107 protein-coding genes and 1 pseudogene (1 of these 108 only partly in view) are annotated in these 114,450 nt (G+C 61.6%); 60 read left to right on the forward strand and 48 right to left on the reverse strand.

The annotated features are described in order from the left end of the window. On the forward strand, positions 1–230 hold a 230-nt coding region (locus E1N52_RS22045), incomplete at its 5' end, for an ATP-binding protein (RefSeq protein WP_165979312.1). Here the strand turns inward: E1N52_RS22045 and E1N52_RS22050 are convergent. Beyond that, positions 208–576 carry an Lrp/AsnC family transcriptional regulator gene (locus E1N52_RS22050; protein ID WP_133184852.1) on the reverse strand — a complete coding sequence of 123 codons (369 nt, stop codon included), beginning with the start codon at positions 574–576 and terminating at the stop codon, positions 208–210. The genes E1N52_RS22045 and E1N52_RS22050 overlap by 23 nt on opposite strands. 123 nt (positions 577–699) lie before the next feature. Here E1N52_RS22050 and E1N52_RS22055 point away from each other — a divergent pair, with 123 nt between their 5' ends. Next, positions 700–1,326: a LysE family translocator gene (locus E1N52_RS22055; protein ID WP_246089168.1), complete on the forward strand. Its 627-nt coding sequence runs from the start codon at positions 700–702 to the stop codon at positions 1,324–1,326. Between the two features lie 59 nt (positions 1,327–1,385). Further along, positions 1,386–2,216 (forward strand): 3-methyl-2-oxobutanoate hydroxymethyltransferase, encoded by an 831-nt coding sequence (gene panB, locus E1N52_RS22060; protein WP_133184854.1) that lies wholly within the window; start codon positions 1,386–1,388, stop codon positions 2,214–2,216. A gap of 55 nt (positions 2,217–2,271) precedes the next feature. Here panB and E1N52_RS22065 read toward each other — a convergent pair whose 3' ends face one another. The 4 genes from E1N52_RS22065 to E1N52_RS22080 form a co-directional block, all read right to left on the reverse strand. After that, positions 2,272–3,069: a class I SAM-dependent methyltransferase gene (locus E1N52_RS22065; RefSeq protein ID WP_133184855.1), complete on the reverse strand. Its 798-nt coding sequence runs from the start codon at positions 3,067–3,069 to the stop codon at positions 2,272–2,274. A gap of 191 nt (positions 3,070–3,260) precedes the next feature. After that, positions 3,261–4,823 (reverse strand): class I adenylate-forming enzyme family protein, encoded by a 1,563-nt coding sequence (locus E1N52_RS22070; protein ID WP_133184856.1) that lies wholly within the window; start codon positions 4,821–4,823, stop codon positions 3,261–3,263. Between the two features lie 248 nt (positions 4,824–5,071). Then, on the reverse strand, positions 5,072–5,812 hold the full coding sequence (locus E1N52_RS22075; protein ID WP_133184857.1) for an SDR family NAD(P)-dependent oxidoreductase: 741 nt from the start codon (positions 5,810–5,812) through the stop codon (positions 5,072–5,074). A 383-nt stretch (positions 5,813–6,195) separates the two neighbouring features. Next, positions 6,196–7,149 carry a LysR substrate-binding domain-containing protein gene (locus E1N52_RS22080; RefSeq protein ID WP_133184858.1) on the reverse strand — a complete coding sequence of 318 codons (954 nt, stop codon included), beginning with the start codon at positions 7,147–7,149 and terminating at the stop codon, positions 6,196–6,198. A gap of 179 nt (positions 7,150–7,328) precedes the next feature. Between E1N52_RS22080 and E1N52_RS22085 the strand changes: the two genes are divergently transcribed. From E1N52_RS22085 to E1N52_RS22095, 3 genes are all read left to right on the forward strand, one after another. Further along, positions 7,329–8,450 (forward strand): M20 aminoacylase family protein, encoded by a 1,122-nt coding sequence (locus E1N52_RS22085; protein ID WP_425468113.1) that lies wholly within the window; start codon positions 7,329–7,331, stop codon positions 8,448–8,450. A 39-nt stretch (positions 8,451–8,489) separates the two neighbouring features. Further along, positions 8,490–9,284, forward strand: coding sequence for an ABC transporter substrate-binding protein (locus E1N52_RS22090; protein WP_133184861.1), 795 nt, complete (start codon positions 8,490–8,492; stop codon positions 9,282–9,284). Positions 9,285–9,405: 121 nt separating this feature from the next. After that, positions 9,406–10,593 (forward strand): porin, encoded by a 1,188-nt coding sequence (locus E1N52_RS22095; protein ID WP_133184863.1) that lies wholly within the window; start codon positions 9,406–9,408, stop codon positions 10,591–10,593. 21 nt (positions 10,594–10,614) lie between these two features. On the opposite strand, the gene E1N52_RS22100 is transcribed toward E1N52_RS22095, so the two are convergent. Both E1N52_RS22100 and E1N52_RS22105 read right to left on the reverse strand, forming a co-directional pair. Beyond that, positions 10,615–11,424 carry a class I SAM-dependent methyltransferase gene (locus E1N52_RS22100; protein WP_133184865.1) on the reverse strand — a complete coding sequence of 270 codons (810 nt, stop codon included), beginning with the start codon at positions 11,422–11,424 and terminating at the stop codon, positions 10,615–10,617. A gap of 351 nt (positions 11,425–11,775) precedes the next feature. Further along, complete coding sequence (locus E1N52_RS22105; RefSeq protein ID WP_133184866.1) at positions 11,776–12,648, reverse strand: AraC family transcriptional regulator; 873 nt, start codon at positions 12,646–12,648, stop codon at positions 11,776–11,778. Between the two features lie 503 nt (positions 12,649–13,151). On the opposite strand from E1N52_RS22105, the gene E1N52_RS22110 reads away from it, so the two are divergent. Beyond that, positions 13,152–14,189, forward strand: coding sequence for a 3-oxoacyl-[acyl-carrier-protein] synthase III C-terminal domain-containing protein (locus E1N52_RS22110; RefSeq protein WP_133184867.1), 1,038 nt, complete (start codon positions 13,152–13,154; stop codon positions 14,187–14,189). A 28-nt stretch (positions 14,190–14,217) separates the two neighbouring features. Further along, positions 14,218–16,806, forward strand: a complete 2,589-nt coding sequence (locus E1N52_RS22115; RefSeq protein ID WP_133184868.1) for an ATP-binding response regulator — start codon at positions 14,218–14,220, stop codon at positions 16,804–16,806. Here E1N52_RS22115 and E1N52_RS22120 read toward each other — a convergent pair. The 3 genes from E1N52_RS22120 to E1N52_RS22130 all read right to left on the reverse strand — a co-directional run bounded on the left by E1N52_RS22120 (position 16,779) and on the right by E1N52_RS22130 (position 20,435). After that, on the reverse strand, positions 16,779–17,954 hold the full coding sequence (locus tag E1N52_RS22120) for a hybrid sensor histidine kinase/response regulator (protein ID WP_246089169.1): 1,176 nt from the start codon (positions 17,952–17,954) through the stop codon (positions 16,779–16,781). The two genes, E1N52_RS22115 and E1N52_RS22120, sit on opposite strands and share 28 nt — an antisense overlap. Before the next feature lie 194 nt (positions 17,955–18,148). Beyond that, positions 18,149–20,035, reverse strand: a complete 1,887-nt coding sequence (locus E1N52_RS22125) for a putative bifunctional diguanylate cyclase/phosphodiesterase (protein ID WP_133184869.1) — start codon at positions 20,033–20,035, stop codon at positions 18,149–18,151. A gap of 112 nt (positions 20,036–20,147) precedes the next feature. Then, positions 20,148–20,435, reverse strand: coding sequence for a hypothetical protein (locus E1N52_RS22130; RefSeq protein ID WP_165979425.1), 288 nt, complete (start codon positions 20,433–20,435; stop codon positions 20,148–20,150). Positions 20,436–20,902: 467 nt separating this feature from the next. Between E1N52_RS22130 and E1N52_RS22135 the strand changes: the two genes are divergently transcribed. Then, on the forward strand, positions 20,903–22,099 hold the full coding sequence (locus E1N52_RS22135) for a transglycosylase SLT domain-containing protein (protein WP_133184871.1): 1,197 nt from the start codon (positions 20,903–20,905) through the stop codon (positions 22,097–22,099). A gap of 121 nt (positions 22,100–22,220) precedes the next feature. On the opposite strand, the gene E1N52_RS22140 is transcribed toward E1N52_RS22135, so the two are convergent. From E1N52_RS22140 to E1N52_RS22160, 5 genes are all read right to left on the reverse strand, one after another. Beyond that, on the reverse strand, positions 22,221–23,579 hold the full coding sequence (locus tag E1N52_RS22140) for a sensor histidine kinase (RefSeq protein ID WP_133184872.1): 1,359 nt from the start codon (positions 23,577–23,579) through the stop codon (positions 22,221–22,223). Beyond that, positions 23,555–24,220 (reverse strand): response regulator transcription factor, encoded by a 666-nt coding sequence (locus E1N52_RS22145; protein WP_133184873.1) that lies wholly within the window; start codon positions 24,218–24,220, stop codon positions 23,555–23,557. Before E1N52_RS22145 ends, E1N52_RS22140 begins: the two co-directional genes overlap by 25 nt. A gap of 55 nt (positions 24,221–24,275) precedes the next feature. Next, the gene (locus tag E1N52_RS22150; protein ID WP_133184874.1) at positions 24,276–24,728 is read right to left on the reverse strand and encodes a hypothetical protein; all 453 of its coding nucleotides are present in this window, start codon (positions 24,726–24,728) and stop codon (positions 24,276–24,278) included. Positions 24,729–24,766: 38 nt separating this feature from the next. Next, positions 24,767–25,549, reverse strand: a complete 783-nt coding sequence (locus E1N52_RS22155; RefSeq protein ID WP_133184875.1) for a COG4705 family protein — start codon at positions 25,547–25,549, stop codon at positions 24,767–24,769. 159 nt (positions 25,550–25,708) lie between these two features. Further along, positions 25,709–26,125: a nuclear transport factor 2 family protein gene (locus E1N52_RS22160; RefSeq protein ID WP_133184876.1), complete on the reverse strand. Its 417-nt coding sequence runs from the start codon at positions 26,123–26,125 to the stop codon at positions 25,709–25,711. A gap of 257 nt (positions 26,126–26,382) precedes the next feature. On the opposite strand from E1N52_RS22160, the gene E1N52_RS22165 reads away from it, so the two are divergent. Then, positions 26,383–27,324 carry a LysR family transcriptional regulator gene (locus tag E1N52_RS22165; protein ID WP_205965651.1) on the forward strand — a complete coding sequence of 314 codons (942 nt, stop codon included), beginning with the start codon at positions 26,383–26,385 and terminating at the stop codon, positions 27,322–27,324. A 216-nt stretch (positions 27,325–27,540) separates the two neighbouring features. On the opposite strand, the gene E1N52_RS22170 is transcribed toward E1N52_RS22165, so the two are convergent. Further along, entirely contained in the window at positions 27,541–28,458 is a 918-nt protein-coding gene (locus tag E1N52_RS22170) for a LysR family transcriptional regulator (protein ID WP_133184878.1), read from the reverse strand. 115 nt (positions 28,459–28,573) lie between these two features. Here E1N52_RS22170 and E1N52_RS22175 point away from each other — a divergent pair, with 115 nt between their 5' ends. The 3 genes from E1N52_RS22175 to E1N52_RS22185 all read left to right on the forward strand — a co-directional run bounded on the left by E1N52_RS22175 (position 28,574) and on the right by E1N52_RS22185 (position 32,089). Then, positions 28,574–29,590, forward strand: coding sequence for a zinc-binding dehydrogenase (locus E1N52_RS22175; protein WP_133184879.1), 1,017 nt, complete (start codon positions 28,574–28,576; stop codon positions 29,588–29,590). 235 nt (positions 29,591–29,825) lie between these two features. Next, on the forward strand, positions 29,826–30,800 hold the full coding sequence (locus tag E1N52_RS22180) for a LysR family transcriptional regulator (RefSeq protein WP_133184880.1): 975 nt from the start codon (positions 29,826–29,828) through the stop codon (positions 30,798–30,800). A 785-nt stretch (positions 30,801–31,585) separates the two neighbouring features. Beyond that, complete coding sequence (locus E1N52_RS22185) at positions 31,586–32,089, forward strand: RNA polymerase sigma factor (protein WP_133184881.1); 504 nt, start codon at positions 31,586–31,588, stop codon at positions 32,087–32,089. 84 nt (positions 32,090–32,173) lie between these two features. Here E1N52_RS22185 and E1N52_RS22190 read toward each other — a convergent pair whose 3' ends face one another. From E1N52_RS22190 to E1N52_RS22200, 3 genes are all read right to left on the reverse strand, one after another. Beyond that, on the reverse strand, positions 32,174–32,719 hold the full coding sequence (locus tag E1N52_RS22190) for an ester cyclase (RefSeq protein ID WP_246089170.1): 546 nt from the start codon (positions 32,717–32,719) through the stop codon (positions 32,174–32,176). A 238-nt stretch (positions 32,720–32,957) separates the two neighbouring features. Continuing rightward, the gene (locus tag E1N52_RS22195; RefSeq protein WP_133184882.1) at positions 32,958–33,137 is read right to left on the reverse strand and encodes a hypothetical protein; all 180 of its coding nucleotides are present in this window, start codon (positions 33,135–33,137) and stop codon (positions 32,958–32,960) included. A 47-nt stretch (positions 33,138–33,184) separates the two neighbouring features. Further along, positions 33,185–33,874, reverse strand: coding sequence for an SDR family NAD(P)-dependent oxidoreductase (locus tag E1N52_RS22200; RefSeq protein WP_133184883.1), 690 nt, complete (start codon positions 33,872–33,874; stop codon positions 33,185–33,187). Positions 33,875–34,258: 384 nt separating this feature from the next. Here E1N52_RS22200 and glnA point away from each other — a divergent pair, with 384 nt between their 5' ends. From glnA to E1N52_RS22215, 3 genes are all read left to right on the forward strand, one after another. Further along, a complete protein-coding gene (gene glnA / locus E1N52_RS22205) occupies positions 34,259–35,650 on the forward strand; it encodes a type I glutamate--ammonia ligase (RefSeq protein WP_425468111.1) in 1,392 nt (463 codons plus the stop codon). A 170-nt stretch (positions 35,651–35,820) separates the two neighbouring features. Further along, on the forward strand, positions 35,821–35,991 hold the full coding sequence (locus tag E1N52_RS22210) for a DUF3563 family protein (RefSeq protein ID WP_133184885.1): 171 nt from the start codon (positions 35,821–35,823) through the stop codon (positions 35,989–35,991). Between the two features lie 221 nt (positions 35,992–36,212). Next, complete coding sequence (locus tag E1N52_RS22215; RefSeq protein ID WP_133184886.1) at positions 36,213–37,577, forward strand: FAD-dependent oxidoreductase; 1,365 nt, start codon at positions 36,213–36,215, stop codon at positions 37,575–37,577. A 236-nt stretch (positions 37,578–37,813) separates the two neighbouring features. Here E1N52_RS22215 and E1N52_RS22220 read toward each other — a convergent pair whose 3' ends face one another. The 5 genes from E1N52_RS22220 to E1N52_RS22240 form a co-directional block, all read right to left on the reverse strand. After that, the gene (locus tag E1N52_RS22220) at positions 37,814–38,218 is read right to left on the reverse strand and encodes a RidA family protein (protein WP_133184989.1); all 405 of its coding nucleotides are present in this window, start codon (positions 38,216–38,218) and stop codon (positions 37,814–37,816) included. Next, the gene (locus E1N52_RS22225; RefSeq protein WP_133184887.1) at positions 38,208–39,344 is read right to left on the reverse strand and encodes a DSD1 family PLP-dependent enzyme; all 1,137 of its coding nucleotides are present in this window, start codon (positions 39,342–39,344) and stop codon (positions 38,208–38,210) included. The genes E1N52_RS22220 and E1N52_RS22225 overlap by 11 nt, the downstream gene beginning before the upstream one ends. 4 nt (positions 39,345–39,348) lie before the next feature. Next, positions 39,349–40,026: an HAD-IA family hydrolase gene (locus tag E1N52_RS22230; RefSeq protein ID WP_133184888.1), complete on the reverse strand. Its 678-nt coding sequence runs from the start codon at positions 40,024–40,026 to the stop codon at positions 39,349–39,351. Positions 40,027–40,144: 118 nt separating this feature from the next. Next, on the reverse strand, positions 40,145–41,050 hold the full coding sequence (locus E1N52_RS22235) for a LysR family transcriptional regulator (protein WP_133184889.1): 906 nt from the start codon (positions 41,048–41,050) through the stop codon (positions 40,145–40,147). Positions 41,051–41,134: 84 nt separating this feature from the next. After that, a complete protein-coding gene (locus E1N52_RS22240) occupies positions 41,135–41,812 on the reverse strand; it encodes a TetR/AcrR family transcriptional regulator (RefSeq protein WP_133184890.1) in 678 nt (225 codons plus the stop codon). Positions 41,813–41,998: 186 nt separating this feature from the next. On the opposite strand from E1N52_RS22240, the gene E1N52_RS45545 reads away from it, so the two are divergent. The 11 genes from E1N52_RS45545 (at position 41,999) to E1N52_RS22295 (ending at position 55,023) form a co-directional block, all read left to right on the forward strand. Beyond that, entirely contained in the window at positions 41,999–42,421 is a 423-nt protein-coding gene (locus E1N52_RS45545; RefSeq protein WP_133184891.1) for a Zn-ribbon domain-containing OB-fold protein, read from the forward strand. Continuing rightward, positions 42,418–43,590 (forward strand): thiolase family protein, encoded by a 1,173-nt coding sequence (locus E1N52_RS22250; protein ID WP_133184892.1) that lies wholly within the window; start codon positions 42,418–42,420, stop codon positions 43,588–43,590. The genes E1N52_RS45545 and E1N52_RS22250 overlap by 4 nt, the downstream gene beginning before the upstream one ends. Before the next feature lie 3 nt (positions 43,591–43,593). After that, on the forward strand, positions 43,594–44,460 hold the full coding sequence (locus tag E1N52_RS22255; RefSeq protein ID WP_133184893.1) for an FAD binding domain-containing protein: 867 nt from the start codon (positions 43,594–43,596) through the stop codon (positions 44,458–44,460). Positions 44,461–44,467: 7 nt separating this feature from the next. Further along, the gene (locus E1N52_RS22260) at positions 44,468–47,413 is read left to right on the forward strand and encodes a molybdopterin-dependent oxidoreductase (protein WP_133184894.1); all 2,946 of its coding nucleotides are present in this window, start codon (positions 44,468–44,470) and stop codon (positions 47,411–47,413) included. 4 nt (positions 47,414–47,417) lie between these two features. Beyond that, positions 47,418–48,665, forward strand: coding sequence for a CaiB/BaiF CoA transferase family protein (locus E1N52_RS22265; protein WP_133184895.1), 1,248 nt, complete (start codon positions 47,418–47,420; stop codon positions 48,663–48,665). Next, on the forward strand, positions 48,662–50,245 hold the full coding sequence (locus E1N52_RS22270) for an alpha/beta fold hydrolase (RefSeq protein WP_133184896.1): 1,584 nt from the start codon (positions 48,662–48,664) through the stop codon (positions 50,243–50,245). The genes E1N52_RS22265 and E1N52_RS22270 overlap by 4 nt, the downstream gene beginning before the upstream one ends. Further along, a complete protein-coding gene (locus E1N52_RS22275; RefSeq protein ID WP_133184897.1) occupies positions 50,233–50,886 on the forward strand; it encodes an SRPBCC family protein in 654 nt (217 codons plus the stop codon). Before E1N52_RS22270 ends, E1N52_RS22275 begins: the two co-directional genes overlap by 13 nt. Positions 50,887–51,031: 145 nt before the next feature. Next, positions 51,032–52,318 (forward strand): MFS transporter, encoded by a 1,287-nt coding sequence (locus tag E1N52_RS22280; RefSeq protein WP_133184898.1) that lies wholly within the window; start codon positions 51,032–51,034, stop codon positions 52,316–52,318. 64 nt (positions 52,319–52,382) lie between these two features. After that, positions 52,383–53,528: a porin gene (locus tag E1N52_RS22285; RefSeq protein WP_133184899.1), complete on the forward strand. Its 1,146-nt coding sequence runs from the start codon at positions 52,383–52,385 to the stop codon at positions 53,526–53,528. Between the two features lie 27 nt (positions 53,529–53,555). Further along, positions 53,556–53,939 (forward strand): BON domain-containing protein, encoded by a 384-nt coding sequence (locus E1N52_RS22290; RefSeq protein WP_133184900.1) that lies wholly within the window; start codon positions 53,556–53,558, stop codon positions 53,937–53,939. Between the two features lie 49 nt (positions 53,940–53,988). Continuing rightward, positions 53,989–55,023 carry an XdhC family protein gene (locus E1N52_RS22295; protein ID WP_133184901.1) on the forward strand — a complete coding sequence of 345 codons (1,035 nt, stop codon included), beginning with the start codon at positions 53,989–53,991 and terminating at the stop codon, positions 55,021–55,023. A 12-nt stretch (positions 55,024–55,035) separates the two neighbouring features. On the opposite strand, the gene E1N52_RS22300 is transcribed toward E1N52_RS22295, so the two are convergent. Next, entirely contained in the window at positions 55,036–55,671 is a 636-nt protein-coding gene (locus E1N52_RS22300) for a TetR/AcrR family transcriptional regulator (protein WP_133184902.1), read from the reverse strand. Positions 55,672–55,765: 94 nt separating this feature from the next. On the opposite strand from E1N52_RS22300, the gene E1N52_RS22305 reads away from it, so the two are divergent. The 5 genes from E1N52_RS22305 to E1N52_RS22325 all read left to right on the forward strand — a co-directional run bounded on the left by E1N52_RS22305 (position 55,766) and on the right by E1N52_RS22325 (position 58,794). Further along, a complete protein-coding gene (locus tag E1N52_RS22305; RefSeq protein WP_133184903.1) occupies positions 55,766–56,539 on the forward strand; it encodes an SDR family oxidoreductase in 774 nt (257 codons plus the stop codon). Positions 56,540–56,669: 130 nt separating this feature from the next. Continuing rightward, the gene (locus E1N52_RS22310) at positions 56,670–57,299 is read left to right on the forward strand and encodes a site-specific integrase (protein WP_246089171.1); all 630 of its coding nucleotides are present in this window, start codon (positions 56,670–56,672) and stop codon (positions 57,297–57,299) included. 256 nt (positions 57,300–57,555) lie between these two features. After that, positions 57,556–57,903 carry a hypothetical protein gene (locus E1N52_RS22315; RefSeq protein WP_133184904.1) on the forward strand — a complete coding sequence of 116 codons (348 nt, stop codon included), beginning with the start codon at positions 57,556–57,558 and terminating at the stop codon, positions 57,901–57,903. A gap of 33 nt (positions 57,904–57,936) precedes the next feature. Continuing rightward, positions 57,937–58,395 (forward strand): hypothetical protein, encoded by a 459-nt coding sequence (locus E1N52_RS22320; protein WP_133184905.1) that lies wholly within the window; start codon positions 57,937–57,939, stop codon positions 58,393–58,395. A gap of 69 nt (positions 58,396–58,464) precedes the next feature. After that, complete coding sequence (locus E1N52_RS22325; protein WP_133184906.1) at positions 58,465–58,794, forward strand: hypothetical protein; 330 nt, start codon at positions 58,465–58,467, stop codon at positions 58,792–58,794. A gap of 147 nt (positions 58,795–58,941) precedes the next feature. On the opposite strand, the gene E1N52_RS22330 is transcribed toward E1N52_RS22325, so the two are convergent. Next, a complete protein-coding gene (locus tag E1N52_RS22330) occupies positions 58,942–59,151 on the reverse strand; it encodes a hypothetical protein (protein WP_133184907.1) in 210 nt (69 codons plus the stop codon). Between the two features lie 162 nt (positions 59,152–59,313). On the opposite strand from E1N52_RS22330, the gene E1N52_RS22335 reads away from it, so the two are divergent. Next, a complete protein-coding gene (locus E1N52_RS22335) occupies positions 59,314–59,736 on the forward strand; it encodes an ACT domain-containing protein (RefSeq protein ID WP_133184908.1) in 423 nt (140 codons plus the stop codon). Between the two features lie 47 nt (positions 59,737–59,783). Here E1N52_RS22335 and E1N52_RS22340 read toward each other — a convergent pair whose 3' ends face one another. Next, entirely contained in the window at positions 59,784–62,537 is a 2,754-nt protein-coding gene (locus E1N52_RS22340) for a UPF0182 family membrane protein (protein ID WP_133184909.1), read from the reverse strand. Between the two features lie 653 nt (positions 62,538–63,190). On the opposite strand from E1N52_RS22340, the gene E1N52_RS22345 reads away from it, so the two are divergent. Continuing rightward, positions 63,191–63,682, forward strand: a complete 492-nt coding sequence (locus tag E1N52_RS22345; protein WP_133184910.1) for an aminoacyl-tRNA deacylase — start codon at positions 63,191–63,193, stop codon at positions 63,680–63,682. Between the two features lie 120 nt (positions 63,683–63,802). On the opposite strand, the gene E1N52_RS22350 is transcribed toward E1N52_RS22345, so the two are convergent. From E1N52_RS22350 to E1N52_RS22370, 5 genes and pseudogenes are all read right to left on the reverse strand, one after another. Then, the gene (locus E1N52_RS22350) at positions 63,803–65,068 is read right to left on the reverse strand and encodes an RNA polymerase sigma factor (protein ID WP_133184911.1); all 1,266 of its coding nucleotides are present in this window, start codon (positions 65,066–65,068) and stop codon (positions 63,803–63,805) included. Then, positions 65,065–65,436 (reverse strand): YciI family protein, encoded by a 372-nt coding sequence (locus tag E1N52_RS22355; protein ID WP_028207700.1) that lies wholly within the window; start codon positions 65,434–65,436, stop codon positions 65,065–65,067. Before E1N52_RS22355 ends, E1N52_RS22350 begins: the two co-directional genes overlap by 4 nt. Positions 65,437–65,831: 395 nt before the next feature. Next, positions 65,832–66,515 carry a hypothetical protein gene (locus tag E1N52_RS22360; protein WP_133184912.1) on the reverse strand — a complete coding sequence of 228 codons (684 nt, stop codon included), beginning with the start codon at positions 66,513–66,515 and terminating at the stop codon, positions 65,832–65,834. Positions 66,516–67,166: 651 nt separating this feature from the next. After that, positions 67,167–67,292, reverse strand: a pseudogene (locus E1N52_RS44865) (MBL fold metallo-hydrolase); the annotation flags it as partial. Further along, positions 67,292–67,711, reverse strand: a complete 420-nt coding sequence (locus E1N52_RS22370) for a DUF3830 family protein (RefSeq protein WP_133184913.1) — start codon at positions 67,709–67,711, stop codon at positions 67,292–67,294. The pseudogene E1N52_RS44865 and the gene E1N52_RS22370, both read right to left, overlap by 1 nt. Before the next feature lie 491 nt (positions 67,712–68,202). On the opposite strand from E1N52_RS22370, the gene E1N52_RS22375 reads away from it, so the two are divergent. After that, positions 68,203–69,252 (forward strand): GSU2403 family nucleotidyltransferase fold protein, encoded by a 1,050-nt coding sequence (locus tag E1N52_RS22375; RefSeq protein WP_133184914.1) that lies wholly within the window; start codon positions 68,203–68,205, stop codon positions 69,250–69,252. 438 nt (positions 69,253–69,690) lie between these two features. Here the strand turns inward: E1N52_RS22375 and E1N52_RS22380 are convergent, their stop codons facing one another. From E1N52_RS22380 to E1N52_RS22390, 3 genes are all read right to left on the reverse strand, one after another. Further along, positions 69,691–70,302 (reverse strand): 3'-5' exonuclease, encoded by a 612-nt coding sequence (locus E1N52_RS22380; RefSeq protein WP_133184915.1) that lies wholly within the window; start codon positions 70,300–70,302, stop codon positions 69,691–69,693. 555 nt (positions 70,303–70,857) lie between these two features. After that, positions 70,858–72,630 (reverse strand): glycerol-3-phosphate dehydrogenase/oxidase, encoded by a 1,773-nt coding sequence (locus E1N52_RS22385; protein ID WP_133184916.1) that lies wholly within the window; start codon positions 72,628–72,630, stop codon positions 70,858–70,860. Positions 72,631–72,645: 15 nt separating this feature from the next. After that, entirely contained in the window at positions 72,646–74,163 is a 1,518-nt protein-coding gene (locus E1N52_RS22390) for an FGGY-family carbohydrate kinase (RefSeq protein ID WP_133184917.1), read from the reverse strand. A gap of 178 nt (positions 74,164–74,341) precedes the next feature. Here E1N52_RS22390 and E1N52_RS22395 point away from each other — a divergent pair, with 178 nt between their 5' ends. The 12 genes from E1N52_RS22395 to derI all read left to right on the forward strand — a co-directional run bounded on the left by E1N52_RS22395 (position 74,342) and on the right by derI (position 86,914). Next, positions 74,342–75,319 carry a sugar-binding transcriptional regulator gene (locus E1N52_RS22395; RefSeq protein WP_133184918.1) on the forward strand — a complete coding sequence of 326 codons (978 nt, stop codon included), beginning with the start codon at positions 74,342–74,344 and terminating at the stop codon, positions 75,317–75,319. Beyond that, positions 75,319–76,947: an FGGY-family carbohydrate kinase gene (locus E1N52_RS22400; RefSeq protein ID WP_205965652.1), complete on the forward strand. Its 1,629-nt coding sequence runs from the start codon at positions 75,319–75,321 to the stop codon at positions 76,945–76,947. Before E1N52_RS22395 ends, E1N52_RS22400 begins: the two co-directional genes overlap by 1 nt. A 20-nt stretch (positions 76,948–76,967) precedes the next feature. Continuing rightward, complete coding sequence (locus E1N52_RS22405) at positions 76,968–78,476, forward strand: glycerol-3-phosphate dehydrogenase (protein ID WP_133184919.1); 1,509 nt, start codon at positions 76,968–76,970, stop codon at positions 78,474–78,476. Between the two features lie 43 nt (positions 78,477–78,519). Further along, positions 78,520–79,452 carry a sugar phosphate isomerase/epimerase family protein gene (locus E1N52_RS22410; protein WP_133184920.1) on the forward strand — a complete coding sequence of 311 codons (933 nt, stop codon included), beginning with the start codon at positions 78,520–78,522 and terminating at the stop codon, positions 79,450–79,452. A gap of 12 nt (positions 79,453–79,464) precedes the next feature. Continuing rightward, entirely contained in the window at positions 79,465–80,487 is a 1,023-nt protein-coding gene (locus tag E1N52_RS22415) for a dihydroxyacetone kinase subunit DhaK (protein WP_133184921.1), read from the forward strand. Further along, complete coding sequence (gene dhaL / locus E1N52_RS22420; RefSeq protein ID WP_133184922.1) at positions 80,484–81,137, forward strand: dihydroxyacetone kinase subunit DhaL; 654 nt, start codon at positions 80,484–80,486, stop codon at positions 81,135–81,137. Before E1N52_RS22415 ends, dhaL begins: the two co-directional genes overlap by 4 nt. A 51-nt stretch (positions 81,138–81,188) precedes the next feature. After that, on the forward strand, positions 81,189–81,845 hold the full coding sequence (locus E1N52_RS22425; RefSeq protein ID WP_133184923.1) for a DUF2291 family protein: 657 nt from the start codon (positions 81,189–81,191) through the stop codon (positions 81,843–81,845). Continuing rightward, positions 81,842–83,398: a sugar ABC transporter ATP-binding protein gene (locus E1N52_RS22430; protein ID WP_133184924.1), complete on the forward strand. Its 1,557-nt coding sequence runs from the start codon at positions 81,842–81,844 to the stop codon at positions 83,396–83,398. Before E1N52_RS22425 ends, E1N52_RS22430 begins: the two co-directional genes overlap by 4 nt. A gap of 27 nt (positions 83,399–83,425) precedes the next feature. Continuing rightward, on the forward strand, positions 83,426–84,520 hold the full coding sequence (locus tag E1N52_RS22435; protein WP_133184925.1) for an ABC transporter permease: 1,095 nt from the start codon (positions 83,426–83,428) through the stop codon (positions 84,518–84,520). Positions 84,521–84,589: 69 nt separating this feature from the next. Further along, positions 84,590–85,543, forward strand: a complete 954-nt coding sequence (locus tag E1N52_RS22440) for a D-ribose ABC transporter substrate-binding protein (protein ID WP_133184926.1) — start codon at positions 84,590–84,592, stop codon at positions 85,541–85,543. Positions 85,544–85,653: 110 nt separating this feature from the next. Further along, on the forward strand, positions 85,654–86,415 hold the full coding sequence (locus tag E1N52_RS22445; protein ID WP_133184992.1) for a triose-phosphate isomerase: 762 nt from the start codon (positions 85,654–85,656) through the stop codon (positions 86,413–86,415). Positions 86,416–86,458: 43 nt separating this feature from the next. Further along, positions 86,459–86,914, forward strand: coding sequence for a D-erythrulose-4-phosphate isomerase (gene derI, locus E1N52_RS22450; protein ID WP_028207061.1), 456 nt, complete (start codon positions 86,459–86,461; stop codon positions 86,912–86,914). A 31-nt stretch (positions 86,915–86,945) separates the two neighbouring features. On the opposite strand, the gene E1N52_RS22455 is transcribed toward derI, so the two are convergent. Both E1N52_RS22455 and E1N52_RS22460 read right to left on the reverse strand, forming a co-directional pair. Continuing rightward, on the reverse strand, positions 86,946–87,602 hold the full coding sequence (locus E1N52_RS22455; protein WP_133184927.1) for a methionine ABC transporter permease: 657 nt from the start codon (positions 87,600–87,602) through the stop codon (positions 86,946–86,948). Positions 87,603–87,653: 51 nt separating this feature from the next. Next, the gene (locus E1N52_RS22460; RefSeq protein WP_133184928.1) at positions 87,654–88,469 is read right to left on the reverse strand and encodes a MetQ/NlpA family ABC transporter substrate-binding protein; all 816 of its coding nucleotides are present in this window, start codon (positions 88,467–88,469) and stop codon (positions 87,654–87,656) included. 271 nt (positions 88,470–88,740) lie between these two features. On the opposite strand from E1N52_RS22460, the gene E1N52_RS22465 reads away from it, so the two are divergent. Both E1N52_RS22465 and E1N52_RS22470 read left to right on the forward strand, forming a co-directional pair. Next, positions 88,741–89,493 carry a basic amino acid ABC transporter substrate-binding protein gene (locus E1N52_RS22465; RefSeq protein ID WP_133184993.1) on the forward strand — a complete coding sequence of 251 codons (753 nt, stop codon included), beginning with the start codon at positions 88,741–88,743 and terminating at the stop codon, positions 89,491–89,493. A 62-nt stretch (positions 89,494–89,555) separates the two neighbouring features. Beyond that, positions 89,556–90,338, forward strand: a complete 783-nt coding sequence (locus tag E1N52_RS22470; RefSeq protein ID WP_133184929.1) for an amino acid ABC transporter permease — start codon at positions 89,556–89,558, stop codon at positions 90,336–90,338. Positions 90,339–90,400: 62 nt separating this feature from the next. Here the strand turns inward: E1N52_RS22470 and speB are convergent, their stop codons facing one another. Beyond that, positions 90,401–91,354, reverse strand: coding sequence for an agmatinase (speB, locus tag E1N52_RS22475; RefSeq protein WP_133184930.1), 954 nt, complete (start codon positions 91,352–91,354; stop codon positions 90,401–90,403). A gap of 326 nt (positions 91,355–91,680) precedes the next feature. Between speB and E1N52_RS22480 the strand changes: the two genes are divergently transcribed. From E1N52_RS22480 to E1N52_RS22530, 11 genes are all read left to right on the forward strand, one after another. Next, complete coding sequence (locus E1N52_RS22480) at positions 91,681–93,375, forward strand: 5-guanidino-2-oxopentanoate decarboxylase (protein WP_133184931.1); 1,695 nt, start codon at positions 91,681–91,683, stop codon at positions 93,373–93,375. Then, complete coding sequence (locus tag E1N52_RS22485; protein WP_133184932.1) at positions 93,372–94,877, forward strand: aldehyde dehydrogenase family protein; 1,506 nt, start codon at positions 93,372–93,374, stop codon at positions 94,875–94,877. Before E1N52_RS22480 ends, E1N52_RS22485 begins: the two co-directional genes overlap by 4 nt. A 146-nt stretch (positions 94,878–95,023) precedes the next feature. Then, positions 95,024–96,121: an ABC transporter substrate-binding protein gene (locus tag E1N52_RS22490; protein ID WP_133184933.1), complete on the forward strand. Its 1,098-nt coding sequence runs from the start codon at positions 95,024–95,026 to the stop codon at positions 96,119–96,121. A gap of 5 nt (positions 96,122–96,126) precedes the next feature. After that, entirely contained in the window at positions 96,127–97,053 is a 927-nt protein-coding gene (locus E1N52_RS22495) for an ABC transporter permease (RefSeq protein WP_133184934.1), read from the forward strand. Beyond that, positions 97,050–97,892, forward strand: a complete 843-nt coding sequence (locus tag E1N52_RS22500) for an ABC transporter permease (protein ID WP_133184935.1) — start codon at positions 97,050–97,052, stop codon at positions 97,890–97,892. The genes E1N52_RS22495 and E1N52_RS22500 overlap by 4 nt, the downstream gene beginning before the upstream one ends. A gap of 41 nt (positions 97,893–97,933) precedes the next feature. Further along, complete coding sequence (locus tag E1N52_RS22505) at positions 97,934–99,007, forward strand: ABC transporter ATP-binding protein (protein ID WP_133184936.1); 1,074 nt, start codon at positions 97,934–97,936, stop codon at positions 99,005–99,007. Between the two features lie 56 nt (positions 99,008–99,063). Next, complete coding sequence (locus tag E1N52_RS22510) at positions 99,064–99,888, forward strand: transporter substrate-binding domain-containing protein (RefSeq protein ID WP_133184937.1); 825 nt, start codon at positions 99,064–99,066, stop codon at positions 99,886–99,888. 43 nt (positions 99,889–99,931) lie between these two features. Next, positions 99,932–100,690 (forward strand): amino acid ABC transporter permease, encoded by a 759-nt coding sequence (locus E1N52_RS22515; RefSeq protein ID WP_133184938.1) that lies wholly within the window; start codon positions 99,932–99,934, stop codon positions 100,688–100,690. Next, a complete protein-coding gene (locus E1N52_RS22520) occupies positions 100,690–101,346 on the forward strand; it encodes an amino acid ABC transporter permease (protein ID WP_028207074.1) in 657 nt (218 codons plus the stop codon). Before E1N52_RS22515 ends, E1N52_RS22520 begins: the two co-directional genes overlap by 1 nt. Before the next feature lie 39 nt (positions 101,347–101,385). Continuing rightward, positions 101,386–102,111 carry an amino acid ABC transporter ATP-binding protein gene (locus E1N52_RS22525; protein WP_133184939.1) on the forward strand — a complete coding sequence of 242 codons (726 nt, stop codon included), beginning with the start codon at positions 101,386–101,388 and terminating at the stop codon, positions 102,109–102,111. A 32-nt stretch (positions 102,112–102,143) separates the two neighbouring features. Further along, positions 102,144–103,040 carry a LysR substrate-binding domain-containing protein gene (locus tag E1N52_RS22530; RefSeq protein ID WP_133184940.1) on the forward strand — a complete coding sequence of 299 codons (897 nt, stop codon included), beginning with the start codon at positions 102,144–102,146 and terminating at the stop codon, positions 103,038–103,040. Positions 103,041–103,065: 25 nt separating this feature from the next. Here E1N52_RS22530 and E1N52_RS22535 read toward each other — a convergent pair whose 3' ends face one another. The 10 genes from E1N52_RS22535 to E1N52_RS22580 form a co-directional block, all read right to left on the reverse strand. After that, complete coding sequence (locus E1N52_RS22535; RefSeq protein WP_133184941.1) at positions 103,066–104,706, reverse strand: Na/Pi cotransporter family protein; 1,641 nt, start codon at positions 104,704–104,706, stop codon at positions 103,066–103,068. 27 nt (positions 104,707–104,733) lie between these two features. Then, the gene (pbfA, locus tag E1N52_RS22540) at positions 104,734–106,164 is read right to left on the reverse strand and encodes a (R)-1-hydroxy-2-aminoethylphosphonate ammonia-lyase (RefSeq protein ID WP_133184942.1); all 1,431 of its coding nucleotides are present in this window, start codon (positions 106,162–106,164) and stop codon (positions 104,734–104,736) included. After that, positions 106,164–106,961 (reverse strand): ABC transporter permease subunit, encoded by a 798-nt coding sequence (locus tag E1N52_RS22545; protein WP_133184943.1) that lies wholly within the window; start codon positions 106,959–106,961, stop codon positions 106,164–106,166. Before E1N52_RS22545 ends, pbfA begins: the two co-directional genes overlap by 1 nt. Further along, positions 106,945–107,841, reverse strand: coding sequence for a 2-aminoethylphosphonate ABC transporter permease subunit (locus E1N52_RS22550; protein WP_133184944.1), 897 nt, complete (start codon positions 107,839–107,841; stop codon positions 106,945–106,947). Before E1N52_RS22550 ends, E1N52_RS22545 begins: the two co-directional genes overlap by 17 nt. After that, complete coding sequence (locus tag E1N52_RS22555) at positions 107,834–108,988, reverse strand: ABC transporter ATP-binding protein (protein ID WP_133184945.1); 1,155 nt, start codon at positions 108,986–108,988, stop codon at positions 107,834–107,836. Before E1N52_RS22555 ends, E1N52_RS22550 begins: the two co-directional genes overlap by 8 nt. After that, positions 108,988–110,019 (reverse strand): 2-aminoethylphosphonate ABC transporter substrate-binding protein, encoded by a 1,032-nt coding sequence (locus E1N52_RS22560; protein WP_133184946.1) that lies wholly within the window; start codon positions 110,017–110,019, stop codon positions 108,988–108,990. Before E1N52_RS22560 ends, E1N52_RS22555 begins: the two co-directional genes overlap by 1 nt. An 89-nt stretch (positions 110,020–110,108) precedes the next feature. Beyond that, positions 110,109–111,557 (reverse strand): phosphonoacetaldehyde dehydrogenase, encoded by a 1,449-nt coding sequence (gene phnY, locus E1N52_RS22565; protein WP_133184947.1) that lies wholly within the window; start codon positions 111,555–111,557, stop codon positions 110,109–110,111. A gap of 87 nt (positions 111,558–111,644) precedes the next feature. Continuing rightward, the gene (gene phnA, locus E1N52_RS22570) at positions 111,645–112,916 is read right to left on the reverse strand and encodes a phosphonoacetate hydrolase (protein WP_133184948.1); all 1,272 of its coding nucleotides are present in this window, start codon (positions 112,914–112,916) and stop codon (positions 111,645–111,647) included. An 11-nt stretch (positions 112,917–112,927) separates the two neighbouring features. Beyond that, positions 112,928–114,088 (reverse strand): 2-aminoethylphosphonate--pyruvate transaminase, encoded by a 1,161-nt coding sequence (locus E1N52_RS22575; RefSeq protein WP_133184949.1) that lies wholly within the window; start codon positions 114,086–114,088, stop codon positions 112,928–112,930. A gap of 232 nt (positions 114,089–114,320) precedes the next feature. Next, positions 114,321–114,450 carry the 3' portion of a DeoR/GlpR family DNA-binding transcription regulator gene (locus E1N52_RS22580; protein ID WP_133184950.1) on the reverse strand. The gene runs 692 nt beyond the window's last position, so 130 of the gene's 822 nt are visible here — the last part of the coding sequence; its start codon lies beyond the right edge, outside the window; it ends in the stop codon at positions 114,321–114,323.

The raw sequence follows: 114,450 nt of genomic DNA on the forward strand, positions 1-114,450 counted from the left end.
AACTGCTGCAGACCCTCGTCCATCAACGCTACAAGCAACGCCGCAGCATCCTCGTCACGTCCAACCGCGTCGTCCAGGACTGGGGGCGCTACCTTCGCGACAGCACCATGGCTTCGACGATCCTTGACCGTCTGCTGCATCGCTCCAAACTCCTCGAGTTTGAAGGCAAGAGCTATCGTCTCCGTGAAGCCGCTGCCAGGCTTGCCGTCACTGAGGAATCCGACGCATAATCCGCTCGTCCTGCCTGGGGGAATTTAGCCGCCCACAAGTGGAGGAGTTTGAACTGCCCATCGGGGGCGTGATTTCGGGAATGTCGATGAGCGCGTCCTCGAACGATTGCACATTCTCACTGCTGCCTTCGCGCAAGGTCGCGAAGACGATCGCCGAAAAATTCAGGCCGACTGCCGCCGCGTCGATCGTAGCGCGGTAACCGCTGATCACCTGATCGCTTTCCAGCGTGCGCAGCCGCCGCTGGCAGGGCGAGACGCTCAAGCCAACCCGCTCGCTCAGCTCGGTGAGTGAAATCCGTCCATCCTGCTGTATCTCAGCAAGAATTTTTCGATCGATTGCGTCCATGCGCTAAATATTAGCGTCGAGCACTCAGAACACGCAAGACTTAGCGAGCACTTTTCGCGTCCCAGGGCCTATCATCCTTGCCTTCGGGCGGTGGCGCCCGTTTAACAGGAAGCGAGCGTAGTAGTGGAAGCAAGTTTGTTGACGGCGTTCTGGATCGTATCGATCTCGCTGGTTATGGTCCCGGGCGCTGACTGGGCGTACGTGATTTCCGCGGGACTGCGCGGCAGCGTGGTCGCGCCCGCCGTTGCCGGCATGCTGGCAGGCTATCTCGCGATCACACTGATCGTGGCAGCCGGTGTTGGAACGCTGGTGATGAGCGTTCCCGGCGTTCTTCCCGTTCTGACTGCTTTTGGCGGGGCCTATCTGGCCTGGCTCGGTATCAGGACATACATGCGGCCATCGGAGCTCGCGGTGGGTCAAGCGCAGGACGAGAAAAGCCGGTGGAAATGGTCGTTGCGTGGATTCGCGATCAGCGGACTCAATCCGAAGGCCATCCTTTTGTTCGTTGCGCTATTACCGCAGTTCACGAGGCGCGATGCCTTGTGGCCGGTCTCCACCCAGATCGTGGCGCTGGGGCTACTGCACATGATCAATTGTGCTTCGGTGTACTCGGTCGTCGGCGTCGGTTCGAAGGCCATTCTGACGACCCGGCCGGCGGCGGCCCGCAGGGTGAGTCAGCTGTCCGGCGCGACGATGATCGTGGTCGCGGTCATTCTGTTTGCCGAGCAGGCGTTTGCTTTCATGCATTGACGGCCGCATGCAAGCGACAGAACGGCCAGCGATACGCCTAATCTTTACATGGTGAGCATATGAGTCGCTATCTTCAGGAAGCCGCGGAGAGCGTGCGCGGCAAAGCGGTCACTATTCCATCGCTTGCGAGCATGAAGCGCACGGGTGAAAAGATTGCGATGCTCACCTGCTATGACGCCAGCTTCGCTGCGCTCATGGATCGCTGCGGTCTGGATATGGTTCTCGTTGGAGACTCTCTCGGCAACGTATTGCAGGGCCATGGCACCACGTTGCCGGTGACGCTTGTCGATATCGCCTACCACACAGAGTGTGTCTCCCGTGGCAATCGAATGGCGCTAGTCGCCGCGGACATGCCGTTTGGGACGTATGGCACGCCGCAATCTGCGTATGAGAACGCGGTGCGACTCATGCGCGCGGGCGCGCAGATGGTCAAACTCGAAGGCGGCGCCTGGCTGGCGAAGACCGTCGAGTTCCTCGTTGAGCGCGGGGTACCTGTCTTCGCGCATCTCGGACTCACTCCCCAATCGGTACACCGGTTGGGCGGATTCAAGGTGCAGGGAAGAAGTTCGGAAGATGTCGAACGGTTGAAAGCCGATGCTTTGGCGCTTCAGGCTGCAGGCGCGTGCCTTATTCTTCTCGAAGCGATTCCTGCAGGGGTGGGAAAAGAAGTGACCGAGTTGCTGGAGATCCCGACTATCGGCATTGGTGCGGGTCCAGATTGCTCGGGGCAGGTGCTCGTGATGCACGACATGCTGGGCATTTTCCCGGGCAAGACCGCGCGCTTCGTGCGTAATTTCATGAATGGACAATCCGGCATCGACGCGGCGATTCAGGCATATATCAAGGCGGTGAAGGACAAATCCTTTCCTGCGCAAGAGCACTGTTTCTGACGAGGTTGATCGTAAATGCTGTGCTGATGTGCGTCCTCATGTGCTCCTGCGCGAATTAGCGCTTGATCGCACGCGTCATGAGATAGTGCTGCCGCACCATGTTGTTTTCTAGATGGCGGCCGATGCAGCTATCCAGGTCGGCGCGGAAGGTCGCCAGCCTGGTCGCATCACTTTGCAAGGTCTGCACCAGCTTTACCACAGGCACAAATGTCTCTTCCGCACCGCTTCGGTAGTGCTGCGGGCTTAACGCCGGGAAGCAGATCACGCCGCGGTCGAACACGATGCCGGTGACCGTTTCACCCAGCCGCTGGCGGACGATACTCGGGTCGCCCCATTGCAACGGGGGTGCAACGCCCGCGGGCGGTGGCTGGTATTTTCCAACCAGTGCAGCCATTTGGCCGACAAAGTGTTCCGGTGGCCAGGTTGAAAACGCGATGGTGCCGCCCGGTTTGAGTACGCGCAGCATTTCCGCAATCGCCACTTCGGGCCGTGGCGCGAACATATGGCCGAATTGGCTTAGCACTACGTCGAAGCTCGCATTGTCATAGGGCATTGCCTCGACATCGCCTTCGCGGAACTCGATCTCGACGTCGGCCAGTGCGGCATTCTTCTTCGCACGCTCAAGCAGTGCCGGCGCCAGATCCAGACCACAAGTCCGGGCGCCGAGACGAGCCGCAGTCACCGCGATCACACCGGTGCCGCAACCGACGTCGAGTACCGACTGCTTTGGACGCACGCGCGCATGGCGGATCAATTCAGCCGCCGGCATCGTCGAAATCGCCTCCAACGGCGCAAACAGTGCCCACGCCTCGCGCTGTACGGCTTTCAGTTCGGCAAAGGGATCGTCCGGCACGGGAACCTCCGTAGGGAAACGGTGAAGCGTTCATGGTGAAGCAGACTGCAAATCGATTGAACCAGGGTGGCGACGTGTGGCAATTCGACCGGAACAATGCTGCTGCCCAGATGCGTCACAGGACAGTTCATCGCAGCGGCCGTTACTTCGACACGTACCCTCCGACTCTGCTGACATGGCAAAGACGAGCTTTACGTAGCGCGCCGACTGTCCAGATGCTCGCCGATTGCTTTGAGCCTGGCCCGGTCCACTTTGCCTAACGAATTGCGCGGTAACCGGTCAACGACGATGAGCCGCTCCGGCATCTTGTAGCTCGCAACCCTCGTGGACAGGTCGAGCAATACGTCATCGACCTGCGTCCCGGCTTCGGTCAGTTCAACAAAACCGATTACGCGCTGACCGAGGACGGCATCCGGCACACCGACTATCGCGGCCTCGCGCACGCCGCGATGGACAAGAAGCGCGTCCTCGACTTCGACCGGCGAAATATTCGACCCGCCACGGATGATCAAATTCTTCTTTCTGGCGACGTACCAGAAATCGCCGGCTTCGTCTTGTCTCAGCACATCGCCAGTGGCCCACCAGCCATCTTTGCGTGCGTCGTCGATGTGTCCGGGCCCATGCCAGTAGCCGACGAACATGTTCGGACCGCGCAGCAACAATTCGCCCGCTTCGCCGCGCCTGACCGTGTTGCCTTCTGCGTCGACGAGGCGGACACGGTTCATGTCGACTGCGCGGCACACCGGCCCGATATCGAATCCGTAGGTGAACGTGCCCACGCTTTCGCTCATCGCAAGCACGTTGCGCATCCTGACGCCGAACACCCGCAAAAACTCCTCCTGCAGACTTTGCGGCGTCGTGTCGCCTGCGACAAGGCAGGTGCCCAGTGACGTGACGTTGCGTGGCTGTGCAATCTGCGTGGCGATCGCCACCGCATACATGAACGGCAACCAGATCAGCAGCGTGCAACGGTGCCGCTCTATCAGGTCGAGCGCGGCCGCTGGATCGAATCGGTCCAACAGGACGCAGATGCCATTTGCGGCTAGCGTCGCCAGCACAGTAACGAGGCCCGCTCCATGCATCATGGGCGTGGCAATAAGCGCGACGTCGTACGGCCTCGACGCGACGGCCTGGCATGCTTGCGTTATCGCGCACACGGTGCGCTGTGTGTGGGTGACGAACTTCGATTCCCCCGTAGTGCCGGACGTTGACAGCAACAGCGCAGGTTCATCGACGCGCACCGGCGCAAGCCGGACCTCGTCTTCCTGGTGCTCAATCAAGTCGCTCCATGCCTTTGCGCCCGTGTCCTGGGACGAGCCGTCGACAAGAAAGCGCCGGTTCGCAGCGAGAATCGAATCATCCACGCCGGCAATTGCGCCGTACAGATCGCTCTGGCCCAGATACAACGAAACCTGCAGCCGCTGCAATTGTGGCTCGAGTTCCGCGCGTGTGAGCCGGGTATTCAGCGGCACCGCAATTACGCCTGCCAGCATGCACGCGTAATACGCGATGACCGTTTCCGGTTTGTTCGTCAAGTGCAGTGCAACGCGATCGCCCGGGTTCATTCCCTGTGCGATCAGGCCTTGTGCAAGTCTTCTGACGTAGCGTGCCAGACGAGCGTAGGTCCATACGTCATCGCCGGCGATCAGCGCAATGGCATCAGGGCGCGTTTCCGCGGACTCGAACAGGCGCTCGTGCAACGTAATGAGTCGCGGCGTCTGTATAGGGTGGGGGCGCGTTCCGGGGCACGACATGGCAATTGCTCCAATGGGCCGACTGGCTCTCGATGACTGGGCTATCCTGACAACACTCGACGCTCGCTATCTATTCCGGCGCTTGCGCCGGCTGGGTCAAGAACGAGATCAATTGGGCAGGGCAGGTTAATAACATTTCGAATTACTAAACAATTCGGTAAGCACGCTCGCTGTGCGATTGGCTTCTCAACGATGGACATGGACGTTTTTGCCGTCCGTTCCACTCACTCCATCACTACGAGACCGCCTCAGGCGTTGGCGCCGCCGTCGACGGTGAGGCTTGCGCCGGTGATGTAGCTCGCCTCGGGGCCGGCGACGAACGCCACCATCGCGGCGACGTCGTTGACGTGCCCGAACCGCTTCAGCGCGGTGATCGCGATCTGCGGCGGCGCCCAGTCGCCGGCCGCGGGGTTGTTGTCGGTGTCGATCGGCCCCGGCTGGATGTTGTTGACCGTGATGCCGCGGGGGGCGACCTCGCGAGACAGGCTCTGCGTGAACATCTTCACAGCGCCCTTGGTCGCGGCGTAGGTCGCCAGGACCGGCATCATGTTCCGCTCGCCGACGCAGGAGCCGATCGTAATGATGCGGCCGCCCGCCTTCAGGTGCCTGAGCGCGGCCTGGGTGGCGGCGAGCACGCCGCGCAGATTAGTGTGGATGACAAGATCCATCTCCTCCAGCGTAGTCTCCTCGAACGGCTTGGGGATGAGTATGCCGGCGTTGTTCACCAGGATGTCGAGCCCGCCGAAAGTGGAGGCGGTCTGTTCGACCGCGGCCGTGACGGCCTTCGCGTCGGCGGCGTCCGCATGGATCGCGATCGCCTCGCCTCCGGCGCTTTCGATCTCCTTCACCACCCGGGCGGCGGCGTCCGCTCCCCTGATGTACGTGATCGCCACCCTGGCGCCGTCGGCGGCCAGCCGCCTGGCGATCGCGGCGCCAATGCCGCGCGAACCGCCGGTGACGAGGGCGGTCTTGTTGTTCAGATTTGCCATGGGACATTCTCCTAAAGAATATGGCTGCCGTGACGCTATGCACGTGTGCGTCCACGCCCTGAGACCTCGTACATAGCGGGCCTCTAACGGAGAACAGCCGGATTGGAGAATCTATTCCGGATTGGCCGCGATCAGGACAACGGTTATGTCCCTGTCTATCTGGCGCCGTATCGTGTTGGGCTAGTCGAGTTTTTTCTGGTATTCCAGAAATGCCTCAGCGTTTCCCGCAGGAAAAAATACGGATTCCTGAGTGAATTGGATTGACTCAACGACCACCCGACGCGTTCGGCAGTAGCCGGCCCGTTGCCACCAATCCATCTCGCGAAATTACAATGGCCGTTCACAATGCAGACCGGTTGGTCGCTGACGCGCGGTCTCCGGCGCTAGATCAACAGCTCCAACGTTTCGAACAAGGCGAGGTCTTCCTTTTTCGCCGAGCGCGCGTGTCGGCGTATGACCTGAAGCAGGCAATCGATGAAGGCGGCGGCCGCGCGGCTCAGCGTGCTGTTGCGGCGTGTGACGATGCCCAGTTGTCGGGGTTCGAACGCCTCACGCAAGGCGAGCGGCCGCAGGCGGCCGCCGAACGGCGGCACATGGCTCAGGATCGTCGGGCTCCACGTGCACATGTCTGCCTGCTCGACCATGGTCTGCAATGTCGCTACCGACTGCGCGCGCACGATACGGCGCTCGTCTATCTGTGCGCCATGGCGCGTGAAGAGATAGTCGATGAGATCCCGCTGGCCGTCCGGCGCAAAATTGAGCACCCAGTCCTCGTCCAGCAATTCGTGGATCGAGCGCGCCCGCGCCTTCCGATGGCCTTCGCGCACCATCACCGTCGACTCGTAAGCCAGCAGGGGCTCACATGCGAACTCCTGCGCGCTCGCTCCCGGCTGTAACTGGCCGACGGCAAAGTCCATGCTGCCTTCGCGCAGCAGCGGCTGGGCGACTGCCATCAGTCCTTCGATCAGCTCCAGGCGGATATCGGGCATGCGCTTGCGAAAGAGTTGCACGGCTTCGGCAAGAAAGGTCAGCGTAATCCATGGCGTGACGCCCACCATGAGGCTGCCTTCCATGCGCCCCCTCAAGCGCTCCAGATCACTGTGCGCGTGTTCGAGCTGATTGAGCACGAGGCGCGCGTGCGTGAGCAGCACCTTGCCATGCTCGGTGAACGTGATGCCTTCCGGGGCGCGGATCAGTAGCGGAAGACGCTCGCTCGCCTCCAGTTCGCGCAAGGCGCGCGTGACAGCGGCCTGGGAAAGCCCGAGCGCGCGGGCCGCGCCGCGGATGCTGCCGGCGTCCGCGCTGGCGACGAGCGCTTCCAGTTGATGCAGTTTCATTTGCGCGGAGACGCCCGACTGGCGAATGGTGACAACAGGGGGTTGTCATCATAACAAAACGCTGGCTGTTCCCCGGAATTTGCGCTGCATACGATTCACTCCATGATGCAGACACGGGCGAAGGAGGCGAATTGAGCAGACAGTGGGTTTTGCCGGAAGTGGCGGCGATAGAAGCCGAAATGATCGCGTTGCGCCAAGAAATACACGCGCAACCCGAACTGGGCTTCGAAGAGCACGCGACGAGCGCGCTCGTCGCCGCGAAGCTCGAGGCGTGGGGCTATCGTGTGTCGCGCGGCGTGGGCGGCACGGGCGTGGTCGGGACGATGGAGCGCGGGCCTGGGTCTAACCTCGGACTGCGCGCCGACATGGACGCGCTCCCGATACACGAGGCGACAGGCCTTGCCTATGCCAGCCGCAACGATGGCGTCATGCACGCGTGCGGCCACGACGGCCATACGGCGATGCTGCTGGCGGCCGCACGATGCCTTGCGCAAAAGGCGCAGTGGCGGGGCACGCTGCACCTGATTTTTCAACCGGCCGAAGAGGGCCTGGGCGGCGCGCTCAGGATGATCGAAGACGGCCTGTTCGAGCGCTTTCCCTGCGACGCCGTGTTCGCCATGCACAACATGCCGGGCTCTCCGGCGGGAACGATTGGTTTTCACAGCGGTGCGTTCATGGCGTCCGCGGATGAGGTGACGATCCGCGTGATCGGACGCGGCGGCCATGCGGCCGCACCTCAACAGACGATCGACCCGGTTGTGGTCGGTGCGTCGATCGTCATGGCGCTGCAAAGCGTGGTGGCACGCAACGTGGCGCCGCATGACCAGGCCGTGGTCAGCATCGGCGCGTTGCACGCGGGAAGCGCGTCGAACGTCATCGCGCCTTATGCCGAACTGCATCTGAGCGTACGCGCACTTTCGGCACAGGTACGCACGCTGCTGGAGCGGCGCATCACCGAGGTCGCCGAAGGGCAGGCTGCAAGCTATGGCGCACGCGTGGAGATCGACTACCGCCATTGCTACCCGGTGCTCGTCAACCACGAAGACGAGACCGAACTGGCCCGCCGCGTCGCGCTCGAATGGGGCGGTGCGCAGATGCTGATCGACGGACTGCGTCCGCTCATGGCGAGCGAGGACTTCGCGTACATGCTGGAGCGTTGCCCGGGCAGCTACCTCTCGATCGGTAATGGGGACGGCGCGCAGCATTGCTCGCTGCACAATCCCGGCTACGACTTCAACGATGCGAGCCTTGCCATTGGCGCGAGCTACTGGGTCAAGCTCGCGGAGCGCATTCTGCAATAACCCACGAAACAACTGAAACGACAGCAAGGAGACGGGCAAATGAAGAAATGGACGAAGGCGCTTTCACTGGCGCTCGCGGCGGCTGCGACGGCGGGCTCCGTACACGCGGCGGATCTCAAGGGACGGGAAATCCGGCTGGCGGTGGACCCCACCTATCCGCCGCTCGAGTACAAGACGCCGGACGGCAAGCTCACGGGCTTCGGCGTCGACATCGCCAATGCGCTGTGCGCGCAATTGAATGCGCATTGCGTGTGGGTGGAAACGAGCTTCGACGGCATGATTCCGGGCCTTATCGCGCGCAAGTTCGACGTCATCTCTTCGTCGATGACGATTACGCCCAAGCGCATGGAACAGATCGCCTTCACCAACAAGATATCGAATGCGCCGGCGCGGCTCGTCGTGCGGCGCGGCTCCCCGCTACTGCCCGATGCGGCCTCGCTTAAAGGAAAGCGCGCGGGCGTCGAGCAAGGCACGAGCCAGGAGGACTACGCACGCGCGAAATGGCAGCCCGCAGGCGTGGAGATCGTCGCCTACCAGAACCAGGATCAGGTGTACACGGACCTGACGTCGGGCCGGCTCGACGCGGCGTTTCAGGCGTCCATTGCGGCGAGCGACGGCTTTCTGAAGCGACCCGAGGGCAAGGACTTCACCTTCGCCGGAAACGCCATCGACGACCCGAAATTCTTCGGTCAGGGCGACGGCCTTGGTTTGCGCAAGCAGGACACTGAGTTGCGCGATGCGTTCAACGGAGCGCTCGCCGAGATTCTTGCGAACGGCACCTACGCGCGCATCAACAAGAAGTATTTCGATTTCGACATTTACGGCGCGAAATAACGCAGACCGGGCCGTGTAGTCGGCGTGGCGGGCGCAAGGCATGCGGCCCGCCACAGCGAAGGGAACAGGGGAGTGCCTTCGTTGCTATCATTAGCATGCCTTATAAAATAACGGAAATCTGATGAAGAGGAAGATCTTTTGCGTCATGGCGCTGTGTGGCGCGGCGGCGCCGGCGTTCGCGCAAAGCAGCGTGACCCTGTACGGTGTTATCGACGAGGGTATTGACTACACGAACAACGTGGGCGGCCACGCCGTTTACGAAATGACAAGCGGCTATGCGCAAGGCAGCCGTTGGGGACTCAAGGGCACCGAAGACCTGGGCGGAGGCAACAGCGCAATCTTTCAGATCGAAAGCGGCTTCAACGCAAGCAACGGCACGCTGGCAGAAGGCGGCCGCGCTTTCGGGCGGCAGGCGTTCGTCGGCCTCGCGAACGAGCGTTACGGCACGCTGACGCTGGGGCGTCAGTACGACTCCGTGGTCGACTATCTCGCACAGACCACGGCGAACGGCAGCTGGGGCGGCTACCTGCTCTCGCACCCCTTCGACAATGACAATACCGACAACACCTTCCGCCTCAACAACACGATCAAGTACGCAAGTCCGACGTACGGCGGCTTTTCGTTTGGCGGCACGTACAGCTTCAGCAACGATACGAACTTCGCGAACAACCGGGCGGTGAGCGTTGGCGCGCAATACACGGTGGGCGGATGGCTCATCGCTGCGGCGTACCTGAACGCCACCAACCCTGCGCTCACCTCGAGCGGCGCGATTGCTGGTGCGAGCAGCACGAATGGCGCGGACGGCAACTTCGCTTCGTCGCGGCTGCAGATTTTCGGCGCTGGCGTGAACTACACGGCCGGATCGGCAACGGTCGGCTTCGCGTACACGAATACGTACATCGGTCAGCCCGTGGCCAACGTTGGGTATCTCACCGGCGACGAGACGATTCAGCCGGTGACCGGACCGCTCGCTGGCGGCAAGGTGACGTCGCTCAGGTACCAGAACTTTGAGGTCAACGGCAAGTACCAGTTCACGCCGGCCTTCTTCGTCGGAGCCGATTATGTTTACACGATGGTGCACTATGATGCGACGACCGGCAGCGTGAAGCCTTCGATCCACTCGGTGGGCCTGATGGCCGACTACAACCTCTCGAAGCGTACGGACGTCTATCTGCAAGGCGCCTTCCAGCTGGTCGCGGGAGACAAGACCGGCTCGTCGCTCGACCAGGCATACGTGCCCGGTGCGCAGGATCTTTCCTCGACTTCGCGCCAGCTCGTTGTGCGTGCCGCCATTCGACACAACTTCTGAGTCCGGGGTCACCCGATCAGACTAATCGACGCTCCTCGCTTCGGTAGCCAGGGGGTAACGGGTTGTGCTGGAGGTCGTCTCGTCCCGCAGTCCATCATTCGTTTTCTCTATGCGGAACATAAAAATGTTTGACATCGAAGGCGCATTGAGAACGATGACGCGGTCGATCAAGTGGGCAACGAAGCGAAGTCGGTGCGGAAAAAACGTATCCCATTGGACGTTTGGGATCAAGAAGAAGTCGATTTTCGATACGGGAAGATCAAGCTTTTCGATCGCTTTTAGCACTTTCGCCGCGTTGCAAAGCCGGTAATAGGCTGGATAGTTGTTTGCCTGTGGAGCGATTGACCGACGGTAGAGATACTTGATCCCAAGTGCCTGCATGATCCGCACGATGACGGTGAAAGGGTGCCTCGCGTTAGGCGACATTGACCAATACACGCCGCCTGGTTTGAGCACCTCGATCGTTTTGGCGAGAAACGAAGTCTCGTCGACGACATGTTCTACAACGTTATAGGAATAGGCTAGATCGTACGTGTTCGATGGCACGGGGATCTCTTCCATCGCACAGGTCCACCGCTTCCTGATCAGTGGATGGGGTTGAACAACGGGGAAGGGATCAACGCCATCAACCTCCCCGAGGACATGCTCGATCCTGCTGATGGTTGGATTGGTGCCGTGACCGCATCCGATGTCGAGTACATGGCAGGATATTCCGGGCTCTGCGGCGAGACGAGTGGCATAGTATTCTTGAAAAAATGATCGATTAGCGTCGTAGTGTTCGAATTTTCGATTGCAATCAACATAATGATATGAAATCGTAATATCGCTCATTTCGACCTCTGGATTACGGAGTGAAATATTGCTGCAGAAGATGTCGGCAAACTTTCCTGGAGGAGGCGATTTAAATAATGATCTCAACAATAGGACATATGTGCGGAACCGGAAGTGATATTTATTTCTTTCTGGGTGCGTGTTGAAAATATAGGCGGTGGCGGTGTCAACGTTCGGAAACCGTGGATAGAAGACCAGATTCGTTGGTTACGCTTCGGCTACCTGAGATTCAATCGACCATCCGGGAGCAGGATTTCGCCGGTTAGATAATCTGACGCGATTAACAAGGGCACCGCTTGAGGCCACCCGGACCGAGGCGACCATGTGCTCGCCTCGGTCGATCGCCCCCTGTCACACGAGGGGAATGTAGATATCGGTTTGCCACTGGTCCAGCGGCGTTTCCGGAAACACGCTGAGATAGTGGAAGAACAGTGGATGGTCCCGCAGTTCTTCTCCGCTTGCAGGAAGCCAGTCGCGATAGATCGGATAGATTGTCTCGCCGACGTGGTCAGTCGATCCAATATGCCGAACCACGGCGCATCGGCCGCCCGGAATGACGAGTTCGCGGATACCGTAGGCATTCGCTGCAATCGGCTCGTCAATCTCTCCGCAGATGTCGAAGCGGAATGCATCTCCAGGCGTCGTGTCCGGGTTATTGCGCGGAATACCAAACGTTCTGCTCGTCGCAATCGGGGATTGCCCACTTTGCTTGCGCCAGTCAATGAACTTGCGCACGCTCTCGTTGACGAGCCCAGTGGGTCCGCAGTGTTCGAGCGCGGCGACGCGAGTTTCAGAAAAATCGATAAATTGTACTTGCATGGTGAGTTTCCTCGAAAAATAAGGGACGACAAAAGTCGCGCTCCAGATTTCCCACGTCGGGTGCTGTCGAAACGAACTCGGCGACATGCCGAACGCACGCTTGAAAGCTCGACTGAACGCTTCGGGGCTGTCGAAGCCCGCGTCGAGTGCGGCATCGAGTACCGAACAGCCTTCACGTGAAGCCAGGCGGTGTGCGGCTTTACGCAAGCGCATCAGTTGCACGAAGCGCGCGACGGGCACTCCCACATAGGCAGCAAACTGCCGATGAAAATGGAACTTCGAGAAGTTCGCGACGCGACTTAGCGTTTCCACTGACAGGTCACCATCGATATTCATCTCGATGTAGGCGAGTACGGCATCGAAGCGCTTCGTGTAAGCGCGAGTGGCGTCAACGTGAGCTTGCATGGTCTGGATATCTGAATTGTGCGACTGACGTTATGGTCGCTGATGGCCGAACGTCGCGCCTAGCCGCGCTTGCTCAATATCCAGACGGCCTGTCCGAGAAGACTTCAGCGCATTGAGCCGGCCTTGCGCAGGTACGCAGCACGCGATCGCTCGGCTCTCAAGTCTCATTCTTTGCTGCCGATAATCCGTTCGGGGTGACTCCCGCAAAGTATGCATTGAACATGAGCGGCGAAGCCTGAGCCGTCGCAGAGTGGCACTGGCAATTAGAAGGCGAATTGAAAGGAATGGGGCCGGAGGCAGGTTCCGGGAGCATGGCCGCCCGCCCGGGCAATCGATGCCCGGCCGCGGAAAGTCAACGCGTAGGGAAGAGGTGAAATTCGTGATAAACGGTGAGGGCGCTAACGTACGGGGGCCGTCCGGCCGGATATCTGGTGTTCAGGTATCCGCGTGCCATACGCGCGAGACCTTTACTCATCCAACATTTCACGATTCACGGATTCTCTATGCTTATCAAGAATGTCGCAGTCAGTCTCCCTTCGAGGGTTGTTACGAACGAAGAAGTTGTCGATATGATCCGGTCCCACTCTACGGCTTTCGATGGCGACATCGACAGAACAGTGCGAACGATCAAGACACTGCTTGACCGGAGTGGCCTGGTCCGTCGACGTTGGTGCGACAGCCATGAGTCGCCCATCGATCACGTTGCGATGGCGACGCGCAAGGTGTTATCGGAAACATATTTGAGGCCGGAGCACATCGAACTGTTCATCTTCGTTGGCATCGGTCGAGGGTTCCTCGAGCCGGGCAACAGCCACATGATGGCGAGCACGCTTGGCTTTGGCAATGCCGAATGCTTCGATGTGGTCGATGCGTGTATGAGCTGGACTCGGGCCATGTCGATCGTCGACAGTCTCTTCAAGACCGGTCAGTATAAAAACGCGATGATCGTGAATGCCGAATTCAACATGCTCGCAGGGGGGCCGCTCTATCCTTCTAATTTCGCGCTCAAGCATCACGCCCAGGTCGAATACACCTTGCCGTCGTTTACGATAGGCGAAGCGGCGACTGCTACGCTGGTGGTTGCGAAGGAGCCGGATAACTTCAGCTTTGCGTTTCGCGGCAAGCCAGATGTCTCGGACCTGTGCACGATTCCGATTCCCGGCTACGAGGGGTATTGCCACCCCACGGACCGTATCGGCAAGAACGGCGAAATGCGGTTTACCTCGTTTGGCCACGAACTGCACAAGAACTCAGATGAACTTTCCGAAGTCTTCTCCAGACTGGCTGTTCCCAAGAAAGACATCGACATTGTTTTTACGCACGCCTCCTCAAAGGCCGCGTGGCACGGCTACGGCGTGAAGGCAGGCATCGACGATAAGATGTATCACATCTATCCGGATACCGGAAATCTCGTTTCCGCTTCGATTCCGGCCGCGATTTCAATGGCCAAGGAGACGGGGAAACTGAAGCGGGGAGACAGGGCGTTGTGCTGGGTCGGCAGCGCTGGCATGTCGTTCAACGTTAGCAGCTTCCTGTTCTGAGGCTCGGTATCAGTTTAATGAGAACGATATGAAAGGCATTGCAGGAGGCGTTCGCTATCTGATGCAGCGGGTTCGCGACGCGTACGGGTTGTCGGACCTTAGCGTGCTGGCGGTTGGCGTCATCGGGACAATCGGACATCCGCTGTACTGGTTGTGGTGGACGTACATTGACCCCCAACCCAATGAAAGCACGCTGATGCGGGTTATCGGCGCGCTCGCCTGCCTGTTGCTGCTGCTGCGCCGCTTCTGGCCCGCAGCAGCAGTGCCTTTCCTGCCGTGGTATTACTTCCTGACGGTAGCCTATACGCTGCCGTTCTTTTTCACCTACTACCTGATAACCGGCCACTATTCGATGATCTGGTCGATGGCGGAAGTCGGGATGATGTTCTTTCTGATAGCGATATTTCCGTCGTTCGTCGCGCTGGCTTTGAATCTCGCCCTTGGTGTTGGCCTCGCTATCTTCTGCGCGTGGATTCTCCATCCGGAGTCCCTTCATGTCGACGGCCATTTGTTGCTGTACACCTACCTGCCGGTTTTTGCATTCGGCATCAGCGCGGGCCTCACGTTCAGCTACAGCAACATGCGGGGGATCACGGCGCAGGCAAAGAACGGCGCACTGCGGGCGTTGGCCGGCACGATCGCGCATGAGATGAGGAATCCGCTCAGCCAGCTTAGGTACGTGCTGGATCGCGTCGAGGAGGCGCTGCCCGCGATGGCTGAGTCGAGGCCCGCGTCGGCGTTGCCGGTCGACGCGGTGGCTTCGCTTTCGCAGCACGTTGCGCACGGACAGCTGGCGATCGATCGCGGGCTGAGAATCATCGCGATGACGCTGGATGAAGTCAGCGCCAAGCCGATGCAATCGGACAATCTCAACTATGCGAGCGCGGCGGAGGCGACACGCAAGGCACTCGACGAGTACGGCTTCAGCGGCAGGAAAGAGCGTAGCCGCGTGAAACTGATGGTCCTCGAAGACTTTACCTTCAAGGTCGACGAGACCGTCTATCTGTTTACGTTGTTCAATCTGATCAAGAATGCGCTGCATCACATGGCGGCGCGTCCTACGGCGACGCTTACGCTGACTGTCGACCGGAACAAGGTTATCGTTCACGACACGGGGCCGGGCATCGCAGCCGAAATGATGGCCCATCTGTTCGAGCCTTTCCGTACACAAGGAAATTCTGCAGGCACAGGTTTGGGGCTAGCCTACTGCCAGCGTGCGATGCACTCATTCGGCGGCACAATCGAGTGCCGTTCGGAAACCGGCAAATTTACCCAGTTTACGCTTGAGTTTCCGGCTGTACCTGAAAGCGAAATCGCGGCTCACCGGCAGAAGCTTCTCGCGCGCGCCACAGAGTTCTTTAGCGGGAAGGCGATACTGCTCGTGGACGATGACGCGGTGATACGCGAGAAAGTCTGCCATGCACTTTCAGGGGTGAGCGCCCGGGTTGTAGAAGCGGAGAACGGTGAACGCGCGCTGGCGCTCCTTCGAGAGAGTTCCGCTTACGATCTCGTGCTGATGGACATCAATATGCCGGGTCTCGACGGCTATACGGCCACGGAGAAGATCCGTTCCGATGCCGACCTGGCTGGCGGGAACCTTCTTGTTGTCGGCTATACGGCCGAAGCTCACAACCTGGCGCGTGTGCTCGCGAAGGGTGCCGGCATGGACGCGACGATCAGCAAGTCCATACGCATGGTGGACCTGGTGAGTACGCTGCAGAAGCTCATGGAAAGCGGCGATCGGCATTTGCGCCACCCGCGCTTCGATGGATTCGCGGGCAAGACGATTCTCGTCGCGGACGACGATACCTACAGCAGGATGGTCGCGAAGAGCTATCTGGAGCGATGCGGCGCCAGCGTGGTGGAGGCGGAAAACGGGCAGGGTGTGCTGGCCCGCCTGCAGGGCGGAGGAAACGTCGACGCCATCGTGATGGACATGAACATGCCCGGCATGGGCGGTGTGGACACGGCAGCGTGGATTCGCGCCCGCGTGGATGAGTATGGCGAAATGCCGATTGTTGCCTTGACCGGCCAGTCCGATATGGCGGCAGTTAGAGCCTGTCTCGCAGCGGGCATGAACGAGGTGATGACCAAACCCGTTCAAGTCGGCGTGCTCTATGCCTGTCTCGCGCGACAGTTTGCGCACTCGCGTGTGGCGAGCGCACCGGAGATTCGGGAACGGCCGGCCGTGGCGGTTGCGCGGACTGCCGATCGGGTTGCGAATCGGGCAATGATCGCGGAGGACGACCTGCTCGATGAGGCGCATCTCGACGAACTGGCGTCGCTCGACATGCTAGATCAGACCTTCCTCAAGGGCATTGCGCAAATCCGGTCGCTGCTGGCGCAGCTTGCCAGCAGTGTGGAGGCCGGTGACATTCGGGCAGTGCATGCGGTGCTGCACCTTCTTTTAGGTATCAGCGGAAATATCGGCGCGAAAGCGCTGCACCTGTATGTGAAGCAGATCTATCCGCGGGTCCTCGATGGCCAATGGCCGGTCGAGACCGACTGGTTCGATGAGACCACCGCGTTGGGAAACCGCTCGGCCGACGCGTTGCATCGATACTTTGTGTCCGCGACAAGGCCAGTCGATCAACCGGGTGTATCGACCGAGGACTGAGGTTCGAGCGGCTTTTCCGCGCCAGTTGCTTTCGCGCGTTCGTTGCGGGTGCCAAAGCGCATGGTGACAGTCGTCCCGACGCCCACTGCGGAGTCGATTTCCAGACCGCCGCCAAAAGATCGCATGATGCGGTTGCAGAAGATCATGCCCATGCCGTGGCCACCTTCTTCGGCGTGGGTCGTGATGGGGTCCCGCAAGAGTCGCGCCTTTATTTCGGGCGCAATTCCCGGGCCGTTGTCCCGCACGCGAATCTCGGGTTCGAGATTGTCGAGCACTTCAATGTGCAACGCGGGGCGAGGTGTGTGGCTGAGCGCGCGCAGGGCGTTGGACAGCAACGAAGAGAGGACGAGCGTCACGCAATTGGGCATCGCACGCACGACGAAATCGTCCTGCACGTCTACCGTTATCCAGTCGCGCTGCGAGGCTGAGAACGGGTAAGTGTCGAGCAAGGTCGCAATCAGGCGCGTCGCTCGCACTTCCCGGGCTCCAGCGCGCGATAAAGACTGCGCGCTGCCGCTTTTATGCAAGCTCGCCCAGAAAGACGAGATCAATGTCATGCAGTACTGCGCATTGGCGAGCATGGATGTCGCCGCATCGGTGACTTTGCTCCGGGGAATCGAATCAACCTCGCCAGCGCCGCCGTTTTCGATGGTTTGTGCGATCAGCGCGATCGTCGCCAGAGGCGTGTTCAACTCGTGCGCGAGGAAGGCAAGCGTCTCGTCCATCGCCAGCAATTGATGCTGACGCGTTTCGCGCTCAGTCCAGTGCGCGATCGCCTCGCGCAGTGTCTCGCGTACCGTTTCTATTCGCAGCGGCTTTTCGAGGATGCGAAATACGCCGCCGGTATTCACCGTACGCAACAGCATGTCCTTGTCGGCGTAAGCGGTCACCAGAATCCGCACGATTCGGGGGTATCTTTGGGCGGCTTCACGTAGCAGTTGATCGCCATTGCTGACTGGCATGCGGAAGTCGGTAACCAGGACTGCGATGTCCGCTCCGTGCTCTTCGAGTATCTCGATGGCTTCGTCTGCGTTGCGCGCGAGATGAACAGGGTAGAGACCCTGGATGGCGCGCGCGAAGTGGACACGCGACATCTCGTCGTCGTCGACGAAAAGAATGGAGAACGGCGTATGCATGGCGCTTGTCATTGCTTTTTCAGCGTATCAACGGTGTGCGGACAACAATCCGAGCCAGGCGGCAGATTCACACCGACCGCACCTGGGCTGTTTGATCTTGCTGATTCGCTGCGGTATTGTGGGTTTTGGTTTTGGCAAGTCACGTGACGCCAGCATAGCATGCACCTGCGTGGACTTTTCGGTGTTGCTTGCTTGTGCCACGCAGCTTAGCTGATGACGTTTTCGCCAAGCGTTGCAAGCGAGGGCCGCGGTAGCGGGGCGCCGTCGGCGAGTACACGCGTGATGCTTTCGGCATCGAGCGGCTGACTGAAGCGGAATCCCTGCGCTTCCACGCAACCGAGAGCGAGCAAGAACTCCTGCTGCGCGAGCGTCTCCACACCTTCGGCGATGACGGATAAACCGAGCGTCTGCGCGAGCGTGACGATCGCCTTCACGATCGCCCCGGTGTCCGTTTCCCCGATGCCTTGCACGAATGCACGATCGATCTTGATGCGATCGACCGGCAGTGCGCGCAATTGACTGAGGCTCGAGTAGCCCATGCCGAAATCGTCGATTGCAATACTGATACCCGCGCGGCGGAATTCGTGAAGGCGGTGCGCGGCGATCTCCGGGTGCTTCATCAACGCAGTCTCGGTGACCTCGAGTTCGAGTTTGGTCGGATCGACGCCCGTCTCCTGCAGGATGGTCTGAAATGTCTCGACGATATCCGTGCGCTGCAACTGAAGCGGCGACAGATTGACCGATATGCGCACGGGCGCAAGACCCATGTGCCTCCAAAGTGCCGACTGACGGCAAGCTTCATGCAGCACCCACTCGCCGAGTATCGCGACAAATCCCGACGCTTCTGCAATCGAGACGAAATCGGCAGGGGAGACGTCGCCGTAAGTCTCATCGTGCCAACGCACAAGTGCTTCGACGCCAAGCACCTGGCCGTTGCGCATGTCGACCTGTGGCTGGTAGTGCACGCGCAGCGCATCTGCTTCGATCGCCTTCCTGAGACGTGCTGAAAGGATGAGCTTGGCGTCGGCGTTCTCGCGCATTTCAGGCCGAAAGCGTTCCCAGCAATTGCGGCCACGATTCTTGGCCGCGTACATCGCCATGTCCGCGCACGAGATCAGCGTTTCCACATTGCCGCCATCCGCTGGAAACATGCTGACGCCGACGCTGGCGCTCACCACGAGCTCATTTCCGCCGACGAGCGCTGGTTTCGCGATTGCCGCGAGCACAGCATCGGGAAGATCGAAGCGTGAGTCGTCCCGCCCGCCCGGAGCAACGATGATGAACTCGTCGCCGCCGTAGCGACCGAGAACGTCGCCCGGGCGGACACAGGCCCGTAGACGTCCGGCAACTTCGACGAGCAACTGGTCGCCAACGCTGTGCCCGAGCGCATCGTTGACGGTCTTGAACGTGTCCAGGTCGAGGAAAACGACATAGAGGGATTGGCCGTGCCGGGCGGGGTCATTGAGCAATGCCTGCAATCTTGCGCTGACCGCCGAACGATTTGCGAGCCCGGTCAGGCTGTCGCACTCGCTGAGTTCGCGCAAACGGCGCGAACGATCGAGAAGCCTGACTGACACGTCATGGGTCGTTTTGGCGAAAAGGAGGGGATAGATAAAGATGATGGGCAGCCAAACCGGCGCGATCCGTAGATCCAGCGGAGTGGCGGCGATACCGAAGGTTGCTGCGCCGGCAATAATGCCCGCAGCGCTCGCGCCCACCCCGGCGACGAAGACCGGCCAACCACCAACCGCCATGTTGTCGAGCGCAAACATCAACAGGATGACGACGGTTGCGACCGGCTCAAAATGAACGGCGGCGGTCAGCCAGCCGCCGAATGCCGAATCGAAGAGCAAGTTCCATCGCTCTCTGCGCAGCGCATCGTCAGTGACAGTGCGTACGCGCAAGTAAGCGAGATGCGGCCAGATGAGACAGATGGCAAGAACGCCGAAGAAGAGCAACGCCGGCGCGTGCTGCACGTGCAGCAAGGAGAGCACCGGTATGGAGCCGATCGCATAGCCGAGGACCCGCAGCACGTAAATGCGGCGCAAAAGGCCGGCGGTCCAGAACTTGTCGCCCTTGGCGGACGTGAGCACGAGGTCTCCCCGATCAATTTATGCGATTTAGCGAGAGTAGACCAGTTCGGCTATTCGCGCGAGCCCCCGTGGAGCTTGCTACGCCCGGTATCCCGTAGAGATGATGTGCAGTTCAAACAAGAAAGCAGCCAAGGCCACAAGCATCGGGAGCGAGATCAAAATGCGTACTGGCCAGTAGCGCGCTGGTAACGCTCCACTCAGTGTTCGATACGCCTTCAGCGCCAGATAAAAAGCTAAGGGCGGCAGAATGAATATCGTGATGCCCAAGAAAAGGAAAGGCACCGAAACCAGGGATATGAAGATGGAGGCCGCGTTGAAGGTTGATCAGCCCGCCTCCAGGAATGGAAATGCGCAACGCATAAACCGATGGCTCGCGCGATACCCTCCTTAAAATCGTCACTGTCGTGCCGTATTGATTTTGATATGATTGCGCGATTATCAGGCTGGATTATCGGCACTTCTCGAATGCAGCCCCGTTGATCGCTGGGCGAAGCGCCCGGCGCCGATACGGCATGATTCCAGTTGACTGCCCGCACTTGCCGGGCGCAATCGGGGAGCCTGCGCTACAAGAGCGCAAGCCGTTGGGGATCGGTGATGGACACGGCCAAGGCAGACTACATCGGGATACGGCGCGGGGAGTGCCAATTCCTGCCGCAGATCACGCATGAAAAGACACGCGGTGAGCGCCGCTATGAAGTCGTTAATGTTTTGAAGTCTGCGCGTATTCGGATTTACGATCAGAGCGGGGGATTAGGGAACAGACGCGAAGCCCGACGTTCCGACTCCGAATAACGTCCAAGTTTCAATTACCCAACGCCTCCCGACCCGCATATTGCAAATCGTGCGACGCGCGCTTACGAATGAATCATGCAGAATCGAAAATCTGCCTTACTCAACCATAGTCTGTACTTGCGTCTGATACAGATCGCGATGCTGTATGCGATACCCGTCATTGCCTATGCTGATTGCATAGACGACGCGGCATCGTTTCAGCACGTGAACGTGGGTCTCATGCGTGCTATTGCCCAGGTCGAGTCGGGAACGCAAACGCACGCTATCAACCGCAACAGCGATGGCACGGTCGATATCGGCCTCATGCAGATCAACAGTTCGTGGCTGCCTCGGCTCGCTCGCGAAGGCATTTCGGAGCAGAGTCTGTTCGATCCGTGTACCAATGCATATGTGGGCGCATGGATCCTCTCGGAGAATATCCGGCAGTACGGCCCTACGTGGAGCGCGATTGGCGCCTATAACGCATCGTCGCCCGACAAGCGGCTCGCGTATGCCCGCAAGGTGTACGCTACCGCGCAATCCATAGCCAGCTCGCCGGACTCGCCCATGCCCATCCTTCCGCCGTCATATGTTCCGCCCGAGACCTATAACCCGTTCGCGAGTCTGCAGGTCAACCAGGTCAAGATGAGCGCGCCTCGTGGCGCGCAAGCCGCGCCCGCTTCGGCGACAGCGGCGCCTGCCATTGCGTCGGCCACGCCCGGCACCTATAACTTCGGCTGGACTATAACCGGCGCGGACGCGGCAAAACCCGTGCAGGTATTCGACGATGGGGCAAAAATCTACGTCCAGTTCGGCGACTTGAAGCGCGTGCCGGCCATCTTCGCGGATACGCCGCGCGGACGCGTCGTGCTGCGCTGGGAAGCGCAACCGCCCTATGCGATCGTCTCGTCGCCGGAGCGCCGGCTGATCTTCCAGATCGGTTCAGCGGAAGCTGTCGCGCAAAAGGCAGCCGCTGGCACAACAGCCGGAACTTCAATTGCGCAAGCGCCGGGCACTGGGGCATCGGAAGCGGGAGGGAATTCTGCTTCGAAGCCTGCCGCCGCGCGCGGGGCATCCGGCGTATCGACGGATGCGCTCTGGTACGTAACAACGCCGGCAGCCGGTAAAGCGCCCGCCGCGTCCGTGCCTGCGCTTCAGGCCACCGTGGAGGCAGTTCATGAGTCGCCGGTGAGTACACCGCAGGCGGAACAGGCGGCAGGCACCAGCGGCGGTCGGGCACCCGCGACACAAGCGGACTCAGCGACGAGCGCCCTGTGGTACGTCACGAAATGAACGCCCTGCGCGCGACGGAAATATGTGCGGCAACTACCCGGCTCGACGAAGTTCAGTTAAGTAGTGAGCCTGCTGAAAGTCATGTCAGGTGGATATGGGGAGATGTGCGCTCACAGCGAGATCAGCGAGACTGCGATGGAATCCGCACCGACACGCGCAAGCCGCGTTGCGTATGCGTGTCGGTGGGCGCGAGACTCACTTTGGCACCCATCCGTTGGGCAATCGTCAGGACGATTGCCAGTCCGAGCCCTGAGCCGATCTGCTCGTTACCCGGGATTCGATAAAACGGATCGAACACACGAGCACGCTCGTGCGGCGAGATGCCCGGGCCGTTGTCGGTAACGGTCAACAGCGCCTGACTTCCTGTCTCCCGGACGGCCAGATTGACCCGTCCGCCGTCTGGCGTGTAGCGAATCGCGTTGTCGACGAGATTCTTGATCAGCGTCGTCAGCTCAATGCTGTCGACGCTCACTCGCACATCCGGCCCGTCTTCGACGCCGATATCAATATGCTTCGCTTCAGCAAGTGGCATCAGATCTTCGAGCACACGCCGCCACGTCGCGTGGATCGACACCGGTTCCATGGGCCGCGCTGGCTTCCCCTGTATCCGTGCGAGTGCGAGCAACTGCTCGATCAGCTTGCGGCTGCGCTCAAGGCCGCCGCGCAGCGTGGTCAGGCGCGTGCGTGCGTCGACCGGTAGATCCGTCTCGCCGAGCCGCTCCGCCTGCAGCGACATCGCCGTGAGTGGTGAGCGAAGCTCGTGCGCCGCGTCGGCGACGAAGCGGCGCTGCGCATCGACCGACTGCGCCACACGTACGAGCATCCGGTTGATCGCGACGACGAACGGCCGCACCTCGACCGGCAGGTGATCGGTCTGGACGGGCCGCAGGTCGTGCTCGCTGCGCGCGTCGATTTCGGCCGACAGCGACGCGACCGGCCGCAACATCTTGCGTACGAGATCGGCGACGACCAGCAGCAGAATCGGCAGCAGGATGATTAGCGGCATCGCTGTCCGCCATGCGCCTTCGCGCGCGGTGTCATCTCGCACGCCCGCATCCTGGGCGACTGCGATGCGCTCGCCGTTCGCGAGCGTGTGAATCAGCACGCGCAGCGTCTGTCCGTCCGCATCGAGCGTATGGAAACCGTCAGGCAGCGTCGCTGCACCGGCGAGTCGCCGATCGCCGGCAGAAACCGGCGCCCCGTCGCGGTTCAGCGGTTCGACGATCACACGCGGTACTTCGTCGCTTTCAGGCGTGTGTGTGGCGCTTCCGGTCGGCGAAACAGCCATCGGCGCGCTCTGACGATCGAGCAGCGTCGCAATCTGACGCAGCACGTCGTCCTGGAACTCATGTGCTTCGACGTACGCCGACGAGAACGAAAAGGCCGCCGCCGCGGTCGCGACGACCAGGATCGCGACCGAGAGCGCGACTGACAGGCGGAGCTGGATCGATTCTTTCAGCCGTTTCTTGACACCATCCATCCGACACCTCTGACGTTCTTGATCACAGTACTGCCGAGCTTGCGGCGCAGCGAGTGGATCAGGACTTCGACTGCGTTGCTTTCGACTTCCTCACCCCAGCCGTAGATGCGGTCCTCGAGTTCGCTGCGCGACAGAATCGCGCCGGGGCGTACGAGCAGCGTGCGCAGCAACGAGAACTCGCGGTTCGACAACTGTATCGGCGTGCACTCGCCGACCGTGACTTCGCGCGTCGCCGGGTCAAGCGACACGATGCCGTTGCTCAGCACGGGCGCGGCGGAGCCGACTTGACGCCGGATTGCCACGCGAATCCGCGCGAGCAGTTCGGCCATTTCGAACGGTTTGAGAATGTAATCGTCGGCGCCGCCGTCGAGCCCGCGCAGGCGGTCGTCGAGGCCGTCGCGCGCGGTGATGATGATGACCGGTACCGCGCTGCCCTTCGCGCGGATTCCGGCCAGCACGTCGAGGCCGTCCCGGCCGGGCAGGCCGAGGTCGAGCAGGATCAGGTCATAGCGCTGCGCGGCGAACGCGGTCAGCGCGAGCGCGCCGTCCGTGACGCGATCCGCCGCGTACGACGCGTCCTTCAGCGCAGCCTGGACAGCTTCGCCAATCATCGGGTCGTCTTCGACAAGCAGTATTCGCATACCTCCACTCCAGGAGCGATAACCGGAATCAGCGTCTGCGACTTCCGCACGCGCGTCACGAGGTCTTGCCGGCGAGCCTGTCGAACGTGTGCAGGAGGTCGTTCATCGCGGCAGTGCAGTCGCTCTGCTTCGGATGGTCGGTGCGCAACGCTTCGAGCGCGCGGTCAATCACCTTGTCGAGCACATGCCAGTCGTCGGCCGCGCGTGGTTTCAGGCCAGCTTCGGCTTCGTCCCACGCGACCTCGAGATCCTTGATGCGTGTCTTGCCGCCAGGCAGGTCGCCCCTGGCAACGAAAGCGGACACGTCGGCCGCAATCCTGCGGAACTGAGAGAGGTCGCCGAGCTTCGACGCGCTCGCGGGCGAACCGCCCTGTGCGGCGGCGGAGGCGGGCGCCGTGGTCGATGCGGCAGCGCTGCCGATCTGTTTGGAGCAACCGGCGGCAAGGCCGAGCGCAGCGCACACGGAAACGGCAACGAGCAGACGCGAAAGCGTGGTTGGATAACGCATGAAAAATCCTCGATTCGATAGTGAAAGAAACGTGACGGTCAGTCGGCGCTCTCGACGCGCGCGCGGCTACTGGCGCCGATCTGCGCGACGGCGACGAGCACGACGATCACAGTGAGGAACAGCAGGCTCGTCGAAGCGGCCCCCATGCCGAACCCGCCGTAGTTGCGCGACTGCGTGAGCAGGTCGCCGAGCGAGGCTCCGAACGGTCGCGTCAGGATGTACGCGATCCAGAACGTGAGAACCGCGTTCGCGCCGATTCTCCATGCTGTGTAGACCGCAGCCAGCAGGATGCCGAACGACATCGCGCCGAGCGAGAAGCCGAGACCCAGCGCTTCGGTCGCGAGATCGCCGGCGGCCGTGCCGAGCGCGAACGTGCAGAGGATTGCGGCCCAGTAGAACCCTTCGCGACGCGGCGTGTCGATCGCGTCGATAGCCAGGGTGCCCTCGACGCGATACCAGATCGCGAAGAATGCCGCGAGCACAATGGCGAATACGCCCGTGCTGATGTAGAGGCTGACACCGAGGCCGTCGGTGAGCAGATCGGTGATCTGCGTGCCGACGACGCTCACGAGCACGACCGTAAGCCAGTAGATCCACGGTGTGTACTTGCGCGTGCGCATCTGCAGGATGAGCGCGATCGCAAGCAGAGACGTCATCAGCGCGCGCGTTGCGCCTTGTCCCCATCCCGCGTTGACCGCGAGAAAGTCGGCGCCAGTCTCGCCGACCGTGGTCGACATGATCTTGATGATCCAGAACGCGAGAGTGATCGCGGGAACCTTGTTGAGCCAGCGAGTAGCCGGTCGATCGGATGTGTAAGTCATACGGCGACTCCTCGGAAATCGGGTGACAGGCCTGTAGTCTGACCGCTCAGACTTAGCAGATCCTTAGCCGGGTTCGAGATGCCGCCTTTGAACGTTCACCGCGATCCGATCAGGGGATGCGCCATAGCGCATGCTCTGGCGACCGCAATCGCCAATGGTTCAGGGAGTTTGATCCGCCGGAACCAGCCTCATCGCCTTACCACCTAGTTTCGGGGCGAGCTTCTGCTGGACCGCGACTACCGCCGGAAGCGGGCGCCATGCCACGGTCATGCTATCGACAAGTCCCGCATCGTTTAGATGCATGTGATCCATGCCGTCGATCACGCTGTCACCGAGTCTGATCGTGAAGACGGCAACAAAGTCAGCCCCGTCGCGCAGGAGGAGCTTCGGCTCGAAGGCGTCCACAATGCCAAGAAGTTGGGTCAGGACATTCACCACGCTCTCGATCCCTTCGAAGGGAGCGGGAGCGATTGGGCTGCGCAGGACGACGTTATCCGCCATGTGGGCCTTGGTCCCTTCGACGTCGCGTCTGCCCATGGCTTTGAGGTAAGCGTCAAGATGTTCAGTGGTGGCCATAACGATTCTCTCCTGATAGAACTGGCGCGCCGGCTAGGCGCGTTCGGTTGCCGAAACGCTGGCGCATGGGACGCTCGCTCACTCCACATAGGCGCGCCAGCACTTGAAGAAGCGCGACCGGTATCCCCCACGGGGGTAAGCCGCCTTTCAAGTCCATCGTAATGCCATTGACTCAGCGTCATTAACGGGGGTAGCGTTCACATCAGCCATGACAAAAATGTCACTAGTGAAATATCCGGGAGCCGATTGTGGAGAGTTTGAGCATGCTGGGAGGGCTAGAGGTCTTTGTCCAGACTGCGCGGACACGGAGCTTTGCCGAAGCGGGGCGAGATCTCGGCGTCTCAGCGTCAGCCGTCAGCAAAAGCATTTCCCGACTTGAAGAGCGCGTTGGCGTGCGGCTCTTTCAACGCAGCACGAGGAGCGTCCGACTTACGTCCGAAGGCGAGGTGTTCCTGGAAAGGTGCAGACGAATCATCGGGGAAGTTCAGGCCGCGGAAGATGAACTCAGCGCGATGGCACAACACCCGCGAGGGAGGCTAAGGGTCGGGCTGGCACTTTCGGCGGGGCTACCACTGCCCGTGCTTTCAGCGTTCATGGAGCGCCATCCCGAGATTGAACTCGATCTTGATTTCACTGATCGACTGGTCGATGTAATCGACGAAGGTTTTGACGTAGTTATTCGTGGGAGCGCACTTCGAGATTCGCGCCTGGTATCTCGCCCACTGGGTTCCTGGCGCGCCTGTCTGGTGGCCGCGCCGGCGTACCTGGAAAGAAACGGGACTCCTGCGAAACCGGATGATCTTTTGAATCATGCATGTCTGCACTATCGCTGGACACCTACTGGAAAACTGTATCAATGGCCGCTGCGGCATTCAACATTCACAGCAGCAGGCTCGTCGCTGCCTTTGACGATGGTGTGCAACAGCCTGGACGTCATGCTTTATTTGGCGCTGGCGGGGCGCGGGATCACATGTGTGCCGGACTTCTCTGTCAAGAACGCGATCGCAGATGGACGCCTGAAAACCGTTCTTGACAACTACGTGGCGGACTCCAACTCTATTCACGTGGTGTGGCCCAGCAATCGAAAAATGACGCCAAAGGTGCGCGTCTTCGTGGATTTTGTGCGCGCCAATTTTGGCAAGCATCTGGTCACTGAAACGGATGACCGGAAACGAAAAAGGGTTCGGTCGGACGCCTGAATACTTCTCGCCTCACGGGAGCGGTGCTCGATAGACGAACGCGACGCGGTGACCTACCGTCGTTCGTCAAGACTTCACGTCAACGGCGGCGTCCAGGGTGAACCGGCCGTCCATGCCGTGATCGAGACCGACGGCAGGTTGGCCGAAGCCCGCGACCTGCCTACGTCTCCTCGCTACCTCGGACCAGCGATTGCCCGACTCTGGACCTGGTTGCTGCTAAGGGCTGAAGTGGCCGACTCGCTCGGTACTGAAAGAGTTGACGATGAAATCGACAAAGACACGTGTCTTGGCCGAAATGAGCGTCCGTGACGCGTAGTAGAGTGAAATTGCGCCGACATCGGCGTACCAGTCCGGCAGCAGCCGAATGAGATCTCCGCGCTCCAGATCGGGCAGCACATCGAACAGTGCGATCAACGACACCCCCAAGCCGAGACGCGTGGCCTCGCGCATCGCGGCCGGATCATTCACAATAATGGTTTCGGTGAGCGTTCCCGCCATCTCGCTACCGTTGGCAGTCCGTAGCATCCAGTGACGAATCCTCCCCGTGCGCGGCGAGCGCATGACGATGCCGTTGTAGGCCGCGAGTCCTGAGGGATCGGTCGGTAGCGATCGGCTGGACATGTAGGCCGGAGAGGCCACGGCAACGCCATGCACCGGAGCGAGCGTGCGCGCTACGAGACCGGGCGCGAGATCGAAGCCACCGCCGATGGCAGCGTCGTAGTTCTCGGCGATCAGATCCACTGGCCGGTTTTCGAAGTGCCACTCCGGGCGGATTCGCGGGTACTTCGCCAGAAAGGCCGGCAATAAGGGCAGGACTTGCGTGATGCCAAATGTCGGGGGCATGCTGACTTTCAGGACACCCGCCGGCTCGCTGCTTTGCGCTGCCGCTTCGGCAATGGCGGCCTGGAGTGCGTCGAGATTGCCGCCGATCGACATCAGGAACCGTTCGCCGGCTTCCGTGAGCGCGAGTTTGCGGGTCGATCGTTGAAAGAGCCGTACTCCGAGATTGCGTTCGAGCATCGCCACGTTTCGGCTGACCGCGGCCGCAGTCAATCCCAGCCTGCGCCCAGCTTCCGCAAAACTGCCGCCTTCAGCGGCTCTCACGAACGATTCGAGGTTCGCCAGAGTTTCCATATACAGCGTTGATCCTCAACGTTTGCTTGAAGCCAGAACAAGACAATACCCCCTAATCTCGATGCAATAAAGTGCCTAATCTCACTCCCGACGACCTCAACCAGGAGTGAAATTAATGAAAGCTATTGTTCTTACCCGCTTCGGCGAGCCGGAAAAAGTTCTTGAACTGAAGACGCTGCCTGATCCGACGCCACCCGGGCCTGGCGAAGTCGTGGTTCGCGTGACCAAGCGTCAGCTTCATCCCGGCAATCTCGCGATGGTCCGAGGCAAGTTCAATATCCCGCTGCCGGAAGACGGATTCCTGATCCCGGGTGGTGATGGTATGGGCATCGTCGAGGCCGTAGGCGAAGGCGTGAATTCCGCCAGTGTGAAGCCGGGCACGCGCGTGATCTTCAATCCGAGCCCGGGCGCCTGGGCAGAGCGTCTCAAGGCGCGCGCCGAGCTTGTGACACCCATCCCGGATGATTTGCCCGATGCTATCGCTGCCCAGATGCTCCCTAACGCTGTGATTGCGCTCATGCTGCTGAGGGCAGCACAACGCGCAGTACCGGACGCCGGTCGTGAGATACCGATTCTTTTGAATGCGGCGGGCTCTTCGGTAGCACGCTTTCTGACGATTGCGGCCCGCAGCCGCGGGTTGAACGTGGTGGGCACGGTTCGAAGCAGTATTGGGGCGGAAATCCTCTCAGCAAGGTTCCCGGATTTGCCGGTGATTTCGACGGCCGATCCGGACTGGCTCGACCAGGTTCGCCGTGCCACGGGAGGGCGGCCGCTTCAGGTCATCATGGATCCGGTGGGCGGAGCGATGGTGAGCGATCTGGTTTCGCTGCTCGGCGACGGCGGAGCCCTGTTGTTTTACGGCGGGATGTCCCCGGAACCCATCACATTCCCGTCTGGCGGGCTGGCGCATCACGAGATCATGTTCAATGGCGTGTCGTCTTCGCGCTGGGTGCAGACCACGTCGGCCGAACAGCGTCGTGAGGATGTGGCCGAGGCCATCGGGATCGGCCGCACCGCGCCCGAGCAGTTCGAGGTGGCGGCCGATTACGATCTGGCCCGCTTCGCCGATGCGATCGAGCATCTTGAGCGTGCATATCGCAACGGAGCAATCCTTCTCAGCTCGGATTCGTAACGTCCCCGGCCGAAGCAGGCGTCTCACAGGAACGTGACACGTCGCTTCTTCCGGTACCCCGATCCAGCCGCTAGAGATTTGAATCATGCAATGTACGGGGCACATAATCGATACGTCGATCAACTGATGATGATGGATACGTGCGGCCAGACTTTCGCTCGACAGGACCACAGGTGGAGGCGAAAAAGACGCAAGAGTAGAATGAGTCTCCTGCAACTGAAGTCAGGTCAGCAGAATGAACCTCGCGCGAATCGACCTCAACCTATTGCGGGTATTCGATGCGGTATTTGAAGATCGCAATCTAATTCGCGCAGGGAAGCGGCTGAACCTTAGTCACTCAGCTATCAGTCACGCGCTTGGAAGATTACGAGACGTGCTGGAGGACGATCTCTTCATCCGGACAGCGAAGGGAATGGAACCTACGGCACGGTCCGTAGCAATGGCGGCGGGCATTCGCCACGCGTTACTCCAGATTCAGGGCGCGTTGGGCGACGAGCCCTTCGTAGCGCATCTGGCCACCCGCGAATTCGTTCTGGCAGCGAATGATTACATCACAATAGTTCTGCTAAGCCAGTTGAGCCGGAAACTGTTCGTCGAAAGTCCACTCGTCAATCTGGTGGTGCGACCTTCCACGCGGCTTGATCTGGCGGGTCAGCTCGATATCGGTCGAATCGATATTGCCATAGGGACCTTTGCGGACGTTCCCCCGCGATTCCAGTCGATGCCGATATGGAAGCAAACAGAATCGATACTTGTTCATAGAAGTCATCCGATAGGCGGTAACCGCGCAGTGACGGAGGAGGATCTTCTAACGTTTCCGCTGGTCGTGACGTCCCTCGGTGGATCCGAAGAGGGCGCCGTGGACGGGTTCATCGTTGAGCGAGGTCTCGCGCGGCAATCTGAAATGTTTGACCGTCAGGCGTTGGAGCAGGCATATGGCGGGGGATCGCGTTCGCCACGGTTACGAGTTTGCGTCGCGCATTCGCTTGCCATTCCTGCATTGCTGCGCAATAGCGAAATGCTCGCGCTGATGCCGTCTCCCCTTGCGAGTGAATTCGAGAAACTGGGGGAGTTCCGTGCGTTTCAAACGCCTTATCCCACTCGTGGCGCCTCCGTCGTGGCCGTTTGGCACAGCCGGAACGAACACGATCCCGCACTTAAGTGGCTAAGAGCACAAATTCTTGATGTGGCAGAACACATCAAAAGTTAATGTCACTTGTGCGTCGTTCGTCGATGGGCCGAACGAATAGGCGTTCACTGTTCAAACTTCAAGTGAAGTTATCAATCGGCGGGGGTCCGCCTCCGCGTCGAATGCTGTAAACCCCTTCGCCATTTTTTCGCGCGCTCGAAAGCGCGGCGTGTCGAACACCAGACGGGCAGCACGACGCACGCTCTCTGGGTCTGCCCGGCTCGGGTCCAGATCGACACCGACGCCGGACAATTGTCGTCACGAGCATGATCACATCAGATTCGTTGGCGAGCCCAATTAGGGCCGGTCCAACCAACTGGCCGGAATCGCGTTCAATCGGTTATTGCACAAATTTCAATTCGAACGACAAGAAGACTATGAGAACATTCCCTTCGATAGTCGATTGATCGTATGCCGAAGTGATTATCGGCGTTTCGCTCCGCTGATGACGCTATGGGTGCTTGATGAGCAGGTCTCCGCCTGCACGCACGCAAATCCAATTGAAGACGAGCGCTCAAATCCTGAAGCATTTCGTGGCTATGCGCCGCTATCACCGCATAGCCGGCGAACGTTGTCTCCATTGTCTTCCAGGCAAGTGGCGACTGTTCGCCGATTCGGAACCTTCATGGGTTCCCCTACCGCGATGGGAACACCGCGAACACGGAAAGACACATGCACAGCAAGTCCGCCTCATTTCGTCACTCGCTCTGCCGCAAGCGTCACATCGAAATAATGGCCTTGTGGCGCGCCGGGGCAAAGTGTCAAACGTGGCCAACGTGCCCTGCAGACGTGTGGAGTTGCATCAAATGAGCAGTACAGACTTACCCAACATGCTCCCTGCGATGCTCCCGCGTCTCTGGGCATTTGCGCTACGCCTCACTCGCGACAGGCATGACGCTGAGGATCTGGTTCAACGCGCGTGTGTCCGGGCGTTGGAGCGCGTGGATCAACTTCAGCCGGAAACTGCGCCGCTGAGCTGGATGTTTTCGATCGTCCACACGACCTGGATCAACGAACTGCAGGCCCGCAATGTACGCGATCGATCCAGCGCTGAATGGGATGAGAGTCGTATCCAGAACGTTCCTGACCAATCGGTAAGGACACCAGAGGAGGTGCTAATGAGCAGGCAGATTATCGGGGCGGTGATGCGACTGCCGGAGGCGCAACGCGCAGTGATGCTGCTGATTGCCCTTGAGGGCATGAGTTACGCAGAAACGGCCGAGATTCTCAACGTGCCGATTGGAACGGTGATGAGCCGGCTGTCGCGGGCACGGCAGACAATTGGTGAGGGCTTCACGAGTGGCCGGTAAAATCGCGGCCACGGAAATCTTTTCTGGCGATGAATGTACTGAGACTTCCCGACAGAGTATTTCGCGTGGCCGCGGCCTCCTTGATTAAAGCGGCTTGCCTTCGCTCGTCTTCCACTCTGGCATGAGCGTATTGGCAGGCAAAGCAGGATTGAGGACTTTTCGCGCAACCTCAACACCCGCTACTGGCAAGCCGACGCGATCCAGCAGGCCAACCTGAACCAGCACCGAGGCCTGATCCCAATAGATATGTTCCCTGGCGAGACGTCCCTCTTCGAAGCGCGCGATGATCACAGCAGCGACCTCGATGCGTTTTCCAGTTGGAGGAACGCCGGGCAGAAAGTAGTCCATCTCGGACGAATGTGTGAAGGTGATCACCATCTCGTCAACGATCTGGTCTTCGCCGATCGTCCGGCTGACGGGGATAATCTCCATATCGGCTGGATTCACATTGAGGAAGTGATACTTGTAGAATCGGCGCAGTTCCGCGGAACCGTCACCACCCGTCAACGTTGGAACATGATTGACGTAAGGTGTGTCCGTCATGACGGACATTGCTGAATCCAGGTCGTGCGCCACCATCTCACTTTGAACATGGTGTTCCCAATTAGCTACTCGAGGATCTGCTTTCAATTTTCATCCTTTGACAAATGCGTAGTCGAACGCAGCTTCTTTCGCGACGGCCGGTGATACGTCCTTTTGTATCGCCAACACATCTGGAAGAGGCTACATCTTGGATAACAGTCGGATTTGCAGACTTATTCCGGTGGCGCGCCATTGGCGAACCCCGCGCTTCTGTGATGAAAGTTATTGAATACGGAGCGGGAACTAACACTGGACATCGAAGCGAACCAGGTGCTCGGAGAGCATTTCACACAATGCGACTCGCTGGCCGTCCGGTTCCAACATCGTGCAGGAACCGTTCGAGAATGCGATCGAAATCGTCCAGCGCTTCCCAGAACGAGGCGTGTCCAAGGGCCGCCATGCGATGACAACGTCCCTCCCACAAATTTCCATAGGCGACGGAGTCGACATGGTCGAGATCGATCATTCGATCTTCTGCACCATTCACGACTGCGAGAGGAACCGGGGATCTCTTTACGGCCAGTTCAATTGATGCGTAACAGTAACGACAGTAAAAACCTCGTCTGCCGGGATGACGGCGCCTGTCGTAACGTCGGAGTCGGTCAGGTGCAGCACAGCGCCGACGATTTTCTGAGTGGTATTGACGTTGGCGGCTGCCACAGCGTTGACCTTCACGTTGTGCGTGTCGAGCTCGGTGGCGAGTGAGCGTGTGGCATGATGAATCCCGCCCGATATTAGCGACGGAATGAAAGCTGGCATGTTGCCTTCCGGCCGTACGCTGACGTTTGCGGTAATAGTGACGATATGGCCTTGCCTGTTTGCGGCCATATGCTTCGCAGCCTGCTGAGAAGGGAAGATGAATCCCCGCAGACTCGTATCGACCATGTTTTCGATGTCTTCGGCCGTATAGTCCATCAACTGTTTGGTGACGAAGACACTGGCGTTGTTGATCAGAATATCGACCTTGCCGAAGCGCTCGATCGCCCCGTCGATCAATGCCCTGGCGATCGCTGGTTTAGCGATGTCACCTGCCATAAAGGAAACGCGATCCGGATTGCCTAGCCTCGCTGCCACGCGCGAGCGCTCGGGCGTGTATGCAATGCCCACGACGTTATAGCCGCGCTTGAGATAGGCATCTGCAACTGCGAGGCCGATACCGTTTGATATGCCCGTGACGATCACGGTTTTATTCCCGATGCTCATTCATTCCTCGCCGAAATAGTGTCAAGGGAAAGGAATCTATGCGACTTCATCGCGCGTTTGCGCGACGGTTCTATCCCGCTCAACGCATTGGATTCGTGGAATTCGTTAAGGATTACGCACTTAAAAGAACAGTTGTTCACGCCGCTTATTCCAGTAGCAATGTTGTACGCAACCGTTGGTCACGTCCGGCAACAGGTATCGGTGTACAGACAATTCATCAACGCTCGATCTAAGCTTTCGCGCCTGGAATAGTTCGAGGGGTCGACTGTTTTGTGAATCAGGACACGGAGGAAGCCACCTCGTCGGCGAACACCCGCGCGGTGACCAGCTCGGTAGTAGAGGAGTCTTTTACACATTCAAGGGACAGACATGATTTCGGCAGTTATGGAACGAATCACCGAAGACGACGTGAAATTCGTCGATCTCCGCTTTACAGACACACGCGGCAAGGAGCAACACGTTACGGTGCCGGTTTCGGCATTCGACGAGGAGAAGTTCAGGAGCGGCCATGCGTTCGACGGTTCGTCGATCGCCGGCTGGAAGGGCATCGAAGCCTCGGACATGCTGCTCGTGCCGGATCCGAACACGGCCTTCATCGACCCGTTCTACGAAGAGTCGACGCTCGTGCTGACCTGCGACGTGGTCGAGCCGGCCGACGGCAAGGGCTACGAGCGCGACCCGCGCTCGCTCGCCAGGCGCGCTGAAGCCTACCTGAAGAGCACGGGTCTGGGCGACACCGCCTTCTTCGGTCCGGAGCCGGAATTCTTCATTTTCGATTCGGTCCAGTGGAACACGGATCAGTCGGGCTGCTTCGTGAAGATCGGCTCGGATGAAGCACCGTGGTCGTCGGGCCGCGAAATCGAAGGCGGCAACACGGGTCACCGTCCGGGCACGAAGGGCGGCTACTTTCCGGTCGCGCCGGTCGACACGTTCCAGGACATCCGCTCGGAAATGTGTCTGCTGCTCGAGCAGATCGGCATTCCGGTCGAAGTGCACCACCACGAAGTGGCGGGCCAGGGCCAGAACGAAATCGGCACGAAGTTCTCGACGCTGGTTCAGCGCGCAGACTGGACGCAGCAACTGAAGTACATCGTCCACAACGTGGCGCACACGTACGGCAAGACGGCGACGTTCATGCCGAAGCCGGTCGTCGGCGACAACGGTTCGGGCATGCACGTTCACCAGTCGATCTGGAAGGACGGCCAGAACCTGTTCGCGGGTAACGGCTACGCAGGCCTGTCGGAATTCGCGCTGTTCTACATCGGCGGCATCATCAAGCACGCTCGCGCGCTGAACGCCATCACGAACCCGGGTACGAACTCGTACAAGCGTCTCGTTCCGCACTTCGAAGCGCCGGTCAAGCTCGCTTACTCGGCACGCAACCGTTCGGCATCGATCCGTATTCCGCACGTGTCGAACCCGAAGGGCCGCCGTATCGAAACGCGCTTCCCGGATCCGCTCGCCAACCCGTACCTGTGCTTCTCGGCACTGATGATGGCGGGTCTCGACGGCGTGCAGAACAAGATCCACCCGGGCGAAGCCGCCGACAAGAACCTGTACGACCTGCCGCCGGAAGAGGATGCAAAGATCCCGACCGTTTGCGCCGGCCTCGACCAGGCTCTCGAAGCGCTCGACAAGGATCGCGAGTTCCTGACGCGCGGTGGTGTGTTCACCGACGGCATGATCGACGCGTACCTCGCGCTGAAGGAAAGCGAACTGCAGCGCGTGCGTATGACCACGCACCCGGTCGAGTTCGAACTGTACTACTCGCTCTAACGCATCTAGCAGGCGATCAGGTAACACGAATTCTGTTTAATCAATATCGCACACCATGGTAATAAATTAGTGTTCCTAATGTATGCAATGCATCAAATGACCGCATAACCAATTCATTGACCACGCCACGGCGTTGCGTCAACGAGAACGGTATTTTTCTGGAGATAACCATGTCATTCATCATGTGCTTCGCTTTCCTTTTCGAGCACATTGGCTACTTGTTCGAGCGCGCGGAACGACGCCGCCGAGATGAGTATCTTGCGGGCGCCCGAGATCTGATCGAACTCGAACTCCGCATGCGTTCACTTGAAAGGGATGGTTATCCGCAATCACATGGGTAATGCTCAAGAGAAATTTTTAGAGTGATGCACTCATAGCACTCATTCCCGCGAATCCGCCTTCATTGCTAGTCGATCCCTTGGCGGGATTGGGAATAAACACATCTACATGGCAGTTTTGAACTTACGTCCCGTCATTGCGGACTACGTGTTCGCAATGCTTTCCGTGATGCGGCGTCCACCGATGTGATGCCCTATTTCAGATAACCGTTTCAGGAGTTACGATGTCGAATCGATATTTTGGTAATCGAGCCGTTGTCATTGGCGCGGGAATGGGGGGGCTGCCCGCCGCACAGGTGCTGGCCAGCTACTTCAAGGAAGTTGTCGTACTTGAACGGGATATCCTTCCCACTGACGCAACGCCGAGACCCGGTGTACCACAAGGTAAGCATCCGCATGGCTTGCTTGCCGGCGGCCTCAAAGCGCTGTCCGATCTGTTTCCGGACTTTTCATCAACGCTTGTGCAGGCTGGCGCCTATTCGCTCGACTCTGGTCGCGAGGTTTGCCACGAGTATCCGGGGCAGGAACCGTTGCCGATCCGCAGTCTCGGCGTCGCCACCTTTACGATGACGCGCCCGTTGCTCGAACTTGCCGTGCGCCGTCGTGTGCAGGAAAACGCGAATGTTGTCTTCCGCGATGGATGCCGTGTCGTCGCCCTCGGCGCCACGCCCGACGGCAATGCGGTCGCCTCGGCGATCTACAAGACCCTATCCGGCGAGCTCGAAGTATTACCCGCTGATCTCATCGTCGACGCATCGGGACGCGGAAAGCTAACGCTGGACTTCCTGAAATACATTGGCCACCCGATGCCGGAGGAGACGGTCATTGGCGTGGATTTCGGTTACTCGACTGCGGTCTATACGATTCCACCCGATGCGACGCCCGCGAGGAAGGTCATGATCACGATGCCCAGAGCGCCGGGGGAAAGTCGCACGGGCATTGTTCTGCTCCGTGAGGACGGCAAATGGTTCGCGGCGCTGGGAGGACGGGGCGCTGATACGCCGCCCGCCGACAGCGCGGCATTCACGGCCTACGCTGCGAGCCTCCCGACGTCCAGCGTGTATGATGCGATCAAATACGCAACGCAGCACGGCGGCATCGAGCGGTTCGCCTTTCCCGAAAGCCGTCGACTTCACTTCAGCACCGACAATTTTCCTCGCGGACTGATTCCGATCGCCGATTCAGTTTGCCGCTTCAACCCAGTCTACGGACAGGGGATGAGCGCCGCGGCGCAGGAAGCCGTCGTGCTGCGAGACCTGCTCGAGGCGCACGCCGGTGATGCCGATCCCCTTGCCGCACTGAGCGGGGAGTTTCTGTCTGCTATCGATTCGATCATCGAGAATCCGTGGTCGCTGGCGGCGCTTCCAGATCTGGCGTATCCCGACGCGCGGGGCAAGCGTCCACCCAATCTGGAGAAATTGATCGAGCATCACATGGCGATCACTAAGGCGGCGCACCACGATCCCGACATCCACAAACAGCTGATTGAGGTGTTGAATCTGCTTAAGCCGGTCAGCGCACTACAGGCGATCGAGATCGTGGAGAAAGTGACCGGAGAAGAAGTCCAGAATCCGACGGCGTCCGCATGACGAGGAGGCGCGCCGGCCACATGGCTGGCGCGCAGATCTACGCCTAAAGATTTGGGAGGCGTGAGCTGAGAGGAAGCGCTGATCGTTTCGCGATCGTCGAGCCGTTGCTAGACGAAAGGTGTGCTTCGAGCGTCAGGCGAATGGGCCAAATCGACCCTGCTCATTCAATCACTCTCGCGGCTGGCGGTCAGCTTCCAGGCAGGCTCCCGCCATTCGTGCCATGAGCCCAAGCATCCTTACAGCATTGCCGTCGCTTCGATCTCGATCTTGAAGCCGAAGTGGAGCGGCCCTGTCGGCACGATTGTGCGTGCCGGCCGCGCCTCACCCGCCCAAGCCGAGTAGATCTGATTGAAACTCGGCCAATGCTCGATATCGTCGAGATAGACGCGAACCTGAACCAATTGCGCGATGCTGCTGCCTGCGCCTTCCAGCGCGACCTTGAGATTCGCCAGCACCTGCTCTGCCTGCACCTCGAACGACGCGTCCGTCAGCTTTTGGCCCTGCGTGTCGATCGGCAACTGACCGGACACGAATACCAGTCCGTTTGCGATCGCCACGTGACTATAGTGGCCCCCCGGGGGACGTAGATTCACCGGGTTTTCCGTGCGCGGCAATCGCGTGCCCGATTCGTTACCAGCCATGAAAGCGGCTCCATGCGGTTGTTTCGCCATCTGCGGATAGCGCGTGATACTCCGGGAACTGCGTACCCGTCGCGCAGGCGTGATTGGGCAGGATACGCAGCTTCGTTCCGATCGGAAAGCGCGTCGACAGACTCGTAGTTTGCTGAGTCCCATGAGCGGGCGACAGAATGCCGTGCTCCTGGTTTGCGCCGCTCAAAACCCAGTCGGTCAAGGGCGTGCCGTCGAGGCTGCAGGGCAGACCATATCCGAAATCTTCCGCCTGCCGCGACGTCCCGCGGTCGCGGCTCATCGCCATCCAGCCTGCGTCCACAATCACCCAGTCCTTTTCCGGCTGATGGCCGATGACCGTCGTGAGCACGCTCAAAGCGATGTCATCGGTTGAGCATACGCCGATGTTGCGCATCACGAGATCGAAAAAGACGTAGACACCCGCGCGCACCTCGGATACGCCATCGAGTTTCCCGGCGGACAGCGCGGTGGGTGTGGAACCGACGCTCACCGCGTCACAAGGGAGGCCCGCGTCACGCAGCCGTTGCGCCGCGCGGACACAGCCCGAGCGTTCCTGCTCGGCGAGCGCAGACAGCGCGTCAGGCGTGTGAAGCTCGTAGCTGGATCCCGCGTGCGTCATCACGCCGCCGAGCTTGACGCCGCTGTCGTGCAGGATGCGCCCGACCTCCAGCAACGCATCCTGCTCCGGCGCGATGCCTGAGCGATGCCCATCTGTGTCCACCTCGATCCAGACTTCGAAGGCTTCCTGCTGCGCGGCGCAGAACTTCGCGACTTCTACCGCCGCGCGCGTGTTATCCACCACCAGCTTCAGATCGCAGCCTCGTTGTCTGAGCGCCATCGCTCTTGGCAGCTTCGACGGCGCGATACTGACCGCGTAGAGAATATCCGTCACGCCAGCCGCAAAGAACGCTTCCGCTTCCTTCAGCGTCGACACCGTGATGCCGTTCGCGCCGGCCGCCAATTGCGCCCGCACGACCTCCAGACATTTGGTCGTTTTCACGTGCGGGCGGAACCTGACGCCGAGCGCGTTCATGCGCGACTGCATGCGCGCAATATTCCTGTTCATCCGCGGGATATCGATCAGGGCCGCGGGGGTATCGAGTTGATCAAGTTTCATGATTTCAGGCGTGCGAGTTGTTGTGCGCCGAAACGTCAAACCGGCTGCACCAGGGCACAAGTGCGTCCAGTGTCGGCGCCTCGATTTCAGGAGGCAGGGCACCTTCTACCAATGGCAGGGCAACCCGGTTGTGCCAATAAGTCCGCAAGCCGACCGAGGCGGTGCCGAACATGTCATAGCTCGATCCGGCGACGAAGACGGCTTCCGAAGCCGTCACGCCGAGCACGTCGAGCGCCAGGCGATAGGGCGTCGGATCGGGTTTGTATGTGCCGGCTTCTTCGGCGGTGATCACCGCATCCCATTCGACGGGAATGATTCCTGCCGCCTGGCGGCCAAGCCGTATCGAGCAGTTGGTTACGATGGCGATCTTGCAATGCGGTTGAAGCTGTTGCAATGCCTCGACGGCACCGCTCCACGGGATCAGTTGAAGCCAGTCTGCCTCAAGCGCGAGTGCAGCGGATTCGGGCAAGCCAACGTGCGCAGCGGACTGCTTTACCAGCTGTTCGTAAGGGACATAGCGCCCGCACCCGTAGGTCAGACGCAAATACTCGGCGCGCCACGCACGCCCCGCCTGTTCCGAGCCTGCGGAACGGTTCCAGAGCGTCCACGAGTCGAGCAGTGCAGTCAGGAGATCGAAAAGGACCGCCTTCGGATAGCCGGTCGTTGAAGATGGATTGCTCATGAGCGAGGCCTCCACGCGTTTCGTTCATGGCATCAAGTATAGAGTTCGATCAGGCGCCGGGAATTCAGTTTCACGAAATCAATCATTCAGAAGGATTGAATGTCGTTCGAGGTGAAGGCTAGCTTCGCCACGGCGGCTGTGGTCGAAACTGTGCCTGCAGATACTGCATGAATTGCCGGGTGCGGGCAGGTAATCCGGCGCGATTGTTGGTGAGCGCGATCACATCGGCGTCGTGTGCCTTCCATGCTGGGAGCAGCCGTACGAGGTTTCCCTTCGCGATATCGCCGGCAACGTCCCATTCTGAACGGAGAATGACGCCGCGGCCCTCACACGCCCATTGGCGAATCACCTCGCCATCGTTGCAGGTCAACTTCGACGACACGCGGACGCTGCGCGCCGTACGGCCCTTACGGAACTGCCAGAGCGATGCATCTTCGTTGTTCTCTCGCAGCACGATACAGGGCAGTTGAGCCAGATCGTCAGGGGTTTCCGGGCTCGGAAAGCGCTTTAGAAACGCTGGGGATGCACACACGAAGCGTGCATTCGGTGCAATCGCATAGCCGATCAAGTTCGACGCAGGCAATTCGCCGATATGAACCACGATGTCATAGCGGTCGGCGGAATCGGTCAATGGTTGATCGGTGAGCGTCAACTCGATGTCGACGTCGGGGTTGTCTTGCTGGAAGCCGGACACGACGGAAGCGAGATAGCGCCGCCCGAAACCTAGCGGTGCGCGAACCCGCACGGTGCCGACGAGCCCACCACGGCGTGCGCGCAAATCCTCGAACAGCGTGTCGAACTGTGTCACCAGGTGTGCGCCGCGTTGACACAGCAACATTCCCTCTTCCGTGAATCGCAAGCGGCGAGCGCTGCGGTCGACGAGGCGGATATCGAGTTTCCTTTCGATCTGCTGCAGCCGCTGCGTGACCGCCGGCGGCGAAAGCCCAAGCTTTCTCGCTGCCGCAACGAGGCTGCCGGTTTCCTGTATGGTCAGCAGGAAGCGAACGTCATTTGAGTCGCTCATGTCGGTCTCGTCGCAGTTGCGGCTGCGGTTGTTGTTCGGTGGGCCCGCGGCGGGAGGGACGCAGCGGGATCGCCGCGATGCGATTCATTGGACTCGATATCGCGCCAGGAAAGTGCAAACGGCGCTCTCGACGATGCGTTCTACCTGATCGTCGGACAGGGCGTAGTCTGTTTGCATCAGGCGAGGATAGAAAACGGTCTCGCCCAGCATGCCGATGAACTCTGCGCGCGCGAGCTGCACGTCGGCAACACGCAGCTCGCCTTCGTCAACGCGCCTTTGCAACCAGGCGTCCGTAATATCACTGAACAAATGCTTCGCGAGTTGAAAGCGGGCGCCCACCGCGGGAAAGTTTCGCACTTGACCAATGATCAGGCGCATCGCCGAAATCAACCGCGCATTCGAAACGAGCTCGCAGAATGCGCGCCCAATTTCGCGCAGCCCAGGTTCGACGTCGTCGGGCACGACGTGATCTTTCCAGCTTGAGAATAGCTGATGGATCAGATGGTCCACCGCTTCGACGAACAGCGTTTCCTTGCTGGGAAAATGTTTGTACAGGGTCGCGTATGACACTGTCGCGCGATCGCCAATGGAATCCATCGTGGCCGCGTCATATCCGCTTTCCAGGAACGTTGCGATTGCAACCTCCAGGATCAGCGCGCGCTTTTCCCTGCTAACGCGCTGCTGATATCCCTCTACGCCGTTCGTCGAGGAAGCCTCTCCCCGCGAGATGGGCTTCTTCCTTCCTGTCTTCGCTATTTCCACTCACTAGCTCCAAAACTATCGATCTGAAAGGCATTCTGCCCCCCGTTGGCAAAAATCGCCAGCAAGCGAGACTGCGGACCGTCTTTCGGAATCGGACGCATCGGCAGTACCGGGTTTTCCCTACCTTTCTCGCTGTCGTTATGTACTATAGTGTAATACACACTACACCATGAGACTCAAACACAAATGGGAGCCAGCGTGAACGGTTTCAGACGATTAGGCACAGCCTCGGTTGTTAGAGGCGGGAAGGGCTGGTCATTACTCGGGGCGAGGTGCTCCGGTTGTGAAGCGCCGATCTATCCAGTCCTCACCGTGTGCCCGCACTGCGGCGGCCGTGACTTCGTTGCGTTGCCGTTGCCGGCAATCGGCACCCTCTACTGCCACAGCGTGGTGCATGTGGGACCAAGGGGCGTCGACACGCCCTATACCGTCGGCTACGTGGACTTTAGTGAGGGGCTGAGGGTCTTCGGGCGCATCGAAATGGAGGCTGGCGCTGTCCAGACGGGGCAGCAACTCGAATTGCGAGTGAAACCAGCAAACAAACGAGCGAGCCAGTTCATCTACTTCTTTGCCGCACCCGGCGAAGTTTCTGGGCAGGTAAGTTCATGAGCATGACGAACGGTTTGAGGAGCGTGAGCGTCGTTGGCACAGGCATGGTTCGCTTTGGGCGGTTCCCGGAAGTGAGTCTTCCGCAGCTCGCCGCGCCTGCAGTCATCGAGGCACTCGATGAAGCTGGAATCGATCGACGGCGCATCGGCGCTATTTATTGCGGAACGGTATCCGGTGGTCCATTGGCGGCTCAACGTATCGCACGGGAGACGGGGCTGACCGGCATCGAAGCGGCGAATTTCGAAAATGCCTGCTCGTCGTCAGCGAGTGCACTTCGGCACGCCTACCTCGCGATCGCCGCGGGGGCGGTGGAGTGTGCAGTCGTGGTCGGAGCGGAGCAATTGACTCGTCTTGGGGGCGGCCCACTTGACCTGGGCGATGAGGATGTCGAGGCGGCGAACGGATTGACGATGCCAGCGCTGTACGCAATGCGCGCACAGCGGTACATGCACGAATTCGATCTATCAGCCCGCGATCTCGCGCAGATCGCGGTCAAGGCCAGGGCGAATGGCGCGCTCAACCCCTATGCACAAATCCGCAGCACCATCTCGGTGGATGAAGTGCTTGGCAGCCGGCAGGTGGCATCGCCGCTGACGTTGCATCAGTGCTGCCCGCTCGGCGACGGCGCGTCGGCGGTCGTGCTTGCGGCCTCCGATTTTCCCGTTGCAAATCGGCAAGGCGCCGTGACGATTCTTGCGTCCCATCTCACGTCGGGCCGCTATATGCAGGGAGGCAGGGATATGACGACGCCCGAGGTCACGATGCGTTGTGCAAACGAAACCTACGAATCCTGTGGCATCGGCCCTTCCGACATCGATCTCGTCGAGTGTCACGACGCTTTCACCATCGCGGAACTGCTGTACTACGAAGCACTGGGTTTCGCTGCCCACGGAGAAGGGGCGCGTTTGATCAGGGAAGGCCAAACGTCGCTGAACGGCCGGATTCCGTTCAACCCATCCGGCGGTCTGCTCTGCAGGGGCCATCCGCTCGGAGCGTCAGGCATCGCGCAGATCGTCGAAGTCACGCGGCAGTTGCAGGGGCGCTGCGGGGCACGGCAGGTAGCGCAAGACAAGCCGCGCGGTCCGCGAATCGGGCTGGCGCACATCACAGGCGGAGGCACCTATGGCTTCGATCACGGTGCGTGCGCGATACACATTCTTGGAAGGTGAGAAGTGAAATCAGCACCCTTTACCTGGCACCGTCCGGAAAGCGTGGCGCGGGCCGTCGAGCTACTTTCCACGCTGGACAACGCGCGCATCGTCGCGGGCGGTCAGACACTGATGCCGATGCTGGCCATGCGTTATGCGTATGTGGACCACCTGGTCGACGTGAACGCGATACCCGGCCTCGACGGGATCGCGCTGGAAGGCGGCGAGCTCTGCATCGGCGCACTGGTTCGCCAGCGGGATATCGAGCAATCTCCGTTGATTCATCAATACGCACCTCTGATGGTGGAGGCGTATCGATTGGTCGGTCATATTCAGACGCGAAATCGGGGCACTTTTGTCGGAAGCGTTTGCAACTTCGATCCCGCCTCGGAGCAGCCCGCACTCGCCGAAATCTTCAATGCGACCATCGTCGCCGTGGGACCCGACGGAGAGCGGCGCATCCCCTTTCACGAATTCGCGTGCGGCTTCATGACGACATCGATCGAACCGGACGAAATGGTGACGCAAATTCGCCTTCGTATCTGGAACGGGCCGCATGGATATGCGTTCGAGGAATTCGCGCGCAGGCATGGGGACTTCGCAATCGTCGGCGCCGCGGCCATGGTGTCGGTCGACGTAAATCGCGCTATCAACCGTGCTGATGTGGTCCTGTGCGGGATGGGCGGCAAACCCTGTCGTCTGCAGCTTGATGACGTCCTCCAGGGACAGCAGCCGAGCGACGGTCTCGCAAAGGCAGCAGCCGAGAGAGCGAGCTGGATCGATGCCCTCAGCGATACGAGTGCCAGTGCCGCATATCGGAAACGCCTCGCGTGCACCGTGACCGAGCGTGCGCTTGGGCGCGCGTTCGCTCGCGCATTGAACGCAAGTTGAGGGAATCATGGATCAGAGAATCGAATTCGTAGACCAGGAAAGGATTGCCTTCGAACTGAACGGACAGGCGCTGACCTGCGACATCGACCCCAGAGTGACGCTCGGCGATTTTCTTCGTCACCAGCTTGGCAAGACCGGCACGCATTATGGCTGTGAGCATGGTGTTTGCGGGGCATGCACGGTACTGGTGGATGGACGTTCCATGCGCTCATGCCTTCAGCTCTGTGGTCAGGTCGACGGGCGGAAGGTCACAACCGTAGAGGGGCTGGCCAATGCCGACGGTTCACTCGGCATCCTGCAACAGGCGTTTCAGGATCGTCATGCGTTGCAGTGCGGATACTGCACCCCAGGCATGTTGACCACGCTCACGGAGTTTCTGCGGGCCAACCCCGACCCGTCCGAAGCAGAAGTTCGCGATGCGATTAGCGGGAACATCTGCCGCTGCACGGGCTACCAGGCCATAGTCGAAGCGGCGCTGCTCGCCGCAGCCCGAACGCGCGGCGAGCCCGATCCCGTTTTCGGTCTGGTTACCGCACACTCAAAAAACAGCGCACCTCTCACGGATTCGGCCGTGGACGCGCGATATGTCGGCAAACCCGTCAAGCGCACCGAAGACCCTGCGCTCCTCAAAGGCGAGGGGCAATTCGTCGACGATATCCACCTTCACGGAACATTACATTGCTGTTTCGTGCGATCGTCTCACGCGCATGCCCGCATCAAGCACGTCGATACGCAAGCGGCAAAGGCCGTACCGGGCGTCCAGCACGTCTGGACATTCGCCGACCTGGACGAAGCGCTTCGGCGGCCCTTGCCTGTCCTGGCGCCCACTCACATGCTCAATGAGCCGCGCATGTGGTCGCCGCTGGCTGCGGACGAGGTGTGCTACGTCGGCGAGGCGGTTGCCGTTGTCCTTGCCGAAAGCCGGTACATCGCCGAAGACGCCGCTAACCTGGTGCAGATCGACTACGAGGTAGTGCCCGTCGCCAGCGACATCAGGAAGATATTCGACCCGGATGCGCCGCGGGCTCACAGCGACGTTGCGACAAATCTCCTGCTCGACATGCCGTTTGCTTTCGGCGAAGTCGACTCGGCCTTCGCGAGCGCAGCGCACGTGGTCAAGCGCGAGATATTCCATCATCGCGGAACTGCGCACCCGATGGAGTGCCGCGCGACCCTCGCCCGGCTCGATGGCGGCACCGGTGATCTGACCGTCTGGAATTCAGGCCAGGCGCCGCATCTCGAAAGACGTCTCCTCGCGCAAGCGCTCGGCTACGACGAAGCGAAGATCCGGGTCATCATGCCGGACGTTGGGGGGGCTTTCGGTCCCAAGGGGATCGCCTATCCGGAGGAGTTTGTCGTGGCCTCGGCTGCACTCAGGCTGGGTGTGCCGGTCAAGTGGACCGAAGATCGGCGCGAGCACTTCCTGAGTATTACCCAGGAGCGCGATCAATTGTGGCATCTCGAGATGGCGCTCGACGATGACGGAAAGATCCTCGGCGTGCGCGGCTCCGTGGTCCACGATAACGGTGCGTACGTGCCATGGGGCATAGTCGTGCCGATCATCGCGGTGACCTCGTCGCTGGGTCCGTACGTCGTCCCGGCATTCCACGTGAAGCTGAAAGTCGCGTGCACGAACATGGTACCCACCACGCCGGTGCGTGGTGCGGGGCGGCCTAAGGCGGTATTCGCGATGGAGCGGATGCTCGATGCCGCAGCCGACCAGCTCGGCCTTACCCGTCTGGAAATTCGACGCCGCAATTTCCTGCAGCCGGAACAGCTGCCGTACAAAACTGGCCTGATATTCCGCGACGGTTCGCAGATGGTGTATGACTCCGGCAATTATCCGGAGACCCAGGAAAAGGCAGTGGAGCTTGCCGGTCTGGACGCGTTTCGCGCCCGCCAGGAGGACGCGCGCACGCGGCAACGATATCTCGGGATCGGCTTTGCCAATTATGTGGAAGGTTGTGGTCTCGGTCCTTATGAAGGGGCGGAAGTCACGCTGCAAAACGACGGACGCATACACCTGGACGTCGGTGGCGCAGGCGCGCAGGGGCAAGGAATGAAAACCATTTTTGCCCAGATCGCAGCCGATCAGCTCGGCGTCGAGATGGATGCCATCACGGTAGTCGTCGGCGATACGGGCAAGCTTGCAATGGGCGTCGGGACATTCGCGAGCCGGATCACCGTCAACGCCGGAAATGCCGTTCACGTTGCATGCGGCAAGCTCGCGGGAAAAATCAGGGCGCTGGCTGCCAACGCCCTTCGAGTTCCGTTGGATCAGATCGAGATCGCGCGTGGTGTCGTATGCGCGCGAGGTCAGCCGGAAAAGGCTTTGCCGCTCGGGAAAATCGCTCAGATGTCCTATGGGATACCTGGGTTCACGCTTCCGGACGGGCTGGATGCAGGCATGACCGTGACGCATTACTTCTCCCCGAAAGCCAGTGTCTACGCCAACGGAACGGCGTTCGCGGAAGTCGAGGTGGATATCGGGACTGGCTACGTGAAGGTCTTGCGTTATGGCGTTGCGCACGATTGCGGGAATGTGATCAATCCGATGCTCGTCGAGGGGCAAGTGATTGGCGCGATTTCCCATGGGATCGGAAATACGCTGCTCGAGCGACATGCCTACGACGAGAATGCCCAGCCGCTAGCGACGAATTTCGCCGAGTTTCTGCTGCCGACCGCACTCGACATGCCATCCCACATCGCAATGGCGCATCTCGTTTCCCCCTCGCCGAACAACCCGCTTGGCGTCAAAGGCGCCGGGGAGGGTGGGACGATTCCTGCATCCGCGGCGATCGTCAGTGCCATCGAGGATGCGCTGAGCCGTTGGTCTATCCGGTTTGACGAGACCCCCGTGCTGCCTGAAATGATCTTTGATCGTCTGCATGCCGCCGGCGCCTACAGCGACGCCGCTCCCGTACACACCTCGAACGAAGAACTTGCAGGATAACGTTATGGAATCTGGAAAAACGGGTCCGCTGAGCGGCGTGAGGGTTCTGGATCTCACGCAGTTCCTGTCAGGCCCTTTCGGAACGCAAATTCTCGGTGACCTCGGCGCTGAGATCATCAAGATCGAGCCGCCGGCGGGCGAGCTTTCACGCGGCGTGCCACCGCATTTCGTAGAGGGCGACAGCGCCTACTATCTTGCGGTCAATCGCAACAAGAAGAGTGTTGTCATCGACCTCAAGACGGAGCGGGGAGCCGAACTCGTTCGGGAGCTGGCGGCACATTCAGATGTTCTTGTCGAAAACAATCGTCCCGGTGTGATGGAGCGGCTCGGGCTCGGTCACGCGGCGCTTCGCGCGCGCAATCCGCGTCTCGTCTATTGCAGTATCAGCGGATTCGGACAGACCGGCCCGGACAGGGATCTTCCCGCGTACGACATGATCGTGCAGGCGATGTCAGGGGGCATGAGTCTGACCGGGGAGCCTGGGCGGGCACCCGTTCGCGCTGGCATTCCGATCGGCGACCTGGCGGCCGGCATGTACGGCGTAATGGGCGTACTCGCTGCGCTGGTCGAGCGCCAGACTACCGGCGCAGGACGGTTCGTCGATGTGTCGATGCTCGATGCGCAAATCGCGATGCTTTGTTATCAAGGGGCCTATTACATGCTCTCGGGCGAAGTGCCGGAACCACAGGGACGAGGCCACGATTCGATACCGACATACCGATCGTTCGAATGTGGCGACGGCGTTTCACTGGTTGTGACCGCCAACACCGAACGTATGTGGGCGGACCTGTGCAAGGCAATCGGTTTGCCACACCTCGTCCACGACCCGAGATTCAAGGATCCGGCCGAACGCCTGGCAAACAAGGCGGCGCTATGGGAAATACTGGAGGCGCGCTTCCGGTCCGAATCTGCGCAGAGTTGGCTCGATTCGCTGAATTCGGCTTCGATTCCGGCCGCGCTGGTCAAGACAGTGGATAAAGCACTGAGTGCCTCGCAGGTCGCGCACAGAGAGATGCTCGTCGAGCTTCGTAGTCGAGCAGGGTCTCATGTGCGCGTGCCCGGCAATCCAATCAAGTTCGATGTATCCGGAACTGCCGGTGCGAGTTACCCGCCGCATCTGGGGGAGCATACGAACGTCGTGCTCGGAGAGTACATCGGGCTGGATACTGACGAACTGAGGACACTTCAAAACCAGGGGGTTGTTCGGCAGTTTGTACCCGGCATGCCATCACCCGGCGTGAAATCGCGATGAACGTGGAGATCGGAATGCATGAAAATCTTCTGCTGAAGATGAAGGGTAATGTTTTGCATATTGCCCTGAGCAGCGCTGACGGCAGGAACGAGCTGGATGACGCAATGATGCGGGCGCTCACAGAGGTGATCAGTGACCCACCCGAGAGCACCGTGGCAATCGTGTTGTCCGGCGAGGGCGAGAACTTTTGCACAGGCCGGGCCGCATCGCCACCGCCGGCACTTTCCCCAATGGAAGACCCACGCCCCACAATCAAGGAACGGGGCGCGGCGCCCATTCTCGCACTCTATGAGGCAATCCGTTCGAGTGCGGTACCGGTTGCGTGTTTCGTCAAAGGGCTCGCTTCGGGTATGGGGTGCGCAATCGTAGCAGCGAGCGACTACGCAGTCGCCGACGAGCGTAGCCAGTTCGAAGCCAACGAACTGGAGAAGCAGTTTGCTCCTGCACTGCTGATGTCCGTGCTCATCTCGCGTGTCCATGTCAAGGCGATTTCGCGTCTGGTTTTGACGGGTCGGCCCATCGACGCGACGACCGCTCTGGAGTATGGGCTCATCGGCGAAATAGTCGCTCCTTCGGAACTGGACAACGCGCAGGACGATTTCATCGCTTTCATGAACAGCCGGGCTCCGCAGGCGTTACGCGGAATCAAGACTTTCCTGCGCGAATCGGCCGGTCCGCATTCGCCAAACCTTGCCGCGCTTGCCGCCGACGTTCTGGCGGAATCGCTTGCGGCTCGCCTCGACGTGACAGCGCCGTTCGCGCCGTCCCACGACAAGCGGTTTCTGAGCGTCGACGGCGAGCGCATTGCCTATATCGACATCGGCAACGGGCCTGCGATCGTTTTGCTCCATAGTCTCGGCACATCGAGCGCGCTGTGGGACGACATTCTGCCCGCACTCACCGCGAAATATCGAGTCGTGGCGATAGATGCCCGAGGTCACGGCGACTCGACGAAGCGAAGCGCGTGGAATGCAGACGCGGTTGCCAGCGACGTTGTCGCGGTGACGCGGGCCATCGGTCTCGACCGTTTTGGCCTGGTGGGCATCTCGATGGGGGGACTCACCGCAATTCGCGTTGCCGCGAAGCTGGGTCGACGCGTGGCTGTCATGGTCTTGTCGAGTGCTTACGCAAGTGTTTCCGGAGCCGCTGTAGAAAGGCGGCTCGCCGCAGCCGAAGGGATGTTGAAAAAGCTGCCAATGCATCTCTTTGCACGCATGTACGTGGAGCAGACCCTCCACAGAAACACCGCGTATCCGAAGCGGGAGCGACTTGCCCAGCAGATTGCGGCTGTTGCTTCAACGGATTACCTGGAAATATTGCGCGCCATCTCCACGGATGATGTGTCCAGTCTTCTGTGCGACATCGAGGTCCCGACGCTCGTGCTCAACGCCGAACTCGACGGGAGTGTACCCAGAGCCGTATCGGCGCAGTTGACGCAGGGAATCCAGGGGGCGGAGGAACGAACGCTGCGCGCAGCCGCGCACCTTGCATGTGTCGATTCGCCCGATGAGTACGCGGAAGTTTTATTAGGTCAGTTTGAGAAATACACGGATGAAGGTGGGGAAGCATGGAAATCGTAAATCGCTTTTCGGTCGACTCGACTATTGAGGACGCCTGGAACGCACTACTCGACGTTCCGCTGGTGGTGTCCTGCTTTCCCGGCGCGACGCTCACAGACACACTCGGCCACGATTCGTACAAGGGGCTGATTCGCGTCAAGCTGGGTCCAATCGCGATGGAATTCGCTGGTACGGTTAGATTGAGCCAACCGGTAGGTGAGGCGTATAAGGCGACCGTCGAAGCTACATGGCAGGAGACTAAAAACCGGGGATCGGCCAATACGGTGACCTCATTTTCTCTATCGCCACTCAGTGACGCCGCCGGCACCCAGGTTGACGTTCGCACCAGTGTGCAAATGGCGGGGCAGGTCGCGCAGTACGGCCGCGGGGTTGGGATCATCAACGCAGTATCGGAACAGATGGTCCGTCAATTCGCGGCTAATTTGCTGGAGAAACTTGCGGATCGGCGGGCTGAAACAGTGGTGCCCCTCGTCGACACAGACGCGTTCGCTTCAACATCCACTGGAGAAAGAGAACCCGTGGTGGCGACACGCCGTGACAACGCTGCGCGCGCAACGAACGAGATTTCCGTGCTCGGCTTGTTGTGGAAAACGATGGTTTCGAAGTGCAGGCAGTGGATTGCCAGGCCGCGTTCGTCATAGTTCTCTTCGTTGAGGTTTCCGTTCAGTCTGGTCAGGTCGGCGAACGGCAGCAGCTTCGACTCAACCCTGTCATGCCCGACATGCGATGCCATCGAAGTGTCAGGAAATGCTTAATCATAAGTAGTACAAATCAGGAGGCGGGAAGATGGAAACGAACTCGACTCATTTCGAGTCGACAGACCACGGGAGCAATGTCGTTGCTTCTGTCGTGGGCAAGGCCGCCTGGATTGTGCTTGCGTCCGCGTTTGTGGGGTGGATGTTCGATGCAATGGATCTCTACCTGTTCACCATGATCATGGTTCCGGCCCTTCACGACCTGCTTGGGGCTTCACAAGGCAGCGTCATGCGGATTGGAGGGCTCATTGTCGGCGCGAAGCTGCTTTGCTGGGGCATCGGGGGGATTCTGTTCGGTATCACGGCAGACCGGTTTGGGCGAGCTCGAGTGATGCTCGGCACGATGCTGATTTACTCGTTATTCACGGCCGCCGGCGCCTTCGCGCGAGACTGGCATCAGCTCCTCGTGTTTCAGATGCTGGCGGGCTTCGGAATCGGAGGGGAGTGGGCCGCCGGGGCCGCGCTTGTCGTGGAGACCTGGCCAGAAAAACACAGGGCGAAGGCCGTTCAGGTGATGCAGGTTGCCAATGTGGCAGGACTGGTTGCGGCCTCCGCGCTTGCGATCCTGCTTTCAGGCGCTGGATGGCGTTGGGTGCTTGGCTTGGGGGCGGCACCGGCACTCGCGAGCCTTGGCCTGCGGTTCGTCACACCGGAATCGGCGCGTTGGGAGCAGTCACGTGCGGCCGCAATGCGTCATGCAAGTCCAAAAATGGGCTCGATATCGGAGATATTTGGCAGCCCGTTGCGCCGTCGAACCATAGTCGGAACGCTCGTTGCCTCGGCAATGATGATCGGTGGCTGGGGGGCATCCATCCTCTTTCCCACCTTGCTGAGAGAGTTCTTTCCATCCGCCGGCAACGCGGAATTCACGCGACAGACGGGCATCGCTTTCATGGCGACCAATGCCGGCGCGGTGCTTGGCTACGCCTCGATTCTGCTGCTCGTCAGTCTGATACCGCGTGTTTCCAGACGGATCGTCTATGCGGTGTTTTGTGCCGGCGCCTGGATTGCAGTCGTTGCCCTCTTTGGAGGGGCGAGAACACTGGGGACGTTTTACTTCGCGATGCTTGGATTCGGCTTTTTCGCAATGGGCGGATTTGGCATCGTCGCTCTGTACCTGACTGAACTTTTTCCGCTCCACGTTCGCGCCACAGGACAAGGCTTCGCGTGGAATATGGCACGTCTCTTTACCGCGCTTGGGCCGTTGCTCGTGTCGCTTGCATCGGCGCATCTGGGATTCCGTGTGGTGGGGATCGCTCTCGCAACCGTATTCGGAATGGGATTGGCTGCCGTATTTTTTGGGCCGGAAACGGGCTGAAAAAACGACGCGGAAGTTCGAAGCGTGACACGCATCCGCCAAAAAATATGACATTGGAGACAGCATGAAAATGAAAGTGATCGCCGCCTCGACGCTCTTTGCGTGGACGGTCGCGGCACACGCGCAATCGTCGGTGACGCTGTATGGCGCCGTCGATACAGGATTGCTGTATCAAAGTGCGAATGCGCCGAATTTCCAGTCGAAAGTGAATCTCGGGCACGTGTACGCACTCAAGGACGCGGGGATTTTCACCAGTTTCTGGGGGCTCAAGGGCGTTGAAGACATTGGGGGTGGTTATAAGGTCAACTTCAGGCTCCAGGGAGCATTCACCAGTACCAACGGGAAGTTCGGGCTGTCCGACACGCCGGGCGTCAGCGCAATCTTCAACCAGCAATCGACGATAGGCATCTCTGGTCCTTTCGGCTCGATCGACGCGGGCCGTCAGTTCGTGCCGATAATATTTGCGATGGCCGACACCGACGTACGAGGCGCGCAATTCTTCGGCAGTATCCTCACCGCATGGCTTGGCATGAATCAGGCTGCGGGCTGGCAGGGCACCAGTACAAACGGAGCGATCGGTGCGTTGTACGACTCCAACGCGATCGTTTACCAGTCGCCAAAATTTCACGGTCTGTCGCTGGGACTCGAATATGCGCCAGGTGGCGTCGCCGGTCAATTCCAGGGTGGCACGCGCGAATCGGCAGTGCTCAGGTATGCGAACTATGGTCTCAATCTCTCGGCTGCTTACTACAACGGCCACGACAGCAACCCCTTCACGACGACAGCCACCGGCGCGATCATCACGGCACCGTCCACGGGGCGCGATAACAATCGCTTTTACTATTTCGGCGCGATGTACACGTTCCACGACCTGTCAGTATCGACGTCATACAGCATCGGCAAGGATCCGGCGAACAGCGGTCAATCCGACTTCGAGATGATATCCGGGGGGCTCGGCTACAAGTTCACGCCGTTTTTCAAGGTCACCTCTGGCTTTTATTACCTCAAGGATCGCAACGTTTCATCCAGTCAATCGGATTCGTACGCGGTGGGCGCCGAATACAGTTTGTCGAGGACCACCATCGCCTATGTACAGGTCGGCCATGTCAATAACCGGGGCAAGATGAGCCAGGCGATCGCCTACGCCGCGCCGGTTCCTGAGGGAACCTCCAGCACCGCCGCGATGATAGGCATTCGGCACACCTTCTGATCCCACCGTGGCTGACTGGAGCAATGAATGAAGACAAGCAGGGCACTGAAAATCGCTGTCGGGTTGCTGGTTGGATCAACCTCCTTTCACGTCTGGGCGCAGGCCAGCGAGAGCGAAGCGCGCACCGTGTCGAAAGGCACAGCGACCGAAGCCTCCGGCAGCGTCACGCAGACGAGTAGCCGGAAGGACAATTTTGCGCTGCGCCGCAAGGTCTACGCGGCGATCGCACAGCACAAGGAGATCAATGCGGGCACCATCAGCGTGGTGGTGAAGCGCGGCGCGGTGACGCTCGACGGGACGGTGGTTGATGCCTCACACATCGATGAGGTGACGGAGATCGCGCAGGGCGTTCCTGGCGTGAGGTCCGTGACCAACAGGCTGACGGTCAAAACGCCGTTCGGCAGTCAGTAGGTGCACGTGCATGACGCGGCTCGACTGCGTACCGAAGGAGAATGTGAACATGAACAGTGTCGATTTCGAGGTGCTGGAAGCTACGATGCACTGGCTTGATGCAGGCCACCGAATGCTGCTCGTGACGGTGGTGAAGACTTGGGGCTCGTCGCCTCGCCCGGAGGGGGCGATGCTTGTCCTGCGCGATGACGGTCGTGTGGTGGGCTCCATTTCAGGCGGCTGTATCGAAGATGATCTCATCGACCAGGTGCGTCGGTACGGCGTCGCGCAAGGGATGCCGGAGGTGGTCGAATATGGCATTAGCGCCGAGGAGGCGCATCGATTCGGGTTGCCTTGCGGTGGCACGATGCAACTCGTGCTTGAGCCGATTACGCGGCAAAGCCGTATTCAGGCCCTGCACGAAGCGCTCAGTCGTGGCGAACTCGTGGCGCGCACGCTAGACATGACAACGGGTGCCGTCACTCTTGGGCCACCGGGGACGACTGACGGTGTGCACTTCGACGGGATGTGTCTGACGACGATTCACGGGCCCCGTTACCGTATGCTCGTTATTGGCGCGGGACAACTGTCGCGCTACTTATGCCAGGTCGCGACAGGACTCGACTATCAGGTGGTGGTGTGCGATCCACGCGAGGAGTACGTGCAGACATGGGATGTACCCGGCACGCAACTCGTGCGCACGATGCCCGACGATACGGTCATGGAAATGAGACCCGACGAACGCAGTGCGATTATTACACTCACGCATGATCCTAAACTCGATGATCTCGCGCTGATGGAGGCGCTGAAGACACCCGCGTTTTATGTCGGTGCGCTTGGCTCGCGGCGCAACAATGCTGCACGGCGGGAGCGGCTAAAAGAGTTCGATCTGAGCGACGCGGAACTTGCACGGTTGCGCGGTCCGGCCGGGATCTATATCGGCAGCCGCACGCCGCCTGAAATCGCGATCTCGATTCTCGCAGAAGTGACGGCCGCGAAGAATAGTGTGTCGCTGCCGGCAATCCTCCGGGTCGAGCGTGGGAAGACGGCAAAGGCAATCACGAGTGATGACACACCGATCAGTGCGCTGGATCGTGTTTGGTGAAAGCGGGTTCTCTCACGAAACCGGCTTCCGGCGGCGAACTGCAGGCGAAGGCCATGCAGACATCGCAATATCGGCCAGCCGCTTCAGTGTATCCCTGCATGCCCCATCACAGGCTTGCGCCGACATGCCTTGCACCACGGCGACATAAAAGCGTGCGAGCGCGTCGGTGTCCGTATCCGGGGCAAGCTCGCCCTCGGAGACGGCACGGTCGAAGCGTGCCTTGATGGTCTGCAGCCCAAGCTCGCGTCGCGCGGAGACCAGTTGGGCGACAGACTCGCTCTTTTCGGCATGTTGGAGAACGGCAGTCGAAACCATGCAGCCGCGCGGTCTCCCCGCGGCGGTAAAGCGTGCCGCAGCGTCGTGCAGATAGAACGCGATCGCATCGCGCGCCGGCAACTTTCCGCCTAGCGCTTCCAGCGCTGCCTTGTTTTCACGCTCGCTGATGTGGTCGACCGCTTGTCTGTAAAGGTCCTCCTTCGAGCCGTACGTTGCGTAGAGAGACGGCGGCGGGATGCCCATGGCTTCGGTCAGATCGGCGATCGAGGTGCCCTCGTATCCGCGCTCCCAGAACAGCCGCGCGGCGACATCGAGTCCCACGTCGCGGTCCAGCAACCTCGGCCTGCCGCGTTTCCGGGTGGGTTCGCTCATTTTTATATCGAGTCCTATAAAATTCGTTGACAAGGATCTTTTGACCTTAATATTATAGTGAACACTACTAATTCAGTCATGAAAGGAGTGGTCGATGTCTGCAAAACTTTCAAACAAGGTGGCCCTTATTACGGGAGGCTCGCGTGGCATCGGCCGTGCAGTAGCACTGGCCTTTGCGAGAGAAGGGGCTGCGCTCATCGGTGTTCACTATGGCGCCAATCAGGATGCGGCCAACGCCACCGTCCGCGAAATCGAAGCGCTCGGGACGAAAGCCGTCGCTATCGAAGCGGACCTGAGTCGCGGGAAGGAAGCGACGGACAGTATCTGGGATCAGTTCAAGGCAGCTGCGATCGCCGCCACGGGCGAGCCGCGGCTGGACATTCTCGTCAACAATGCTGGCGTGGCACCGGCCATCGCGCTGTCTCAGACGAGTGAGTCCGTATTCGACGAGGTCCTGACGATCAACTTCAAGGCGCCATTCTTCCTGATTCAGGCTATTGCCGATCACATCCGCGACAATGGACGAATCATCAACGTTTCGACGGGCTTTACGCGTGTCGCGGCTCCAACGCATCCGGCCTACGCCGCATCGAAAGGTGCCATTGAAACGCTGACGCTGGCCCTTGCCCCTGAGTTCGGTCCTCGCGGCATCACGGTGAATGCGGTCATGCCGGGTGTGACGGAGACCGACATGAACGCGGCGTGGATCAAGATACCGGAGGCACGTGCCGGCGCAGAGGCCATGTCGGTGTTCTCGCGAGTGGGCCAACCTGTCGATGTGGCAGACGTCGTCACCTTCCTCGCATCGAACGAGGCACGCTGGACGACGGGGCAGGTGATCGACGCGACCGGCGGTGCGCGGCTCTAAGCATTCCGCCCCCTGGCATAAAGGCCGCACTGGGACAAAATCACCGTGCCAGGACAATATGGAAAGCTCGCGGGCGTGAGCTGAGGGGGGACATATTCCTGGCCGGCAGTGTGTCGGTGCCAGCGCGTCGGTGCAGCGCACCTCGCGGATTTTTCCGAGGAAGCGAGGCTCTACGCGGGTTAGACTGGAAAGGAGCATCCACCGATTTCTCTCTCGTAACAGAACTCAAAAACGAGCGTATTACGAGGAAGGAAAGCATGGAACCCAAACGCGCCAAAGTGCTCACCCCGCGAAATTTCGTCACCTCTTACGCGCTACCGAAGCGACGAGCCGCTTCCCCGAGCGTGACACGCTGATCCTCCTACTCGGCGTGACATGCGGTAAGCGCATAACAGAAATTGCACGCGTCGAGGTGCATCATGTGCTCTCGCGACGGGGCACGCGGCAGGAGGAAATTTCTTTGCCCGGCCAGATGACAAAGGGTTGTCGCCCGCGCTGCGTGTTCCTTTCTCATCCAAGACTGATCCAGACACAAAAAGGAGGTGCATTCGAACCGAGCGTGAAGCGCAGAGTGAACTTCGCAGGCGAGTCAATTGAATATCTTGCCGCTGACAGCTTGCAGAACTACATCACGAGCCTGTATCGAGCGGCAGGTCTTGGTAGGGGATTTAGCAGCCACAGCGGGCGAAGAACGTTTGCTAGCCGCCTCGTAACGCAGGGGCAGTTGCTCGAAACCGTACGGATGCTCCTCGGCCATTAGCATCTAGATCACGTCGCTCCATATTTGGATGTATCGCAGCGACAGCTACATGAAGCTGTCGCAGCGATCGACCTATCCTGTTGATGCGTTTTGCATAAATTGCGGTTAGGTTCGTCATTTGGATCTACAGTCTCGTGCGCAGATGCCGATAAAGAAGGGTTGGGCGAGAGAAGGCAACGGATTTCGGAGATTTGCCGGTGGTACTTCTTGTATCGACGAACCGCGGAAAGAGGAAGAAAACAAGGAGAAGACGAGAATGGATCGGGCGACTTTATCGCGGCTGCGTCAAACTATTGACGACCTGGAACGCTTATCGGTGACTCTTCCCCAAAAGAGTGAGGAAGTCATATTCCTTGCTCGGATCATTCATCAGTTGCAGATCCTTCAGGACACGGTCATTGCGGGGGATGCCCGCGAAACTGTATTTGTGTGCTCAGAGCAGATTGCGTCGATCGGGCGCTCGCGTGAGACGTTCGTGCGTGTTGCTGGCCTCGTCCTGTATGCCCAGGCAGTCGAGAATCTGACGGCGCTACAGAAGGAGGCGCACGTTTTCGCCGCCATTCAGCCGCAACATCACGGACCTGGCAAGATGATTCACGGGTAATCAGCGCGCTTCCAACGGACAACGAGAAGAAAGATGAAGGCATCGTTTGTTGGTGTGGTTGTGCTCGCCTCAGTCTTGACCGCAGTTCCCGCGCTGGCTGAGAAACCGGTAGAGTCAGGGCAGAAACGATCGCACGAGGCAGTTTGGTGGTCTCGTGGCGTGGTCCTCGAACGAAGGGCTACTGACGGCAGTTGGGCTGTTCGATGGTTTGACGATCTTACAGTGCGCGGGGCATCGAAGGTCTACGCGGGAAATGAGAAGGATGAGCCGCTCGTCGAGATTACCGCGCTTCGCTCCGAGGATGACTCCATTGCCTCGCGTTCGATCACCGTCAGCTGCCTGGGCAATTACGAAAAGCGGGTCATCGTAGCAGCTGATGTGGTTGATGGGGACGAGCTCAAGCAGGTCTGGATGCAGCAGTTCAGATGCGGCGATAGTGAATGGCGAGTGAGAACCGCCAATGCGGCGAGATTGCCTTCGACCGACCACTGATAACGGAAAACAACGCAGGAAAGCGGCAGTGCCATCGAGCGGCCGCGTTCGAAGAACGTGAGAAATGGATTGAAGAGCATCGCCGTAGTGGCACTCCTAATCATCAGCACATCGTCGCTTTTGGTTGCCTGCGGAAAAAAGACTGGGGACGAGTTCGTCGGATCGTGGAAAGTTAAGGACGATATCGACTCGACAATTATCGCTCGCAGCGGCTACGATTTTGTTGTCACGAATACCGGCGATACGTCGAGCAGGATGTTTTTCCGCTACGAGCACGGAATTCTCGTAATGAAGGGTTCTGCCGGAATGCTGGAGATACGCTACGACAGGATCCACGACGCGATCGTCGCATTCACCCCCGGTTTTCCGGTGGAAATCGTACTGCCCCGGGTCAAATAGGCGGGTGAGCGTCGTTCGCTTGCATCGAGATCCTTGCGATGACAAAGCCATTGACGGAGTCGATTTCGTATAAGCGACTGCATTCGATGAACGGCGTGGGTCGGCAAAGCTGTTCTCATACCGCCGGCTTCCTTCATCGAACTGCGGCTAGCGCCGCCCGCTACGACCCCATACATAGCGCACCCACCGCTGCCACCGGCTTTGCGGCGGCATCTGCGAGTTGTGCGCAGACTGCGCTTCGCGGTCGCGCTGGACGGACTTCTGCACCTGTTCGTGGATCTGCCGCAAAGTCATGCCGCCAGGGCCCTTGAGTTTGTCGTGATCGGGAGCAGGATCGCAATCGGGATTGTCTGTCATGAAGGTCGCCCGTTTGTGATGAGACGACTTGATCTTGATACAGATGCGTAGTGCCAGCAAGCTGGACGCGGATTGCCGGCTGGCGCGTACTCCGACAGGCCTTGCCGGCGCGCCGTTCGTGAAGTAGATTTTTTCAATGAGGTCCGAGGCTGGGGAACTGCCATGGAACTGAGCGTGGAACGTGTCGATGTTTGGGTAGCGACGATCGACGACAAACCGGGCGGGCTTGCGAAGGTATTAAGCGTGTTGCGGGATGCCGGTGTCGATTTGCAGTTCATCGTGGCACGCCGCGCGCCGGAGGCGTCGGGTAAGGGGGTCGTGTTTGTCGCGCCGATAGAGGGAGACAGTGCGATCCGCGCCGCCACCAAGGTGGGGTTCAGTGTCACCCCTAGCCTTCACTCCATCCGGGTAATGGGTCTGGACCAGTTGGGTGTCATCGCACAACTGACCTCGATGTTGGCTGATGGGGGGATCAACCTCCGCGGGGTCTCGGCCGCTGTACTTGGCACGCAGTTCGTTGCCTATCTCGCCGTCGACTCGTTGGGCGATGCCGAAAACGCGATCGACATCCTGCAAAGGGCCTGAAGCGATATGGCCGCGCAGCGGGGTAATTCAGCCGGATTTCCTTCTGGTCATTTCCGATCGTCGGAACGCCCGGTACCGAGTGCCTCGAGCAACGGCCGGAGGGCATCCAGTTCCGCACCGAAACCGCTCCAGTCTCCCGCCCGCAGTCGCTCGATGGCGCGGTCATAATGGGCAAGTGCCTCTCTTGCGCGGGTGTCCGCTGTGCCCCGGGATGGCGGTGCCCCTTGTGCGGGCTCATTGAAAAGCGCCGCCAGGGCCTCACTCAGGCTGTTCTCCATCACCACACGGTCACCATAAGCGGCAATCACCCGCTTCAACTCCGGTAACTGACCGGCCGCCGCGCGCAAATAGAGCGGAGAAACGTAGAGGATCGAGTTCTCGATCGGCACGACCACAAGATGGCCGCGAATGACGCGTGAGCCCATCTGGTTCCACAGCGAAATCTGCTGCGAGATCTCGGTATTCTGCTGAATACGCGCTTCGATCTGAAACGGCCCATAGACCAGCTTGTCCTTGGGAAAGGTATACACGATGAGCTTGCCGTACCCGGACGGATCGCAACGCGCCGCCAGCCAGGCAATCATGTTCTCCCGCTGGCTCGGCACCATCGGCAGCATGAGGATGAACTCGGCACTTGCATCGCCGGGGAGTCGCATGATCGTGTAGTACGGCGGCATCGTGCTGGCAGCGCTCCCCCCATCCATTCCTACCAGTTCCTGGGGAAACTGCCACAGATCCTCGCGGTTGTAGAACACCTCCGGCGCATCCATGTGATAGGCACGGTAGAGCTGCGCCTGGATCAGGAACAGATCTTCGGGGTAGCGGATATGGCGCCGGAGCGTCGGCGGCATCACGTCCAATGGTTTGAACAAACCCGGGAAAATGCGCTCGTATGTTCGCAGGAGCGGATCGGCGGGATCGCTGACGTAGAAATCGACCGTGCCGTTATACGCGTCGACCACGACCTTGACCGCGTTCCGGATGTAATTGGCGCCATCGCCGAACCCCGGCCGGGAGTAAGGAAACCACTGGCTGACGGTATAGGCATCCTGTATCCAGAACAAGCGCCCATTGCTTGCAACGACATAGGGATCATGGTCGAGATTCAGGAACGGCGCGATAGTACGTACGCGGTCCTGAATGTTGCGGTGGAGCAGGATCCGGCTCTGGTCTGTGATATAGCCGCTCAGCAGGATATTGGGATCGTCGAGTTGCCAGGCGAAGAGACTGCGTCGCGCGGCACTGCCGATGTTGACGCCGTCGCGCCCGCTGTACGCCGTGTAAGCATTGGTCGGTCTGTTGGGATAGTCGAATTCAGCGACACTGCCGTTCACGATCACATAGTCCTGCCGGCCCTCACTGAAATAGAGACGTGGTTCGCGAATGGCAGGGGCGCCGTTGGAGACGGGCGGAATATCCCGCAGACAGAAAAAGGGTAAGCCTTCGGTGGACTTCTCCGTAACTGGTGACATCACGACGCCGATGCCGTGAGTAAAGATAAGGTGCAGGTTCACCCAGGTTTGGGCGTTGGGCGGAAGCATCGCCGGGTCCAGTTCACGCGCCGACAGCATGACCTGCCTGTATCCGCTGTCAAGCTGATAGCGGTCGATGTCCACTGAAACAAATTTGTAGTAAGTCCTGATCTCCTGCAACTGTGCATAGGTATCCATCAGCGGTTGCACATCCCATAGCCGGATGTTGTCGATGGTTGCCCGATTGGCCTGCAGCGAATCGAGAGTCAGTCCCTGCTCGGGATCAAACGGTTTAACCTCGATTTTTGCGAGGCCGTAAGCCTCACGCGTTAGCGCGATAGTGTGCTCGATGTAGGGTGTTTCCAGTTTCAGCTCGCTCGGTTTGACATAGAAGCGCTGAAACAGCGCCGGATAGATCACAGCAAACACAAGCGAACTGCCGAATACGAGCAGCGCGAGAACGGCGGGCTGCAGAAAGCTCCGCCGGCGCATGTTGATCAAAAGGGCAACGGATGACGCCGCGGCAAGACCGGCAAGCATCCACAGGACCGGCAACTCGACGTGGACGTCGGTATAGCTGGCGCCAACCACGACGCCGTTGTCACCATTGAGCAGCAAAAAGCGGTCGAGCCACCACGACCAGGCCTTTACCGCAAAGAACAAGGCGAGCAGTGCCGAACCATGAGTGATGACGGCGGCCGAGAGTGCCCGTGCTGACCGCTCCGGCGTGATGTCACCGCGCAACCCGTAGACAGCACCTGCCACGATCGCGCTGCAGAAAACCAGCCGCAGCAGCCAGTTCTTGAGCGCGACATACGCGGGAAGCGAGAAGAGATAAAAGCTGATGTCCCTCTCAAAGATCGGATCGCGCTCGCCAACCGGCACCTGATAAATAAAGCGAAGCGCGATGTCCCAGCTAGAGGTTTCGCTAGCGGCAATGAACAGCCCAAAGACGACCGCGGCGCAGGCAATGCTGGAGCGCCAGGGAACGCGCGGCGCGACCAGTTCGGCCAGATCGCCAGTGACTTCCGCCGCACCCGACGAATCGGCCGCTACCGCCCGCAAGATATCGACGCTCCTCGCGTAACGATGCGCCAGCATCCCGGACAGCCATATCGCGCACGCCGAGATTGCGAACACCGTGGCAAACAGCGCCACTTTCGCGGAAAGGATGGTGCGGAAAACGCCACCATAGCCGATCGAAGAGAACCACAGCCAGTCGACCAGGATGCCGGTGATGCGTCCGACGACAATCAGGCCGGCGATGACGGCCATCGCCGCGATTGCATATCGTCTCAGACGCACTCCGGACTTCACTTCCGACCGCATAGTCCCTCCTGCGTTGGCCGTCGCCCCACGCCTCCTGAGATCGGATCAATCGCGCAATGCCGATCTGCCGGGAGCGCGGCCGAACGGCCTGCCAATGCGGCCCGAGTTCGCGTGGAGCAGGCTCAGACCAGTTGAATGATTGTAGTTCGGTGTGGCTATTGACATCGGCACCCCCGCGTAGGCGGCTACTCGTCCGGTGCCGGATGCAACAGACCTCGCTGCCCTGCCTGGCGATGGATGCCACTCTGCTGTTCCTCGTTGTCGCCGGTGAAGGTGTTCTCAAGAACCTGGGCTACCAGTGGAGGGAGCGGTCGAGGCGCCGGGAAGAAGCCGCGCCGATGGCCGGCTATGGCAGTCGGGCACCATCAGCGCTGTGGGGCGATTACTCGCCCTTGCTACCGAGGTTAAGCGGGTCACCGCTCATGCCGACCTCCGCGGGCGCTTGACTCAGGACGCGACTGTGTCGTCGCCGTGGCCACGATCTATCGCGATGTAGAAAGTTCGCGGACGGAAGTCGAGACGGAGCGCGCCTTACCTTGACGCCAGGCTGGGAGCAAAACGCGCATGTCGGCGTACGTATTGCTCGGGCGTGACCTATTCTTAAAAGATCGCAAGCGTTTGTCCCTTTTCAGGTATTCGACAGGAGGTGTGCCATGTCGATATCGCCAACCCTGCAGGAGTGCCTGCGCAGCAAGGGGTCCCGTTACGAAGTTGTGCGTCACCCATACAGCCACTCGAGTGTCGAAACGGCTGCTGCGGCGCACATTCCCGGTGACCGCCTCGCCAAGACCGTGCTCCTTGAGGACGATCACGGCTATGTGGCCGCCGTGCTGCCTTCAACTTACGCCGTACAACTTTCCGAGCTCTGGAACAAGACAGGGCGCCGGCTCGCCCTGGCCACGGAAGTCGAACTACGCGAATTGTTCAAGGACTGCGATGCGGGAGCGCTGCCGCCGATTTGTATGGCGTATGGCATGAAAACCTACCTGGAATCGAGCCTGGCAGGCCAGCCGGACGTCTACTTCGAGGCGGGCGATCACGAAGAACTGATTCATATGGAAACGGATCAGTTCCTCACGCTGATGGACGACGCGGAGCGCGCGCATTTCGCACGGCGGATGCGAGGGTTGGGCGGCCGCGCCTGAGGTGGGGCCTGTGATGCCGAGCTGGCATCAGGTAAATGCCGATTAAAAATCGTTCGTTATGCAGATCAATACGTCAATAGGAAACGGTTGCCGGTTCTTTGTCCTGGAGCGTTTGCGGATTCAACCCGTCGATGCAAGCTCGAGTTTCTTGCGCTGCAGGAACCGGCGCACGGCCGGATCGCGCTCGAGGCCGATCGCAAGATCGTACGCGTCAAGCGCTTCGGTCTTAGCGCCGGCGCGGGCGAGCAAATTGGCGCGCGCGGCCCAGTATGGCTGGTACTCAGTCAGCCGCGGATCGTTCGCATATGGCGCGAGCGCGTCGAGCGCCGCCTGTGCGCCGTCGCGTTCCGCCAGTGCGAGTGCGCGGTTCACCGCGATCACCGGCGAAGCTGCTATGGCGAGCAGCCCATCGTACAGTTGCACGATCTCGTCCCAGTTCGGGCAATGCGATCGGCAGCGATGCACATGCGCCGACTGCAGCGCGGCCTCGAGTTGAAAGCGACCGATTGAATTTAAAGCGTTCGCGCGCCGCAGCAGTGCGTTGGCTGCGTCGATCATCGGTGCGTTCCATGTTGCCGGGTCCTGAGCCGATAGTGGCACGTAATCGCCGGCCGCATCGCGTCGGGCGTCGCGTCGCGCCTGCGCAAACAGCATCAACGCAAGGAGACCCAGCGTCTCCGGTTCCTCGGGCAGTAGTTCGACGAGCAATTGTGCAAGATACAGCGCCTCGTCAGCTAGATCGCGCCGTTCGGTATCGCCGCCGACCGGGTCCGTCCAACCTTCCGCATACGCTGCATAGACAGCTTCAAGCACTGAGTCGAGCCGGCCGGGCAGTTCCTCACGCTCGGGCACGCTGAACGGAATGCCCGCTTCGCGGATCTTGGTCTTCGCGCGCACGAGGCGCTTGCTCATGGCGGCGGGAGACATCAGAAATGCGGATGCAATCGTCTTCGCTTCCAGGCCCAGCACTACCTGCAGCATTAGCGGCGTGCGAATCGCGGCCTCGAGTGCAGGGTGAGTGCACGCGAAGAGTAGCGCGAGCCGCCGGTCGGGCAACGCGCCGGGTTCGCACTCGTCGATCTCTTCCGCGAGGATCGCGAGCTGGTTCACCACTGCGTCACCGACATGGCGATGGCGTGCGCCATCTATCGCCCGGCGGCGCGCAACGGTCATCAGCCAGGCTTCGGGGCTCGCGGGGCAGCCGTGCTCCGACCAGTCCGTGAGCGCCGCCGCAAACGCGTCGGCGAGTGCGTCCTCGGCCGCGGCGACGTCGCGCGTGCGCATCGCCAACAGCGCGACGAGCTTGCCGTAACTGCGGCGCGCGACTGCCTCGGCAATGGAATGTGCGGCGGCATCAGCGTGACGGCCGCCGCCGGACTGGCTCATGCAGCAGATGGCGCATCGTACGGAGCGGTCCAGACCGGGCGCACTTCCATGATGCCGTGCGCCGCGCCTGGACACCGCGACGCCCACGCCATTGCCGCGTCCAGGTTGGGTACGTCGATCAGGTAGTAGCCCGCGAGCTGCTCCTTCGAATCGGAATACGGTCCGTCGAGCACTTGCGGCTTGCCGTCGACCAGCCGCACGGTCGTGGCCGTATTCGTGTGCTGCAGCCGGTTGGCACCCACCAGCGCCCCCGCTTTCTGGAGCGATTCGGTGTACGCGTGATAGGCGGCGACGCCTTGCTGTCGCTCGCTGTCGGTCATCTGGTTCCAGCCGTTTTCTTCCGAATAGATCATCAAGAGGTATTCCATTTGAGCCTCCGTCATGGGGTTGAGGCGGATGAATTACATCGTGCCGCCATCATAATGACGCTCGCACGTCATGCTGACGGACAAGGTGCATCAAAATAATCGCGGAGGGCAGAAGTCGAGCGGCAGAAGCAAACGGTCGACAATTCAACGCAACTAACGGCCTGTCAGATTCGCATGCACGCGGCGCGATTCGGCGAAACGTGTGCTGGGAACGGGAAAAGATGCGGCGCGCGCGCATGAGCGGAGTTTCCCAAACGTATCTGCAGGAACATCCAGGTGATCTCTCGATGCGTCATGCCGTGACCAGATCGAGCGATTGGCGGGAATGTCGCACGACGTGCCGCTGCGCGAAACGAAGCGCAGAGAGCGAATCTCTGCGCAGTTTATATGCAGTATCAACTGAGAATGGGCGGCAATTCCCGTCGTGGCGAGTTCGGCAGCACTTTCGGTTGCATCGGCTTCGTCTCGACGACGAGGCGATGATGCGGCACCGGATGAGCGGCGGCAGTTGCGAGCGAACGTCGCGAGCCGTCACTGTGCGGCGGTATCTTTGCCGCCAGGCGCGCGCCAGCGACCGGCTTGTGCCGGGTGTTGTCCTTACTGTTGCCGGCTGACCTGCGATGCGGCGGCGCGTCCGTTGTCGTTCGCGCGACAGTACTCGGCGCATGCCAAACGTTTGCGCGACGGCCATAGTTAAACGCGTGATGCGATCCACCCTCCGGCGCGTGTGCGGCAGCAACCGGCTCGTGCCGAACGCTGCGGACAATCTGCCCGGTCACGACGTGACCTGTATGGTTCTCCGAGTCTTGCGGCCAAAGCCCGAGCATCGCTGCCCCCGCCTTGAGCGCTCCGTCGTCATCCTGGTTTTTATGATCGCCCGACGGCGGTGCAGGGCGGGTTGCCGCGGCTCGCGGGCCGGCGCCCGCAGGCTGGCAAACACACGCGTTGCCCGCAGCCGCCCCGAGCGCATTCTGACCTGATGCCTCGGCCCGTTTCTCGACGGCGCCGTGCCGCACATCCGGCTGCGTCCATTGTTCGCGATACTCGACGGCGGCCACGGCCGCCGTCGTCACACTCATTGCCGCAACTGCCATTACCGCTGCCATTGTCGCGCGCACGACATGTCCCCTTGTTTGATTTTTGCGCCACCCGGGCGGCGATTATACCTATTAGGCATCAGAGACCGGCAAGCGCTTTCGAAGCAGAAAAAGGGGCGCATTCCATGTCGGCTTACCTGAACCGGAGTGAGTTGTTGATGGGGCGGCGCTTACAGTGCTATCACGGTTACGCCCCCTTAACCGCTAATCTTGGGGAGCCCGATGACAGATATGCGCATCCCCTTTTCAACTGCAACGGGAGCACTGGTGAGAGGACATGGTCGACTCCTGTATGAGACCGCACCTCGACAACACATTCGGTCGACGCCGGGAAGGAGCAGCATCGAGGTGTGGCCACACGCAGTGCGAGCCGGCCTGCGCTTGCGGCGGCATGATCTCGCGCCCGCGGTGGCTTTGGCACTACGACTCTCGCGGCAGGCCGTTGACGTAGGCCTTCACCTCCTCCCTGAGTTCGCGCTCGAGAAGACCGTCATATTCGGTGCCGCGCGCCGGCGCCGCAGCGAGAGTAGAGACAGTCTCTCGTTGCGTGTTTCCGAGCTTGCAGTAGTGGGCTGGGATTAAACATCCCAAAGAGATGCTTGCGTGACGCCGGCACGAGGGATTCCGGCGGCTTCAATCATGTCGCATGCGTTCAACCAACTCCAGCAAGCGAGCACTCATTTCCTCAGCCGGCAAATGCGTGGGCCAACCGTGACCCGGAAGCAGCCATTCGAAACGATACGCGGCCAGCTGGCCCATTAGTCGTCCACCAGAGAAAACTCGATGTCCTGCGCGCCCTCCCACAGCACGAGTTTGCCGAATGCCTCGAGATGCTCGTGGCCTTCGAGCAACGTAAAGAAGTGGTTCCCGGCAAGCTGGCCCATTTTGCTCGCGAAGATTGAGCTGCCATAGACGAACAGGAATTCAGTTTCGCTGAATCCTCCTGGATACAGAAGGATATCCCCGCGTGACGCGTGGCTGGTGTGATTTTCAAACTTGAGGCCGGTATCGAAATCGCCCAACGGAATCCATACGGCTTCGCCGCTCCAGCGGGAATGAATCACCTTGTTCCTGAACGGCAGCAATTCGAGGAAGCGCTGGCAGGTGCGAGGTGCCCTTTCTTCTTCCAGTCGGCCGACAAAGCGGAATGGGCCGGCGTCCACGTTAATCTTCTTCATGTTGCCCTTGAAAGTCGAGTGCGCATTTGAGGTCCGCTGGTCCGCGTCGACCGGGCGGAGGTCACAAGCCGGTTTATCTGCAGTTTGACTCCGCTCCCGGCAGCTTGTCGAGCATACTGACTATAGCGTCAAGCATACGTGACGGCTTCCCGGCGCAACTGTTTGCCGCGTGGACCGCGCACGGCTAGTCAGTTCGATGGCCCGATGCGCCTGAATTTGGACGGCGTGACGCCGTTCTCCCTGTGGAGTGCGCGGGAGATCGATGAAGCCCAAGCGCCAGGCGATCCGGGACACCGGGAGATCGCTTTTGAGGAGAGTGATGCGCGCGCGTTCGTTCCGGGCATGGACGGCGAGACTGCGCGCGTAACGAACAGTTTAGGGGCACGTGCCCGCGAGGCACCCCATGATGATTGCAGTAATTTTCATGAAATTACTGCAATCAGGCATGCGCATTTTGCAGTAAAATTAGTAAAATTACTGCAATTTCTGACATGCACGGACTTCCTCTTTACCAGCGACACGATCAGGCATTTTGCTCCCAGTACGCGAACGTCGAGCAGGCGGCCGCCAGCCAGGGGCGGGTTCTCGTAGGCGCGCCGGGTACGATCACGGAGCACCATCGCGGGAGCGCTGTCTACTACTATCGGCAGTTCATGAACGCGGAGGGCAAGCGGCAGCAGGAGAGTCTTGGCGGACCCAAGGGCGATCCGGCGGCCGACGAGCGCGTCGCTGCGGTGATGGCACAGATCGAGCAGTCCAAAGATCTCATCAGCCGCATCCGGGAACTCGCGAAGCTCGGCTTCCAGATCGCCGACAACAAGACCTACGCGACCATGGCGGTCCTCCACAATCACGGACTCTTCCAGGCCGGCGCGGTGCTCGTGGGCTCTCACGCGTACGCGGTTCTGCTCAACAGCCTCGGTATCAAAGCGCTTGCCTACGAGACCGAGGACATTGATATCGCGCGCGCCCGCCAACTTGCGCTTCAGGGTGTGCCCTCGGGCGGCCTGCTCGAAATCCTGAAAGAAACTGGAATTGACTTCGTGCCGGTGCCGGGGTTCAACAGGGGCGATCCGCCCACGTCGTTCAAGCAGGCGGGGCGGACGCGCTTTCACGTCGATCTGCTTGTGCCTTCGAAGGACAACACATTTCCGACCGTCGCCGTTCCAGAGCTCGGGGCGCATGCGAGCGGGATGCCTTATCTCGCCTACCTGCTCGGCCAGTCCCACATGGGCACGCTGCTTTCAAGGCACGGCGCGGTGCCGGTTCGCGTGCCGGACCCCGCACGCTTCGCGATCCACAAGATCCTCGTTTCACGCTTGCGCACCAACATGCTGGTTAAGTCGCAGAAAGACATACAGCAGGCGTGCGTGATGCTCGCGATGCTCGGCGAGCACAGAAGCGGCGATATCGAGCTCGCCTGCTCGAATCTCCCGAGGTCTGCGCGCCCGAAGGTTCGCCGTGCGCTGCCCGATGTGCGCGGCATGCTTGAGGCTCATGAGGGAGCACTATTCGAATTTGAGGAAAGCATCGGCGCCTGACACGCAGTGCCGCGCTTCGACCGGTCCGGAATTGCGTATGACCAACCACCCGTGGTGTATGCCATCCGGCCAACCCGTATTGCGTTTGTGGATGCCGTCGTTCCAGTTGTTCGCGCATCCCACAGGTACTCTTCTTTCTCGACAGGTGACGTCGCGTCGGATCTTCAGCCAGCTACTGTGTACCGAATATGAGTACGGGCTGAAATACGGACGCGTTCAATAGACTACGGAAAACACCGCAGCAGCCCTCGCAGGCGAACCTGTCACCTGACCAGATGCGCAAAGGGATTGCGCGATTAGAGCGGGTGATAGCCGTCGTCCGGCGCCGGTTATCAGCTACTGCGTCATCAACACGACAACGTGACAGTGCCTCCGGAAGGCCCCCTCGGCCGTCCCCTACTGATAGAGGGGCGGTCCAGGTTGTTCGGCGCTGCGGGCTCAGTCGTTAGACAGCGAGCCCAGAAATGTCGCAACCTTCGTCTTGCTGGTTTTCTGCAATCGAGCCATGAGGGCATGATCGATTCGCTTCAGCCCGTAAGTTTGAGCGATGTCGTGCTGCAATCGGCACCATAGATGGCTGGCGACCTCAGCGTCAACCATCGCCCGGTGAGCACGACCCGATTTCGGTAACCGAAGCATCTCCGCCAAACTAGCCAGGCGGTGACTCTGGGCGCGTGGGTAGATCCGCCTGGCGACGAGCATCGTGCAAGCAAACGAATGCTCCGCTCGCACTCCAAGAAGCCCCAGTTCTGCCTGCCAAAACCGCTTGTCGAAACCGGCGTTGTGGGCAACGACGGGATGATCTCCAACAAACGCTGCAGCTTCCCTCATGACTTTCGATACAGGAGGAGCCGATGCGATCATGTCGTTCGTGATGCCGGTGAGAGCAACGACATCGGACGGGATGCGCCGTCCTGCGTTCATCAAGCTCTGGTAACGATCAACAATCTGACCGTCACGCAGGAGGATGACGGCAATCTCGGTAGCGCGGTCGCCCAGATTCGGCGAAAGCCCGGTTGTTTCGAAGTCGAGTACCGCAACGGTCTGCATGTTTCTTTCGTTATCTAATCAGTTGATGCCGTACTGCGCACGTTTCCCCAAGCCGCCGAACCGCCCAGGCAAGACGCACCTTGGTTTGTTCGCCCGGCTGCCGCTCAGGCCAGTTCGCCAACCAACGACACACTCGGAGCCTGGATTTTCAGGGTATTCGTGGCGCCGCCCGGATCTGGATGCGTTGAATGAAGGGCGTATTCTACGCCTCGTGAACCGCCATTCTTTTATAGCGGCTCTAACGCCCGCGCGAGTTACCGGGGCAAACGTGGAGGGTTGACAGATGCAAACGCCTGGACTGACGCGAAGCTCAGGCGCCGCGCTTTCATCTCGCTGGAGTTGAGGATTGCGGGTTCACCGGCATCGGGAAAACCGCCCGCTTCAGCGGAAGGCGGGGCCGGGGATCGGGTGAGGCAGGTTTTCAAACATCAAAGTTTCAAGATTAAATCAATTCCTTATGATAAGAATACTTATCTTATCCTCACACATCGATCAGAAAATAACTTCCACGCGTCACCGCCCAAACGCATGCCACCAGCGCACAAAACGACACGATTACGGTCCCGAAGCACGCGGCGCGCGAGCAACATGCGATCCCCGAGGCGACCGATGCTTGCCGCTCGAAAGCACAACACCATACCGCTCACACGCAATTTCACGCGCCGCATCAATTTCCTGCAGAGTGCGTGCCTCATCCCACCCCAGCACCTCTGCAGCAACGCCAGAGGCCTCCAGCACCAACGCGTCCGTAAAATGCCCTGAGATCGCAATAGTAGTGCGGCGAAAAAGCAAGTCCGCGAGATGCGTGACCATATCGTGTTCGCACAAGTATCGGATCTCATGGGCCGTATACCCGGACTCGCCAGTGAGCAAACGATCCGCACTCCCGTCTTCCACCTGCGCGCAAAATGCCGCAACCCCCTCCGCTGCAGTCCCATATCGGTCAAAAAGCGTCTCGGCCCGTGCCGCCGAAATATTGTTCCGTTGCGCAATTGCACCGACCCACGCGTCCCGTTCCCTAGCATCGTGCGGATAACCCCGCCCACCGCCGATCGGCTCGTGACGCGTACTGATCTTTCGCGTGCGTCCGAGGCGTCTGAGCGCATCGTCGGCGACAGATTCCGCGAATCCACGAAACGTCGTCCATTTGCCACCCACCAGCGACAGCACTGGAATCTGCGTACCCGGCAGTTGATCGACATGCACCACATGATCGCGGCTCACATCGCCGGGGTTCGCGGCGTCTGAATAGGGAAGTGGCCGCACGCCGCTATACCGGAAGGCGATATCCGATGGCTTAAGATGCACGCTTGGAAAGACTTCACGCAATACGCCGAGCATGTAGGCAACCTCGTCGTCTTCGCAGCGCACGCCGTCCGGATCGTCGACCCGGATATCGGTCGAGCCGATGAGCAGCTTGTCCATGAACGGATAGATGAGCGAGATGCGACCGTCTTTCGAGCCGTAGTACACCATGCGGCCGCGCAGTTGCGCGTGGAGTTCGGGATGATCGACGATCAAATGCGATCCCTTCGTTCCGCCAATGTATTTCCGCTCGATCCCGAGCGCGCCATTTACGCTGTCAATCCACGCGCCGCCCGCATTGACGACAATAGCGGGCTCCACAGCGATGCGCTCCTGCGTCACGAGATCACGCAGCCATACAACGCGGTTCTCCACATGATCGACACTCATGTAGTTCGCTGCGGAAGAGTGCTCGCAGGCAGCGAGACCATCGGCGACGAGTTCGAAGTTCAACCGTTCGGCGTGAGTCACTTTGGCGTCGTAATACGTGGCAGTCGCCTTGATCGCAGGGTCAAGCAGCGGCAGGCTCTGCAGCGATTGCTTTCTAAGCGCGAAATGATGCCGCGGCATCGTACGGTCATGCCGGCCGAGAAAGTCATACATTGCCAGACCGATTTTCGAGATGACTGCGCCGCGCTCGGTGAGCTTCGCCTTCATGCCGAAGAAGCGGCGCGCGGACGCGATCATGCCGCCGAAGTACGAGTGAATCGGCAATACGGTTTCGAGCGGCTGCACATAGTGCGGCGCGCTTTTCAGCAGCAGATTGCGCTCCAGCGTGGATTCGGCCACGAGACGAAACTCGCCGGTTTCGAGGTACTTCACGCCGCCATGGATAAGACGCGACGGCGCGCTGCTCGCCCCAGCGGCGAAATCGGTCTTGTCGATCAGCAGGCAGTCGACGCCTTGCAAACAGAGGTCGCGAAAGAGACCCGCGCCGTTGATGCCGCCTCCAATAATCAACACGCTGACGTTTGGCTGTTGCCTCACGCGGTTGAGAAAGAATTCGCGGTTTCGTTCTGTCATCGATGTTCTCCGCCTTCAGTGTGCGATGGCCGCATGGTCGAGCGCGGGCCACAAGGGTTGCATGGCTGCCGCGAGCCGCGACCAGAGCGCATACGTCTCGTCGAATTGGCCATGTCGTTGGGTGTCCGGAACATACGTGCGCGCGACCCGGCACGCACGCGCGGACGCATCGGAAAGCGAGGCGAAAACGCCTACGCTGACACCGGCGCAGAGCGCAGCACCAAGCGCACTGGCCTCCGGACTCTCGGGGATATCGATTGCGACGCCGAGTACATCGGCGAATAGCTGCGCAAGCAAGGGACTCGACGATCCTCCGCCAGTCAGCCCTGCCCGATGCGCAGGAAAAGCGCTCGTCAACGCTTCGACGTGCCAGCGGTGGTTGAACACCATGCCTTCGAGCACGGCACGCGCCAGGTGCGCCCGACGATGCCACGAGCGTATGCCGAAGAACGATGCGCTCGCCGGTTGCTCGAACGGCGAGCCGAAGAGGAAGGGATGAAACATGACCGAACTCGGCTCCGTGAAGGCCGCTTGCACTTCGTCGCCGATCAGGTCGAACAACGAGCAGGCACGCCGCGAGGCTTCCTGCGTTTCGTGCTGAAAGAGTTCGCGCAACGCCCAGTCGACGTTGCTGGACGACGCGGGCGAAATGGACATGTTCATCCACTGCCCAGGACGCGTGCCGTTGCGGCATGACCAGCGCGGATCCAGTTGCGGTCGATCGGACAGGATTTCGTTGATGCTGAACGTGCCCGCCGTAATCGAAAGAACGCCCGGCTCGATGTTGCCCATGCCGAGGGCGCTCGACGTGACATCGTGCAGCCCGCAGGCAACGGGCGTGCCTTCCTTCAGACCGGTCTGCGCGGCGGCCTGCGCGGTGATCCGGCCGGCGGGCGCCGCCGAAGCAATGATCTCGGGCAGCGCATGAGCGATCGACGTCAGGCCGTAGAGCGCGAGGACATCGGCGTTGTAAGTCTGGGTGTTGACGTCGGTGAAGGACGAACTCGCTTCGGTCGGATCGGTGGCCGCTACGCCGGTCAGGCATAGACGCAGCCAGTCCTTGCAAAAAAGCACGTGGCCGATCTTCGCAAAGCGCTGTGGCTCGTTGAGCTGAATCCACTTGAGCAAGCTCACGGCAGCGTAGGGATAGGGCTGCTGTCCAGTCAGCGCCAGCGCTTCTTCAAGCACGCCTGTATCACGCCAGCGTTCGGATACCTCGAATGCACGGCTGTCGAGCGACAGAATGCCTGGTCCGAGTGGCGCGCCGGCGCTGTCGACGAGATAGAGCCCATCGCCGTGCCCGGTCACGCCCACGGCCGCGACCGAGTCTGCGGGAATCTTGCCCAACGCATCGCGGATGGCGCCGCAGGCTGCCGCCCAAACCTCTTGCATGTCCCGCTCCACGTGCCGCGCACGCGGTTGGCGCTGCTCGACGCGTCGGCTTCCTACCGCGACGGTGCGTCCGGATGTGTCAAAGACGACGGCCTTGGTGGCGGTCGAGCCGCTGTCGACGCCGAGTAGATAGCGTTCCATCGTGTCTCCATGCTGTTTTTGTGCGTTGCAGCAATTTCCTTCGGGCCCTTGAACAGGTGCAGACCATCCAGGGTTATCGCGGATGGCAGCCGAAGAAAGGAATGCTTACCTTGAAGTAACTGAAATAAATTTCAACGCACGAAAAAAATATCACTTTTCGTGTGTGGATGGAGACAACATGACGAAAATCGCCGGAAAGCGTGACGCCGAGGACAGTCTTGCGATACGCGCGGCCTGGCTGCACTACGCAGCCGGGCAGACTCAGGCCGATGTCGCGTCCCGACTCGGCGTGAGCAGCGTCAAGGCGCATCGGCTGATCACGCGCGCCAATCAAAGCGGCGCGATCAAGTTCACGATCGACGGCGATGTCGCCGAGTGCGTCGTGCTCGAAGCCGAACTGGCCCAGCGCTATGGTCTGAGCTATTGCGAAGTGGTGCCGGATCTGCACGAAGGCGATCTGCCGCTGCGTGCACTGGGCGTCGCGGGGGCGTACTTCCTGCAACGCGAGATCGCGGCGCGCCAGGACGGTGTCATCGGTATCGGACACGGGCGCACGCTCGCCGCCGTCGTGGCGAACATTCCGCGCATGGACGCGGGCACGGTGCGCTTCGTATCGTTGCTCGGCGGCGTGACGCGCAAGTACACCGCGAATCCGTACGACGTCATCCACAAGCTCGCCGACCAGACGGGCGCGGTGTCGTACGTGCTGCCGCTGCCGTTTTTCGCCAATACCGCTGAGGATCGCGAGGTGTTGCTCTCGCAGCGTGGCGTGCGCGAAGTGTTCGACCTCGCGGCGCATGCGGATTTGATGGTCGTCGGCATCGGATCGGTAGACGCGGACGCGCAGCTCGTCGCGTCGCAGATGATCGAGCCGGCGGAAATCGAGGAAGTGCGCAGCAAGGGCGGCAAGGGCGAACTGCTCGGCCATTTTTTCAGCGATGCGGGCGAATCCGTCGAAACGTCGCTGGCGGCGCGCACGGTGGCTCCTCCGTTGGCCGATCTGACGAGCCGGCGCATCGTGGCCATTGCCGGAGGCACGTCGAAGATCGCGGCCATCCGCGCCGTCCTGAAGAGCGGACTCCTTAGCGGCCTGATCACCGACGAGGCCACGGCGCTCGCGCTGAATGGCGACCCAGTCGCGACGGAAGCGCCGTGATGAATAGCGTCATGGGCAAGGTCAAGGGCAACGCCGCGCGAGATCTCATCGTCGGCATCGACGCCGGCACCTCCGTCATCAAGGCCGTGGCCTTCGATTTGTCGGGACGCCAGATTGCCGTGGCCTCGCTGCCGAACCGCTATACGACCAGCGCAGATGGCGCAGCGACGCAGTCGCTAGCGCAAACCTGGGCCGATTGCGCGCAGACCTTGCGCGATCTCGGCGCGAAGGTCGAGCGCCTCGCGCAACGCACGCAGGCGTTGGCGGTCACGGGCCAGGGCGACGGCACGTGGCTCGTCGGTGCGGGCAACCAGCCCGCAAGCGACGCCTGGCTGTGGCTCGACGCGCGTGCCGCGAACACGGTGCGCGCCTTGCAGGAAGGCCCCGCGAGTCGGGCGCGCTTCGAAGCGACCGGCACAGGGCTCGCCGCATGCAGCCAGGGCGCGCAGATCGCCCATATGGCCGCGACGATGCCGGACGTGCTGGCGCGCGCCGAAGTCGCGCTGCATTGCAAGGACTGGCTGTATCTGAATCTCACCGGCGTGCGCGCGACCGATCCGTCGGAGGCGAGCTTCACCTACGGCAACTTCCGCACGCGCCGCTACGACGACGCGGTCATCGACGCACTCGGCCTGAGTGCGCGGCGTGGCCTGCTGCCCGAGATCATCGACGGGACCGAACTCACGCATCCGCTCTCTGCGCAGGCGGCGGCCGAAACGGGCCTGCTGGCCGGCACGCCGGTGTGTCTCGGCTTCGTCGATATCGTGCTGACCGCGCTGGGCGCGGGCATTCACACCGAAGGCGCGGCGGGCGCGAGTTGCTCGATCGTCGGCTCGACGGGCATGCACATGCGTGCCATGCGCAACGAAAACGTGCATCTGAATGCGGAAGGCACGGGCTATGTGATCGCGCTGCCGTTGCCGGGCATGTCGGCACAGGTGCAGTCGAACATGGCGGCAACGCTGAACGTCGACTGGGTGCTCAATCTCGCGTGCGATCTGCTTACGCAGTTCGGCATGAGCCTTTCGCACAGCGACCGGATCAAATACATCGACGGCTGGCTGCAGGAGGGGCGGCCGGGCTCGCTGCTCTACCACCCCTATATCTCGGATGCGGGTGAACGCGGGCCGTTTGTCGAGCCCAACGCGCGTGCGGACTTCATCGGACTGACGAGCGAGAGCCGCTATCCGGACCTGTTCCGCGCCGTGGTCGAAGGGCTCGGGATGGCCGCACGCGACTGCTACACCTCGATGGGCATTCCAATGCCGGACGAGCTGCGCCTGACCGGTGGCGCGACGCGTTCGCGCGCTTTGCGCGGCGTGCTCGGCGCCGTGGTCGGCGCACCCACGCGGATCTCCACACGCGAGGAAGCCGGGGCGGCCGGTGCAGCCATGATGGCTGCGGTCGCGCTCGGCGTGTACCCGGATATGAATGCGTGCATCGCCGAATGGGTGACGCCGCTGCTTGGACAACCGGAGTCGCCCGATCCGGAATTGATGCAGTTGTACGCACAACTTTTTCCTGCGTATCGCAAGGCACGCGAAGCGCTTGTGCCGACGTGGGCGGAAACGGCCCGATTGCTGAAATCCCGGCATCGGCCGGAGGCAGTTTCCGCAAGCCTCAACTAACGTCGAACATGGAACGTGAGATGAGCGAGAAGGACATGGTGGACCTGTGTGTCATCGGCGGCGGCATCAACGGCGCGGGTATCGCGCGCGATGCGGCGGGCCGCGGGCTGTCGGTGATTCTGTGCGAGAAGGACGATCTTGCGCAGGGCACGTCGTCGCGTTCCGGCAAGCTGGTTCATGGCGGGCTGCGTTATCTGGAGTACTACGAATTCCGGCTCGTGCGCGAGGCGCTGATCGAGCGCGAAGTGCTGCTCAACGCCGCGCCGCACATCATCTGGCCGCTGCGTTTCGTGTTGCCGCATAGTCCCGGCGATCGTCCCGCCTGGCTCGTGCGCACGGGCCTCTTCCTGTACGACCATCTTGGCGGCCGCAAGAAGCTGCCGGGCACGCGCTCGCTCGATCTGTGGCGCAATCCCGAAGGCGCGCCGATCAAGGACGAGTACCGCAAAGGCTTTGAATATTCCGACTGCTGGGTCGACGACGCGCGCCTCGTGGTGCTCAACGCCGTGGACGCCGCCCGGCGCGGCGCCGAAGTGCTCACACGCACCGCGTTTGTTTCGGCGCGGCGCGAAGGCGGAGCGTGGCGCGTGGAGCTGCGCGACGCGCGCAACGGTTCGACGCGGGTGGTGAGCGCACGGGCGCTGGTCAACGCAGCCGGACCCTGGGTGTCCGAAGTGATCGGGCGCGCGGGCGCTCAGTCGACGCGCAAGGTGCGGCTCGTCAAGGGCAGCCATCTCGTCACGCCGAAGTTCTGGGAAGGTCCGCATTCCTACCTCGTGCAGAACCACGACAAGCGCGTGATTTTCATCAACGCGTACGAAGGCGACAAGGCGCTCATCGGGACGACCGACGTCGCCTGGGACGGCGCCCCGGAAACGGTGGCGATCACGAACGACGAGATCGACTATCTGCTCTCGGCGGTGAACCGCTATTTCAAGCATCCGTTGCGCAGGCAGGACATCGTGGAGACGTTCTCGGGCGTGCGCCCGCTCTACGACGACGGCAAGGGCAATCCATCGGCGGTCACGCGCGATTACGTGTTCGACCTCGACGTGACCGGCGGCGCGCCGCTCCTGAACGTCTTCGGCGGCAAGATCACCACCTTCCGCAAGCTCGCCGAGCACGCGCTGCAAAAGCTGCAGCCCACCTTCCCGAAGATGGGCGCCGACTGGACCGCAGCCGCGACGCTGCCGGGTGGCGACATCGACGGCGCCGACGTGCCGCGTTTCATGGCGAAACTGCAGGCGCAGTACGAATGGCTGCCGCGCGACCTGTTGCGCTATTACGCGCAGACGCACGGCACGCTGACGGCCCGGGTGATCAACGGCGCGACCTCGCTTGCCGGTTTGGGCCAGCAATTCGGGCCGAGCTTCTATGAGGCGGAGGCGCGTTATTTGATGGCTAACGAATGGGCTGAGTCGGCCGACGACATGCTCACGCGGCGTACCAAGCACGGTTTGCACATGAGCGCCGCGCAAAAGGCCGCCTTCGGAGTCTGGCTCGACGGGCTCGTCAGGAAATCCGCGTAAGCGAGCCGAGGCCGCGCCGCAACCCATACGACACGAGACGAACATGGTATTCACGCTTGCACTGAACACGAATCCGCTGGTGAACCGCTTTGCCGAGCCGGCCGACCTGATCGATGCCATTGCGCACGACATGAAGATCCGTGACGTGCAGTTGACTCACGAGTTCATCAATCCGTCGTGGCCGGCAGCAACGACACGCAGGCTGACGCGCGAGATGCGCGCGGCGATGACGCGAACCGGCGTGCGCATCACGTCCGGCATGACGGGGCCCTACGGGCGGCTGAACCACTTCGGTCATCCGGATGCCGATGTACGCCGCTACTACGTCGACTGGTTCAAGACCTTCGCGGATATCACCGCCGACCTGGGCGGCGATTCGATCGGTACGCAGTTCGCCATCTTCACCTACAAGGACTTCGACGACCGGGCACGCCGCGATGCGTTGATTCAAACCGCGATCGATTGCTGGGCCGAAGTCGCCGAGCATGCGAAGGCGGCGGGTCTGAAATACGTGTTCTGGGAACCCATGTCGATCGGCCGCGAGTTCGGCGAGACCATCGCCGCGTGCATGGCACTGCAGGACAAGCTGAGCGCGGCAAACATGGCGATTCCCATGTGGATGATGGCCGATATCGACCACGGCGACGTCACCAGTCCCAATCCCGACGACTTCGACCCCTATGCGTGGGCGCGCGCCGTGCCGCGGGTGTCGCCGATCATTCACATCAAGCAGTCGCTGATGGACAAGGGCGGTCATCGTCCGTTCACCGCCGAGTTCAACGCGCGTGGCCGCATTCAGCCCGAGCCGCTGATCAAGGCGCTGCACGAAGGCGGCGGACGCGACAACGAGATTTGCCTCGAGCTGTCGTTCAAGGAGCGCGAGCCGACCGACCGGCAAGTCGTCGAGCAGATCGCCGAATCCGTGGCGTTCTGGGCTCCGCATTTCGATTCCGGCGTTGCCGATCTGAATATCTGAGGAGATCCGACGATGCACGGCACGAAGACACAGAAACTGATCAACGACGGCGACGCCGCCGTCGACGAGATGCTGGAAGGCATCATGGCCGCCCACGGCGACCTGCTCACGCGCAACGACAGTGCGCCGCGCGCGATCGTCGCGCGCAACGGGCCGCGCACCGGCAAGGTGGCGCTCGTCATCGGCGGCGGGTCGGGCCATGAGCCGACGTTTCTGGGTTTCGTCGGCAAGGGGCTGGCCGATGCAGCGGTGATCGGCAACGTCTTCGCTTCGCCGCCGCCGCAACCGGCCGTGGATGCCGCGCTCGCCGCGCATGGCGGCGCGGGCGTGCTGTTCATGTACGGCAACTATGCCGGCGACGTGATGAATTTCGACATGGCCACCGAGATGCTCGAACTCGAGGGCGTCGACGCGCGCACGGTGCTGACGACCGACGACATCGCCTCCGCGCCGCGCGAGAAGCGCGAAACGCGCCGCGGCGTGGCGGGCAACGTGTTCATCTTCAAGGCAGCGGGCGCCGCAGCCGATCTGATGATGCCGCTCGACGAGGTGGCGCGCGTGGCGCGTCATGCCAACGCGCGCACCTACACGCTGGGAGTGGCGCTCGCGCCGTGCTCGCTGCCGCAAACGCGCCGTCCGAACTTCGAGATCGCGCCCGGTGAAATGGAAATCGGCATGGGCATTCACGGCGAGCCGGGCATGCGCCGCGAGGCGCTGCGCACGGCCGACGCCATCACCGACGAAATCATGGATGCGATCCTCGCCGAGATGGACGCCGCAAAGGGCGATCGCGTTGCCGTGCTCGTGAACTCGCTCGGCTCCACGCCGCTCATGGAGCTGTACATCCTCAACCGCCGCGTTGCGCAGCGGCTGAAAGAAGCGGGGCTCGTGGTGCATCGCACGCTGGTTGGGCCGCTTTGCACGTCGCTCGAGATGGCGGGCGCGTCGATCACGGTGATGCATCTGGACGATGAACTTCAGCGTCTCATCGATCACCCGTGCGAATGCGCGATGTTTCAGCAGAGGGCAGCATGACGCCCACGCTCACGACCGCCGATATGGCACGCCTCTTCCGCGAACTCGCGGACGCCATCGCAAAGGCGCGCGACGAGCTTTGCCGCCTGGATGGCGAGATCGGCGATGCGGATCACGGTATCGCGATGGAGCAGGGCTTTAGCGCCGCCTCGAAAGCGATTGAGGTGCTACCGGCGGAAGCCACCCTCGCGGATCAGTTGAACGCGGCGGCCAAGGGTTTCCTGAACGCGGTTGGCGCTTCCTCGGGACCGCTCTATGCCACGGCGTTCATGCGCGCGGCGAAGGTTGCCGGTGCACGCCAGGCACTACCGCTGAGCGAGGCGCCGGGCCTGATCGTTGCGATGGCCGAAGGCATCCACTCGCGCGGACGGGCCGAAGTCGGCGAAAAGACCATGGCCGATGTCTGGACGCCCGCGGCGGCGGCAATCGAACAAGGCATGGAGGAGGGCTTGCCGGTGCGCGAGATCATGACGCGCGCAGGCGAGGCGGCAACGGCGGGCGCCGAGTCGACGATCGCGATGGTCGCGACCAAGGGGCGGTCGTCGCGTCTCGGTGAACGTAGCATCGGACACATGGATCCGGGTGCGGCGTCGGCCGCGATGGTGGTCAATGTGATCGTAGAAAACTGGAGGAGACATGGCACAGATTAATTGGGCAGACGGCCGGCAAAGCCGTCGTTCCGACGCAAGGGAGGTGAGCCAATGAGCGCCATTGCTCCATCGACGAAAGGTCATTCTGGGCACAAGGCTCGCCTCGTGATCGAAGTGGTGTTGCTGGTGATTCTGCTGGTTGCGATGGCGATGAGCACGAAGGTCGTGAAGATCGGCTCCAGCGCGGACTCGCAGACCCAGGAATTCGAGCCGGCTGCCTACGGCAAGAAGCAATTCCCGAAAACCCAGGCAGCCATCGAAAAGCGTGCGGTCGATGCCGCGACGCTGGCGGCTGCCATCGCCAAAGATCAGGACGCGGCGGGCAAGCAGTACGGCGTGGCTGGTGGCGGCGTGGGTCCCGAGATGTCGGTGAAGTTCACTGGCGTAGCGGGCAAGGAAGATGCGGGCGTGTACGAAGTGAAGGTGCCTGGCTTGCCTGATTCGCTTGTCGTGCGCGTACAAACGGGGCCGGCGATCAACGGCACGGATCTGCGCGACGCCACCGGCGACATCAGCTTCGGGCAGTTCACCAACCAGATCGACTATCAGAACGCCGGCTACGCGATCAATGCGGAAATGAAGAAGAAGGTCCTGTCGAAAATCGATACGACCAAACTCACTGGCAAGACCGTCTCGGTCGTCGGCGTGTTCCAGCTGATCAATCCGAACGGCTGGCTCGTTACTCCTGTGAAGCTGGACGTCAAATGAGTACCGCGACCCCAATCACGACACCTGCCGCAACGAAGGACGGCGTCCTGCTGTCCGCGCGCAACATCGTCAAGTCATACGGCGGGGTGCATGCCCTGAAGGGCGTGAACTTCGAGATCCATCGCGGCAAGGTCACGACGTTGTTCGGCGAGAACGGCGCAGGCAAGTCGACTTTGATGAAGATTCTCTCCGGCGTGGAAAAGCCCACGTCGGGTGAGATCGAACTCGACGGCGAGCGCGTCGCTTTTGCCTCGTCGAGCGATGCGCGCGATCACGGCATCTCGATCATTCACCAGGAGTTGAGCCTCGCGCCCAATCTGAGCGTGCGCGACAACATCTTCATGGGCCGCGAGTTGCGCACGCCGACCGGCGTGGACTTTACCGAGGAGGCGCGCCAGACGCAGGCGCTGATGGTCGACCTCGAAGAAGAGATCGACCCGCTGACGCTGGTCCACGACCTGCGCCTCGGCCAGCAGCAGGTGGTCGAGATCGCGCGTGCGCTCTCGGTCGATTCGCGCATCCTCATCATGGACGAGCCGACTTCCGCGCTGAGCGCCTCCGAGGTCGAGGTGCTCTTCAAGGTGATTCGCGATCTGACGAGCCGCGGCGTTTCGATCGTGTACATCTCGCACCATCTCGAAGAGGCATTGCAGGTCACGGACTACGCGGTGGTCCTGCGCGACGGCAGGATCACCGCAACGGCGCAGAGGAAGGACATCGACCTCGGGTGGATCGTGCGCAACATGGTCGGCGAGAATTTCGATCTCGGGTCGCCGCCGACGGGCTACGCGTTCGGCGACGTCGCGCTCGACATCGACGACATCAGTGTCGCCGATGAATCGGGCACGGGCACCTCGGTGGTCGATCATCTGTCGCTCAAGGTGCGCGCAGGCGAGATCGTCTGCATCTACGGATTGATGGGCGCTGGCCGCACGGAACTGCTCGAAGCGGTGGCCGGCCGCACGCACCTTCCCGTCACGGGCGGCAAGGTGCTGCTCGAGGGCGAGAACATGGCGTCGCTGAGCATCGCCGAGCGGATCGCGAAGGGCCTCGTGCTGGTGCCGGAGGACCGGCAGCGCGATGGCCTCGTGCCGACCATGAGCGTGGGCTCGAACATGTCGCTCGCGAGCATCCGCTCCTTCGTGAAGGGCTTCTTGATGTCGCCCGGCGCCGAGCGCGAACTCGTGGGCGAATCGATCCGCAACGTGCACGTCAAGACCTCGGGAGCGGGTGCATCGATCCGCTCGCTCTCGGGCGGCAATCAGCAAAAGGTAGTGATCGGCAAGATGCTGGCGACCGGGCCGAAAGTCATCCTGCTCGACGAACCCAGCCGCGGTATCGACATCGGCGCGAAAGCGGAGGTGTTTCGCCTGCTCGCGGAAAACGCGAAGCAAGGTTTGGCCGTGGTCTATTCGACTTCGGAAGTCGGGGAGTGTCTGAGCGTCGCGCATCGCATCGTCGTGATGCGGCGCGGCAAGATATCCGCCGAATTCGGACCGGATGCCAACAAGGACGACATCATGGCCGCCTCGGGCGAAGCCGTTGTTGTCTGATCGAAGCAATGCCAGGAGACATTCAACATGAACCATGCCGCCAAAACACCGAGATCCAGTCGCTTCGGCGGAGAAGGGCTTGACTTCGGCAAGATCCTGCTCGAAGGACGTGCGTTTTTCGCGCTGATCGCCATCGTCATTATCTTTTCCTTTCTGTCACCCAATTATTTCGCACTAGAAAATTTCCTGACGATGGCCTCGCACGTGGCCATTTACGGAATTCTTGCGATCGGCATGCTGCTCGTGATCATCAACGGGGGGATCGACCTCTCGGTTGGCTCCACGCTCGGACTCTCCGGTGTCGTCGCGGGATTCTTCATGCAGGGCGTGACGCTGAACATGTTGGGTGTCGTGGTGTATCCGCCGGTCTGGGTCGTGGTCGTGCTGTGCTGCGCGCTCGGCGCTCTCATTGGCCTCGTCAACGGGATTCTCATCGCGCGCTTCCGGGTGCCGGCCTTCGTCGCCACGCTCGGCGTCATGTATGTCGTGCGCGGGTTCGCGCTGCTGATGACCAACGGTCTCACCTACAACAACCTGGGCGGACAGGCAGACCTTGGCAATACCGGTTTCGACTGGCTTGGCTTCGACCGGCTGTTCAACGTGCCGGTGGGCGTGCTGATTCTGGTGGTGATCGCGGTTCTCTGCAGCCTCGTGCTCAATCGCTCGGCATTCGGCCGCTGGCTCTACGCATCGGGCGGCAATGCCCGCGCGGCGGAACTCTCCGGCGTGCCGGTAAAACACGTGCAGATCAGCGTGTACATGCTTTCGGGCATCTGCGCCGCGATCGCCGGGCTGATTCTGTCCTCCCAGCTCACCTCCGCCGGTCCGACGGCGGGCACGAGCTACGAGCTGACGGCCATCGCGGCCGTGGTGATCGGAGGCGCGTCGCTGATGGGCGGCACCGGCAATATCCGCGGCACGCTGCTCGGCGCATTCGTGATCGGCTTTCTGTCCGACGGTCTCGTGATCATCGGCATCTCGTCTTACTGGCAAACCGTATTCACCGGCGCGGTCATCGTCCTCGCGGTGTTGCTGAACGCCATTCAATATCGCCGCCGCGTCAAGCGTCCCGCGCCGACCGGTGGACAACTGGCTTCTTCGCAAGGCGGCGGCAAGGCATGAGCAGTACGGCCGGCAAGCGAGAAGTGAATTGAAGCTTTACACCATCATCAACTGAGGAGGAGACATCTCATGACCTTCAAGACAAAGACCACCATCCTTGCAGCCTTAGTTCTGGCCGCGCCCTTGTTCGCCGGACAGGCTCATGCAGCCGGCGGACTCATCAGCATCATCGTCAACGATCCTGCGAACCCGTACTGGCTTGCCGAAGGCAACATCGCTTCTGCCGAAGCCAAAAAGCTCGGCTACACCGCCAACGTATCCGCATCGAAGGGCGACACGAATACCGAGAGTCAGCAGATCGACACTGCCATCACCAACAAGTCGGTCGCGATCATTCTCGACCCGGCCAACGCCAGCGGTTCCGTTGGCGCGGTGAAGAAGGCGATCGCCGCGAAGATTCCGGTGTTCCTCGTCAACGCGGAAATCAATCAGCCGGGCCTCGCGAAGGCGCAGCTGGTGTCGAACAACGCTCAAGGCGCCGCTCTGGGTGCTCAGCAATGGGTCAAGGACGTTGGCTCGAAAGGCAACTACGTCGAACTGCTCGGCGCGCCGTCCGACAACAACGCCGCGACGCGCTCGAATGGCTACAAATCGGTGCTGAGTCAGTATCCGGATCTGAAGATGGTGGGCTCTCAGGTGGCCAACTGGGACCGCACGCAAGGTTTCAACGCCACGCAGAGCCTGTTGCAGGCGCATCCGGACGTGATTGGCGTCATCAGCGGCAACGACGAAATGGCGCTCGGCGCGATCGCCGCGCTCAAGCAGGCAGGCAAGCTCAAGAGCGTGAAGGTCGGCGGCTTCGACGGTTCGCCCGCAGCGGTCGACGCGGTCAAGGCCGGCGAGTTGCAGTACACGGTACTGCAGCCGGTCGCCGAGTTCTCGGCCAAAGCGGTGCAGGAAGCAGACCAGTACCTGAAAACCGGCAAGACGGGCGCATCGAGCGAGAAGCAGCTGTTCGACTGCGTGCTGATCACCAAAGCGAACGCCTCGAAGTACACCGCGCCGTTCGTGCTATCGAAGTGAGTCGACTGGCGTATTGATCGATGTGCCGGACTGGCGGCTCGGGTCACTCCCGCCGGTTCCGGCGCGACATGCGCTGCTAAACGTAAGCGCAGATGCGCAACAAGGTAACCATGACTGATTCCCTCTTTTGGGTCGGTACGAGCTGGAAGATGAACAAGACGCTCGCGGAAGCGATTGCTTTTGCCGAGCGCATGCTTGCCAGCCCCGACGATCCACGAATTCAGTGCTTCGTAATTCCGCCTTTCACCGCGATTCGGGAAGTCAAATCGATTCTTGCGGAGACCGACATCAAGGTCGGCGCGCAAAACATGCATTGGGCCGAGCAGGGCGCCTGGACCGGCGAGATTGCGCCGCCGATGCTGGTCGATTGCGGAATGGACCTCGTCGAACTCGGCCATTCCGAACGACGCGAGCATTTCGGCGAGACCGACGACACCGTTGGCCTGAAGGTCGAGGCGGCCGTGCGCCACGGGCTGACGCCGCTGATCTGTATCGGCGAGACGCTCGCCGACAAGCAAAGCGGCCGCGCCGCGGAAGTGCTGGCTGCCGAGGTCCGTGGCGCACTGGCAAGACTCAGCCCGCAGCAGCGCGCTGCGCCGATTCTGCTCGCGTACGAGCCGGTGTGGGCCATTGGCGAACACGGCGTTCCCGCCAGCCCCGAATACGCCGACGCGCGACAAGCGGAAATCAGTCAGGTCGCGCAGACGATTCTAGGCCGCCGCATACCGTGCCTGTACGGCGGCTCGGTCAACCCCGACAACTGCGCGGAACTCACCGCCTGCCCGAATATCGATGGGCTCTTCATCGGTCGTTCGGCCTGGAATGTGAGCGGATATCTGGACATTTTGAAGCGTGTCGGGGCAGTGCTTTGACCTCGATGCGGGCTTGCCAACCCTTATTCTCAAGGAGATCGTCATGAAAGTGGCCATTGGAGGCGACAGTGCCGGAGTCGGATTGGCCCGGGTGCTGGCCGACTATCTGAAAGATCGTTTCGACGTTTTCGAAGTGTCGAGCAACGAATCGAATCCGAACGAGTTTTACGCCAATCTCTCAGACCGTGTGGCATCCGGCGTGATCAGCGGCGCATATGACCGGGCCATTCTCGTGTGCGGCACCGGCATCGGCGTCAGCATTTCGGCGAACAAGGTGCCGGGCATTCGCGCCGCGTTGTGCCACGACACCTACTCCGCGGAACGCGCGGCGCTTTCGAATAATGCGCAGATCATCACAATGGGTTCACGTGTGATCGGGCCTGAGGTGGCCAAGGCCATTGCCGACGCATTTCTGGACAACACGTTCGACGAAAACGGGCGAAGCGCAGGCAACGTCGCGGCGATCAACGAAGTGGATTCGAAATATCACCACCGGTGACTTGAAGGGCCTCCTGCGCGGCTGTGTGTCGTCAGTGCTTGCGATCGACCCGGCGCGCGAAATATTCGCCGACCAGCTGAATCACCGATACGAGCGCGACCAGTATGAAGATCACGACGATCATCACCTGGGTTTCGTAGCGTTCATAGCCATAGCGAATCGCCATATCGCCAAGGCCGCCGCCACCAACTGCGCCAGCCATCGCCGACATGTCGATCATCGCGATTGCGGTTACCGTGACGCCGCCGAGTATGCCGGGCAGCGCTTCGGGCAACAGTACGTGGTGGACGATCTGGGAGCGTTTGCAGCCCATCGCGCGCGCGGCCTCGATGAGCCCTGGCTCCACACCGCCCAGATTGACCTGGACGATGCGCGCAAAGAACGGAATCAGGTTCGCGCTCAACGGCACGACGGCAGCCCACGCGCCCAGCGTCGTACCGACGATGAAGCGCGTGACGGGAAGCAGCGCGACCAGCAGAATGATAAAAGGGATCGCGCGGAACATGTTAATGGCGGTCGAGAGCGTCTTGTGCAGTAACGGCCGCGGATAAAGCCCACGTGGTGCGGTTAGCGTGAGCACGATCGCGAGCAGCATGCCAGCAACGATCGCAATCAGCATGGACGCACCCACCATGAGCAGGGTCTGCAGCAGGGCCTGCGCGTAGCGGTCGAGTAGGGTTGGCGACATCACCTTTTACCTCGGTAGCAACATGCGTAGGTATACGAATGATTGAGAGTGTCAGAAAGCAGGAATCACGGAACCATTGAAGTGTGTCTGGATAAAGTGCCTCACGTCCTCTGACTGATATGCCTTGACGAGCTTCGGCACCCACGGCGCGTTGCGGTCCTGCTCGCGCACCGCGATGATGTTCACGTACGGGTTGTGCTCCCTTTGCTCGACTGCGATGCCATCCCGCGTGGCGTAAAGTCCTGCCTCGGACGCCACGTTATTGACGATGGCCGCGGCGTCGACGTCGGGTAGTGAACGCGCCTGGACGAGCGGCGCGGCCTCGACAAAATTCAGCTTGTGCGGGTTAGAGCGCACGTCCTGCAGCGAAGCGGTGCCGGTGTAGGGATCGAAGCCGTCGCGCAACGTGATGAGCTTGTGATCGCGCAGGATCACGAGGGCTCGGGTCTGGTTGCTCGGGTCTGCAGGAATGCTGATTGTCGCGCCGACAGGAAGCGATTCGAGCGACTTGTACTTCTTCGAGTAGAAGCCAATCGGCGAAATATACGTGTCGCCGACCGCCACAATCTTGTAGTCGCGCGACTTGACCTGATCGCGCAGATACGGAATGTGCTGGAAGGAATTGGCGTTCAGATCGCCGTTGTTCAGCGCCTCATTCGGGCTCGCGGTGCCGCTGATGACGATTGCCTCCACGTCCAGGCCGTCCTTCTTCGCTACCTGCGTGACGACCTCCCAGATCTGTTCATCTACGCCGCCGGCCACGCCCACCTTGAGCGGTGTCGGCGCACCGGCGGAGAAGGCGGGGCCGCTGGCAAACGGCAGCACGAGCGCGAGGGCGGCGAGAATGGGCAGGGTGCGTCGAATCATGAAGATGGCTCCGGGGTGAAAGGATGAGCTGACACGCCGGGCAATTATAGGAACGCAGATGTGCGAGGCACTACGAATGGATTGTCGAATGCTAATGACGCACGGCGGTCCATCTATGGCCGCGAGGGCAGCTTAACGTGACGCGTTACCGTTGCAATGCGCCGCGCGATCCAAACGGGATGTAGACGAATTTTGGCTGATAGGCTTTTTAGTGGATTGCTATATACTTTTCCAACTTTTCTTGTCTCGGGGCGACGACGCTGTGAAAAAAATCCTCCTCACCCTTGCCGCCTCGGTGGCCGCCTGTGCTATCTGGTCTGTCGCCGCACACGCGGAAGACCGCGAACTGGTTGTGGCATCGAGCGCCACCTATACACCGTTCGCATTTGAAAACAAGGACAAGCAGATCGTAGGTTTTGACATCGACATCATCGACGCGATCGCCAGGCAGCAGCATATGAAACTGCGTATCGTGAACACGCCGTTCACGAGCATCTTCGCGTCGCTCAACAATGGCGACGTGGACCTGGTCATCTCCGGCGTCACGATCAACGATAAGCGTAAGCAGAGTTTCGACTTCTCGGCGCCGTATTTCGATGCGCGCCAGTTGATCGCGGTGCCGAAGAACAGTCCGGTGAAGTCGCTGAAGGACCTCGATGGCAAGAAGGTCTCTGTGGTGAGCGGGTCCACGGCTGACGATGTCATGAGCCGTGAGGTGGGCAAGACCAACCCGAATATCCGCCGTTTCGAGAGCACGCCGCTCATCATTTCCGAACTCGCTTCGGGTGGTGTAGACGCGGCAATCGGCGACAACGGTGTCATTGCGTACCGCGTATCGCAGACGCCTGGCCTCAAGACCGTGGAAGATGCAAATTTCCCCAAGGAATACTACGGAATCGTCGTTCGAAAGGGCGACAAGGCCCTGCTCGACAAGATCAACGCCGGGTTGGCTGCGATCCGTGCGGATGGCAGCTACAACGTGATCTACAAGAAGTGGTTCAACCAGGACTTCAAGCCGCAATAATGGCGTGATGCACCGGCGCGCGCCGGGCCCGCCCGCGCTTCAGCCTTTTATTGAAAGCGAGCATGGAAGACAGCAATCCGGTCATGTGGTTCGGCTGGTTCCGCCCGGACATCCTGGTGGAGTACAGGCAACTGTTCTGGGAGGGGGCGCTGGTCACCGTTGGCACGACGGTGGTCTGCGTGCTGATGGGCTGCGCCCTGGGCCTGTTGCTGGCGCTGGCGCGGCTTGCCGACGCGAGGCATCAACCGTGGCGGACGGCGTGCAAATACTTGCTGCGCTGGCCCTCTACGGCTTATGTGAGTTTCTTTCGCGGCACGCCGTTGTTCGTGCAGATCCTGCTGATGCATTTCGCGGTGATGCCGGTGTTCATCCATCCGGTGCACGGGCTGTTGATCAGCGGCGATCTGGCTCGCACCTTGAAGCAGAATCACGGGGCGCTGATCTCCGGCGTAGCGGCGCTGACGCTGAATTCCAGCGCGTATATCTCCGAGGTGTTTCGCGCGGGCATCCAGTCGATTGCGATCGGCCAGAGGCAGGCGGGCCAGTCGCTGGGCATGACGCACGGACAGATGATGCGTTATGTGGTGATCCCCCAGGCCTTCCGGCGCATGCTGCCCCCACTGGGCAACAACGTGATTTCGCTGCTCAAGGACACGTCGTTGATCTCGGCGATCGGTCTCGGTGAGATGGCCTACGCTGCACGCACAGTGGCCGGCGCCTACGGCCGCTATTGGGAGCCTTACCTCGCGATTGCCGCAGCATACTGGCTGATGACATTGGCGCTGACAATGGGCCTGCGCAGGCTGGAGGATCACCTGGCGCGCACCGACCGCGTCGCACGGTAACGCGATATCTAAAGGCTGACGGCGCAGAGCGGGGTCGCCGCCAAACCTGGCGGTATCCCAACTCACTCGCGGCGCTTCACACCCGGCAGTACGCACAGCGCTTCATAAGCGAGATTGGCGGCAAGCAGGGCGGTGGTGCCGAACGGATCGTAAGGCGGCGCGACTTCGACCACATCGGCACCCACGAGGTCGAGCCCCCATGCGCCACGAATGATTTCGAGGGCTTGCGGGACCGTCAGTCCTGCGATCTCCGGCGTGCCGGTACCGGGCGCGTAAGCCGGGTCGATGCCGTCGATATCGAAACTCAGATACACCGGCCCTCGGCCAACGCGCTCGCGCACCTCTGCCATCAGCGGTTCGAGCGAGCGGTTCCAGCACTCCTCGGCCTGCACCACGCGAAAACCCTGTTCGCGACACCAGTCGAAGTCTTCGGCAGCGTAGCCGGTGCCGCGCAGACCGATCTGCACGACACGCTGGCAGTCGAGCAGCCCTTCCTCGACCGCGCGGCGAAACGGTGTGCCGTGCGCAATCTTCTCGCCCATCATCGTGTCGTTGACGTCCGCGTGCGCGTCGACGTGTATGAGTCCGACCTTGCCGTGCTTGCGATGAATGGCACGGAGGATCGGCAGCGTGATCGTATGGTCGCCGCCTAGCGTGATCGGCTTTGCGCCGTGGCTCAGGATGGCGTCGTAGGCCGTCTCGATCCGTGCGATCGAATCGGGGAGGTTGTACGGATTGATCGCGACATCGCCGATATCCGCGACACGCAGCGAATCGAACGGCGCGGCGCGCGTCGCCATGTTGTACGGGCGCAGCAACACCGATTCAGTGCGAACCTGGCGCGGCCCGTAGCGCGCGCCGGTGCGATTCGATGTGCCCAGATCGAATGGCACCCCAACGAAGCAGGCATCGAGCCCTTCCGCGCTCTCCACGTTGGGCAGTCGCATCATCGTCGCGATCCCGCCGCAGCGCGGCATCGCGTTGCCGCCCAGGGGCTGGAAATATTCCATGTTCATGATTCGCTCCAGTTGCATTCAGTCAGTTGCTTAAAAGCATTCGGTGAATGCATTTTCTGCGCGAGGGCGGGACACGAACAATCGAAATAATTTCATGCGACGCATGTCCTCCAGTCATGGATCGGCGTAAACCCTCGCACCTCGGCGTGCATAGGCGGGTTTTCCTCAGGTCATGCAAGAAGCTCATGCACCTCATGAAAACATATCGATTGTCCGCGCCGCCAGGCGCCGCCGAGAATGGTTTGGACAACGACGCAGATGCGTGTGCATAGGCCAACCGGGCCGGCATCTGCATCGGGCGGTACCAACCAGGAACGCGACCATCCATGAACTATCCGGAATTCACCGCCAGCTTCGAGGAAGCCGGCGCGCGGCCAATTCAATGGCCCCATACAACGGGCCAAACCTGCGGCGAGGCACTCGTCACCTTGCTCGAAGGATACGGCGTCCAGTACGTGTTCGGCATTCCGGGCGTGCATACGGTCGAGCTCTATCGGGGTCTCGCCGCTTCGTCCATCCGCCACGTCACGCCGCGCCATGAACAGGGCGCGGGCTTCATGGCGGACGGCTATGCACGCGTGACCGGAAAACCGGGCGTGTGCTTCATCATCACGGGGCCTGGCATGACGAACATCGCGACCGCGATGGCGCAGGCGTATGCCGACTCCATTCCGATGCTGGTGATATCGAGCGTGAATGCACGCCGCGAGCTTGGCAACGGAGACGGACGTCTGCACGAACTGCCGTCGCAGCGCGACGTGTTCGCCGGGCTCACCGCGTTCTCGCACACGCTGCTCGATGCTGCGGAACTGCCCCAGGTGCTGGCCCGCGCATTCGCCGTTTTCGGCGGCGCGCGGCCGCGGCCCGTGCACATCGAGATTCCCCTGGACGTGATCGTCGCGCCCGCTCGGGACATGAACCTGATGCCAGCCGTGCTGCCTGCGAAGCCGGCGGGGTGCCCCGTGTCCCTCGCTGCGGCGGCAGACTTGCTTGCCACGGCGCGCCGTCCACTGATTCTCGCTGGTGGTGGCGCGCTGCACGCCGCGGCCGAACTGCAGGAACTCGCCGAGCGTCTGCAGGCGCCGGTTGCGCTGACGATCAACGCCAAGGGCCTGCTGCCGCCGGAGCATCCGCTGCTGCTCGGCTCGACGCAATCGCTGCCGCCAACGCGGGCGCTGGCCCGCGAAGCGGACGTCGTACTCGCGGTCGGCACCGAGTTGGGCGAAACCGACTACGACGTGGTGTTCGACGGCGGCTTTTCGATCGAGGGCCGGCTGATCCGCATCGATATCGACGCGCAGCAACTGATGCGCAACTTCAGTCCCGACGTGGCCATCGCCGCCGATGCGCGGCAAGCGCTTGGCAGCCTGTCGACGCGGCTGCATGAACGCATCATGTCAGCGCGCCAGCGCGACTGGGGCGCGCCGCGGGTCGCGCTCGCGCGGCAGGCCGTGGAGGCCGGCTACGACGCGCCGACACGCTCGCAGAAGCGCCTTGTCGACACGATCACCGCCGCGTTGCCGCACGTCATCATCGCGGGCGATTCGACCAGCCCCGTGTATGCGGGCAACTTCGTGCACGACGCTCCGCAGCCGCGTTCATGGTTCAACTCGTCGACCGGCTACGGCACGCTGGGCTATGGGCTTCCCGCGGCGATTGGCGCGAAGCTCGCGGCGCCCGATCGCCCCGTGGTTTGCCTGATCGGCGACGGCGGGCTGCAGTTCACGCTGCCGGAACTCGCCAGCGCCGTGGAAGCCAGGGTGCCGGTTGTTGTTCTCTTGTGGAACAACTTCGGCTACGGCGAGATTCGCCGCTACATGACGGCGCGCGACATCGTGCCGGTCGGCGTCGATATCCACACGCCGGATTTTCTCGCACTGGCGCGCGGTTTCGGCTGCGTGGCGGCTCGCGTGGATACGCCCGATGCGCTTGCTGCCGAGCTGCAGCAAGCCGTATCGCGGAACATCCCCACCGTGATCGAAGTAAACGAAGCCGACTGGTTTGCGCGGGTGCCGGCATGAAGCAGCATGAATGGTTCGGGCCGGGAGTGACCCTGCGTACGCAGCACTACATCGACGGCTTCTGGTGCGCGGGCGAGGGCGGGCAGCGTCTGCCGGTCGTCAACCCATCGACCGAAGAAACGATTGCCCACGTCGAGGCTGGCAACGCCGCCGATGTCGATTGCGCGGTGCGTGCCGCCGCACGGGCCTTCCGCACCTGGAAGAAGACAACCGGCGCGCAGCGAGCAACCTTGCTGCGTGCGATCGCGAACGGCGTGAGCGACCGGCGCGAGCATCTGGCGGCGCTGCAGTCGCTCAACAACGGCAAACCGCTGGAGGAAGCGCGAATCGACGTGAGCGACGTGATCGCCACGTTCGAGTACTACGCGGGCCTCGCCGAACAACTCGACGCAACCGGCGAGTCCGGGGTCGCAATTCCCAGCGACGACTATCAGGCGAGCGTCCGGTGCGAACCGGCAGGCGTGGTTGCGCTGATCGTGCCATGGAATTTCCCGATGGTCACCACGGCGTGGAAGCTCGCGCCCGCGCTTGCGGCCGGCTGCACCGTCATTCTCAAGCCTTCCGAAATAACGCCGCTGCCCGAGTTGGCGCTTGCGGCAATCATCGCGGAGGCCGGCGTGCCGAGAGGCGTGGTCAACGTCGTCACGGGCACGGGCACCGAAGTCGGGGCGCCGTTGGCGTCACACCCTCTCGTCGCGAAGGTTTCCTTTACCGGCAGCACCGCGGTTGGGGCGCAGGTCATGAAAACCGCTGCGGACACGATCAAGGGCGTGAGCCTGGAACTGGGCGGAAAGTCCTCCATCATCGTGTTCGCCGATGCGGATCTCGATCTCGCCACCGACCTCGTTGCGGGCGGCGCGTTCTTCAATGCCGGCCAGATGTGCTCGGCCACTTCGCGCGTACTGGTCGAGCGACCGATAGCGGACGCGCTCGCCGCGCGTCTCGCCGACCGCGCAACGCGCACAGTCGTCGGCGATCCATTCCAGCCCGGCGTGCAGATGGGGCCACTCACCAACCGCGCGCAATACGACCGCGTGCAGCGCTACATCGCGCGCGGCAAGGCGGACGGTGCACGTCTCGTGATCGAAGGCGAGGCGCCACCTGGTCCCGGCTACTTCGTGAAACCGACCCTGTTCGTCGATATCCCGGCCGAAAGCCCGTTGTGGCGCGAGGAAATCTTCGGCCCCGTGCTGTGCCTGCGCAGCTTCGATACCGAGGACGAGGCCGTCGACGCGGCCAACGATACCGAGTTCGGCCTGGTCGCCACGGTCGTCACGCGTGACGCTGGGCGAGGCAGGCGAGTGGCGGCCGAACTGGAAGCAGGCGTTGTCTGGATCAACGCGCCGCAGGTCATCTTTCCTCAGACCTCATGGGGCGGCTACAAGCGCAGCAGCATCGGGCGCGAACTGGGTCCGTTCGGGCTCGCCGCCTTCCAGGAAATCAAGCAGGTGCTCATGCCTGCCGGGGCCGGCGCGGCTCCGGAAAACGTCCGCGGTGCATGAGCTTTTGTCATGGCGCGCATGCAGAGATTTCGTTTGTTGCAGGTTTTTGACGCACGTAGAGTCCATTCACGCAGCACGTTCGCGCGATTTTCGGTAATGGCAGCGCGCACTGGGCAGCGCCCATACGGTTCAATCAGGAGATGACCATGCAGGGGATCAAGCTGGGGAGAAGGCAGGCCATTAAGGCAATCGGCACGGCTCTGGCGGCATCGGCCTTGCCCATGCCATTCATCAGTACTGCCAGGGCACAGGAAAAGAGCTATGCGGGCAAGACCCTGCGGCTGCTCACCTGGTCCGACGACACCGGCGCGGCGGCCTTGCGCAACATCGCCGCCACGTTCAGCCAGAAGACCGGTGCACAGGTTATCGCCGACCGCGCTGATGGCACCTCCGGTATGGTCGCGAAACTCAAGGCGGCCGGCGACCGGCCGACCTACGACGTGATCACGCTTGCCGGGGTCGGCGCCTCCGGTCTCGCCGATGCCGGCCTGCTGATGAAGCCGGACCTGAACAAGCTGCCAAACCTGAAAGACGTCGCGCCGCAATATCGCACGGGCGCCAATGGATTCGGCGTCGGCTACCTGCTGTGGTCGGACGGCCTCATCTACAACACCTCCACCGTGAAGACCGCGCCCTCGACGTACGAAGCCCTTTGGGATCCGAAGTATGCGGGACGCCTGTTCCTGCCGCCGCCCGAATGGGCGGAAGCGGTCGATCTCGCGATCATCGCCGCGAAGATGGCGGGCGGTTCGCAGCAGAATATCGATCCGGGGTTCAAGAAGCTCGCCCAGTTGAAGGACCGTGTGCTGACACTCGGCGAGAACCCGAACCAGGTCGCCGACCTGTTCCGCACCGGCTCGCTCGACATTGGCGGCATCTATGCACCGGCATTCTTCCCGGAGCAGATCCGCAAGCCCGAGTACAAGATGGCCGTGACTTACGGCATGAAAGAGGGCTTCGCGACCCAACTGATGTTTACGGTGATTCCGAAGTCGCATCCCGGCGATATCGATCTCATCCACGCTTTCATCAATCATTCGCTCGATGCCGGCGTGCAGGGCCGTATGGCCGCCGACGTGCTCAACGGTCCGGTGAACTCGCGTGCGATCATTCCCGCCGAAAGCCGCGCCTTCGTGCCGTCGCCGCAGCAGATCGCCGAGAAGGCCGTGCTTCACGACGACAAAGCGCTCGCCGCGTTGCAGCCTGCGTGGATCAAGCGCTTCACCGAGATCTTTTCCGCGTGAGCGCCATGTCAGCCCTCTCTTCACATCGCGCGGGCACGCCGGCGCAGGCCGGCGAATCGACGGCCCAGCTCGCCACCGCAACGGCGCTGCCGCGCGTGCCGCCGTTGCTGCTGCTCGCGCCGATCCTCGCGTTTCTCGCCGTATTGATCGCGGCGGCGCTCGCCGTGCTGCGCATGAGCTTCGGTGTGCCAGGCAATGAGTGGCATGCCTTCACGCTGCAAAATTACGTCGACCTCGGGGACGCCTACTTCCTGCGCTCGCTCTGGCTGACCTTGCGCCTTGCCTTCCAGAGCATGATCGTTGCGGTCGTGCTGGCGATTCCCGTAGCGCTCGCTATGGCACGTACGCAGTCGCGCACCGCGCGGCGCCTCCTGCTGGCCGGCGTGCTGCTGCCGCTGCTGGTCAACCTGCTGCTGCAGGGCTACGGGTGGCTCGTGATGCTGGGGCCGGCGGGCCTCGTCAATCACGTGTTCATGGCCACCGGCCTGATCGGGCGTCCGGTGTTGTGGCTGTATCGCGAGAACGGCGTGCTGCTCGGACTGATTCAAACGGCCTTTCCGCTCGCCGTGCTTCCCATCTCGAGCGCGATGCGCGCGGTGTCGCGTTCGTACGAAGAGGCGGCGGCTACCCTCGGCGCGAGCCGCTGGCAGACGCTGCGCCACGTGATGCTGCCGCTGGCGATGCCCGGCATCGTCTCGGGCGCGTTGCTCGTGTTCGCCTATAACGCGAGCGCGTTTGCGGTGCCATTGCTGCTGGGCGGACGCCGCGTGCCGATGCTCGCCGTGCTCGTGCACGATCAGGTCGCGCCGTTGCTGAACTGGCCGGCCGCGTCTGCCTCGGGTGTCGTTCTGATGGCCGCGACGCTTGCGGTGATGGCCATCTCGCAACGGCTGGTGCGCAACCTGCAACGCCACGCGGAGTCCCGCTCATGAATGCCTTGCGTATTCCCCTGACGATGCCCGGCCGCCTCAGCCGCGTGACCGGATGGTGCGCGACGATCGTGCTCTTTCTCGCCGCGCTGCCGATTCTGACGATGATCACAATGTCGTTCGGCAATTCGGACACGCTCGAATTTCCGCCACAGAGCTTCGGCTTGCACTGGTATCGGGCCGCATGGCACACCTTCGTGTCGCCCGATGCGAGCGACGTGCTGTCCATGGGCACCGCGCTCACGACGAGCCTCATCGTCGCTGTCTCGACGATGTTCATCGCCACCGCCGTCTCGGTGCCCGCTGCCTACGCGCTCTCGCGCTACCGCTTTCGCGGCAAGGCCGTGATCGAGCAACTGGTCGCGTTGCCGCTCGTCTATCCGCTCGTGATGCTGGGGCTTTCGCTGCTGCTCGTTTTCAATGTGCTCCCAGTGGAGCTGGGCGTGGGGCGGCTCGTCATTGCGCACGTGATCCTGGCGCTGCCGTTCACGGTGAAGAACTGCGCGGCATCGGTTGCGTCGATCGGACCCGAGTTCGAGGAAGCCGCCTGCGTGATGGGTGCGAGCCCGCGGCGTGCGCTCGTCGACGTCGTGCTGCCGCTCATGCGCCCGGGCATTCTCGCCGGCATGCTGTTCGCGTTCATCATTTCGTTTAACGAATTCACGGTGACGTTCTTCCTCTACGGCATCAACACGATGACGCTGCCTGTCTGGCTCTACAGCCGCACCGTTTCGTCGCTCGACCCAACCGTGTTTTCTTTCGCGGTCTTCATCGTGCTGATCGACTTTGCCTTGATCTGGCTGCTCGAAAAGCTCGTCGGCGACGCAGGCGTGGCGCTCTGATCGCCGCCTCTCACGCGGTCCCCGGGCACAAAGGAACTCTCATGACTCATCTGTCTTTGCAGGCCATCACCAAGCGCTTTCACAACGCGTTCGCGGTCGACCACGTCGATCTCAACGTTCCGGACGGCAAGCTGGTGTGTTTTCTCGGGCCGTCCGGCTGCGGCAAGACAACCCTGCTGCGTATCATCGCGGGCCTGGAGACGCCGACTTCCGGATCGGTGATGTTCGCGGGGCGCGACCTCACGCAGGTGCCGGCCAACCGGCGCGACTTCGGCATGGTGTTTCAGTCGCTTGCGCTGTTCCCGCATATGACCGTTGCAGCGAATGTCGCCTATCCGCTGCGTTTGCGCGGTGTCGACAAGCGCGCACAAGCGAAGCGCGTGGCCGAACTGCTCGAACTGATCCAGCTTCCGCACATGGCGGACCGGCCCGTTACGCAGCTTTCCGGCGGCCAGCGCCAGCGCGTGGCGATTGCGCGTGCGATTGCCTCGTCGCCGAAACTGCTGCTGCTCGACGAGCCGCTCTCGGCGCTCGACGCGAAGCTGCGTGAAGCGATGCAGGTCGAGATTCGCCTGCTGCAACAGCGGCTTGGCATCACGACGATCATGGTCACGCATGACCAGCGCGAAGCGATGACGATGGCCGACGAGATCGTCGTGATGCAGAAAGGGCGCATCGCCCAGGTCGGCAGGCCGCTCGACATTTACCGCGATCCCGTGAATGAATTCGTGGCGGACTTCATCGGCCTCGGCAACATCCTGCCCGTGACGCTCGAAGCCGATGCCGGCGTCGCGCTGCCGGGCGGCCAGCGGATCGCCGTCAATGCCGCGATGCGCCCGCCGGAGCGCTCGGGCGACATCCGCCTGCTGATTCGCCCGGAAGACGTGTGTGTGCGGCCCATGACGGCGAGTCCCGGCCCGAACGTCGTCGCCGGCAAGGTGACGTTTGTTCGCGACGTGGGCGCGCAGATCGAAGCGACGATCGATTGCGACGGCTTCACGCTCACTGCCGCCACCACGCCTCGCGAGACGCCGGACCTCGAAGTGGGGCGCCCCGTGCTCGCCGAGATGCCGGCCCACGCGTGCAGGCTGATTCCGGCACATACCGCGCACTGAAATTTCGCGTTGAATTTTTTTACCCCCAAAGAAGCAGCTGGAAGGAGACATCCGTCATGAACACCACTCACGTCACCACGAACCCCATGCAGCGCCTCGCGGCTCGCACCATCGCAACCTTCGCGCTGGCCGGCATGGTCGGCCTCAGCGCATTCGCACCGCTCGCGCACGCGGACGCGCTAGACACGATTGCGAAATCGGGCGTCGTGCGTGTTGGCGTATTCGAGGACTATCCGCCGTTTGGATCGATCGGACCCGACATGAAGCCGCAGGGCTACGACATCGACGTGGCCAATCTGATCGGCAAGGCCCTGAATGCGAAGGTCGAACTCGTGCAGGTGACGGGCGACAACCGCATGGCCTATCTGGCGGATCACAAGGCGGACATGCTGCTTTCAGTTGGCCAGACGCCCGAGCGCGCGAAGGTCATCGACTTCTCGCAGCCGTATGCGCCGTACTATCTCGCGGTATTCGGTCCGAAATCGCTGGCGGTGAAGAATGCCGGCGATCTGGCTGGCAAGACGGTCGCCGTTGCACGCGGCACGCTCGAAGATCTGAGTGTGTCCAAGGTGGCGCCGCCCTCCGCGGTCATCAAGCGCTTTGACGACCCGAACGGCGCGATTTCCGCATTCCTGTCCGGTCAGGCCCAACTGCTCGTGGTTGGCAATGACGTTGGCGCGACCATCATGGCCCGTCATCCCGCCAACGATCCTGAGCAGAAGTTCTCGTTGTTCAGCTCGCCAGATCACGTGGGCCTGAACAAGAACGAGCCGCGCCTGAAGCAGAAGGTCGATGACGCCATCGCGGCCGCAAAGAAGGACGGCTCGATGAACGCTATCTCGCTCAAATGGCTGCGTGCTCCGCTGCCGGCCAGTCTTTGATGGGCTCCGGCTCCCGCTTACCTGAACGACTGACGGCGCAGCGATGACTTACACATTCGACTTTAGTGACTTCGGTCTTTACGCGGGCATGCTCGCGCGCGGCGTGGAAGTGACGCTCGGCCTGACGGCGGTCTCGACCGTGCTGGGCGGCCTGCTCGGCATTGCGGGCGCGAGCCTTGCCGTCGCGGGCCCGAGGTGGGTGCGCGCGCTGGTGGCGTCCTACGTCGAGCTGATCCGCAATACGCCTTTTCTCGTGCAGCTTTTCTTCGTGTTTTTCGGGCTGCCGGGTCTGGGCGTGCAGATCAACGAGATGCAGGCGGCGGTACTGGCGATGACCGTGAATCTGGGGGCCTACGCGACCGAGATCGTGCGCGCCGGCATCGATTCGATCCCTCGCGGCCAGCGCCAGGCTGCCATGGCGCTCGGCTTGCAGGGGCGGCAGGTTTTCCGCCATGTCGTGCTGCCCCAGGCGCTCGCCAACGTCTTCCCGGCGCTGCTGGGCCAGGTGCTGATCGTGATGCTCGGCTCGGCCGTCGTCTCGCAGATCTCCGTGCCCGACCTGACGTACGCAGCCAACTTCATCCAGTCGCGCAACTTCCGCTCGTTCGAGAGCTACGTGATCGTCACGGTGATCTATCTCCTGCTGTCGATCGTGCTGCGGCTGCTCATCAACCGGCTCGGCAAGGGCCTCTTCGCCGGACGCACGGCACGCGGCGCCGGCGCCTCGCGCACAACCCTGCGCGCGTGGTTTTCCGGTCGCGCCCGCATGGCGGCATCCGGCCTTTCGAAGGAGCGTCCGTAATGGTCGAGTTCACTCTCTGGGATATCGCGCGCAATCTGCTGCTGGCCGCGCGCTGGACCGTTCTGCTTTCGCTTTGCGCGTTCGTTGGAGGCGGCATCGCGGGGCTCGTGCTGCTGGCGATGCGCGTGTCGCCGTTGGCCTGGCTGCGCCGCATCGCCGTGCTGTACGTCGAACTGTTCCAAGGCACGCCACTGCTGATGCAGCTCTTTCTCGCGTTCTTCGGGCTGCCGCTCGTGGGAATCGAAGTGTCGCCGTGGCTGGCCGCAACGGTGACGCTCACGCTGTACACGAGCGCCTACCTGGCCGACATCTGGCGCGGGTGCGTCGAAGCCGTGCCACGAGGGCAGTGGAGCGCCGCGGCCAGCCTCGGCATGACATGGCCTCAGCAACTGCGTTACGTCGTCTGGCCGCAGGCATGGAAGATCGCCGTGCCGCCCACGGTTGGCTTTCTCGTGCAGGTGGTGAAGAGTACGGCGCTCACGTCGATCATCGGCCTGACCGAGCTGACCAAGACCGGAACCATGATCACGAACGCCGTGTTTCGTCCGTTCCCGATCTACGCGATGGTCGCGCTGCTGTACTTCGCGATGTGCTTTCCGCTCACGTGGTACGCGCGCGTGCTCGAAGGCCGCTACCAGCGTGCCCGTCACCGCTGAACGCATGAACTTCAACGCTTTTCAGAAGCAGGTTTCCACATGATTACCATTAGCAACGTATCCAAGTGGTACGGTCAGTTCCAGGTGCTCACCGACTGCACGACGGAAGTGAAAAAAGGTGAAGTCGTCGTGGTATGCGGCCCCTCGGGCTCGGGAAAATCGACGCTCATCAAGACGGTCAACGGCCTCGAACCGTTTCAGAACGGCGAGATCATGATCAACGGCGAGTCGGTTGGCGACAGAAAGACCAATCTGTCGAAGCTGCGCTCGAAAGTGGGCATGGTCTTTCAGCATTTCGAACTCTTCCCGCATATGTCGATTACCGAAAACCTCACGCTCGCACAGGTGAAGGTGCTTGGCCGGCACAAGGACGAGGCCGCGCAAAAGGCCCTGGGGCTGCTGCATCGCGTCGGCTTGCGCGCGCATGCGGACAAGTTTCCCGCCCAGCTCTCCGGCGGTCAGCAGCAGCGTGTCGCAATCGCCCGCGCGTTGTCGATGGACCCGATCGCGATGCTGTTCGACGAGCCAACCTCGGCACTCGACCCGGAGATGATCAACGAAGTGCTGGACGTGATGGTCGAACTCGCCCAGGAAGGCATGACGATGATGTGCGTCACGCACGAGATGGGCTTCGCGAAGAAGGTGGCGAATCGCGTGATCTTCATGGATCAGGGGTGTATTGTCGAAGACGATCTCAAGGAGGCGTTCTTTGCGCAGCCGAAGTCCAGCCGCGCGAAGGACTTTCTTTCAAAGATCCTTCACTAGCCTGATTCCGTCAAACCGGAAACGCGAATCCCATGCGACGCCTTCCTCCACTCAACGCACTGCAGGTATTCGAAGTGGTCGCGCGCCACCGCAGCTTCACGTGTGCTGCAGAACACCTGTGTCTCACGCAGGGCGCGGTGAGCCGGCAGATCCTCTCGCTGGAGGACTACTACAAGTTTCCGCTTTTCATCAGAGGAAAGAAGGGGCTCACGCTGACGACCGAAGGCGAAATGCTGCTGCCCGTCGTGAGGGAGGGCCTCGCGCGCATCGAGGAGACGTCGGCGCGCTTGACGCGGCAGCGCACCGATCTCGCCATGAAGGTGCCGACCTGCATCATGCGCTGGATGTTGCCGAGAATCATGCGGTTTCAGGGCGAGCACCCCGACTTGCTGGTGCAGATCACCGCAACCTGGCAGCATGACGTCGACTTCCAGGCCGAGCCGTTCGACGCCGCGATCATCTACGGCTCGTCCCCAGGCGCCGATGTTCACGCGGTGCCGCTCTTCGACGAGCAGATTACGCCGGTCTGCGCGCCGGAACTGCTGAACAGCAAGCCGCTCGCACAGTTCGACGATCTCTCGCAATTCACGCTGCTGCATCCGACGCGAGACCATCGCGACTGGAGACAGTGGCTCGATCAGGTTGGCGCGACCCAGGTAGACGCGAACATGGGACCGAGTTTCGAAACACTCGATCTGGCGACGAACGCGGCCATGCAAGGCTTCGGCATCGCGATCGGCGACCGCACGCTGGTCGATGACGACCTCGTGGCGAAGCGGCTTGTCATGCCGTTCGACACGGTGATCGAAACGGGCGCGCGCTATTACTTTGTCTATCCCGAGTGCGTGGCGCATCAGCCGAAGGTAAAGCTCTTCAGCGAGTGGATGGCACGGAATCACCAACCACAACCGGCGATTGCGCCGGTATAGCAACCGTCAGGCGAGCGGCGCACGCTCAAACCTGCGCCGCCGCTTCGTCCGCTTTGTCGCGTTCCAGCAGGGGATAGGCGAGCGCGCAAATATGTGACTGGATGCGCACGAGATCGCGCAGCACGTCGAGGTGCAGCGAACTCGAGGCCAGGCTGTCCGGCTGGCCTTCGCGCAGCCGTTCGAGGTGGCGTTCGCGCGTCGATCGTTCGAGTTGCCTCAGTGCCTGCTTGTCGGCGATGAGCTGCGCCGCGGTCTGCGTGCGCCCCGACACGAGCAGGGCCTGAGCGCGGCGAAAGCTGTCGATTACCGAGTCGTGCAGCATGCGCAGTTCTTCGGTGCCCTCGGCCGAAAAGCTCAGCTGCATCTTGATCTTCTTCTGTGCGATCTCGAGCAGATTCTTGTCGATGATGTCGCCGATATGCTCGAGATTGATCACCGCGGTCATGATGTCCGATGCCCAGCGCCGGTCCTCTTCGCTGAGCGGCTCGCGGGTCAGTTCGGTGACGTAGCGCTTGATCGCGTCGTGGAGCACGTCCACGGTGTCGTCGCGGCTCGCGATATCGCTCACCGCGCGGCGGTCATTGGCAAGCAGCACCGGCACGCTCTCGCGCAGCATCGCCTCGACGATCTCGCTCATTCTGATCACTTCGCGCGCCGCGCACGCTAGCGCCAGTGGCGGAGACTGCAGGGCGCTTTCGTCGAGGTAGCGCGGCGAGCACGCGTCGTCGCCCGCAGCGGGCGAGGGCATCATGCGCTCCAGCAGACGTGCTACCGGATCGAGCAGACCGATGAACACGACCGCGATGGCGACGTTCAGGCCCGTGTGAAAATCGGCAATCGTGCGGCTGGCGTCGCCGGGCAGCGTGTCGAGCAGGCGCGCGAGCGGCGAGCACACGGCGAGCAGCAGCACGCACACGCCGCCGCGCAGCAACAGGTTGCCGGCGGGCAGCCTGCGGCGGCTGAGGTCGTCCCCCTTCGCCGCCTCGAAATACGGATTGAGCGCGCTCCCGACGTTCGCGCCGAGCACCATCGCGATCGCGATGTCCAGAGGCACGGTATGCAGCTTCGCGAGCGACATCACGAACAACACGACCGGAATGCTCGAATGCGCGGCCCACGTGAGTACGCACGCCAGAGCGGCGTTGAGCACGGGCTCGCCGGACAGCGCGCCGAGCACCGTACGCAGCGCGGGCGCGTTTTCCGCGGGCTGCACCGTCGAGACGAGCAGCGTGAGCGCGAGCAGCATGAGCCCGAGCCCGATCGATGCGCGGCCGATATCGCGGTTGCGCGAGCCCTTGCCCCTTTCGAACAGGGCCATGCCGATCAGCAGGCAGGCGGGCGAGATCCAGCTGAGATCGAGCGAGAACGCCTGCACGATCAGCGTCGAGCCCACGTTCGCGCCGAGCATCACGGCGAGTCCCGTCACCGATCCCATCAGACCGCGCGCCGCGAAGGACGACGCGATCATGCCGGTCGCCGTACTGCTCTGCAGGGCGCCGGTGATCGCGAGTCCTGCACAGAATGCGTTGAAGCGGTTGCCGAGGCTCCTCGCCATAAAGCGCCGAAGCGAAGCCCCGAACGCGCGCATGAGTCCGGACTCGACCATGTGCAGGCCCCATGTGAGCAGCGCGACACCGCCCGCGAGATGAAGCACGATCAGGATCATCCGGCGCCTCCCTTGTGTTGTTTTTGGTTACATCGCTTGCACGCCTGCCTCGATCGCCTCCTCGAGTATCGCCAGCGCATCGAGCATCTGCGTGGCCGTGACGGTGAGCGGCGGCGTGAGCGTGAGTACGTTGCCCATCGTTGTCTTGAACGACAGGCCGCGATCGAGCGCGCGGTACAGCACCGCCTCGGCGAGATCCGGGTCGGGCGTCTTGTCCACGCGGCTCTTTACGAGTTCGATGCCGAGCATCAGCCCGCGCCCGCGTACATCGCCGATAGCGGGGAGTCGGCGCTTCATGTCGTTCAACCGGTCGAGCGCAAGCGCACCGACACGCATGGCGTTCTCGACGAGCCCCTCGTCCTCGATGATCTCGATCGTGGTGAGCGCGGCGCGCGTGGTGACCGGATTCTTCTCGTGCGTGTAGTGTCCGAAGGCCCAGTCGCCGGCGACGTCGAGTTCGGGCCGCGTGACGCAGGCGGCGATCGGCAGGATCCCGCCACCGAGCGCCTTGCCCATCACGAGGATGTCCGGCACGACGCCGTCGTGATCGCAGGCGAACATACGCCCCGTCTTGCCGAGGCCGGTGGGGATCTCGTCGAAGATGAGCAATGCGCCGTGCCGGCGGCAGGCTTCGTGCACCCGTTTCCAGTAGCCGGGCGGCGGTAGGTAAGGCACGCAGCGCGCGGGTTCGGCGATCACGGCGGCCACGTCGCCTTCGCGCTCGAGCACGTAGTCGACCATGTTCGCGCAGGACATGCGGCACTGGTCGAGCCGTGGGGCGCCATGCTCGTCGCAGTCGTGTCCGTAGGGGCATCGGTAGCAGGCGAACGGCGCCACGTGCTGGGAGCCCGCCACGAGCGGCGCGGCCGGCCCCGAGCGGAACAGCGCCTCGCCCGAGAGGCTGGATGCACCGATCCCCGCACCGTGGAACGCGTCCCAGAACGAGAGTGTCTTGAAGCGCCCCGTTGCCGTGCGCGCGAGCTTGATCGCCACTTCGATGGCGTCGGAGCCGCCGGTCGTCAGGAGCACCTTGGAGAGCGTGCCCGGCGCGATCGCGGCGAGCTTTTCGGCGAGCAGGACCGCGCTCTCGCACGCATAGCGGCGCGGCGCGAACGGCAGCGCATCCATCTGCGCGGTGATGGCCGCTTTGAGGCGCGGATGGCCATAGCCGATGTGGTGCACGTTGTTGCCGTGGAAGTCCATGTAGCGGCGGCCCGCCACGTCCTCGATCCAGATGCCTTCCGCCTTCGCAATGGCGTTCAGGCACGGTGAGGAGACCGACTGGCGCAGGAAGGCCGCTGCATCGCGCGCGAGCAGCGTACGGCTGCGCGCATCGAGCGCTTCGCGCTGCCATGCGCGGCGGCGGCCGGTGAGGTTCGTATCGCTCTCCGACTGGGCGACGGCGCGCTCAACGTGTTCGCCGCGGGCGTCCATCGATTCGAGGCTCGATGGGCTCATCAGCGCACCGCCGCTTTGGTCGAGACGCGCGAGAGCGCGAGCAGCACGAGGAGCGTGCCACCACCCAGCACCATCGTGAGGGTCGACGCATCGAAGATCGCACCGCGGTCGGACAGCGCGAAGATGCCGACGGGCAGCGTGACCCAGCCAGGCGGATAGATCATCAGAGTCGCGCCCAGTTCGCCCATCGACAATGCGAAGCTGAGGCTGAACGACGCTAGCAGATACGGCGCGATGAGCGGCAGTGTCACGCGGGTCAACTGGTAGAACGGCCGCGCGCCGAGGCTTTCGGCGACCTCGCCATACTCCGGCGCGAGCCGCGAGAGCCCCGCGGACACATTGCCGTACGTGAAGGCCGAAATCAGCAGGAAATGGGCGAGAAACACGATCGACGCCGTGCCGTTGAGCAGGACGGGCGGCTGGCTGAACGCGACGAGCAGCCCGAGCCCGATGGAAACCGACGGCACCGCGCTCGGCACGAAGAATACGACGTCGAGAACGCGCTTCGGCATGCCCTTCATGCCGCGCAACGCGAGCGCCGCCCATGTGCCGCTCACGAGCGCCGCCGCACTGGCCAGCGCCCCGGTGAGCACGCTCACGCGCAACTGGTCGGCCGAATCCGTGTGGAACACCCGCGCGTAGTGGGCGAGCGTGAGGTGGCTCGGCAGGATGCCGTTCCACTGTCCGCTCACGCTGGCGAGCGCGATCATCGCGACCGGCAATCCATAGATCGCGGCGAAAAGCAGCGCCGTCGCACTCCAGGTCGACACCTTTGCCCATTTAGCCCAAAGCAGCACGGCGACCTCCGCAAAGTGACACGACTGTCCGGTAGCAGGCGTAGAGCCCGAGCGACAGCGCGATGTTGATGACGGCGATCACGCAGGCCGTGGTGTAGTCGAACTCCTGAATCGCCTTGCCGTAGATGAGCAGCGGCAGGGTGATTACGTCTTTCGCGCCGATGAACAGCACGATGCCGAACTCGTTGACGGTCAGCAGCAGGCAGAGGCTGCCGCCAGCAAGCAGCGCGGGCAACGCGGCGGGCAGGATGATCTGCCGGATGATGCGCAGCGGCTTTGCGCCGAGACTGCTCGCCACTTCGATCTGCGCGTTGTCGATCTGCGAGAAGCAGGCAAGCAGCGGGCGCATGATGAACGGCGTATAGACCGTCACCTCGGAGAGCACGACGCCCCACTGCGTGTACAGGAAGTCGACGGGCGGCAGGCTCAGGTGGAAGAACGTCATCAGCGATTGGTTCAACAGACCCGCCGAGCCGTACACGAACGTGAAGGCGAGCGCGACGAGGAAGGTTGGCAGTGCGATGAAAGTATCGATCAGCCGGCCGACGAAGCGCGCCCCGGGAAACGGCACGAATGCGATCACGAGCGAGAACACGAAGCCCAGCACGAGGCAGCCCGCCGACGCGCTGACCGCAATGGCGATCGTGTGATAAAGGCCGCTCAGGAACTGTCGCGAATGCAGCACGGCGGCGAAATTTGCGAGCGTGAGTGTGTGAGTGCTGGAGTCGGTCCCGCCGCCCAGCGCCTGCAGCGCGATGAGGCCGAACGGGTAGAAGAAGATTGCCGCCAGCACCACGAGCGGCGGCGCGATCCAGAGGCCGCGCCAGCTGGCCGGGGAGCGGCCGGCCGGCGCGGGCGGAGCAATGACGAGATCAGCCATGGCCTTCGACCTCCGGTACGAGCGTGACGTCCGCCGCGTCGAAATGAACGGACATCGCAGTGCCGGGCTCCGGCGGACTTTCGAGCGGCGCACGCGTGAGACGCAGCACCTCGCCGCCGACATCGAGCACGACGCTGTGCAATTCGCCGAGCCATTGCACGCTCTGCACGACGCCCGTCACGCGATTGGACGCTTCCGTGCGCGGCCTGAAATGCAGATCGTGCGGCCGCACGCACACATAACACGCGCTGGCGGCGGCCAGGCCGTGATGATTGCGCCCGACGATCGAGAAGTCCCCGCAGCGCACCCGTGCGTAGCCGTTGGTCGTGGGCTCCAGTTGCTGCGCCGGCAACACGTTCGCACGCCCGAGGAATTCGGCCGCAAAACGGTTCGGCGGATGCCGGTAGAGCCCCTGCGTCTCGCCGTGGGCCACCAGCTTGCCGTCGCGCATGATGCCGATGTGGTTCGCGAGCGTGAGCGCCTCGGTCTGATCGTGCGTCACATACAGCACGGTCAGCGTGGGCAGGCTGCGATGCAGCTTCGCCAGTTCGTCGAGCATCGAGCGCCGGATCTGCGCGTCGAGCGCCGAGAGCGGTTCGTCGAGCAGCAGCACCTGGGGCTGGATCGCGAGCGCGCGCGCAATTGCCACGCGCTGCTGCTGGCCGCCGGAGAGTTCGCGCGGATAGCGCTTCGCATACTTCGACATGCCGACGAGGCCGAGGCACTCGGGCACCCGCGTGCGGATCGTGTCCGCGTCGGTGCCGCGTGCACGCAGGCCAAAGGCGACGTTGTCTTCCACGCGCATGTGCGGAAACAGCGCGTAGTTCTGCACGACCATGCCGATGTTGCGTGCATACGGCGGCAGACGCGTCACGTCGCGCGCCCCGATCATGATGCGTCCCGCGCTCGGCTGCACGAAGCCCGCGACGGCCCGCAGCGCGGTCGTCTTGCCGGAGCCCGAGGGGCCGATGAGCGCGACGATCTCGCCGGGCTTCACGGTAAGCGTGAGTGAGTCGAGAATGGTCTGGCCGCCGTACGTCACCGAGACATTCTCGAAGCCGATTCCGCTTGCGCCGTGCGCGACCGCCGCCGGCACCGCGGGGGCCTGTGGCGCAGGCCCGCGTTCCATGGTGAAAGTATTGGCCATTAGTTGCTCGAGATCGCCTGGTTGTAAGTAGCCACGTCGGACTTCAGGTCGTGCATGACCTGGTTCCAGTCGGGCTCCCAGATTTCGACGCCCTGCAGCATCGCGCTGAGCGTCTTGAAGTTGGCGTCGGTGGGATGCACGTCGGTGCGCACGGGCATGCCATAGGCGGACTTGCTCACGTCCTGCTGGGCCTCGGCGCTCAGGAGGAAGTCGATCAGCTTCTTGCCGTTGTCCGTGTGCGGCGCGCCGGCGACGAGACCGATGTAGTAGGGCAGCGAGAACGTGGCGCGGCGCCCGCTCGGGCCGGCGGGGAAGAAGACCGAAATGTTCGGGTTGTCGCGCATCTGCGAGAGGTTCATCTGCAGATCGCCGTTGGCGACGTAGAGTTCGCCCTTGTTCACGAGCGCCGTGAGCTTGCCCGTGGAAGCGGACGGTCCGAGATTGTTCACCTGGAGCTTGCGCAGATACGCGAAGCCACCGTCCTTGCCGTCGAACGCGTGGAAAGTCTGCAACATGAGCGCAGTACCATCACCGGCCTGGCCCGGCGTCGAGTACTGCACCTTCTGCTTGAACTGCGGCGCGAGCAGGTCCGTGTAGGCCTTGGGTGCGCTCTTGAGCACTGCGGAGTTGTAGATGAACGTGGGGTAGTTGTCGACCATGGCGACATACAACCCCTTGGCGTCCTTGTCGCGCGCGGCGATCTTGTCGGCGCCAGCCGGAGAGTAGGGCTGCAGCAGGCCGTCGGCCGCGGCCTTCTGCATGAATGGCGGCAACGTCACGAGCACGTCGGCCTGAATATTCGACTTCTCCTTGCCGAGGCGATCCACCACGCCGCTCGACCCGGCTTCGATATATTGCACCTTGATGCCCGTTGCCTTCGTGAAGGCTTCGAACTGGTTGCCGAACCAGCTGGGCGTGCCGTCGTGCAGACCGTCCGCGCTGTAGATGGTCACGACGCCGGATTGTGCATGCACGGAGCCCGCTGCAAAGGCGAAGGCACAGGTCACCGCGGCGATCAGTTGAGTTTTCATATTCAACCTTCCTTGAGTTCGGATGCTGAAAAAAACCTCGTAGGGCCGCGCGCTGGCGGCTTGCGTCGCAATCCTGCCGGTTGCTGCAGTTATTCCCAGGGCATGGACCAGGTCCTGACGTTGGTGTAGCTCTTCATCGCCTCGACCATGCCTTCCTTGTAGCCGTTGCCGGAGTCCTTGATGCCTCCGAACGGCGACATCTCGGTGCGATAACCCGGCACTTCCCAGACGTTCACGGTGCCGACCTCGAGCGCGTTGACGAACTTCGTGGTGTAGTCGAGCCGGTTCGTGCAGACGCCCGAGGAGAGACCGTACGCGGTCGAGTTCGAGATGCGGATGATGTCGTCGATCTGGTTGGGAACGCGAATGATCGGGATGACCGGGCCGAAGGTCTCCTCGCGCACGAGTTCGCAGTCGTAGGGCACGTGATCGACGACGGTGGGGGCGAACAGCGCGCCCTGACGCGGGGCGCCGTAGAGCACGCGTGCGCCGTGCGCTTCGGCGTCGGCCACGCGGCGCTCGAACAGTTGCGCGGCCGCTTCGTTGATGACCGTCCCCACGTCGACGCTCGGGTCCATCGGGTCGCCGCATTTGAGCTTCTTCGCGTGCACGAGCACACGTTCGACGAAGGCATCCGCCACGCTTTCCACCACGAGAATGCGCTTGACCGCCGTGCAGCGCTGGCCGGAATTCTTGGTCGCGCCCGTCACCGCGAGCAGTGCGGCGCGGTCGAGGTCGGCGTCTTCCATGACGATGAGCGGGTCGTTACCGCCCAGTTCCAGCACGGTGCGGCGGTAGCCCGCGTGCTGCGCGATGTACTTGCCCACGCGTACCGAGCCGGTGAACGTGACCAGGTCGCAATGCGGGTCCGTGATCATGCTGTCGCCCATCGTGCGCGGATTGCCGGTGACGACGCTCAGCATCTCGGGCGGCAGGCCCGCTTCGTAGAGCACGTCGGCGAGGGCGAGCGCAGTGAGCGGCGTGAGCTCGGTGGGCTTGAGCACCACCCGGTTGTTGGTCGCGATGGCCGGCGCGAGCTTGTGGCTCACCATGTTCAGCGGATGGTTGAACGGCGTGATGGCGGAAATCACGCCGAGCAGCGGCAGACGTGTCGTGAAGATCTTGCGGTTCTTCCCGTTCGGGCTGATGTCGCACGAGTAGACTTCGCCATCGTCCTTGATCGTGAGTTGCGCGGCAAACGACCAGACGTCGTAGGCACGGCTTGCTTCGTAGAGCGAATCTTTCCAGCACAGACCCGACTCCGCAGTGATGAGGCGCGCGAAGTCCTCCTTGCGGTCGCGCAGCGCTTCGGCGGTGGTCTGGAGGATGCGCTGGCGCTCGAAGCGCGTGAGGTGCGGGCGTGCGGCGTGAGCTTTGGCGAATGCTTCCTGCACGTGTTCGGGGCGGCCCGCAGGCACGGTGCCGACCACTTCGTTCGTATAGGGGTTGAAGACTTCGATCACTTCGTCGGTCGAGACCTGCCGGCCGGCGATGCGCATGGACTCCTGCTTGAATGCGGGTTTGGTCATGACGTTCATCGCATACCTCGTTCTATGATCCGGTTGGGCACGCCCCTTCGCAAATGCGAGCGGCGGCGTGCGGGGGCCTTCGTGTTGATACGTGTGTCAAGCGGCGGCGGCTTGTGCGACGTGGTTCAGCGCGACATCGAAAATGTCGAAATTGCGCAGAGCGCGGCCCTGCGGCCAGTCGGTCTTGCGGTTGACGATGAGCGGCACGTCCTGCTCCGAGATCCCGCCATGCGAGCGCAGCGGTTCAGTCAGGCCGGAGAAGTCGTGGCGCGCGGCGCTCGTGCCGAACACCTTGGCGCGCGTGCCGACCACGACGATGTCGCCGATCCGGTCGGGCGGCAGTTCGAAGCGTTCGCACGCGGCATCGCTCGTTAGCGCGAGTTCCACGCCCGCGGTGTTGCGCAGCTTGTCGAGCAGCGTCGCCGCGCCGGCCGCGTCGGTGCCCTCGGGCAGGTAGACGGTGGCGAACGAGCCGAGCGCACCATGGTGCGCGACGTAGGGATCGGTGATCGGCAGGATCACGCGCGCGCGGCCCTTGCCTGTCCACTCGTCGAACAGATCCTGGAGGTAGAGCACGTCGGGCTCGCCGCTCGCACGGTGCTTGTCGTTCATGCCATGGTCCGCCGTGATCGCGAGTACGCAGCCTGCCGCGTCGAGTTCGCCCACGTAACGGTCGAACATCGCGTAGAAGTCGTTCGCTTTCGGCGCGCCGGGTGCAGCTTTGTGCTGCACGTAGTCGGTCGTCGAGAGATACATCAGGTCGGGGCGAAACGTATCGAGCAGCTTGACGCCGGCGGCGAACACGAACTCGGAGAGATCGGCGGAGTAGACGTCGGGCAGCGGCTTGCCGACGAACGCGAGCACGTCGCCGAGACCGTTTTGCTCGCGTGTCGCCTGATCGGCCTTTTCGGCCGAGAACGCGATGGCGCGGCCGCTCGCGAAGTCGAGCCCCTTGCCGAGCAGCGTGCGCAGTTTGTCCTTCGCGGTGACGACCGCCACTTTCGCGCCGGCGTCGTGGAACGCAGCGAAGATCGTCGGAGCGCGCAGGAAACGCGCCTCGTTCATCATGACTTCCTCGCCGCTTGCCCGGTCGTAGAAGTAGTTGCCCGCGATGCCGTGCACTTTCGGCGGGCGGCCCGTGAGGATCGAGAGATTGTTCGGGTTGGTGAAGCTTGGAATCACGCATTGCGCAATGCGGCTCGTGCCGCTGCGCAGCAGCTTCGCCAGATGCGGCGCGCGGCCTGCCTTGATGGCTTCCTCGATATACGCCGGCTCGGAGCCGTCGAGGCAGATCACCACGACGGGTGCGGCGGGAAAGCGGTATTCGCGGCCGTTCACGGCCACTGCGGTGTCATTCAGCGTGCTCATTGCATCTCCATTCAGGCTGTTTTTTCGATCTGGCCGACCATGCCCATTTCCTCGAGGACTTCGCCGATCGCGGCGAGTGCGGCGCGAATTTCCTTTTCGCCGATCCGGCCAATACAGCCGATGCGGAACGAGTCGGCCACAGTGAGCTTGCCCGGGTAGATCACGAAGCCGCGCGCCTTCAAACTCTCGTAGAACTGGGCAAAGACGAAGCGCGGGTCCTCGGGCATGTGGAACGTGACGATGATCGGCGCCTGCAGCGAGTCTGCGAGCAGTGGCCTGAAGCCGAGCGCGCGCATGCCGTCGAGCAGCATCCGGCAGTTGTTGCGATAGCGTCCGCCGCGACCGGTTACACCGCCTTCGGCATCGAACTCCTCGAGCGCCTGGTGGAAGGCAACGATCACGTGCGTGGGCGGCGTGAAGCGGTACTGGCTCGTCTTCTCCATATTGAGCCACTGGTCGTGCAGGTCGAGCACGAGCGTGGTGGCGTTGCCCTGCGTGCGCTTGAGCGCCTCGACCCGGCAGATCACGAAGCCGAGGCCCGGTACACCTTCGATGCACTTGTTGGACGACGCGGCGACCGCGTCGATGTGCATGGCCCGCACGTCGATGGGCAGCGCGCCGAAGGCACTCATCGAATCGACGAGATAGCCCTTGCCGTATCTCGCCGCGAGCGCGCCGATCTGCGCGATGGGGTTGAGAATGCCCGAGGTCGTCTCGCAGTGAACGGTAAACACGTGCGTGATGGACGGGTTGCTCGCCAGCAGCGCTTCGACCGCGGCGAGGTCCGGCGGCGTGTCTTCCGCGGTTTCGTGCACCACGGTCCTGCGCCCGGCGATATCGAGAATGCGCTTCGCCCGCTTGCCGTAGGCGCCATTGATCAGCACCAGCACTTCACCATCGGCTGGCACGAAAGTCGTGAGCATGGCCTCGACGGCGAATGTGCCCGAGCCTTGCATGGGCACTGTCGCCCAGTCATCGGAACCATTCGCAATCCTGACGAGTCGCGTGAGCACTGAGCGGTTGATTTCGATGAAGTTCGCATCGCGCGAGCCCCAGTCGTGAACCATCGCCGCTTTGACGGTGCGTGAGGTGGTGAGTGGACCGGGTGTGAGCAGCAGCGGGTCGCCGGTTTCTGAAGTTGCAGGGGAGGAAGCCGTGGAAGATGCCGTCATGGGGTGTCTCCGTGAAGGTCTGTTCTGACTGTCTGACTGCGTGTTGAAGTCACTTTAGGACGTGCAACAAAAACAGTCAATACGCCACTATTTGCCACAACACCAGGGGATACGCGAATGCGCTGGCAGTGACTGCGTCAGATGCGCCGCGGCAAGCGGCAGCGCCACCCGGCACTGCGTGCGAGCAGAGGAATGACTTGCGGATGGATGGGCAAACGCCCGTGTGTGCGGGTTAGCGCTCGCCGTTCGCGACGATCACTCGCCACTGCTGGAGTTCGAACGCACGAGCGATACGCGGGGGCGGCGGCGCGTCGACGACGACGCCTGCGATGTGCGGCACGGGCGTGATCCGCACGGGCGTG

This window comes from Paraburkholderia guartelaensis, assembly GCF_004353905.1.
Classification (GTDB): Bacteria; Pseudomonadota; Gammaproteobacteria; order Burkholderiales; family Burkholderiaceae; genus Paraburkholderia; species Paraburkholderia guartelaensis.

Excerpts from the sequence above, each read along its gene's own strand:
- E1N52_RS22050 (WP_133184852.1), bottom strand. The coding sequence starts at position 576 with ATGGACGCAATCGATCGAAAAATTCTTGCTGAGATACAGCAGGATGGA.
- panB (WP_133184854.1), top strand. The coding sequence starts at position 1,386 with ATGAGTCGCTATCTTCAGGAAGCCGCGGAGAGCGTGCGCGGCAAAGCG.
- E1N52_RS22070 (WP_133184856.1), bottom strand. The coding sequence starts at position 4,823 with ATGTCGTGCCCCGGAACGCGCCCCCACCCTATACAGACGCCGCGACTC.
- E1N52_RS22075 (WP_133184857.1), bottom strand. The coding sequence starts at position 5,812 with ATGGCAAATCTGAACAACAAGACCGCCCTCGTCACCGGCGGTTCGCGC.
- E1N52_RS22080 (WP_133184858.1), bottom strand. The coding sequence starts at position 7,149 with ATGAAACTGCATCAACTGGAAGCGCTCGTCGCCAGCGCGGACGCCGGC.
- E1N52_RS22085 (WP_425468113.1), top strand. The coding sequence starts at position 7,329 with ATGATCGCGTTGCGCCAAGAAATACACGCGCAACCCGAACTGGGCTTC.
- E1N52_RS22090 (WP_133184861.1), top strand. The coding sequence starts at position 8,490 with ATGAAGAAATGGACGAAGGCGCTTTCACTGGCGCTCGCGGCGGCTGCG.
- E1N52_RS22095 (WP_133184863.1), top strand. The coding sequence starts at position 9,406 with ATGAAGAGGAAGATCTTTTGCGTCATGGCGCTGTGTGGCGCGGCGGCG.
- E1N52_RS22100 (WP_133184865.1), bottom strand. The coding sequence starts at position 11,424 with ATGAGCGATATTACGATTTCATATCATTATGTTGATTGCAATCGAAAA.
- E1N52_RS22105 (WP_133184866.1), bottom strand. The coding sequence starts at position 12,648 with ATGCAAGCTCACGTTGACGCCACTCGCGCTTACACGAAGCGCTTCGAT.
- E1N52_RS22110 (WP_133184867.1), top strand. The coding sequence starts at position 13,152 with ATGCTTATCAAGAATGTCGCAGTCAGTCTCCCTTCGAGGGTTGTTACG.
- E1N52_RS22115 (WP_133184868.1), top strand. The coding sequence starts at position 14,218 with ATGAAAGGCATTGCAGGAGGCGTTCGCTATCTGATGCAGCGGGTTCGC.
- E1N52_RS22120 (WP_246089169.1), bottom strand. The coding sequence starts at position 17,954 with ATGACAAGCGCCATGCATACGCCGTTCTCCATTCTTTTCGTCGACGAC.
- E1N52_RS22135 (WP_133184871.1), top strand. The coding sequence starts at position 20,903 with ATGCAGAATCGAAAATCTGCCTTACTCAACCATAGTCTGTACTTGCGT.
- E1N52_RS22140 (WP_133184872.1), bottom strand. The coding sequence starts at position 23,579 with ATGGATGGTGTCAAGAAACGGCTGAAAGAATCGATCCAGCTCCGCCTG.
- E1N52_RS22145 (WP_133184873.1), bottom strand. The coding sequence starts at position 24,220 with ATGCGAATACTGCTTGTCGAAGACGACCCGATGATTGGCGAAGCTGTC.
- E1N52_RS22150 (WP_133184874.1), bottom strand. The coding sequence starts at position 24,728 with ATGCGTTATCCAACCACGCTTTCGCGTCTGCTCGTTGCCGTTTCCGTG.
- E1N52_RS22155 (WP_133184875.1), bottom strand. The coding sequence starts at position 25,549 with ATGACTTACACATCCGATCGACCGGCTACTCGCTGGCTCAACAAGGTT.
- E1N52_RS22160 (WP_133184876.1), bottom strand. The coding sequence starts at position 26,125 with ATGGCCACCACTGAACATCTTGACGCTTACCTCAAAGCCATGGGCAGA.
- E1N52_RS22170 (WP_133184878.1), bottom strand. The coding sequence starts at position 28,458 with ATGGAAACTCTGGCGAACCTCGAATCGTTCGTGAGAGCCGCTGAAGGC.
- E1N52_RS22175 (WP_133184879.1), top strand. The coding sequence starts at position 28,574 with ATGAAAGCTATTGTTCTTACCCGCTTCGGCGAGCCGGAAAAAGTTCTT.
- E1N52_RS22180 (WP_133184880.1), top strand. The coding sequence starts at position 29,826 with ATGAACCTCGCGCGAATCGACCTCAACCTATTGCGGGTATTCGATGCG.
- E1N52_RS22185 (WP_133184881.1), top strand. The coding sequence starts at position 31,586 with ATGAGCAGTACAGACTTACCCAACATGCTCCCTGCGATGCTCCCGCGT.
- E1N52_RS22195 (WP_133184882.1), bottom strand. The coding sequence starts at position 33,137 with ATGATCGATCTCGACCATGTCGACTCCGTCGCCTATGGAAATTTGTGG.
- E1N52_RS22200 (WP_133184883.1), bottom strand. The coding sequence starts at position 33,874 with ATGAGCATCGGGAATAAAACCGTGATCGTCACGGGCATATCAAACGGT.
- glnA (WP_425468111.1), top strand. The coding sequence starts at position 34,259 with ATGGAACGAATCACCGAAGACGACGTGAAATTCGTCGATCTCCGCTTT.
- E1N52_RS22210 (WP_133184885.1), top strand. The coding sequence starts at position 35,821 with ATGTCATTCATCATGTGCTTCGCTTTCCTTTTCGAGCACATTGGCTAC.
- E1N52_RS22215 (WP_133184886.1), top strand. The coding sequence starts at position 36,213 with ATGTCGAATCGATATTTTGGTAATCGAGCCGTTGTCATTGGCGCGGGA.
- E1N52_RS22220 (WP_133184989.1), bottom strand. The coding sequence starts at position 38,218 with ATGGCTGGTAACGAATCGGGCACGCGATTGCCGCGCACGGAAAACCCG.
- E1N52_RS22225 (WP_133184887.1), bottom strand. The coding sequence starts at position 39,344 with ATGAAACTTGATCAACTCGATACCCCCGCGGCCCTGATCGATATCCCG.
- E1N52_RS22230 (WP_133184888.1), bottom strand. The coding sequence starts at position 40,026 with ATGAGCAATCCATCTTCAACGACCGGCTATCCGAAGGCGGTCCTTTTC.
- E1N52_RS22235 (WP_133184889.1), bottom strand. The coding sequence starts at position 41,050 with ATGAGCGACTCAAATGACGTTCGCTTCCTGCTGACCATACAGGAAACC.
- E1N52_RS45545 (WP_133184891.1), top strand. The coding sequence starts at position 41,999 with ATGGGAGCCAGCGTGAACGGTTTCAGACGATTAGGCACAGCCTCGGTT.
- E1N52_RS22250 (WP_133184892.1), top strand. The coding sequence starts at position 42,418 with ATGAGCATGACGAACGGTTTGAGGAGCGTGAGCGTCGTTGGCACAGGC.
- E1N52_RS22260 (WP_133184894.1), top strand. The coding sequence starts at position 44,468 with ATGGATCAGAGAATCGAATTCGTAGACCAGGAAAGGATTGCCTTCGAA.
- E1N52_RS22265 (WP_133184895.1), top strand. The coding sequence starts at position 47,418 with ATGGAATCTGGAAAAACGGGTCCGCTGAGCGGCGTGAGGGTTCTGGAT.
- E1N52_RS22270 (WP_133184896.1), top strand. The coding sequence starts at position 48,662 with ATGAACGTGGAGATCGGAATGCATGAAAATCTTCTGCTGAAGATGAAG.
- E1N52_RS22275 (WP_133184897.1), top strand. The coding sequence starts at position 50,233 with ATGGAAATCGTAAATCGCTTTTCGGTCGACTCGACTATTGAGGACGCC.
- E1N52_RS22280 (WP_133184898.1), top strand. The coding sequence starts at position 51,032 with ATGGAAACGAACTCGACTCATTTCGAGTCGACAGACCACGGGAGCAAT.
- E1N52_RS22285 (WP_133184899.1), top strand. The coding sequence starts at position 52,383 with ATGAAAATGAAAGTGATCGCCGCCTCGACGCTCTTTGCGTGGACGGTC.
- E1N52_RS22290 (WP_133184900.1), top strand. The coding sequence starts at position 53,556 with ATGAAGACAAGCAGGGCACTGAAAATCGCTGTCGGGTTGCTGGTTGGA.
- E1N52_RS22295 (WP_133184901.1), top strand. The coding sequence starts at position 53,989 with ATGAACAGTGTCGATTTCGAGGTGCTGGAAGCTACGATGCACTGGCTT.
- E1N52_RS22300 (WP_133184902.1), bottom strand. The coding sequence starts at position 55,671 with ATGAGCGAACCCACCCGGAAACGCGGCAGGCCGAGGTTGCTGGACCGC.
- E1N52_RS22305 (WP_133184903.1), top strand. The coding sequence starts at position 55,766 with ATGTCTGCAAAACTTTCAAACAAGGTGGCCCTTATTACGGGAGGCTCG.
- E1N52_RS22315 (WP_133184904.1), top strand. The coding sequence starts at position 57,556 with ATGGATCGGGCGACTTTATCGCGGCTGCGTCAAACTATTGACGACCTG.
- E1N52_RS22320 (WP_133184905.1), top strand. The coding sequence starts at position 57,937 with ATGAAGGCATCGTTTGTTGGTGTGGTTGTGCTCGCCTCAGTCTTGACC.
- E1N52_RS22330 (WP_133184907.1), bottom strand. The coding sequence starts at position 59,151 with ATGACAGACAATCCCGATTGCGATCCTGCTCCCGATCACGACAAACTC.
- E1N52_RS22335 (WP_133184908.1), top strand. The coding sequence starts at position 59,314 with ATGGAACTGAGCGTGGAACGTGTCGATGTTTGGGTAGCGACGATCGAC.
- E1N52_RS22340 (WP_133184909.1), bottom strand. The coding sequence starts at position 62,537 with ATGCGGTCGGAAGTGAAGTCCGGAGTGCGTCTGAGACGATATGCAATC.
- E1N52_RS22345 (WP_133184910.1), top strand. The coding sequence starts at position 63,191 with ATGTCGATATCGCCAACCCTGCAGGAGTGCCTGCGCAGCAAGGGGTCC.
- E1N52_RS22350 (WP_133184911.1), bottom strand. The coding sequence starts at position 65,068 with ATGAGCCAGTCCGGCGGCGGCCGTCACGCTGATGCCGCCGCACATTCC.
- E1N52_RS22355 (WP_028207700.1), bottom strand. The coding sequence starts at position 65,436 with ATGGAATACCTCTTGATGATCTATTCGGAAGAAAACGGCTGGAACCAG.
- E1N52_RS22360 (WP_133184912.1), bottom strand. The coding sequence starts at position 66,515 with ATGAGTGTGACGACGGCGGCCGTGGCCGCCGTCGAGTATCGCGAACAA.
- E1N52_RS22370 (WP_133184913.1), bottom strand. The coding sequence starts at position 67,711 with ATGAAGAAGATTAACGTGGACGCCGGCCCATTCCGCTTTGTCGGCCGA.
- E1N52_RS22375 (WP_133184914.1), top strand. The coding sequence starts at position 68,203 with ATGCACGGACTTCCTCTTTACCAGCGACACGATCAGGCATTTTGCTCC.
- E1N52_RS22380 (WP_133184915.1), bottom strand. The coding sequence starts at position 70,302 with ATGCAGACCGTTGCGGTACTCGACTTCGAAACAACCGGGCTTTCGCCG.
- E1N52_RS22385 (WP_133184916.1), bottom strand. The coding sequence starts at position 72,630 with ATGACAGAACGAAACCGCGAATTCTTTCTCAACCGCGTGAGGCAACAG.
- E1N52_RS22390 (WP_133184917.1), bottom strand. The coding sequence starts at position 74,163 with ATGGAACGCTATCTACTCGGCGTCGACAGCGGCTCGACCGCCACCAAG.
- E1N52_RS22395 (WP_133184918.1), top strand. The coding sequence starts at position 74,342 with ATGACGAAAATCGCCGGAAAGCGTGACGCCGAGGACAGTCTTGCGATA.
- E1N52_RS22400 (WP_205965652.1), top strand. The coding sequence starts at position 75,319 with ATGAATAGCGTCATGGGCAAGGTCAAGGGCAACGCCGCGCGAGATCTC.
- E1N52_RS22405 (WP_133184919.1), top strand. The coding sequence starts at position 76,968 with ATGAGCGAGAAGGACATGGTGGACCTGTGTGTCATCGGCGGCGGCATC.
- E1N52_RS22410 (WP_133184920.1), top strand. The coding sequence starts at position 78,520 with ATGGTATTCACGCTTGCACTGAACACGAATCCGCTGGTGAACCGCTTT.
- E1N52_RS22415 (WP_133184921.1), top strand. The coding sequence starts at position 79,465 with ATGCACGGCACGAAGACACAGAAACTGATCAACGACGGCGACGCCGCC.
- dhaL (WP_133184922.1), top strand. The coding sequence starts at position 80,484 with ATGACGCCCACGCTCACGACCGCCGATATGGCACGCCTCTTCCGCGAA.
- E1N52_RS22425 (WP_133184923.1), top strand. The coding sequence starts at position 81,189 with ATGAGCGCCATTGCTCCATCGACGAAAGGTCATTCTGGGCACAAGGCT.
- E1N52_RS22430 (WP_133184924.1), top strand. The coding sequence starts at position 81,842 with ATGAGTACCGCGACCCCAATCACGACACCTGCCGCAACGAAGGACGGC.
- E1N52_RS22435 (WP_133184925.1), top strand. The coding sequence starts at position 83,426 with ATGAACCATGCCGCCAAAACACCGAGATCCAGTCGCTTCGGCGGAGAA.
- E1N52_RS22440 (WP_133184926.1), top strand. The coding sequence starts at position 84,590 with ATGACCTTCAAGACAAAGACCACCATCCTTGCAGCCTTAGTTCTGGCC.
- E1N52_RS22445 (WP_133184992.1), top strand. The coding sequence starts at position 85,654 with ATGACTGATTCCCTCTTTTGGGTCGGTACGAGCTGGAAGATGAACAAG.
- derI (WP_028207061.1), top strand. The coding sequence starts at position 86,459 with ATGAAAGTGGCCATTGGAGGCGACAGTGCCGGAGTCGGATTGGCCCGG.
- E1N52_RS22455 (WP_133184927.1), bottom strand. The coding sequence starts at position 87,602 with ATGTCGCCAACCCTACTCGACCGCTACGCGCAGGCCCTGCTGCAGACC.
- E1N52_RS22460 (WP_133184928.1), bottom strand. The coding sequence starts at position 88,469 with ATGATTCGACGCACCCTGCCCATTCTCGCCGCCCTCGCGCTCGTGCTG.
- E1N52_RS22470 (WP_133184929.1), top strand. The coding sequence starts at position 89,556 with ATGGAAGACAGCAATCCGGTCATGTGGTTCGGCTGGTTCCGCCCGGAC.
- speB (WP_133184930.1), bottom strand. The coding sequence starts at position 91,354 with ATGAACATGGAATATTTCCAGCCCCTGGGCGGCAACGCGATGCCGCGC.
- E1N52_RS22480 (WP_133184931.1), top strand. The coding sequence starts at position 91,681 with ATGAACTATCCGGAATTCACCGCCAGCTTCGAGGAAGCCGGCGCGCGG.
- E1N52_RS22485 (WP_133184932.1), top strand. The coding sequence starts at position 93,372 with ATGAAGCAGCATGAATGGTTCGGGCCGGGAGTGACCCTGCGTACGCAG.
- E1N52_RS22490 (WP_133184933.1), top strand. The coding sequence starts at position 95,024 with ATGCAGGGGATCAAGCTGGGGAGAAGGCAGGCCATTAAGGCAATCGGC.
- E1N52_RS22495 (WP_133184934.1), top strand. The coding sequence starts at position 96,127 with ATGTCAGCCCTCTCTTCACATCGCGCGGGCACGCCGGCGCAGGCCGGC.
- E1N52_RS22500 (WP_133184935.1), top strand. The coding sequence starts at position 97,050 with ATGAATGCCTTGCGTATTCCCCTGACGATGCCCGGCCGCCTCAGCCGC.
- E1N52_RS22505 (WP_133184936.1), top strand. The coding sequence starts at position 97,934 with ATGACTCATCTGTCTTTGCAGGCCATCACCAAGCGCTTTCACAACGCG.
- E1N52_RS22510 (WP_133184937.1), top strand. The coding sequence starts at position 99,064 with ATGAACACCACTCACGTCACCACGAACCCCATGCAGCGCCTCGCGGCT.
- E1N52_RS22515 (WP_133184938.1), top strand. The coding sequence starts at position 99,932 with ATGACTTACACATTCGACTTTAGTGACTTCGGTCTTTACGCGGGCATG.
- E1N52_RS22520 (WP_028207074.1), top strand. The coding sequence starts at position 100,690 with ATGGTCGAGTTCACTCTCTGGGATATCGCGCGCAATCTGCTGCTGGCC.
- E1N52_RS22525 (WP_133184939.1), top strand. The coding sequence starts at position 101,386 with ATGATTACCATTAGCAACGTATCCAAGTGGTACGGTCAGTTCCAGGTG.
- E1N52_RS22530 (WP_133184940.1), top strand. The coding sequence starts at position 102,144 with ATGCGACGCCTTCCTCCACTCAACGCACTGCAGGTATTCGAAGTGGTC.
- E1N52_RS22535 (WP_133184941.1), bottom strand. The coding sequence starts at position 104,706 with ATGATCCTGATCGTGCTTCATCTCGCGGGCGGTGTCGCGCTGCTCACA.
- pbfA (WP_133184942.1), bottom strand. The coding sequence starts at position 106,164 with ATGAGCCCATCGAGCCTCGAATCGATGGACGCCCGCGGCGAACACGTT.
- E1N52_RS22550 (WP_133184944.1), bottom strand. The coding sequence starts at position 107,841 with ATGGCTGATCTCGTCATTGCTCCGCCCGCGCCGGCCGGCCGCTCCCCG.
- E1N52_RS22555 (WP_133184945.1), bottom strand. The coding sequence starts at position 108,988 with ATGGCCAATACTTTCACCATGGAACGCGGGCCTGCGCCACAGGCCCCC.
- E1N52_RS22560 (WP_133184946.1), bottom strand. The coding sequence starts at position 110,019 with ATGAAAACTCAACTGATCGCCGCGGTGACCTGTGCCTTCGCCTTTGCA.
- phnY (WP_133184947.1), bottom strand. The coding sequence starts at position 111,557 with ATGAACGTCATGACCAAACCCGCATTCAAGCAGGAGTCCATGCGCATC.
- phnA (WP_133184948.1), bottom strand. The coding sequence starts at position 112,916 with ATGAGCACGCTGAATGACACCGCAGTGGCCGTGAACGGCCGCGAATAC.
- E1N52_RS22575 (WP_133184949.1), bottom strand. The coding sequence starts at position 114,088 with ATGACGGCATCTTCCACGGCTTCCTCCCCTGCAACTTCAGAAACCGGC.